General features: G+C 71.9%; 93 protein-coding genes, 1 tRNA gene, 5 pseudogenes and 1 riboswitch. Of the genes and pseudogenes, 58 read left to right on the forward strand and 41 right to left on the reverse strand.

Annotated elements, in window-relative coordinates; genetic code table 11:
• Both KUM32_RS12200 and KUM32_RS12205 read right to left on the reverse strand, forming a co-directional pair.
• Nucleotides 1–725 (reverse strand): annotated as a pseudogene (locus tag KUM32_RS12200) (hypothetical protein); the annotation flags it as partial.
• Between the two features lie 100 nt (nucleotides 726–825).
• A pseudogene (locus KUM32_RS12205) lies at nucleotides 826–1,343 on the reverse strand (response regulator); the annotation flags it as partial.
• Between the two features lie 175 nt (nucleotides 1,344–1,518).
• Here KUM32_RS12205 and KUM32_RS12210 point away from each other — a divergent pair.
• The 3 genes from KUM32_RS12210 (at nucleotide 1,519) to KUM32_RS12220 (ending at nucleotide 2,524) form a co-directional block, all read left to right on the forward strand.
• A tRNA-Arg gene (locus KUM32_RS12210) sits at nucleotides 1,519–1,590 on the forward strand.
• A 260-nt stretch (nucleotides 1,591–1,850) separates the two neighbouring features.
• Nucleotides 1,851–2,114 (forward strand): CopG family transcriptional regulator, encoded by a 264-nt coding sequence (locus KUM32_RS12215; protein WP_217141867.1) that lies wholly within the window; start codon nucleotides 1,851–1,853, stop codon nucleotides 2,112–2,114.
• Complete coding sequence (locus KUM32_RS12220) at nucleotides 2,111–2,524, forward strand: PIN domain-containing protein (RefSeq protein ID WP_217141868.1); 414 nt, start codon at nucleotides 2,111–2,113, stop codon at nucleotides 2,522–2,524. The genes KUM32_RS12215 and KUM32_RS12220 overlap by 4 nt, the downstream gene beginning before the upstream one ends.
• Before the next feature lie 80 nt (nucleotides 2,525–2,604).
• Here KUM32_RS12220 and KUM32_RS12225 read toward each other — a convergent pair whose 3' ends face one another.
• Nucleotides 2,605–2,751, reverse strand: coding sequence for a hypothetical protein (locus KUM32_RS12225; RefSeq protein ID WP_217141869.1), 147 nt, complete (start codon nucleotides 2,749–2,751; stop codon nucleotides 2,605–2,607).
• A 206-nt stretch (nucleotides 2,752–2,957) separates the two neighbouring features.
• Nucleotides 2,958–3,242, reverse strand: coding sequence for a helix-turn-helix domain-containing protein (locus KUM32_RS12230; protein ID WP_217141870.1), 285 nt, complete (start codon nucleotides 3,240–3,242; stop codon nucleotides 2,958–2,960).
• Nucleotides 3,243–3,389: 147 nt separating this feature from the next.
• Here KUM32_RS12230 and KUM32_RS12235 point away from each other — a divergent pair, with 147 nt between their 5' ends.
• Nucleotides 3,390–3,809 carry a DUF4440 domain-containing protein gene (locus KUM32_RS12235; protein WP_217141871.1) on the forward strand — a complete coding sequence of 140 codons (420 nt, stop codon included), beginning with the start codon at nucleotides 3,390–3,392 and terminating at the stop codon, nucleotides 3,807–3,809.
• A gap of 339 nt (nucleotides 3,810–4,148) precedes the next feature.
• Here the strand turns inward: KUM32_RS12235 and KUM32_RS12240 are convergent, their stop codons facing one another.
• The 5 genes from KUM32_RS12240 to KUM32_RS12260 form a co-directional block, all read right to left on the reverse strand.
• Nucleotides 4,149–5,156: an endonuclease/exonuclease/phosphatase family protein gene (locus tag KUM32_RS12240; protein WP_217141872.1), complete on the reverse strand. Its 1,008-nt coding sequence runs from the start codon at nucleotides 5,154–5,156 to the stop codon at nucleotides 4,149–4,151.
• A complete protein-coding gene (locus KUM32_RS12245) occupies nucleotides 5,153–6,244 on the reverse strand; it encodes a D-alanyl-D-alanine carboxypeptidase family protein (RefSeq protein ID WP_217141873.1) in 1,092 nt (363 codons plus the stop codon). Before KUM32_RS12245 ends, KUM32_RS12240 begins: the two co-directional genes overlap by 4 nt.
• Nucleotides 6,245–6,430: 186 nt before the next feature.
• Complete coding sequence (locus KUM32_RS12250) at nucleotides 6,431–7,708, reverse strand: HAMP domain-containing sensor histidine kinase (protein WP_217141874.1); 1,278 nt, start codon at nucleotides 7,706–7,708, stop codon at nucleotides 6,431–6,433.
• Between the two features lies 1 nt (nucleotide 7,709).
• On the reverse strand, nucleotides 7,710–8,423 hold the full coding sequence (gene cseB / locus KUM32_RS12255; protein ID WP_217141875.1) for a two-component system response regulator CseB: 714 nt from the start codon (nucleotides 8,421–8,423) through the stop codon (nucleotides 7,710–7,712).
• Between the two features lie 169 nt (nucleotides 8,424–8,592).
• Entirely contained in the window at nucleotides 8,593–10,491 is a 1,899-nt protein-coding gene (locus tag KUM32_RS12260; protein ID WP_217141876.1) for an FAD-dependent monooxygenase, read from the reverse strand.
• Nucleotides 10,492–11,052: 561 nt separating this feature from the next.
• Here KUM32_RS12260 and KUM32_RS12265 point away from each other — a divergent pair.
• The 8 genes from KUM32_RS12265 (at nucleotide 11,053) to KUM32_RS12300 (ending at nucleotide 17,932) form a co-directional block, all read left to right on the forward strand.
• Complete coding sequence (locus KUM32_RS12265; RefSeq protein WP_217141877.1) at nucleotides 11,053–12,288, forward strand: SchA/CurD-like domain-containing protein; 1,236 nt, start codon at nucleotides 11,053–11,055, stop codon at nucleotides 12,286–12,288.
• Between the two features lie 108 nt (nucleotides 12,289–12,396).
• On the forward strand, nucleotides 12,397–12,858 hold the full coding sequence (locus tag KUM32_RS12270; protein ID WP_217141878.1) for a cupin domain-containing protein: 462 nt from the start codon (nucleotides 12,397–12,399) through the stop codon (nucleotides 12,856–12,858).
• Nucleotides 12,855–14,126, forward strand: a complete 1,272-nt coding sequence (locus KUM32_RS12275) for a beta-ketoacyl synthase (protein WP_217141879.1) — start codon at nucleotides 12,855–12,857, stop codon at nucleotides 14,124–14,126. The genes KUM32_RS12270 and KUM32_RS12275 overlap by 4 nt, the downstream gene beginning before the upstream one ends.
• Nucleotides 14,123–15,403 (forward strand): ketosynthase chain-length factor, encoded by a 1,281-nt coding sequence (locus KUM32_RS12280; protein ID WP_217141880.1) that lies wholly within the window; start codon nucleotides 14,123–14,125, stop codon nucleotides 15,401–15,403. The genes KUM32_RS12275 and KUM32_RS12280 overlap by 4 nt, the downstream gene beginning before the upstream one ends.
• Before the next feature lie 110 nt (nucleotides 15,404–15,513).
• A complete protein-coding gene (locus KUM32_RS12285) occupies nucleotides 15,514–15,783 on the forward strand; it encodes an acyl carrier protein (protein WP_217141881.1) in 270 nt (89 codons plus the stop codon).
• A 1-nt stretch (nucleotide 15,784) separates the two neighbouring features.
• Nucleotides 15,785–16,264, forward strand: coding sequence for an SRPBCC family protein (locus tag KUM32_RS12290; RefSeq protein WP_217141882.1), 480 nt, complete (start codon nucleotides 15,785–15,787; stop codon nucleotides 16,262–16,264).
• A 137-nt stretch (nucleotides 16,265–16,401) separates the two neighbouring features.
• A complete protein-coding gene (locus KUM32_RS12295) occupies nucleotides 16,402–16,737 on the forward strand; it encodes a TcmI family type II polyketide cyclase (protein WP_217141883.1) in 336 nt (111 codons plus the stop codon).
• A 271-nt stretch (nucleotides 16,738–17,008) separates the two neighbouring features.
• Entirely contained in the window at nucleotides 17,009–17,932 is a 924-nt protein-coding gene (locus KUM32_RS12300) for a DUF3152 domain-containing protein (protein WP_217141884.1), read from the forward strand.
• 141 nt (nucleotides 17,933–18,073) lie between these two features.
• Here the strand turns inward: KUM32_RS12300 and KUM32_RS12305 are convergent, their stop codons facing one another.
• Nucleotides 18,074–19,156, reverse strand: a complete 1,083-nt coding sequence (locus KUM32_RS12305) for a Ku protein (protein WP_217141885.1) — start codon at nucleotides 19,154–19,156, stop codon at nucleotides 18,074–18,076.
• Between the two features lie 67 nt (nucleotides 19,157–19,223).
• Here KUM32_RS12305 and ligD point away from each other — a divergent pair, with 67 nt between their 5' ends.
• Nucleotides 19,224–20,105, forward strand: coding sequence for a non-homologous end-joining DNA ligase (gene ligD, locus KUM32_RS12310; RefSeq protein ID WP_217141886.1), 882 nt, complete (start codon nucleotides 19,224–19,226; stop codon nucleotides 20,103–20,105).
• Between the two features lie 13 nt (nucleotides 20,106–20,118).
• Here the strand turns inward: ligD and KUM32_RS12315 are convergent, their stop codons facing one another.
• Nucleotides 20,119–20,922 (reverse strand): nuclease-related domain-containing protein, encoded by an 804-nt coding sequence (locus tag KUM32_RS12315; RefSeq protein WP_217141887.1) that lies wholly within the window; start codon nucleotides 20,920–20,922, stop codon nucleotides 20,119–20,121.
• Nucleotides 20,923–21,053: 131 nt separating this feature from the next.
• Here KUM32_RS12315 and KUM32_RS12320 point away from each other — a divergent pair, with 131 nt between their 5' ends.
• The 10 genes and pseudogenes from KUM32_RS12320 to KUM32_RS12365 all read left to right on the forward strand — a co-directional run bounded on the left by KUM32_RS12320 (nucleotide 21,054) and on the right by KUM32_RS12365 (nucleotide 30,895).
• Nucleotides 21,054–21,560, forward strand: coding sequence for a dual specificity protein phosphatase family protein (locus KUM32_RS12320; RefSeq protein ID WP_217141888.1), 507 nt, complete (start codon nucleotides 21,054–21,056; stop codon nucleotides 21,558–21,560).
• A gap of 108 nt (nucleotides 21,561–21,668) precedes the next feature.
• Nucleotides 21,669–22,472 (forward strand): hypothetical protein, encoded by an 804-nt coding sequence (locus KUM32_RS12325; protein WP_217141889.1) that lies wholly within the window; start codon nucleotides 21,669–21,671, stop codon nucleotides 22,470–22,472.
• Complete coding sequence (locus KUM32_RS12330; protein ID WP_217141890.1) at nucleotides 22,469–23,713, forward strand: HAMP domain-containing sensor histidine kinase; 1,245 nt, start codon at nucleotides 22,469–22,471, stop codon at nucleotides 23,711–23,713. Before KUM32_RS12325 ends, KUM32_RS12330 begins: the two co-directional genes overlap by 4 nt.
• 544 nt (nucleotides 23,714–24,257) lie before the next feature.
• The gene (locus KUM32_RS12335) at nucleotides 24,258–25,631 is read left to right on the forward strand and encodes an FtsW/RodA/SpoVE family cell cycle protein (protein WP_217141891.1); all 1,374 of its coding nucleotides are present in this window, start codon (nucleotides 24,258–24,260) and stop codon (nucleotides 25,629–25,631) included.
• A 16-nt stretch (nucleotides 25,632–25,647) separates the two neighbouring features.
• A complete protein-coding gene (locus KUM32_RS12340; protein ID WP_217141892.1) occupies nucleotides 25,648–27,105 on the forward strand; it encodes a penicillin-binding transpeptidase domain-containing protein in 1,458 nt (485 codons plus the stop codon).
• A 45-nt stretch (nucleotides 27,106–27,150) separates the two neighbouring features.
• Nucleotides 27,151–27,575: pseudogene (locus KUM32_RS12345) on the forward strand (DUF3291 domain-containing protein).
• 20 nt (nucleotides 27,576–27,595) lie between these two features.
• Nucleotides 27,596–28,534: a diiron oxygenase gene (locus KUM32_RS12350; protein WP_217141893.1), complete on the forward strand. Its 939-nt coding sequence runs from the start codon at nucleotides 27,596–27,598 to the stop codon at nucleotides 28,532–28,534.
• A gap of 62 nt (nucleotides 28,535–28,596) precedes the next feature.
• Complete coding sequence (locus tag KUM32_RS12355; protein ID WP_217141894.1) at nucleotides 28,597–29,250, forward strand: TetR/AcrR family transcriptional regulator; 654 nt, start codon at nucleotides 28,597–28,599, stop codon at nucleotides 29,248–29,250.
• A gap of 89 nt (nucleotides 29,251–29,339) precedes the next feature.
• Nucleotides 29,340–29,633: a hypothetical protein gene (locus KUM32_RS12360; protein WP_217141895.1), complete on the forward strand. Its 294-nt coding sequence runs from the start codon at nucleotides 29,340–29,342 to the stop codon at nucleotides 29,631–29,633.
• A 104-nt stretch (nucleotides 29,634–29,737) separates the two neighbouring features.
• Nucleotides 29,738–30,895 (forward strand): C40 family peptidase, encoded by a 1,158-nt coding sequence (locus tag KUM32_RS12365; protein WP_217141896.1) that lies wholly within the window; start codon nucleotides 29,738–29,740, stop codon nucleotides 30,893–30,895.
• Here KUM32_RS12365 and KUM32_RS12370 read toward each other — a convergent pair.
• The 5 genes from KUM32_RS12370 to KUM32_RS12390 form a co-directional block, all read right to left on the reverse strand.
• On the reverse strand, nucleotides 30,859–32,121 hold the full coding sequence (locus KUM32_RS12370; RefSeq protein ID WP_217141897.1) for a styrene monooxygenase/indole monooxygenase family protein: 1,263 nt from the start codon (nucleotides 32,119–32,121) through the stop codon (nucleotides 30,859–30,861). The two genes, KUM32_RS12365 and KUM32_RS12370, sit on opposite strands and share 37 nt — an antisense overlap.
• Before the next feature lie 73 nt (nucleotides 32,122–32,194).
• A complete protein-coding gene (locus KUM32_RS12375) occupies nucleotides 32,195–32,833 on the reverse strand; it encodes an ATP/GTP-binding protein (RefSeq protein ID WP_217141898.1) in 639 nt (212 codons plus the stop codon).
• Nucleotides 32,814–33,263, reverse strand: coding sequence for a DUF742 domain-containing protein (locus KUM32_RS12380; RefSeq protein ID WP_217141899.1), 450 nt, complete (start codon nucleotides 33,261–33,263; stop codon nucleotides 32,814–32,816). The genes KUM32_RS12375 and KUM32_RS12380 overlap by 20 nt, the downstream gene beginning before the upstream one ends.
• Nucleotides 33,260–33,763 carry a roadblock/LC7 domain-containing protein gene (locus tag KUM32_RS12385; RefSeq protein ID WP_217141900.1) on the reverse strand — a complete coding sequence of 168 codons (504 nt, stop codon included), beginning with the start codon at nucleotides 33,761–33,763 and terminating at the stop codon, nucleotides 33,260–33,262. Before KUM32_RS12385 ends, KUM32_RS12380 begins: the two co-directional genes overlap by 4 nt.
• The gene (locus KUM32_RS12390) at nucleotides 33,760–36,858 is read right to left on the reverse strand and encodes a nitrate- and nitrite sensing domain-containing protein (RefSeq protein ID WP_217141901.1); all 3,099 of its coding nucleotides are present in this window, start codon (nucleotides 36,856–36,858) and stop codon (nucleotides 33,760–33,762) included. The genes KUM32_RS12385 and KUM32_RS12390 overlap by 4 nt, the downstream gene beginning before the upstream one ends.
• A 440-nt stretch (nucleotides 36,859–37,298) precedes the next feature.
• On the opposite strand from KUM32_RS12390, the gene KUM32_RS12395 reads away from it, so the two are divergent.
• Nucleotides 37,299–38,090 (forward strand): protein phosphatase 2C domain-containing protein, encoded by a 792-nt coding sequence (locus KUM32_RS12395; RefSeq protein WP_217141902.1) that lies wholly within the window; start codon nucleotides 37,299–37,301, stop codon nucleotides 38,088–38,090.
• Between the two features lie 16 nt (nucleotides 38,091–38,106).
• Here KUM32_RS12395 and KUM32_RS12400 read toward each other — a convergent pair whose 3' ends face one another.
• Entirely contained in the window at nucleotides 38,107–38,601 is a 495-nt protein-coding gene (locus KUM32_RS12400) for a MarR family transcriptional regulator (RefSeq protein WP_217141950.1), read from the reverse strand.
• A 238-nt stretch (nucleotides 38,602–38,839) separates the two neighbouring features.
• On the opposite strand from KUM32_RS12400, the gene KUM32_RS12405 reads away from it, so the two are divergent.
• Nucleotides 38,840–39,667, forward strand: a complete 828-nt coding sequence (locus tag KUM32_RS12405) for a lysozyme (protein WP_217141903.1) — start codon at nucleotides 38,840–38,842, stop codon at nucleotides 39,665–39,667.
• A gap of 66 nt (nucleotides 39,668–39,733) precedes the next feature.
• On the opposite strand, the gene lon is transcribed toward KUM32_RS12405, so the two are convergent.
• Nucleotides 39,734–42,166 (reverse strand): endopeptidase La, encoded by a 2,433-nt coding sequence (lon, locus tag KUM32_RS12410; RefSeq protein WP_217141904.1) that lies wholly within the window; start codon nucleotides 42,164–42,166, stop codon nucleotides 39,734–39,736.
• A 198-nt stretch (nucleotides 42,167–42,364) separates the two neighbouring features.
• On the opposite strand from lon, the gene KUM32_RS12415 reads away from it, so the two are divergent.
• From KUM32_RS12415 to KUM32_RS12445, 7 genes are all read left to right on the forward strand, one after another.
• Nucleotides 42,365–43,063, forward strand: coding sequence for a spermidine synthase (locus KUM32_RS12415; RefSeq protein WP_217141905.1), 699 nt, complete (start codon nucleotides 42,365–42,367; stop codon nucleotides 43,061–43,063).
• Nucleotides 43,064–43,186: 123 nt separating this feature from the next.
• Nucleotides 43,187–43,927 (forward strand): response regulator transcription factor, encoded by a 741-nt coding sequence (locus tag KUM32_RS12420; protein ID WP_043380000.1) that lies wholly within the window; start codon nucleotides 43,187–43,189, stop codon nucleotides 43,925–43,927.
• Entirely contained in the window at nucleotides 43,924–45,033 is a 1,110-nt protein-coding gene (locus KUM32_RS12425; protein ID WP_217141906.1) for a cell wall metabolism sensor histidine kinase WalK, read from the forward strand. Before KUM32_RS12420 ends, KUM32_RS12425 begins: the two co-directional genes overlap by 4 nt.
• A 292-nt stretch (nucleotides 45,034–45,325) precedes the next feature.
• On the forward strand, nucleotides 45,326–49,153 hold the full coding sequence (locus tag KUM32_RS12430) for a multifunctional oxoglutarate decarboxylase/oxoglutarate dehydrogenase thiamine pyrophosphate-binding subunit/dihydrolipoyllysine-residue succinyltransferase subunit (RefSeq protein ID WP_217141907.1): 3,828 nt from the start codon (nucleotides 45,326–45,328) through the stop codon (nucleotides 49,151–49,153).
• A 214-nt stretch (nucleotides 49,154–49,367) separates the two neighbouring features.
• A complete protein-coding gene (locus tag KUM32_RS12435) occupies nucleotides 49,368–49,547 on the forward strand; it encodes a DUF6104 family protein (RefSeq protein WP_003992906.1) in 180 nt (59 codons plus the stop codon).
• Nucleotides 49,548–49,874: 327 nt separating this feature from the next.
• Nucleotides 49,875–50,825 carry a DUF4097 family beta strand repeat-containing protein gene (locus KUM32_RS12440; RefSeq protein WP_217141908.1) on the forward strand — a complete coding sequence of 317 codons (951 nt, stop codon included), beginning with the start codon at nucleotides 49,875–49,877 and terminating at the stop codon, nucleotides 50,823–50,825.
• Between the two features lies 1 nt (nucleotide 50,826).
• Complete coding sequence (locus tag KUM32_RS12445; protein ID WP_217141909.1) at nucleotides 50,827–51,915, forward strand: PadR family transcriptional regulator; 1,089 nt, start codon at nucleotides 50,827–50,829, stop codon at nucleotides 51,913–51,915.
• 60 nt (nucleotides 51,916–51,975) lie between these two features.
• Here the strand turns inward: KUM32_RS12445 and KUM32_RS12450 are convergent, their stop codons facing one another.
• The 4 genes from KUM32_RS12450 to KUM32_RS12465 all read right to left on the reverse strand — a co-directional run bounded on the left by KUM32_RS12450 (nucleotide 51,976) and on the right by KUM32_RS12465 (nucleotide 55,280).
• Nucleotides 51,976–52,542, reverse strand: coding sequence for a Clp protease N-terminal domain-containing protein (locus KUM32_RS12450; protein ID WP_217141910.1), 567 nt, complete (start codon nucleotides 52,540–52,542; stop codon nucleotides 51,976–51,978).
• A complete protein-coding gene (locus KUM32_RS12455) occupies nucleotides 52,542–52,751 on the reverse strand; it encodes an HTH domain-containing protein (protein WP_043383227.1) in 210 nt (69 codons plus the stop codon). The genes KUM32_RS12450 and KUM32_RS12455 overlap by 1 nt, the downstream gene beginning before the upstream one ends.
• A 119-nt stretch (nucleotides 52,752–52,870) precedes the next feature.
• A complete protein-coding gene (locus KUM32_RS12460; RefSeq protein ID WP_217141911.1) occupies nucleotides 52,871–53,836 on the reverse strand; it encodes a zinc-binding dehydrogenase in 966 nt (321 codons plus the stop codon).
• A 214-nt stretch (nucleotides 53,837–54,050) separates the two neighbouring features.
• On the reverse strand, nucleotides 54,051–55,280 hold the full coding sequence (locus tag KUM32_RS12465) for an NADP-dependent malic enzyme (protein ID WP_217141912.1): 1,230 nt from the start codon (nucleotides 55,278–55,280) through the stop codon (nucleotides 54,051–54,053).
• 621 nt (nucleotides 55,281–55,901) lie between these two features.
• Between KUM32_RS12465 and KUM32_RS12470 the strand changes: the two genes are divergently transcribed.
• The 3 genes from KUM32_RS12470 to KUM32_RS12480 are packed head-to-tail and all read left to right on the forward strand — an operon-like array spanning nucleotide 55,902 to nucleotide 58,600.
• A complete protein-coding gene (locus tag KUM32_RS12470) occupies nucleotides 55,902–56,864 on the forward strand; it encodes an ABC transporter substrate-binding protein (protein ID WP_217141913.1) in 963 nt (320 codons plus the stop codon).
• A gap of 30 nt (nucleotides 56,865–56,894) precedes the next feature.
• The gene (locus tag KUM32_RS12475; protein WP_217141914.1) at nucleotides 56,895–57,842 is read left to right on the forward strand and encodes an amino acid ABC transporter permease; all 948 of its coding nucleotides are present in this window, start codon (nucleotides 56,895–56,897) and stop codon (nucleotides 57,840–57,842) included.
• Nucleotides 57,839–58,600 carry an amino acid ABC transporter ATP-binding protein gene (locus KUM32_RS12480; protein ID WP_302185139.1) on the forward strand — a complete coding sequence of 254 codons (762 nt, stop codon included), beginning with the start codon at nucleotides 57,839–57,841 and terminating at the stop codon, nucleotides 58,598–58,600. The genes KUM32_RS12475 and KUM32_RS12480 overlap by 4 nt, the downstream gene beginning before the upstream one ends.
• A 232-nt stretch (nucleotides 58,601–58,832) precedes the next feature.
• Here KUM32_RS12480 and KUM32_RS12485 read toward each other — a convergent pair whose 3' ends face one another.
• The gene (locus tag KUM32_RS12485; RefSeq protein ID WP_217141915.1) at nucleotides 58,833–59,603 is read right to left on the reverse strand and encodes a trans-aconitate 2-methyltransferase; all 771 of its coding nucleotides are present in this window, start codon (nucleotides 59,601–59,603) and stop codon (nucleotides 58,833–58,835) included.
• 99 nt (nucleotides 59,604–59,702) lie between these two features.
• On the opposite strand from KUM32_RS12485, the gene KUM32_RS12490 reads away from it, so the two are divergent.
• Complete coding sequence (locus KUM32_RS12490) at nucleotides 59,703–60,332, forward strand: ABATE domain-containing protein (RefSeq protein ID WP_217141916.1); 630 nt, start codon at nucleotides 59,703–59,705, stop codon at nucleotides 60,330–60,332.
• Here the strand turns inward: KUM32_RS12490 and sodX are convergent.
• Nucleotides 60,236–60,670 carry a nickel-type superoxide dismutase maturation protease gene (gene sodX / locus KUM32_RS12495; RefSeq protein ID WP_217141917.1) on the reverse strand — a complete coding sequence of 145 codons (435 nt, stop codon included), beginning with the start codon at nucleotides 60,668–60,670 and terminating at the stop codon, nucleotides 60,236–60,238. The two genes, KUM32_RS12490 and sodX, sit on opposite strands and share 97 nt — an antisense overlap.
• A gap of 145 nt (nucleotides 60,671–60,815) precedes the next feature.
• Here sodX and sodN point away from each other — a divergent pair, with 145 nt between their 5' ends.
• Nucleotides 60,816–61,211, forward strand: a complete 396-nt coding sequence (gene sodN, locus KUM32_RS12500) for a superoxide dismutase, Ni (RefSeq protein WP_077796552.1) — start codon at nucleotides 60,816–60,818, stop codon at nucleotides 61,209–61,211.
• A 172-nt stretch (nucleotides 61,212–61,383) separates the two neighbouring features.
• Here the strand turns inward: sodN and KUM32_RS12505 are convergent, their stop codons facing one another.
• Entirely contained in the window at nucleotides 61,384–61,968 is a 585-nt protein-coding gene (locus tag KUM32_RS12505) for a helix-turn-helix domain-containing protein (RefSeq protein WP_217141918.1), read from the reverse strand.
• A 116-nt stretch (nucleotides 61,969–62,084) separates the two neighbouring features.
• Here KUM32_RS12505 and KUM32_RS45240 point away from each other — a divergent pair.
• The 5 genes and pseudogenes from KUM32_RS45240 to KUM32_RS12525 form a co-directional block, all read left to right on the forward strand.
• Nucleotides 62,085–62,264: pseudogene (locus tag KUM32_RS45240) on the forward strand (EamA family transporter); the annotation flags it as partial.
• 5 nt (nucleotides 62,265–62,269) lie between these two features.
• The gene (locus KUM32_RS45245) at nucleotides 62,270–62,401 is read left to right on the forward strand and encodes a hypothetical protein (protein WP_302185140.1); all 132 of its coding nucleotides are present in this window, start codon (nucleotides 62,270–62,272) and stop codon (nucleotides 62,399–62,401) included.
• A gap of 50 nt (nucleotides 62,402–62,451) precedes the next feature.
• Nucleotides 62,452–63,099, forward strand: coding sequence for an FMN-binding negative transcriptional regulator (locus KUM32_RS12515; RefSeq protein ID WP_217141919.1), 648 nt, complete (start codon nucleotides 62,452–62,454; stop codon nucleotides 63,097–63,099).
• Between the two features lie 39 nt (nucleotides 63,100–63,138).
• Nucleotides 63,139–63,846, forward strand: a complete 708-nt coding sequence (locus tag KUM32_RS12520; protein WP_217141920.1) for a B3/4 domain-containing protein — start codon at nucleotides 63,139–63,141, stop codon at nucleotides 63,844–63,846.
• A 63-nt stretch (nucleotides 63,847–63,909) separates the two neighbouring features.
• A complete protein-coding gene (locus KUM32_RS12525) occupies nucleotides 63,910–64,092 on the forward strand; it encodes a hypothetical protein (RefSeq protein ID WP_217141921.1) in 183 nt (60 codons plus the stop codon).
• Between the two features lie 348 nt (nucleotides 64,093–64,440).
• Here the strand turns inward: KUM32_RS12525 and KUM32_RS12530 are convergent, their stop codons facing one another.
• Both KUM32_RS12530 and KUM32_RS12535 read right to left on the reverse strand, forming a co-directional pair.
• Nucleotides 64,441–65,649, reverse strand: coding sequence for a family 2 encapsulin nanocompartment cargo protein polyprenyl transferase (locus KUM32_RS12530; RefSeq protein WP_217141922.1), 1,209 nt, complete (start codon nucleotides 65,647–65,649; stop codon nucleotides 64,441–64,443).
• Nucleotides 65,650–65,736: 87 nt separating this feature from the next.
• Complete coding sequence (locus KUM32_RS12535) at nucleotides 65,737–67,143, reverse strand: family 2B encapsulin nanocompartment shell protein (RefSeq protein ID WP_217141923.1); 1,407 nt, start codon at nucleotides 67,141–67,143, stop codon at nucleotides 65,737–65,739.
• Nucleotides 67,144–67,460: 317 nt separating this feature from the next.
• On the opposite strand from KUM32_RS12535, the gene KUM32_RS12540 reads away from it, so the two are divergent.
• On the forward strand, nucleotides 67,461–68,051 hold the full coding sequence (locus KUM32_RS12540; RefSeq protein WP_217141924.1) for an N-acetylmuramoyl-L-alanine amidase: 591 nt from the start codon (nucleotides 67,461–67,463) through the stop codon (nucleotides 68,049–68,051).
• A 36-nt stretch (nucleotides 68,052–68,087) separates the two neighbouring features.
• Nucleotides 68,088–68,996, forward strand: coding sequence for a 1-aminocyclopropane-1-carboxylate deaminase/D-cysteine desulfhydrase (locus KUM32_RS12545; protein WP_217141925.1), 909 nt, complete (start codon nucleotides 68,088–68,090; stop codon nucleotides 68,994–68,996).
• A gap of 475 nt (nucleotides 68,997–69,471) precedes the next feature.
• Here KUM32_RS12545 and KUM32_RS12550 read toward each other — a convergent pair whose 3' ends face one another.
• Entirely contained in the window at nucleotides 69,472–71,064 is a 1,593-nt protein-coding gene (locus KUM32_RS12550; RefSeq protein WP_217141926.1) for a Na+/H+ antiporter, read from the reverse strand.
• 61 nt (nucleotides 71,065–71,125) lie between these two features.
• Between KUM32_RS12550 and KUM32_RS12555 the strand changes: the two genes are divergently transcribed.
• From KUM32_RS12555 to KUM32_RS12565, 3 genes are all read left to right on the forward strand, one after another.
• Nucleotides 71,126–71,386 (forward strand): UBP-type zinc finger domain-containing protein, encoded by a 261-nt coding sequence (locus tag KUM32_RS12555; RefSeq protein ID WP_217141927.1) that lies wholly within the window; start codon nucleotides 71,126–71,128, stop codon nucleotides 71,384–71,386.
• 250 nt (nucleotides 71,387–71,636) lie between these two features.
• Complete coding sequence (locus KUM32_RS12560; protein WP_217141928.1) at nucleotides 71,637–72,050, forward strand: anti-sigma regulatory factor; 414 nt, start codon at nucleotides 71,637–71,639, stop codon at nucleotides 72,048–72,050.
• Nucleotides 72,047–73,132, forward strand: a complete 1,086-nt coding sequence (locus tag KUM32_RS12565; RefSeq protein WP_374227503.1) for an RNA polymerase sigma factor SigF — start codon at nucleotides 72,047–72,049, stop codon at nucleotides 73,130–73,132. Before KUM32_RS12560 ends, KUM32_RS12565 begins: the two co-directional genes overlap by 4 nt.
• Nucleotides 73,133–73,190: 58 nt before the next feature.
• Here KUM32_RS12565 and KUM32_RS12570 read toward each other — a convergent pair whose 3' ends face one another.
• Nucleotides 73,191–73,637: a hypothetical protein gene (locus KUM32_RS12570; RefSeq protein WP_217141930.1), complete on the reverse strand. Its 447-nt coding sequence runs from the start codon at nucleotides 73,635–73,637 to the stop codon at nucleotides 73,191–73,193.
• Between the two features lie 157 nt (nucleotides 73,638–73,794).
• Here KUM32_RS12570 and KUM32_RS12575 point away from each other — a divergent pair, with 157 nt between their 5' ends.
• A complete protein-coding gene (locus KUM32_RS12575) occupies nucleotides 73,795–74,763 on the forward strand; it encodes a diacylglycerol kinase family protein (protein ID WP_217141931.1) in 969 nt (322 codons plus the stop codon).
• Between the two features lie 318 nt (nucleotides 74,764–75,081).
• Nucleotides 75,082–75,339 (forward strand): WhiB family transcriptional regulator, encoded by a 258-nt coding sequence (locus KUM32_RS12580; RefSeq protein WP_003973730.1) that lies wholly within the window; start codon nucleotides 75,082–75,084, stop codon nucleotides 75,337–75,339.
• A gap of 183 nt (nucleotides 75,340–75,522) precedes the next feature.
• On the opposite strand, the gene KUM32_RS12585 is transcribed toward KUM32_RS12580, so the two are convergent.
• Both KUM32_RS12585 and KUM32_RS12590 read right to left on the reverse strand, forming a co-directional pair.
• A complete protein-coding gene (locus KUM32_RS12585; RefSeq protein ID WP_217141932.1) occupies nucleotides 75,523–76,998 on the reverse strand; it encodes a sensor histidine kinase in 1,476 nt (491 codons plus the stop codon).
• A 419-nt stretch (nucleotides 76,999–77,417) separates the two neighbouring features.
• Nucleotides 77,418–78,065: a TetR/AcrR family transcriptional regulator gene (locus KUM32_RS12590; RefSeq protein ID WP_217141933.1), complete on the reverse strand. Its 648-nt coding sequence runs from the start codon at nucleotides 78,063–78,065 to the stop codon at nucleotides 77,418–77,420.
• Nucleotides 78,066–78,162: 97 nt separating this feature from the next.
• Between KUM32_RS12590 and KUM32_RS12595 the strand changes: the two genes are divergently transcribed.
• Nucleotides 78,163–78,927, forward strand: a complete 765-nt coding sequence (locus KUM32_RS12595) for an SDR family oxidoreductase (protein ID WP_217141934.1) — start codon at nucleotides 78,163–78,165, stop codon at nucleotides 78,925–78,927.
• A 120-nt stretch (nucleotides 78,928–79,047) separates the two neighbouring features.
• Nucleotides 79,048–79,833 (forward strand): glucosamine-6-phosphate deaminase, encoded by a 786-nt coding sequence (gene nagB, locus KUM32_RS12600; protein ID WP_217141935.1) that lies wholly within the window; start codon nucleotides 79,048–79,050, stop codon nucleotides 79,831–79,833.
• Between the two features lie 277 nt (nucleotides 79,834–80,110).
• On the opposite strand, the gene KUM32_RS12605 is transcribed toward nagB, so the two are convergent.
• The 4 genes from KUM32_RS12605 to KUM32_RS12620 all read right to left on the reverse strand — a co-directional run bounded on the left by KUM32_RS12605 (nucleotide 80,111) and on the right by KUM32_RS12620 (nucleotide 84,792).
• Nucleotides 80,111–81,604 (reverse strand): glycoside hydrolase family 3 protein, encoded by a 1,494-nt coding sequence (locus KUM32_RS12605; protein WP_217141936.1) that lies wholly within the window; start codon nucleotides 81,602–81,604, stop codon nucleotides 80,111–80,113.
• A gap of 8 nt (nucleotides 81,605–81,612) precedes the next feature.
• Nucleotides 81,613–82,443: a carbohydrate ABC transporter permease gene (locus tag KUM32_RS12610; protein ID WP_217141937.1), complete on the reverse strand. Its 831-nt coding sequence runs from the start codon at nucleotides 82,441–82,443 to the stop codon at nucleotides 81,613–81,615.
• The gene (locus KUM32_RS12615; protein WP_217141938.1) at nucleotides 82,440–83,426 is read right to left on the reverse strand and encodes a carbohydrate ABC transporter permease; all 987 of its coding nucleotides are present in this window, start codon (nucleotides 83,424–83,426) and stop codon (nucleotides 82,440–82,442) included. The genes KUM32_RS12610 and KUM32_RS12615 overlap by 4 nt, the downstream gene beginning before the upstream one ends.
• A gap of 88 nt (nucleotides 83,427–83,514) precedes the next feature.
• Nucleotides 83,515–84,792 carry an extracellular solute-binding protein gene (locus tag KUM32_RS12620; RefSeq protein WP_217141939.1) on the reverse strand — a complete coding sequence of 426 codons (1,278 nt, stop codon included), beginning with the start codon at nucleotides 84,790–84,792 and terminating at the stop codon, nucleotides 83,515–83,517.
• Between the two features lie 453 nt (nucleotides 84,793–85,245).
• Here KUM32_RS12620 and KUM32_RS12625 point away from each other — a divergent pair, with 453 nt between their 5' ends.
• From KUM32_RS12625 to KUM32_RS12650, 6 genes and pseudogenes are all read left to right on the forward strand, one after another.
• The gene (locus KUM32_RS12625; protein WP_217141940.1) at nucleotides 85,246–86,010 is read left to right on the forward strand and encodes a GntR family transcriptional regulator; all 765 of its coding nucleotides are present in this window, start codon (nucleotides 85,246–85,248) and stop codon (nucleotides 86,008–86,010) included.
• Nucleotides 86,011–86,195: 185 nt separating this feature from the next.
• On the forward strand, nucleotides 86,196–86,453 hold the full coding sequence (locus KUM32_RS12630; protein WP_217141941.1) for a DUF3311 domain-containing protein: 258 nt from the start codon (nucleotides 86,196–86,198) through the stop codon (nucleotides 86,451–86,453).
• Nucleotides 86,450–88,060 (forward strand): monocarboxylate uptake permease MctP, encoded by a 1,611-nt coding sequence (gene mctP, locus KUM32_RS12635; protein ID WP_217141942.1) that lies wholly within the window; start codon nucleotides 86,450–86,452, stop codon nucleotides 88,058–88,060. Before KUM32_RS12630 ends, mctP begins: the two co-directional genes overlap by 4 nt.
• Before the next feature lie 83 nt (nucleotides 88,061–88,143).
• Nucleotides 88,144–88,647: pseudogene (locus KUM32_RS12640) on the forward strand (GNAT family N-acetyltransferase); the annotation flags it as partial.
• A gap of 80 nt (nucleotides 88,648–88,727) precedes the next feature.
• Nucleotides 88,728–88,806: riboswitch (cobalamin riboswitch) on the forward strand.
• A 145-nt stretch (nucleotides 88,807–88,951) separates the two neighbouring features.
• On the forward strand, nucleotides 88,952–91,342 hold the full coding sequence (locus tag KUM32_RS12645) for a ribonucleoside-diphosphate reductase subunit alpha (protein ID WP_217141943.1): 2,391 nt from the start codon (nucleotides 88,952–88,954) through the stop codon (nucleotides 91,340–91,342).
• Complete coding sequence (locus tag KUM32_RS12650; RefSeq protein WP_217141944.1) at nucleotides 91,342–92,364, forward strand: ribonucleotide-diphosphate reductase subunit beta; 1,023 nt, start codon at nucleotides 91,342–91,344, stop codon at nucleotides 92,362–92,364. The genes KUM32_RS12645 and KUM32_RS12650 overlap by 1 nt, the downstream gene beginning before the upstream one ends.
• Here KUM32_RS12650 and KUM32_RS12655 read toward each other — a convergent pair.
• Nucleotides 92,277–92,549, reverse strand: a complete 273-nt coding sequence (locus tag KUM32_RS12655) for a hypothetical protein (RefSeq protein ID WP_254405442.1) — start codon at nucleotides 92,547–92,549, stop codon at nucleotides 92,277–92,279. The genes KUM32_RS12650 and KUM32_RS12655 overlap by 88 nt on opposite strands.
• 92 nt (nucleotides 92,550–92,641) lie before the next feature.
• Between KUM32_RS12655 and KUM32_RS12660 the strand changes: the two genes are divergently transcribed.
• Nucleotides 92,642–93,610 (forward strand): GlxA family transcriptional regulator, encoded by a 969-nt coding sequence (locus tag KUM32_RS12660; protein ID WP_217141945.1) that lies wholly within the window; start codon nucleotides 92,642–92,644, stop codon nucleotides 93,608–93,610.
• A gap of 3 nt (nucleotides 93,611–93,613) precedes the next feature.
• On the opposite strand, the gene KUM32_RS12665 is transcribed toward KUM32_RS12660, so the two are convergent.
• The 5 genes from KUM32_RS12665 to KUM32_RS12685 all read right to left on the reverse strand — a co-directional run bounded on the left by KUM32_RS12665 (nucleotide 93,614) and on the right by KUM32_RS12685 (nucleotide 99,468).
• Nucleotides 93,614–94,981: a cytochrome P450 gene (locus KUM32_RS12665; protein ID WP_217141953.1), complete on the reverse strand. Its 1,368-nt coding sequence runs from the start codon at nucleotides 94,979–94,981 to the stop codon at nucleotides 93,614–93,616.
• Between the two features lie 44 nt (nucleotides 94,982–95,025).
• Nucleotides 95,026–96,117: an epi-isozizaene synthase gene (gene cyc1, locus KUM32_RS12670; protein ID WP_217141946.1), complete on the reverse strand. Its 1,092-nt coding sequence runs from the start codon at nucleotides 96,115–96,117 to the stop codon at nucleotides 95,026–95,028.
• 249 nt (nucleotides 96,118–96,366) lie between these two features.
• The gene (gene def / locus KUM32_RS12675) at nucleotides 96,367–97,017 is read right to left on the reverse strand and encodes a peptide deformylase (protein ID WP_217141947.1); all 651 of its coding nucleotides are present in this window, start codon (nucleotides 97,015–97,017) and stop codon (nucleotides 96,367–96,369) included.
• 102 nt (nucleotides 97,018–97,119) lie between these two features.
• Nucleotides 97,120–98,100, reverse strand: a complete 981-nt coding sequence (locus tag KUM32_RS12680; protein ID WP_217141948.1) for a hypothetical protein — start codon at nucleotides 98,098–98,100, stop codon at nucleotides 97,120–97,122.
• A 114-nt stretch (nucleotides 98,101–98,214) separates the two neighbouring features.
• Complete coding sequence (locus KUM32_RS12685; RefSeq protein ID WP_217141949.1) at nucleotides 98,215–99,468, reverse strand: HD-GYP domain-containing protein; 1,254 nt, start codon at nucleotides 99,466–99,468, stop codon at nucleotides 98,215–98,217.
• Nucleotides 99,469–99,764 lie beyond the last annotated feature (296 nt).

Below are 99,764 nucleotides of genomic sequence, written 5' to 3' on the forward strand. Positions count from 1 at the left end.
GGGTGGAGCAGGGCCCAGCGTGCGGCGTCCCGGCCGAGGCGGAGGGGGTCGGGATCGCCGGGGGCGGGGACGGGGCGGATGGCGACGGGGCGGGTGGTGCTGGGGTGGCGGGTGCTGGGGTGGCGGGTGCTGGGGTGGCGGGTGACGGGCAGATCCGCGGGCGCCTCCACAAGCGCCTCCACGGGCGCCGGCGGCCCGATCGCGTCGACGCGTACGCCGAGGGCGGCGGTCCACTCCGGGTCGAAGGCCTCGGCGGTGGTGCGCACGTGGGCGCCCTGGGAGCGCAGGATGCGCGCGGCGGCTTCCGCGACGACGACCGCACGCAGGTCGTGGGGGCAGTGCAGCTGCACGATCCCGCCGTCGGGCTCGCCGTCGGGCTCCTCCACGTACCCGTACCGGGGGCCGCGGCGCAGGATCTCCTGAACGAGGGCGGCGGGCGCGGTGCCGTGAAGGCTGATGTTGAGGAATCCGGGCCCGGTGAGGACGACGTCACGGATGCCGTCGGCCTCGACGAGGTAGGGCCGCAGCACCTCGGCCACGCGGCGGGGCGGCTGCCCGGCCGGCCGGGCGAGCTGGAGGGCGATGCCGGTGGCGTAGTCGCCGCACCCTCCGGGCCCCGGCGGAGTGACCACGGCCCGCGCCGGGACGGTCACACCGAGCTCCCCCGCGTCGACGGCGCGACGCACCGCGTGCAGCACGGTACGGGAGAGCTCTACGGGGGTCACGGGTCAAGCGTAGGGGAGGAGGGGGGTGGGTACGCGAACAGGTTTGGGGCTGATCCCGGGATGTGGACGGAAAGCGCGGTGGAGCACCGCGCCCGCTCAGGCCGGACGGGTCGGCGGCGCGGCGGGAGCGGGCGACTCCCGCTCCTCCCCCGCCACCCCGAACACCTCCCGGAACGCCCCCGCGTCCCCGAGGACCTTCCGCTCCACCAACCGCCGCACGAGCGCGACCAGTTCGGCGGGTTCGAAGGGCTTGGACAGAAAGGCGTCGACCCCTGCCTCGAATCCGGCGTCGACCTCGTACTGCGTACTGGCACTGACCATGGCGATGGGAAGGTCCCGCGTACGCGGATCGGCACGCAGCCGGGCGGCGGTCTTCACCCCGTCCAGCCGGGGCATGACCACGTCCAGCGTGACGGCGTCGGGCTGCACCTGATGGACGACTTCCAGACACTCGGCACCGTCGGCCGCGGTCACGACCTCGAAGCCCTCCAGCTCGAGATTGACCCTGATCAGCTGCCGGATGACCTTGTTGTCGTCCACAACAAGAACCCGGCCAGACGCCCTAGGCACAACTCGAGAGTAGGTCGGGACCGGCCACCGCGTCCGGGTTTTCCCCACTTCCGCCCCGTGCGGGGGAGGAACGGGGCGGAAGGTGACGGCGGGCGGGAACCCCGGGTGGTGCGGGGGCGGCCCGCGCGAGTGACGCGGTCCGCGAAAACCCGTTCATGACCACCCCGGACGAGCTGGTAGTGTTCTACCCGTCGCCGCGAGCAACACCAACCGCGACCGACACGCCCCCGTAGCTCAGGGGATAGAGCAACGGCCTCCGGAGCCGTGTGCGCAGGTTCGAATCCTGCCGGGGGCACCCTGTATGAGGTGCCCAAAGACCCCGTCACCAGCGGAAACGCTGAGAACGGGGTCTTCGCGTATGTGCAGGCGTATGCGGCCCGGAGCGGCCATATGTCAGGTGCTGGGGACTAGCTGTGGACTGTTCGAGCACCTCGTCCCCGGCCTGCCGCATTCCGCAGGGCGACCACCGCATCTCTCCAGTCGACACGTCGCCTGCGGCAGCCATGCCAGCCGGAAAGCTGCTGGGTCGGGAGGATGATGGGTAGGATGAGTAGCATGAGTGAGCCCACCGGCAAGTACTCGATCACCATGCCGCGCGACATCGCCGAAGCCGCCAAGGCCCGCAGCGGCCCCTCCGGCCTGTCCGCCTACGTGGCCGCCGCTGTCGCCCGCCAGATCGAACGCGACAACCTCAACGAACTCATCACCGTCGCCGAAGCCGAGCACGGACCCGTCACGGACGACGAGATCCAGTCCCTGCGCGACCAGCTCAACCAGGCCCGTCGCGAGCAGACCCGGCACGGGGCGAGCGCAGCGTGACCCGCTCTCCCGCAGTCCCCGGCGGCACCCTCGTCCTCGACAGCGAAGGCCTGGCCAAGGCTGTCCTGCGCGACCGTACGGTCACTGCCTGGCTAGCCCTGGCCCGCGCCGACGACCTGCGTGTGATCACCTCGGCGGTCACCCTCGTCGAAGTGGTCCATCCCCGCATCAACCGCCCGGCCCTGGAATGGACGCTCTCCCGACTCGTCATCGAACCGGTCACCGAGCCCATCGCCCGCCACGCCGCCGCTCTCCTCGCTGACGCCGGCCTGCACGGCCACAAGTACGCCATCGACGCCATGCTCGCCGCGACCGCCCTGGCCGCACCAGGCCCGGCCACCATCCTCACCTCTGACCCAGAGGACCTCACTGCCCTCTGCGGCGGACGCGCGACCGTGATCAAGATCTGACCGCTCCGCCCCGTCGAGGCCGCGGTCGGAGTCTCCGCGCTCTGCCCATTCTCGCGAGGGCAGCCGGCCGGAACGGCCGGTTACGTGGTCGAGCCCATATCGGTCGCCCCGTAGTCAGGGTCGTACAGGCGCAGCATGGAGACGAAGCTGTCGAGCAGGTCGAGTTGTTCGGCCCTGAGTGACGGCGCGTTGAAGTGCGTGACCGTGTTGCGGACATCCTCCTGCATGAGGTGCCCAAAGACCCCGCCAGCAGCGCTTTCGCCGGGTCGGGGTCTTCGCGTGTGTGCAGGCGGGTGTGGCCCGGAGCGGCTGTATGTCGGGATCTGTGGACGAGGCGTGGACGGGATCTTGGAGCATCGCCGCGCATGAGACGACTCAGTCCGACCGGTCAGCGAACAGGGCTTGTCGCACAGCCGCTCTCAGCCCCGCTGCCTCATGGTGAGACATCCGTCCCCCAATCCCACAGAGCCTGCAGGACAGGGCCGAGTCGGTGTCCACTCGGGGTGAGCGCATAGCGCACTCGCGGTGGCCAGCCCGGTCGACGGTCGCGCTCGACGACTCCGGCCTCGCCGAGTTGTGCCAATCGGTCGGACAGCACCTTGTCCGACAACATGGGCAGGGCCGCACGCAGCTCGCTGTAGGAGCGGTCACCACGTAGCAGTTCGCGAACCACCAACGTCGTCCAGCGGCCGTGCAGGGCCGCCAGCGTGATCTCCACCGGGCACTCGGGGGTTGGTGCGGTGACATGCGCGCGCGGGTCGTCGGGGAGCCCTGCCGGGTGACCAACCGTTCGGTGAGTCACGAGACCGCCTCCTAACGTGTGGGGCACTTCGATTCTCCCGCCCCGGAAGGACGTCTGTCGATCATGCGAGCCTTGGCCGATCGGCCCGAAGAGGTGCCCGCGGTGTTCGCCGAGCGATTCAACAGCGGCGACGCCACCGCGTTGGCGCAGGTCTACGAGGACGCGGCAGTGCTGGTCCCGCAGCCGGGAACGCCGGTGACCGGCCCCGACCTGCACGCCGCCAACGGCCGCCTGCAAAAGCTCGGAGTCCCCATCTCGGTCCGTCCGCGGCACGTGTACCGCAACGGAGACCTGGCGCTGCTGATAGTCGACTGGGCCATCGACGGGACCGACCGGGAGGGACGGGCTGTGCACGTCGAGGGCACTGCCACCGAGGTTGCCCGGCGGGGTCCGGACGGCCGTTGGCGGTATGTCATCGACAACCCCTTCGGCACCCGCGCGCAGCAGCTCCCCACCGAGGACCCCGTGGAACCAGCGTTCTGAGCGAGCACACCTGGAAGACATCGAAGCCCCTGGCGGATGCCAGGGGCCTCGGACACGGTCAGGCGGGGTCACTCGTACGCGCGAAGCAGGTCCTCGATGCGGCCGGTTGGCGACGTCCTGCCGTCCGTCGAGGCACTTCGTCAAGACCTCACCAGCAGCAGCGATGCTGAGGGTGGGGTCTTGTGTCGTGTGCCCTCCGGAAGAGTCGCAGTGGGCGCGATGATCTCCTGGCCCCTCCCCCCGTCGGCCGGGTCGCGACCGGCTGACCGGAGGGGGCGGCCGGCGTGGCTCGCTGGATGTCGGTGGCGCGGTCGCCGCGGCGTGTCCGTGCGGCTGGGGTCACAGGTCGAAGGACGCGGCGACGGGCAGGTGGTCGCTGGTGGTGGCGGGGAGGGTCCATGAGCGGGTCGCGGGGAGGTGTCTGGACAGGATGTGGTCGATGCGGACGACGGGGAACGCGGCCGGCCAGCTGAAGCCGAAACCGTTGCCCGCCGTGTCCTGTGCGGAGCGGAGTCCGGAGGTGACGGACGTCAACGCCCTGTCGTCGGCACTGCCGTTGAGGTCACCGACGAGCACGGTCCGGGCCAGGGGTTCGGTGCTCAGGGCGTGGGCGAGGCGGTCGGCGGCCTCGTTGCGGCGGTCGGTGGTGAAGCCCCGGCTCGGGAGCACCCTCACCGAGGCGAGGTGTGCCACGTACACCGCGACCGGGCCCTTCGGGGTGTGCAGCGTGGTGCGCAGTGCGCGGGGCCACGGCATGATCGGTACGGCCCGGGTGTCGCTGATCGGGACCTTGCTCCACACGCCGACCGTGCCCATGACCGCGTGGTGCGGGTAGGCGGCGGCGAGGGCGCGCTCGTAGTGCGGTGTCGCGGGCGGGGACAGTTCTTCCAGCGCGATCACGTCGGCTCCGGACTCGGCGAGGCGGCGGGCGGTGCCGGCCGGGTCGGGGTTCGCGCTGTCGACGTTGTGCGAGACCAGGGTCAGGTCGCCCCGTCCGCGTTCCTTGTCGAGCAGTGCGTGGCCATGCAGGGACAGCCAGACCAGAGCGGGCAGGGTCAGGGCCGTCACGGCGGCGGCGGAGCGGCGGGCCAGCGCGAACAGCAGCAGGACGGGCACGGCCACCCCGGTCCAGGGCAGCAGGGTCTGGGCCAGGCTGCCGAGGTTGCCGAAGCGGTTGGGCAGGTGGGGAAGGATGAGCATCCCCAGGGCCACGGTGACGGCGAGGGCGGCGACGACGCGGCCCCGCCGCCAGGACAGCGGCAGCCACCGGCGCAGCGGGGCCCGCGGGGGGCCGGGGCGGGGAGGCGGGTCCGTCGGCGCTGACGTCCGCGGGAGGGACCGGATCATCGCCCGGCCGCCTCGGCCGTCCGGGCTTCCAGGGCGCGCGGCAGCTTCTCGCGCAGCGCCGAGATCAGCGCGGCACTGGCGTCGCGCGCCGCCGGGCCCGCCTCCGGCGGACTGGTGCCGGCACGCTGATGGAGTACGGCCCCGAGGACCAGCCGCTCCGCGCCGCGCACCGTCACGGTCGTCGCCCAGACCAGGTTGCCGCCCGCCGCTGTGGTGGTGCCCGTCTTCACGCCGATGACGCCGTCGCGGCCGAGCAGGGTGTTGGTGTTGGCGATGGTCCCGCTGCCGGGGACGGTCGCGCGCGGCTCGGCGACGATCGAGCGGAACGCCCGGTCCTTCATCGCCTCCCTGGCGAGCGTCAGCTGGTCCCGGGCGGTGCTCGTGGTGGTGGCCTCGACGCCGCTCGCGCCGGTGTAGGTGGTGTCGTCCATGCCGAGTTCCCGCGCGGCGCGGTTCATCTTGGCCACGAACGCCTCCTGGCTGCCCGCGTCCCAGCGGGCCAGGAAGCGGGCGATGTTGTTGGCGGAGGGCAGCAGCATCAGTTCCAGCAGCTGTCGCTGGGAGAGCTCCTGTCCCTGCCACACGTACGCGGTCGTCTCGGAGCCGGACCCCGACTCGTCGGCGGCGGTGGCGTCGATCTCGACGGTGGGCCCGGGTTCCGTGGCGCTCAGGGGATGCTCCTGGAGCAGGACGTACGCGGTCATCATCTTGGTGAGGCTGGCGATCGGCACGGGCTCGTGGCCGCCGTGGGCGCCGAGGCTGCCCAGGCCCTCGGCCCACACCGCCGACTGGCCCTCCTTCGGCCAGGGCAGGGACAGGGCGGTCGGCGCCTCACCGGCGGGGCGGGTGCCGGCCGCCTCGTGGCGGTCCGCGCCGTCGCCGAACGCCCCGCAGGAGGCGATCACCAGCAGCAGCGCGGCCCCCACGATCACCCCCTGCAGCACACGGTTGCGCGCCACCGCCCCGCCGCGGCCGGCCGGCTCCCGGGGGGTCGCGCCGGGTTCGGTCCGGTCGGGCCGGTCGGTCCGGTCGGTCCGGTCGGTGCGGCGAAGGCCGTCGAGGCCGGGTACGTGGTCGCGCCACGCCATGCGGGCACCTCCGGGAGAGAGCGGACGATCATGTCCGTGCCATCGTCCGGTCGGGAGGTGTCGGCATCGCCGCCGTCACGCATCCACTGACGCGTGGTCCTGTATGCGTCGCGGCGCGGCCGCGTATCAGCCGTGTATCGGCTCGGCCGTGTATGGGCTCGGCCGTGTCGGCTCACCCCTGCCGGCTCACTCCTGTGCCGGCGGTTCGTCCTGCTCGGGCAGGCGCAGGGTGGCGACGGCTCCGCCGCCCGGGTGGTTCGCCAGGGTCAGCTCCGCGCCGGTCACCTGGGCCTGGCCGGCCGCGATGGTGAGCCCGAGCCCGTGTCCGCGCCCGCGCTCCGTCGCCGCCGTGCGGAACCGCTGGGGGCCGTCGGACAGCAGTTCCTCGGGAAAGCCGGGCCCGTGGTCCCGTACGACGACGGTCAGGCCGTCGACGGTGACCTCGACCGGGGGGTTCCCGTGCCGGTGCGCGTTGACCACCAGGTTGGCCAGGATCCGGTCCAGCCGCCGCGGGTCCGTCACGGCGACCACCGGCGCGCCGGTCACCGACACCCGGGCCTCGAGCCCCGTGCGCCGCACGGCGTCCTCGACGAACGGCCCCAGCGGCACCGGGACGCGTTGGGCCTCTTCGGTGCCGGCGTCGAGACGGGAGATCTCCAGCAGTTCCTCCACCAGCGTCCGCAGCGTCCGCACCCGGTCCATCACGAGGTCGGCGGCCTCGCCGGGCGGCAGCAGCTCGGCCGAGGTCACCAGGCCCATCAGGGGCGTGCGCAGCTCATGGGCCACGTCCGCGGTGAACCGCTGCTCGGTCTGGAGCCGCCGTTGCAGCGCGGCGGCCATGGTGTCCACCGTGGTGGCGATCTCGGCGATCTCGTCCGAGCCCCGGCCACCGGCGCCGACGCGGGCGTCGAGGTCGCCGTCGGCCACCCGCCGCGCGGTGCGCGTCACCCTGCGCAGACGCCGGCTGGAGCGCTCCGTGGCCAGCACGGACAGCGGCACGACGACGACGAGGGCGGTCAAGCCGGCCTGCAGCATGTCACGGTCCAGTGCGCGCAGCCGGCGCACCTCGCTGCCCATCTCCACCTGCACCGCCAGCACCTGGCCGTCCACGGCCGTCGCGGCGTGCATCCATTCCTGGCCGGGTCGGTGGTCGTCGTACCAGACGACCCGGTCCCCGGCGCGCAGCTGCTGCCGCACCTCCTCGGGTACCTCGGCGGGCGGGATGATGTCGTAGGTGTCCAGCACCGGCACGTCCCCGCGGGCCATGCCGGTGAGAGCCTCGTCGAGTGCCTGCCCGGCGCGCCCCTTGCCCAGGCCCAGCGAATGCTCCCAGGTGGCGCGGTGGACCAGGACCCCGACGGCCACCGCGACCGTGCAGCAGGCCACCGTCACCAGAGCGGCGACCTTCCACCGCAGGGACCGCAGCAGTGCGCGGACGGGCGCGCGGGCCACGTCAGATGCCATGTCAGCGGCGCAGCTTATAGCCAAAGCCGCGGACCGTCTCGATCCGTCCGGCGCCGATCTTCTTGCGCAGCCGCTGCACACACAGGTCGACGACGCGGGAGTCGCCGTCCCACCCGTAGTCCCAGACGTCCCGAAGCAGGCGCTGCCGGTCGAGCACGGTGCCCGGGCGTTCGGCGAAGGCGAGCAGCAGCCGCAGTTCGGTCGGGGTGAGGGCGACGGGTTCGCCGCCCCGGCGCACCTCCAGGGCCTGCGTGTCGAGTGTGACGTCGCCGAAGGACAGCACGGCCGTGCCGTCCGCCGGCCCGGTGCGCCCGTACGGGGCCGGAGGGGCGCCGGGGTCGGCTGCGGGGGAGTACGCGGCCCGGCGCAGCAGGGTCCGGATCCTCGCCACCAGGACGGCGGTGTCCACGGGCTTGACGATGTAGTCGTCCGCGCCTGCTTCCAGGCCCGACACCACGTCGGGGGAGTCACCGCGGGCGGACATCATCAGGATGGGCACCTGGCTCTCCTCGCGGATGCGGCGGCACAGGCCGATGCCGTCCAGATGCGGCAGCATCACGTCGAGGATCAGCAGGTCGAGCCGCTCCCGCTGGAACACCTCCAGGCCGGTGAGCCCGTCCCCGGCGACGGACACGGTGTAGCCGTAGCGCTCCAGTGCCAGCTGGAGCGACCTCCGGATCGCCGGGTCGTCCTCGACCAGCAAAAGCGCAACCACAACTGAGCCTCTCACCACACCACAGCGACACTTCCGGGCAGCATCGGCACGGAACAGAGCGAAATCGTAGCTCGCCGATCAATGCCAGGCAGTGGTGCCCGTGGGGGCCCTGTGCTCGCGGGGCCGGCCGGGCATCCCCCTCCGGCCGGCCCCGGGTCCTTCGGCCGCGTCACCCGGCCAGGGACAGGACCTTCCTCACCACCTGGCGCAGCACCGACTCCGGGTCCGGGGCGGGGCCGGGCGAGCGCCAGGCGACGAAGCCGTCGGGGCGGACCAGGACCGCGCCCTCCCGGGTCACTCCGTGGGCCTTCGCCCAGTCGGTGGCGTCGTCCTCGGGGGTCAGGTCGGCCTCCGGGGTTCCGCCCACGCGGTACGACTTCAGCGGGACCCCCAGGTCGGAGGCCAGGTGCGTGGCCGCCTCGTGCCAGCCGGCGTGCTGTGCCGCGTCACTGAGCAGGACCAGGGAGTCCTCGTAGAGGTCCAGCGTCGAGAGGCGGTCGGCCGTGTCCCCCCGGCGGAGCCAGAGGTGGGGGGCCCTGCTGCCGGGGGCGCCGGTGAGGTCGAGGCTCTCCGGGACCACCGGCGCGCCCGGGTCGGCGCCGACGACCGCACCCTGGGGGTAGCGGTAGCCGAGGGCGACGTTGAGGATGCCACGCTGCGGGCCGCCGCCGGGGGCACCGCCGGGGCCGCCAGGACCACCGGCGGGGGGACCGCCGGGACCACCAGCACGACCCATGGGGGCACCCCCGGGACCACCCGCGGAGCCACCGCCGGGACCACCAGGACCACCCGCGGAGCCACCGCCGGGACCACCAGCACGACCCATGGGGGCACCCCCGGAGCCACCACCGGGACCACCGGCGGAGCCGCCCGCGGGACCGCCCCCCGGCGCTCCACCGCCCATCATCGGCGGCGGGGCGAAGCCCGGGTGGCTGTGTTCCACCGAGCGGGCCGCGGCGCGGGCGCTGGTGGCCTCCGCGACCGGGCGGCGTTCGGCGTCGTACGTGTCCAGGAGGCCCTCGCCCGCCCAGCCCTCCAGCACCGCGGCCAGCTTCCAGGCGAGGTTGTGGGCGTCCTGGATGCCGGTGTTGGAGCCGAAGGCACCGGTGGGGGACATCTCGTGGGCCGAGTCGCCGGCGAGGAGGACGCGGCCGGAGCGGTAGCTGCGGGCGACGCGCTGGGCGGCGTGCCAGGGGGCCTTGCCGGTGATCTCCATGTCGAGGTCCGGGTCGCCGATCGCCCGGCGGATGTGGTCGGCGCAGCGCTCGTCGGTGAAGTCCTCCACGGTTTCGCCCCGCTCGGGGTGCCAGGGGGCGTGGAAGACCCAGTTCTCCCGGTTGTCCACCGGGAGCAGGGCGCCGTCGGCGTCCTCACTGGTCAGGTAGCAGACGATGAAGCGGCGGTCGCCCACGACGTCGGCGAGGCGGCGGGAGCGGAAGGTGATGCTGATGTTGTGGAAGAGGTCGCCGGGACCGCTCTGCCCGATGCCGAGCTGCTCGCGGACCGGGCTGCGGGGGCCGTCGGCGGCCACCAGGTAGTCCGCGCGGATCGTGGTGTGCTCGCCGGTCTCCCGGCTCTTCACGATCGCCGTGACGCCCTCCGCGTCGGTCTCGAACGAGAGCAGCTCCGTGCCGAAGCGCAGGTCGCCGCCGAGGTTCGTGGCGTGCGCCAGGAGTTCGGGCTCCAGGTCGTTCTGGCTGCACAGGCACCATGAGCTGGGGCTGAAGCGCGCCAGTCCGTTGCCCGGGTCGATCTGCCTGAACAGCCACTCCCCCGCGTCGCCGACCAGCGTGGGCGTCTGCAGGATGCCGTGGTTGTCGGCCAGTGTGGCGGCGGCCCGGCGGATGTCGGGCTCGGTGCCGGCCACCCGGAAGATCTCCATGGTGCGGACGTTGTTGCCGCGACCGCGTGGGTGGATGGAGGTGCCGGCGTGGCGCTCCACCAGGGTGTGGCGGACGCCCAGCCGGCCCAGGAACACCGAGGTCGACAGGCCTACCAGGGAACCTCCGACGATCAGTACCGGAACCCGGTGGACCGCCGGTTCCGATCGATCGGCTCTTGCGTTCATCGCTCGTCCTCCATTGTTTCGTTCCTGCGGCTGTTCAGTTCCTGTGGTTGTCATGTCGTGCGGTTGCCTCGTCCCCGCAGCTGTCTCGTCCCTGCGGTTCTCTCGTCCCGCGGTCGTCACGTCCCTCGGTCGTCACGTCCCGCCGGTCGTCACGTCCCGCCGGTCGTCACGTCCCGCCGGTCGTCACGTCCCGCCGGTCCTGTGGCTGTTCTGCCGTCGCCGTTGTCCGTCCCACCGGCTGTTCCACCGTCAGGCCGTCCCGCTCCACCGGCTGATCCGCCGTCACGGCCGTCTCGCCCCACCGGCTGATCCGCCGTCACGGCGGTCTCGCCCCACGGCCCGCGTGACAGATGTGTGCCGGGGCCTTCATGCATGCCCCGCGCGGCCCGCCCAGGCCCGCGGCGGCGCAGGCTTCACCCGCTTAACCCGCCTGGTTCGCGGTCCCCGCGGGCACGGCCCACGATCGTGCTTACGCGACCGCCGCGTCCCGCCGACCACGGCGCGCGCCGCGGCGATCACTGCCCAGTCCACGAGGAAGTTCCCCGAGAAGAGGTGGGCCGGATGACGGTCTCTCCCGTCGAAGCGACGGATACCGTGTCGGCGGATGCCCTGTCCATGGACGCCCCGGCGGCGTCGGCCGCGGAGGCGGCGGGCGCGGGTGGCGTCTCGATATCCGCGTTCGACGGTTCTCGCGTGCGGGTCGTCCTGATGCTCGACATCCACGACGGAATGCAGCAGGAGTTCCTGGACGCCTACGAGCGCATCCGCGACCGGGTCGCCGCCGTGCCGGGACACGTCAGCGACCAACTGTGCCAGTCCCTGGAGAACCCCACCCAGTGGCTCCTCACCAGCGAGTGGGAGAGCGCGGCACCCTTCCTGGCCTGGGTCAACAGCGACGAGCACCTGGACACCGTCGAGCCGCTGCAGGACTGCGTCCGCGACACCCGCTCCCTGCGCTACAGCGTCCTGCGGGAGACGACGACCGGCGAACGGGCCCCGGCCGACCGGCCGCTGCGGTCCGCCCCCCGGATCGGGAGCAACGTCGTCCGGCACGCCCTGACCTTCACCGTGCGGCCCGGCAGCGAGGACAAGGTCGCCCGGCTGCTGTCCGAGTACGTGTCGCCCGAGGCGCACGTCGACGACTCCACCCGGCTGCTGCGCACCTCGCTCTTCCTGCACGGCAACCGGGTCGTACGGGCCGTGGAGGTGCGGGGCGACCTGCAGGCCGCCCTGCGTCACGTCGCCCGGCAGCCCGGGGTGCGGGCCGTCGAGGAGGCACTCAACCCCTATCTGGAGCAGGACCGGGACCTTCGCGATCCGCAGTCCGCCCGGCGGTTCTTCACCCGGGCCGCCATGCCGGCCGTCCATCACGTGGGGTCCGTCGACGCCGACGACCCGCACCCACGGCGAGTCGCGCTGCTCTACCCCGTCCGGACCGGCGCCGGTCCGGAACTGGCCCGGCTGCTGGCCCGTCAGGACGCGGCCGCCGCGCACGCCCCGGACAGTCCGGTCCTCTCCGCCACCGTCTTCCACCGGGACGACCTCGTCGTACGGCTCGTGGACGTGGCGGGTGCCCCGGAGGACGCGCCCGCGTTCGTCCTGGGCCTGCACGGGCCGGCCGACGCCTGTGACGACTCCGGAGCCACCGGGACCGGTGGCATCACCCGGGCCGAGCGGCTGCTGGACACCGCCGCCGTCGGTGTCGACGGGCCCCTGACGGACGTCCGGGCGCTGTCCGCGCTGCTCGCGCGGGCGCGTATGACGCCCCTGACCGACCGGCGCTCGAGCGGCTACTGAACCGCGCGTCCGGACCGCGCGTCCGGGGCGGGCCCAACGGCGCGCCCGCCGGGCCGCGTGGCCCCTCCTCCCTCCCCATCGCCTTCCGTCACCCCCGGAGTGAACGACATGACAGACCAGCAGGTACGCATCGTCTCCCTCGGCGACATCGCGCCGAACCGCCGCCGCGGCGGAGACCTCCGCGCCCTCCTCACACCCACCACCGCCGGGTCGACCAGCGGCTTCATGGGCGTGGCCATCGTGCAGCCCGGCGACCGCATCGCCGAGCACTACCACCCGTACTCCGAGGAGTTCGTGTACGTCACCGACGGCATGCTCGAGGTGGACCTGAACGGTGCGCCGCACTCCCTTTCCGTCGGGCAGGGTCTGCTGATCCCGCAGGACATGCGCCACCGTTTCCGCAACGTGGGTGACGTCGAGGCGCGTCTCGTCTTCCACCTGGGGCCGCTGGCCCCGCGTCCGGAGCTCGGCCACGTCGACACGGAGGACGCGGCGGGCAACGCCCTGCCCGCCGATCGCGACCGCACGCAGGACGGACGTCCCGCCGCCGCGGCCGAGGCGGTGTCATGACCCGGCGTCGGGTCGCCGTGACGGGCATAGGCGTCGTCGCCCCGGGCGGGATCGGCGTGCCCCAGTTCTGGAGCCTGCTGTCCGACGGCCGTACGGCGACGCGCCGCATCTCCCTCTTCGACCCGGCCGGGCTGCGTTCGCAGATCGCCGCCGAGTGCGACTTCGAACCGTCCGCGCACGGGCTGGGTCTCGCCACGGTCCAGCGGTGCGACCGGTACGTGCAGTTCGCGCTGGTCGCCGCCGCCGAGGCGGTGCGGGACGCGCACCTCGACCTGGCGCGGGAGGACCCCTGGCGGGCCGGCGCCACGCTGGGCACGGCGGTCGGCGGCACCACCCGGCTGGAGCACGACTACGTCCTGGTCAGCGAGCGCGGCTCCCGCTGGGACGTCGACGACCGGCGGGCCGAACCGCACCTGGAGCGGGCCTTCACCCCGGCGACGCTGTCGTCGGCCGTGGCCGAGGAGTTCGGCGTCCACGGTCCCGTGCAGACGGTGTCCACCGGGTGCACGTCCGGTCTGGACGCGGTGGGGTACGCCTATCACGCCGTCGCCGAGGGACGCGTCGACGTGTGCCTGGCGGGCGCGGCGGACTCACCGATCTCACCGATCACCATGGCCTGCTTCGACGCCATCAAGGCGACCTCACCGAACAACGACGACCCCGCGCACGCCTCCCGCCCCTTCGACGCCGAACGCAACGGCTTCGTCATGGGCGAGGGCGCCGCGGTGCTCGTCCTGGAGGACCTGGAGCACGCCCGGGCCCGTGGCGCGGACGTGTACTGCGAGATCTCCGGCTACGCGACCTTCGGCAACGCGTACCACATGACCGGGCTCACCAAGGAGGGCCTGGAGATGGCGCGGGCCATCGACACGGCGCTCGGCATGGCCCGGCTGGACGGATCCGCCATCGACTACGTCAACGCGCACGGCTCCGGCACCCTGCAGAACGACCGGCACGAGACCGCGGCCGTCAAGCGCTCGCTGGGCAGCCACGCCTACGCGACGCCGATGAGCTCGATCAAGTCCATGGTGGGCCACTCGCTCGGCGCGATCGGCTCGATCGAGCTGGCCGCGTGCGTGCTGGCGATCGCCCACCAGGTGGTGCCGCCCACGGCCAACTACACGACCCCCGACCCCGAGTGCGACCTGGACTACGTGCCGCGCGAGGCACGGGAGCGGACGCTGCGGCACGTGCTGTCGGTGGGCAGCGGCTTCGGTGGCTTCCAGTCCGCGGTCGTACTCAGCGGCTGCGAAGGAGGGCTGCGATGAGCGGACCACAACGGACCGGGCGCCGAGGCAAGGACGAGAACAGGCGCGCGGTCGTCACCGGACTCGGCGTGGTGTCCCCGCACGGCGTCGGGGCCGAGGTGTTCTGGAAGGCGGTCGCGGACGGCACCAGCAGCCTCGGGCCCGTCACCCGGGACGGCTGCGAGCACATGCCGCTGCGGGTCGCGGGCGAGGTGCGCGGCTTCGACGCCACGGAGACGGTCGAGGACCGCTACCTCGTCCAGACCGACCGTTTCACCCACTTCGCGCTGGCCGCCACCGACCTGGCCCTGACCGACGCCCGGTTCGGGCGTGCCGACGTCGAGTCGCCGTACTCGGTCGGGGTCGTCACCGCCGCGGGCTCGGGCGGCGGCGAGTTCGGGCAGCGGGAGCTGCAGAACCTGTGGGGACAGGGGTCGCGGTACGTCGGCCCCTACCAGTCCATCGCCTGGTTCTACGCGGCCAGCACCGGCCAGATCTCCATCCGCAACGACTTCAAGGGTCCGTGCGGTGTGGTGGCCGCCGACGAGGCGGGCGGTCTGGACGCCCTGGCGCACGCGGCCCTGACCGTGCGGGGCGGCACCGACACGGTGGTCTGCGGCGCGACGGAGGCGCCGTTGGCCCCGTACTCGATCGTCTGCCAGCTGGGCTATCCGGAGCTGAGCCGCGCCACCCAGCCCGACCTCGCCTACCGTCCGTTCACCGCCGCGGCCTGCGGGTACGCGCCGGCCGAGGGCGGTGCCGTGCTCGTGGTGGAGGAGGAGCGGGCGGCCCGGGAGCGCGGGGCCGAGGTGCGGGCGACGGTGGCCGGGCACGCGGCGACCTTCACCGGTCCCGCCCGCTGGGCCCAGTCCCGGGCCGGCCTGGCCCGCGCCATCGAGGGCGCGCTGGCCGAGGCGGGCTGCCGGCCCGAGGAGGTGGACGTGGTGTTCGCGGACGCCCTCGGCGTCCCGGAGGCCGACCGGGCGGAGGCGCTGGCGCTGGCGGACGCGCTCGGCCCGCACGCGCGGCGGGTACCGGTCACCGCGCCCAAGACCGGGACCGGACGGGCGTACTGCGCGGCTCCGGTGCTGGACGTGGCGACCGCGGTGCTCGCCATGGAGCACGGCCTGATCCCGCCCACCCCGCACGTGCTCGACGTGTGCCACGACCTGGACGTCGTGGTCGGCCGCGCACGCCCCGCCGAGCCGCGTACGGCACTGGTCCTCGGCCGCGGGCTCATGGGCTCCAACTCGGCGCTCGTCCTCCGGCAGGGCGCCGCGCCGTCCGCGGACCGATGAGTGACGGCCCACGGGCCACCGCCCGTGGCCCATGACCGGCCGACCCGACCAACGCCATCCCCGAGTGAGCGCCGCATCCCGGCGCGCAGACCGAGTGAAGGAGCAACCCCATGACCGACCAACTGGACTACCAGGTGACCGTCGAGGAGCTGGCGGCGCTGATGAAGCGCACCGCCGGCGTGCACGTCGACCCGGTCACCCTCCAGCAGCAGGCCGACGACGTCTTCGACACGTTCGGCCTGGACTCCCTCGGCCTGCTGGGCATCGTGGCCGAGCTGGAGAAGCGGTACGCGCTGGGCCTGCCGGAGCAGGCCGAGCGCTGCAAGACGCCCGCCGATTTCCTCGCGCTGGTCAACGGCGCCCTGAAGACGGGAGTGTGACGTGGCAGGCCACACCGACAACGAGATCACCATCGCAGCTCCGATGGAGCTGGTCTGGGACATGACCAACGACATCGAGAACTGGCCCCGGCTGTTCAGCGAGTACGCCTCCGTGGACGTGCTCGAACGGGACGGCGACCGGGTCACGTTCCGGCTCACCATGCACCCGGACGAGCAGGACCGGGTGTGGAGCTGGGTGTCCGAGCGCGTCGCCGACCCGACGACCCGGACCGTGCGCGCGCACCGGGTCGAGACCGGGCCCTTCGAATACATGAACATCGTCTGGGAGTACAGCGAGACCCCCGAGGGCACGCGGATGCGCTGGGTCCAGGACTTCGCGATGAAGCCGGAGGCACCCGTCGACGACGCGGGGATGACCGACAACATCAACCGCAACTCGCGCACCCAGATGGCACTGATCCGGGACCGGATCGAGCAGGCCGCGGGCGAGCGGCGGACCGCCGCGGTGCTCGCCGACTGACCCCGCCGATCCGACGACCGAACCGAACGGGCCGACCGAACGGGCCGACCGAACGGGCCGACCGAACGGGCCGACCGAACGGGCCGTACGAACGGGCCGTACGGCCCGGCCGACACCGATACGAAGGGCACTTCCCCATGCACCACACCCTGATCGTCGCCCGGATGGCACCCGGTGCGGCACCGGACATCGCGAAGGTGTTCGCCGAGTCCGACCGCGGCGAACTGCCCCATCTGGTGGGCGTCAACCGGCGCAGTCTCTTCGAGTTCGGTGACGGCGTGTACCTGCACCTCATCGAGAGTGACGAGGACCCGGCCCCCACCATCGGGAAACTGACCGGGCACCCGGAGTTCCGCCGGGTCAGCGAGCGGCTCGAACCGTACGTCTCGGCGTACGACCCGGCGACGTGGCGCGGTCCCAAGGACGCGATGGCGCGCTGCTTCTACCGCTGGGAGCGGACCGCCGCCGGCTGACGGGCCGTTGCCGCCCGCACCGCTTCGGGGTCGCCCGGCTCCCGCCGGGCGACCCCGAAGCACGTGCGCGCGGACGACCGGGCCGCGCACCTCTCGCGGACCCCTCTTGTCACCGAAGGGTTGCCCCGGGAGGTCGAACTTGTGTGTGAGAAGGCCCACTTGAGGTCCTGCGATGGTTTCGCACGTCCTTCCGCTTTGATCTTAGGGGCGCAAAAGCACGCAGAAGCGCACTGTGCGCGCCCCCGAAGACCGGCAGAGAGGACGCAACGTCGTGGGCCGATCCACCGCCCGCCAGCCCCGCCGAGGAACGACGTCGGACGGTGACGGACGGCTGTCCCGCTCCCGCAGACGGCGGCGCCGCAGAACCACCCGCGTGGTCCTGGCCGGCCTGTCCCTCGGTGCCGTACTGGTCACCGCGGGCGTCGCGGTCGCGTACTGGCGGGAGACCCGGCCGCCGGTGACGGACGACCAGGCGGCGGACGTCGCCGACGCCCTCGACGCCGTCGAGCGCACGGCCGGCCCCGCCCCCTCGGCCGCGCCGTCCGGGACGTCGGGCCCCTCCGCCTCGTCGTCCGCCAAGGCCTCCCCCTCCCCCTCCCCTTCGCCCTCCTCCTCCCTCATCGACATCCCCGCGACCGGCCCCGGCACCTTCGTCACCGCCGAGGCCGACGGCTCGACCGTGGGCACCGGCAGCCGCGTCCGGCGGTACAAGGTCCTGGTCGAGGAGGGCATCGACGTCCGGGCGAGTGCCGCGGCGGCCGAGATATCCGACGTGCTCGCCGACCGCCGCGGCTGGACCAGGGACGGGACCAACTCCTTCCGGCTGGTCAGCTCGGGCTCGTACGACTTCGTGGTGAAGATCGCCACACCGGGCACCGTCGACGAGATCTGCGGCGCCGCGGGACTGCGCACCCGGGGCGAGGTGAACTGCGCGGTCGGCACGGACGTCGTGGTGAACCTCAAGCGCTGGGTGCTGGGCTCCCCGCAGTTCGACGGCCCGATCGGCGAGTACCGGGCGCTGATCATCAACCACGAGGTCGGCCACCGCCTCGGCCACGGCCACGAGACCTGCCCCGGCCCCGGACGGCCGGCCCCGGCGATGATGCAGCAGATCAAGGGCCTCAAGGGCTGCGTCGCCAACGCCTGGCCCTACGACAGCGACGGCACCTACCTGAGTGGGCCCTCGGTCCCCTGAGCCACCCGGCGGGGGCGTTGTGGGGACGCTGCGCGGGACAGCCGGCGTGAACACCGCATCCCCTGCGTCCATGCCGGCCGTCCTCGGGCGCGGCCCCGGGGCCGCACCCGCCGGTGCGCGCCCCGCCCGGGTCCGGAGGTGTCAGGCACTGCGCCTGCGGGAGGCCGTCTTCTTCGCGGTGCTCCTGGTGGCCGTGCCCTTGCCCGTCGTCTTCTCGGCGGTGCTGCCGGCGGCGGCCTTCCTGCCGGACCGGCCGGCCCGGCCCGACCCGGCCGTCGACTTCTTCGCCGAGGCGGTCGAGGCCGTCGCCTTCTTCGCGGCCGTCTTCTTCGCCGCCGTCGACGTCGACTTCTTGCCGCCGGTCTCCTTGGGCGTGGCACGGGACGACGTCTTGCGCCGCGGGAGGTTCCTGACCTCGGCCTCCTCGGCCTCCGCGGCCCCTTCCTCGCCGCGGGACTCCCGTGCCGCCCGCACGCTGTTCTCCAGCGCGGCCATCAGGTCCAGCACCTTGCCGGACGTCGCCGGTTCGGGGGTCTGGGGAGGGGCCTCACCGGACGCCTTCGCGGCGACGACCTCCTCCAGGGCCTCGCGGTACTCGTCGTGCAGGTCCTCCAGCTCGATCTCGCCGAGCGTGTCCATCAGGGCGTCCGCGAGGTCCAGCTCCTGGTCGCGGATGGTGACGCCGGCGTCCGGGGCGACCCCTTCGGGGGCGCGCACCTCGTCCGGCCAGAGCAGGCCGTGCATCGCGATGGCGTCGCCGACGACCCGGAGCATGCCGAGGCGCTCACGGCCGCGCAGCGCGAACTTCGCGATGGCGACCCGGTTGCTGCGCTTCAGCGCCTCGCGCAGCAGGGTGTACGGCTTGGCGGCGGGGGCGCCGCTCGCCGCGAGGTAGTACGCGGAGCCCATCTGGAGCGGGTCGATGCGCTCCTCGGGCACGAAGGCCACGATCTCGATCGTCCGGGCCGTCGGGATCGGCAGGTGCGACAGGTCCTCGTCGGTGATCGGGATCATCGAGCCGTCGGCGTCCTCGTACGCCTTGCCGATCTCGCCCTGGGTGACCTCGCGGTCCTCCAGTTCGCAGACCTTGCGGTAGCGGATCCGGCCGCCGTCCTCCGTGTGGATCTGGCGGAAGGAGATCGCGTGGCTCTCGGTCGCGTTCACCAGCTTGATCGGGATGCTGACCAGGCCGAACGAGATGGCGCCGTTCCAGATGGATCTCACGTGCCGCACCTTTCCGCTCGCTTGCCCCGCCGGGCATTTTGTCCGAGTTACATGAGATTCTCATGGTATGGCGCCTATCACTGAGGTGGAGGGGCGGCGAGTGGCCCTCAGTAACCTGGACAAGGTGCTGTATCCCGCGACCGGCCTCACCAAGGGCGAGCTGCTGCACTACTACGCGACGACCGCCGGGGTGCTGCTGCCGCACCTGCGGGACCGTCCGGTCTCCTTCCTGCGGTATCCGGACGGGCCGGACGGCCAGGTGTTCTTCACCAAGAACGTGCCGCCCGGTACGCCCGACTGGGTCACCACGGCCGAGGTGCCCCGCTCGGAGGGTCCGGCCCGGACGGTGCTGGTGCAGGACCTGCCCAGCCTGATGTGGGCGGCGAACCTGGTGACCGAGTTCCACACGCACCAGTGGGTCGCGGACGACCCCGGCGAGGCCGACCGGCTGGTGTTCGACCTCGACCCCGGGCCGCCCGCGACGGTCGCGCACTGCTGCGAGGTCGCGCTGTGGCTGCGGGAGCGGCTGGCGGCGGACGGGATCGAGGCGTACGCGAAGACGTCCGGGGCCAAGGGGCTGCACCTGCTGGCGGGGGTGCGGGGATCGTCGTCGGAGCGGGTGTCGGAGTACGCGAAGGCGCTGGCCGTGGAGGCCGAGCGGGCCCTGCCGCGGCTCGTGGTGCACCGGATGACGCGCAGCCTGCGCCCGGGAAAGGTGTTCGTGGACTGGAGCCAGAACGCCGCCCGCAAGACCACGGCCGCGCCGTACACGGTGCGGGCCCGCCCCGAGCCGGCGGTCTCCACTCCGGTGACGTGGGACGAGGTGGCGGCGTGCCGGCGTGCGGAGCAGCTCGTCTTCCGGGCGGAGGACGTCGGCCCGCGGGTGCGGGACCACGGCGATCTGCTGGCGCCGCTGTTCGAGCGGCGCCGGGCGGGGACCCTGCCCTGACCCGCGGTGGTCCTCAGACGCGCGTCCAGGTGGCCCGGTCCCGGGCCATGGCGTACAGGGCCGCCACGTCCGCCGGTTTGAGCATGCCTCCCTGGCGGGCGAGGCCCGGCAGATCGTCGTCGGTGAGGACGCGGACCGAGCGGGGCGGGGCGGTCACCACCACGTGCGCCGGGTCGACGAGGACCAGGACGGGGCGGACCTCGGCCGTCAGGGCGCAGGTGGCCCGGTCGGCGTCGGCGCGGACCCGGCGCAGCAGGGGCCGCGGTTCGCGCCGGCCCGGCGTCACCAGGGGGTCGGCGATGTGGACGCGCTGCCTGCGGGCGGGCAGCACGCGGATGGCGAAGAGGCCGCCGGGGCCGATCACCAGGTGGTGGACGCGGTCGCCGCCGGGCAGGGGGACGGAGTGCAGGGTGTGCCGGCCGGCGCCGTCGAGGCGGTCGAGTGCCGTGCCCGCCGTCTGCTCGGCCGCCAGCGCCCGGCGGCGCGGGTCGGGACGCAGCCGGTGCGCCGGGCCGGGGTCGCGCTCCAGGGCGACCAGGAGTGCTTCGCCGGGCCGGTCGGGGGCGAGGTCGTCGTCCGGGTGGGGGGAGAGCCGGGCCAGTTCGGCGCGGGTGGGGACCGGGGGCGGGCCGACGGTGACCCGGCCGGTGAGGAAGGGGCCCAGGGCCGCGAGGACCTCGTCCCTCCGGTCGTCGCTCAGCAGACTGACCCGGGCGGCCTCACGGTCGTACCAGGCGACGTTCCCGCCGTCCGGGAGGCAGACGTGGAGCCGTTCCCGTCCGTGCCGCCGGGCCGGTACGACGCGCAGCCGGTTCATGCCCCATCACCCCGCGACCACATGCCCCATCGCCCCACGACCATGGGAGCAGGAGGGGTGCTGCGGGGGCAAGAACCCGGTTACGGTGGGGAGGAGTTGGCAGGCCCTCGGGTGGGACTGGGGAGGCGCCGTTGCGTACCCGTGGGAAGGGATCCGACGTACCCGCTCCCGGCCGGCCGTGGGACGAGGTCGTGCCGGGGCTGTGGATGGGCGGGCACGAGTTCCGGCGGCAGGCCGGACAGCTCGAGCCGGCCGTGGTGCGGGACGAGTTCGACGTGGTGCAGACCCTGCTGCGGCTGCCCGGACACGGGCCGGACGCCGGTGTCGAGCACCATGTGTGGCCCATCCCGGACGGTCCGCTCGACGGGACGCAGCTCGCGGGGGTGATCCGGCTGGCGCGGGCCGCCGGTGAGGCGCTGGACGAGGGGCGCAGGGTCCTCGTCCGCTGCTTCCACGGGTACAACCGCTCCGGCCTCGTCGTGGCCCACACGCTGATGCGCCGGGGCGCCACCGCCGAGGAGGCGATCCGGCTGATCCGGGGCCGGCGCTCGCCGTGGGCGCTGCACAACGACCTGTTCGTGGAGTACCTGCGGGCCGGCCTGGCCACCGCGCAGCTGCTGGAGGAGCTGGCCGAGTAGCCCGGCACGCCTCAGCGCACGCAGAATGGCTTTCCGTACCAAGGAGCGTAGGTGTCGCCGTCAGCGGTGCCGGACCACCGACGCCGATCGCCGAACCCCAGGAGTGCAGTGCTCCCGAGCCGCCGTGGGCGCCCCGCCCGTGTCCCCGTCACCCTCGCGCTGCTCCTGGCGGCCGGGGCGACCGGGGTGCTGGCCGGGTGCGGTGACACGGGCGGGCTGCGGGGAGCGGGGGCGACCCCGGCCGCGCAGAGTCCGGCCCGGCTCTGGCCCGGCCTGACGCCGGCGTCGAGACCGGCCTACGACATCGGCGAGGTGGAGCACACACCCGTCGGGGGCGTCGCCGTGCCCGGCGGCGACATCCGCCGGGCGGACCCGGTGGCCGCGGTCCGGGCCGAGATCACCGCGCACCCGGACGACTACGCGGGCGCCGACGCGCCGTACCACGGGACGGCGGAGCGGATGGCCGACTGCGGAGCGCGGGACGGGCGCGGCCGGTGCCCGGTGCTCCGGCCGTACTACCGCGACCTGACGGGCGACGGACGCCCCGAGATGACCCTGGGCTTCCGGCTGCTGCCCCAGGAACTGACCGCCGTGCGCGTCTACACCGTCGAGAAGAACCGGCTCGTGCGGGTCATGTCCTACGACGACGCCGTCAGCGCGGTCGAGCTGGCCGGGCGGACGGTGATCGTCCGGTCGCCGTCGGAGGTCGCCGGGTACGAGTACCGCCTCCAGTGGACGTGGGACCCCGACCAGCGGGCCATGCTCCTCACGAGCGACGAGTTGCTGCGCACGGGCGGCGACGGGAAGCGCCCGAAACGCCCGTCGGCGTCCCCGCGCCCCTCGGCATCCCCGCGCCCCTCGGCGACCACGTCCTCCTCGGCGACCGCCTCCTCCTCGGCGACCGGTCGATGAGGCTCGCCCTCCGCCGGTGGGCCGGTCCGCTCGCGGTGCGGGCGGCCGTATTCATCACCGTGATGTGCTGCGCGCTCGCCGCGCTGCTCGGCGTCCTGGTGCACGTCTCGGTGACCGACCAGACCGTGGGCCAGGCCCGTGAGGCCGCCCTGGTCCGGTTGCGGGAGACGACGGCGGCGTACGAGGCCGGGGACCCGCTGGGGCAGGGCGCCGGCGTCGATCCCCCGGGGCTGCCCCGGCGGCTGCGGGAGCTGGCCGTGTCGGGACGGCGCGGCACGATGCTCGCCGAGCACGACGGGCGCCCCACCATGTGGGCGGCGGGCCCGGCCGCCGGCGGCCGGGCCCTCGCGGTGCGGGTCGACCACTCCCAGGGCGAGCGCACCATCGAAGGGCTCGACGGCGCGATCGTGTGGTCCTCGGCCCTGGCGATCGGCGCGACGCTGCTGGTGGGCGCGTTCGCCGTGACGCGGGTGACGCGCCGGCTGCACACCACGGCGCGCGTGGCGCGGCGGATCACCGCGGGCGACCTGGACGCGCGGGTCGACGACCCCCGGGCGCGGAACCCGACGCGCCCGCAGGACGAGGTGGCCTCGGTGGCCGCCGCGCTGGACTCCATGGCGGCGTCGCTGCAGGGCAAGCTGCTCGCCGAGCAGCGGTTCACCGCCGACGTGGCGCACGAGCTGCGCACCCCGCTGACCGGTCTGCACGCGGCGGCCGAGCTGCTGCCGCCGGGCCGCCCGACCGAGCTGGTGCGCGACCGGGTGGCCGCCCTGCGCACGCTCACCGAGGACCTGCTGGAGATCTCCCGGCTGGACACCGGGCGGGAGCGGCTCGAGGTGGACGTGGAGGCGCTGGGCGAGGTGGCCGGACGGGTGGTGCGGGGTTCCGGCACCGACACGCGCGTGGACGTCGTACGGGACGTGCGGGTGGAGACCGACCGGCGGCGGCTTGAGCGGGTGCTCGGCAACCTGGTCGCGAACGCGCACCGGCACGGGCGGGCGCCGGTGGTGCTGACCGTGGACGGACCGGTGATCACCGTACGGGACCACGGGGACGGTTATCCGGAGTACGTCCTCGCGCACGGGCCGCAGCGGTTCCGCACCGAGGGCGGGTCGAAGGGGCACGGCCTCGGGCTGACCATCGCGCTGGGGCAGGCGGAGGTGCTCGGGGCACGGCTGGAGTTCGCGAACCCGCCGGACGGCGGGGCGCTGGCCACGCTGACGCTGCCCGAGCGGCCCTGACGGGCCGGGGCGCGGCTCCTTCCCCGATGGCGCAGTGCGACGGGCGAGCCCTCTCCGCCGCTCCTAAGGTGGCGGTTAGTCATGTTCGGCCGCCCCGGCACCTGGATCTCCCGGGAGGTACCCCCTTGCCGCCGCTGGACCCGCCCGCCCCCTTCGCCCGCCGCACCGCCCTCGCCACCACGTCCGCCGCCGGGGCGAGCGGGCGACGGGAACCCCGGTCGCGACGGCGTCACGGGCAGCCATTCCCGGGGACTGAGCGGGCGTGACCCCGTTCAGCCGCACGCTCCCCACGGTCCCGGGCGCACCGGATCCCGGCGCGCTCGCCCCCGGGGCGGCGAGACGGGTCCCGTCCGTGGTCCGGCTGCGCGGGGCCGGTTCCCTCACGCCCCGGCCGGTCGGGGCGAGCGCGTCCGCGCCCACCGCACGGCCCGCGACGACGGCACCCGGAGCCCGGCCGCCCGACGCGGTGCCACCCCCGGCCCCGTGTCGCGCCGGCGCCGATGCCCATGGTTCACATACCCCGCCATTTAGGTAAGTTCCGGACATGACCAAGGCCGGAACCGGAACCGGAATCACCGTGACCCAGGTGGACAGACCCGCTCCCGTCGCGCGTGGGGCCCGGCGCCGTGGCATCGAACTCGCGCTCATCGTCATGGCCGTGCTGCTGTCGGTGTTCGGCTACTGCGACGTCGGTCTGGCCCAGCACGGCACCCTCCCGCCCGGCGCCGCCGGTTACGGCGCCGGGCTCGGCGTGCTCGCCGTCCTCGCCCATCTGGCGGTACGGCTGCGCGCCCCCTGGGCGGACCCGCTCCTGCTGCCCATCGGCGTGCTGCTCAACGGCCTCGGCCTGGTCCTGATCTACCGGCTCGACCTGGAGACGCCGGGCGACCGGGCGGCCCCCACCCAACTGGTGTGGTCGACGCTGGGCGTCGCGCTGTTCATCGTCGTCGTCCTGCTCCTGCGCGACCACCGGGTGCTCCAGCGCTACGCCTACGTCTGCGTCGCCGCCGCGCTCGTCCTGCTCACCGTGCCGATCCTGTTCCCGGCCGTGAACGGCGCCCGCATCTGGATCCGCGTCGAGGGCTTCTCCATCCAGCCCGGCGAGTTCGCCAAGGTGCTCCTCGCCGTGTTCTTCGCCGCGTACCTGGCCGCCAACCGCGGCGCCCTGGCGTACGCGGGCCGCCGCGTGTGGCGGCTGCAACTGCCCACCGGCCGGGTCCTCGGCCCGATCGTCGCCGTGTGGCTGGTCAGCGTCGGCGTCCTGGTCCTGGAGCGCGACCTCGGCACCTCGCTGCTGTTCTTCGGCCTCTTCGTCGTCCTGCTCTACGTCGCCACCGGACGCACCGGCTGGATCGCGGTGGGCCTGCTGCTGGCCTCGCTGGGCGCGGTCGCCGTCGGCTGGCTGGAGCCGCACGTGCACGGAAGGGTGGAGGACTGGCTGCACCCCTTCGCGTCGGTCGAGGCCGGGCAGGGACCCAGCCAGCTGGCCCAGTCGCTGTTCGCCTTCGCGGCGGGCGGGGTGACCGGCACGGGGCTCGGCCTCGGACACTCCGTCCTGATCGGATTCGCCGTCAAGTCCGACTTCATCCTCGCGACGGCCGGGGAGGAACTGGGCTTCCTCGGCCTGACCGCGATCTTCCTGCTGTACGCGCTGCTGGTGGAGCGCGGCTACCGGGCGGGCCTCGCCGTGCGCGACCCCTTCGGCCGGCTGCTCGCGGTCGGCCTCTCCTCGATCGTGGCGCTCCAGGTGTTCGTCATCGCGGGCGGGGTGACCGGGCTGATCCCGCTGACCGGCATGGCGATGCCGTTCCTGGCCCAGGGCGGCTCGTCGGTCGTCACCAACTGGGCGATCGTCGCCCTGCTGATCCGGGTCAGCCACGCCGCCCGCAGCCAGGGGGCCGGGCGGGACACGCCGTGAGAGCGGAGATGCCCCGGTGACCCGGCACATCCGGCACGCCGCCGCCTTCTGCGCGCTGCTGCTGGTCGCGCTGGTGGTGAACGCCGCCCGGGTGCAGATCGTCCAGGCCCCCGAGTACGACGACAACCCAGCCAACCGCCGCCCGGACATCGCCCGGTACCAGCAGCCGCGGGGCGACATCCTGGTCGGCGACGAGCCCGTCACCGGCTCCCGGGACACCGGCGAGCACCTGCGCTACGAACGCACGTACACGGACGGGCCCCTGTACGCGCCGATCACCGGCTTCGCCTCGCAGGCGTACGGGACGACCCTGCTGGAGCACGCCGAGGACGGTCTCCTGTCCGGCGCCGACCCGATGCTCGCGCCGCTGCCGCTGTGGAACGACGTGACGGGCACCCACAACGCGGGCGGCGACGTGGTGACGACGATCGACGGGGCCGCGCAGCGGGCGGCGTTCGAAGGGCTCGGCGGGCGCACGGGGGCGGTGGCCGCGATCGAGCCCTCCACCGGCCGGATCCTGGCGCTGGTGTCCACCCCGTCGTACGACCCCCAGTCGCTGTCGGGGAACGACGCGGCGGCCACCCGGACCTGGAACCGGCTGAACGGCGACCCGGACAAGCCGATGCTGAACCGGGCCGTGCGCCGCACCTACCCACCGGGTTCGACCTTCAAGGTGGTCACCGCGGCGGCGGCGCTGGACGCCGGTGTGGTCCGGGATCCCGACGCGCCGATCCGCTCCCCCGACCCGTACCCCCTGCCCGGCACGCGGACCAGGCTCACGAACGAGTCCGACGGCTGCCGGGACGCCTCGCTGCGGGAGGCGTTCGAACGGTCCTGCAACACGGTGTTCGCCAAGCTCGGCGTGGACGTGGGCGTGACGGACATGGCGGCCACGGCGGAGGCCTTCGGCTTCAACGACGCCGGACTGCGGATCCCCTTCTCCGTCGCGCGGAGCACCTTCGACACCTCGGTGGACCGGGCGCAGCTCGGACTGTCGTCGATCGGGCAGTACAACACGCGGGCGACGCCGCTCCAGATGGCGATGGTGGCGGCGGCCGTGGCCAACGGCGGCCAGGTGCGCTCGCCGTACCTGGTGGAGCGGACCCTGCGGGCGGGCGGCAGCCTCGTGGCGACGGCGGGTTCACAGCCCTCCCGGGAGGTGATGCGGCCCTCGACGGCGGCGCTGCTGAAGGAGCTGATGACCGGTGTCGTGGAGAACGGGACCGGCTCGAACGCCGCGATCCGCGGCGCCACCGTCGGCGGCAAGACCGGCACCGCCCAGCACGGCGTCGGCAACTCGGGCACGCCGTACGCCTGGTTCGTCTCCTGGGCGCAGTCCGACCGGGACCTGGGGCCGAAGGTCGCGGTCGCGGTGGTCGTGGAGGGCTCGGCGGAGGACCGTGAGGGCGTGAGCGGGAGCGGGCTGGCGGCGCCGATCGCGCGGGCGGTGATGGAGGCGGTGCTCCGTGGGTGAGACGAGGGCTGCCGCGCACCGGATCACCGGCCCACCGTCCGGGCCATGACCGACGCCGCGTACGAACTCGCCCAGGCCGGCATCGCCCGGCTCAAGGCGCCGCCGGACTCGCCGCAGTCGAAGGGCTTCGTGGACGCGCTCGATCCGGTGAACGCCGCGGCCGGCACGGCGGACGGGTTCGTCCGGCGGTCGCGGAGCGAGTCGGGCAACGCGACGGACGTGCCGTTCTTCGGCGACGACTGGCGGAGGCGGTCACGACCCCGTGGTTTGTCCCGGCGCGCCACCGGTCCACGGTCGCGGAGGCGGAGTCACGCCTGCTGCACCTGCGGACCCACGGCCCGACGCCGTACGCGTTCACGCTGCGCACGTCGTTCCCGGCGGGGGCGACGGAGCCGCAACAAGTCCCGCGCGGGGGATTGACGAGCTTGCTGACGCGCAGTCTCATAAGACGAGCGAGTGACCGCGGGTAACCCAACGAGGTGGGACAGCGATGACGACCCTGACGGAAGCAGACGCGCTCGACGGTCTGCGCGACGCGCTCGGGCTGCTCAAGGACCGGGAGCAGGTGGCCGAACGGTTGCTCGCCTCTTCCCGCAAGCACTCCTTCGACCCGGACGAGGAACTCGACTGGGACGCGCCCTTCGAGGAGGGCAAGTGGTTCTGGCCGCCGGAGCTGGTGTCGCTGTACGACACCCCCGTCTGGCGGCGGATGAGCGAGGAGCAGCGGATCCTGCTCTCCCGGCACGAGGCCGCGGCGCTCGCCTCGCTCGGCATCTGGTTCGAGCTGATCCTCATGCAACTGCTGGTGAGGCACGTCTACGACAAGTCGGCGACCAGCGCCCACGTGCGCTACGCGCTCACCGAGATCGAGGACGAGTGCCGGCACTCGAAGATGTTCGCCCGGCTGATATCCCGCGGGGAGACACCGTGGTACCCGGTGAGCCGGGTCCACCAGAACCTGGGGCGCCTGTTCAAGACGATCTCCACCACGCCGGGCTCCTTCACCGCCACCCTGCTCGGCGAGGAGGTCCTGGACTGGATGCAGCGGCTGACCTTCCCCGACGAGCGGATCCAGCCGTTGGTCCGGGGCGTCACGCGCATCCACGTGGTGGAGGAGGCCCGCCACGTCCGCTACGCCCGTGAGGAGCTGCGCCGCCAGATGGTGACGGCGCCGAGGTGGTCGCGGGAGTTCACCCGGCTCACCTCCGGCGAGTTCGCCCGCGTCTTCTCCGTCGCCTTCGTCAACCCCGAGGTCTACACGAACGTCGGCCTGGACAAGCGGGAGGCGATGGCCCAGGTCAGGGCCAGCGGCCACCGCCGGGACATCATGCAGACCGGTGCGAAGCGCCTCACGGACTTCCTGGACGACATCGGTGTGCTGCGGGGGCCCGGGCGCCGGCTGTGGAGGTCGTCGGGGCTGCTGGCGTAGTCGGGCCGGTCCGGCCGGCTCACCCGGGTGGTGGCGGGAGCATGCGGGTTACGCTGCGCTCCATGACCCCGCAGGCCCCCACCCCCGCCTACCGCCGCCTCAGCGTCGAGGAGCGCCGCGTCCAGTTGCTCCACGCGGCGCTCACCCTCTTCGCGCACCGGCCGCCGGAGGACGTCTCCCTGGACGACGTGGCGGAGCAGGCCGGGGTCTCGCGCCCCCTGGTGTACCGGTACTTCCCCGGCGGTAAGCAGCAGCTCTACGAGGCCGCGCTCAGGTCGGCCGCCGACGAACTGCGGCTGTGCTTCGACGAGCCCCGCGAGGGCCCGCTGCCGGCCCGGCTGTCCCGGGCCCTGGACCGCTACCTCGCCTTCGTCGACCAGCACGACACCGGCTTCAGCGCCCTGCTCCAGGGCGGCAGCGTGGCCGAGACCTCGCGGACGTCGTCCATCGTGGACGGCGTGCGCCGGGCCGCCGCCGAGCACATCCTGAGCCACCTGGAGGTCACCGACCCCGGCCTGCGGCTGCGGATGACCGTCCGGATGTGGATCACGGCGGTGGAGGCGTCCTCGCTGATCTGGCTGGACGAGGGCAAGCAGCCGCCCGTGGACGAGCTGCGGGACTGGCTCGTCGAGCAGTTCCTGGCCATGCTGTCGGTCACCGCCCGCCGCGACCCCCAGACCGGGGCGCTGGTCGAGGCGCTGGCGGCGGACGCCTGACAGCCGGCGCGGATGCGCGACGGCCGGTGCGGATGCGCGACGGACGGCGCGGATGTCCGACACGGGTGCGGATGTCCGACACTGGTGCCGTGAAGAGCGAAGACACCCCCTTCGAGGGCGGCCCCATGGACGGGCGGGTGCTGCCCGTGCTGGTCGGGATGACCGGGCACCCGCCGAAGACCTATCGCATCCCCGTGCCGGACCCGGCCGGCGGGCCCTCGACCGTGCTCGTGTACCGCCGCGTCCCCCGTGAGCGGGGGCGGGTCGGGGTGGCCCGCTGGAAGTACGCGTACGACCCGGGCGGGGAGGGCTCCGGCCGGAAGTGGCCGTGGTCCAAGCCGGACGCCACGCCGGGTGGCAAGCCGGACGACGCCGACGGGTGACCCGATTGCGCCGAACCGCGCACACTCGGCGCGCGGAGCAGGAAAACACGTCACATGCTCGCCGTGCGGAGCGGACGAGCCGCCCCGCGACCGGAGGTGATGACGTGTCAGGAAGGCTTCTGCGTCTGGTGTGTACGGCTGCGGTGGCGGCCGGGATCGTGCTCGCGCCCGTGCCCGCCACGGCCGAGCCCGGTCCCGGAGAGACCGGCGACCGTTCGGTGGCAGCGCTGCTGACGGACCTTCAGCGGCTCTACCGGGAGGCGGAGAAGGCCACCGAGACCTACAACGCCACCGAGGAGCGGCTGGCGAGGCAGCGCACCGAGGTGAGGCGGCTGGACGCCGAACTGGCCCGGACCCGGCTGTCCCTGAACGACAGCCGCGGCGCGGTCGGACGGCTCGCCCGGCAGCAGTACCAGAACAGCAGCGACCTCTCCCCCTACCTCCGGCTGCTGCTCGCCCGCGACCCGCAGCACGCGCTCGACCAGGAACACGTGATCGGGCAGCTCGCCCGGGAGCGGGCCGAGACGGTGGGCCGTCTGGCCGACGAGGAGAAGAAGGCCGACGAGTTGGCCCGGCGTGCGCGCGGAGCGATGGACCGGCAGCGCACCCTGGCCCGGCGTCAGGAGAAGGAACGGGACGCCGTACGCGACCGGTTGCACGCCGTCGAGGAGCTGCTCGCCTCGCTCACCCCCGAGGAGCTGGCCGCGCTGGCGAAGTTCGAGAAGGACGGGATCACCGAGGCGCAGGAGCGGTTCATGGCGTCCGGCGCGCTCGGTGACGACGCCAGACCGTCCGCGAAGGGCGACCGGGCGGTGCGCTTCGCCGTGGAGCAGCTCGGCAAGCCGTACGAGTGGGGCGCGGAGGGCCCCGCGTCCTACGACTGCTCGGGCCTGACCTCCGTGGCCTGGCAGCGCGCCGGGACGCCGATCCCGCGGACCAGCCAGGAGCAGTGGGCACGGCTGGAGCATGTCCCGCTCGGTGAGCTGCGCCCCGGTGACCTGGTCGTCTACTTCCCCGAGGCCACCCATGTGGCGATGTACCTCGGCGACGGCATGGTCGTCCAGGCGCCGCGCCCCGGCGCCGAGGTCAAGGTGTCGCCGATCGCGGCCAACCCGGTGCTGGGCGCCGTACGGCCCGACCCCGGCGCGGAGCCCCTGCGGCGGTACACGCCGCCGAAGCTCCCCGCGGGCGCGACGGACGGGTCCCACGACGGGTACGCCGCCGCCTACGCTCCGGCTGCTCCGGAGACCGCCGTCAGGTAGCCCTCGGTCTTGGCGGGGTCGTAGAAGAAGTTCTCGAAGTCGGCCGGGTCGTTGAAGCCGTTGGCGAAGCGGTCGGCGACCGGCTGGAGCCGGCCGGCGGCGCCGATCAGGCCGAGGACGTGCTCCGGCGGCGGGGCGAGCATGGCGTTGGTCCACTTGGTGACGTGCCGGGCCGTCTCCCAGTAGCGGTCGAAGGTCTGCTGCATCCAGGCCTCGTCGAACTCCTTGTCCCCGTGTTCCAGGATGGAGGCGAGGTAGGAGGCGGCGCACTTGGAGGCCGAGTTGGAGCCCTGGCCGGTGACCGGGTCGTTGGCGACGACCACGTCGGCCACGCCGAGGACGACACCGCCGCCGGGCAGCCGGCCGACCGGGTTGCGGACGGTGGGGGCGTAACGGCCGGCCAGGGTACCGCCGGCGTCGGTCAGCTCCACCTTGGTGGCCCGCGCGTACTCCCAGGGGAGGAATCTCTCCATGAGTTCCAGGGTCAGCGAGAGGTGCTCCGCCGGGTCCTTGACGTCCTTGAAGGCGTCCAGCGGGCCGCCGGGTATGCCCTCCCAGAACAGGATGTCGGCGCGGCCCGAGGTCGTGAACGTCGGCATGACGAACATCTCGCCGACGCCGGGGACCAGGTTGCAGCGGACCGCCTCCATGTCCGGATGTTCCGGACGCGGGCCCAGTCCGTGGACGTAGGCCACCGCGAGGGCGCGCTGCGGCTCGCTGTACGGGGAGCGCGAGGCGTCCCGGCCGAACATCCGGACCAGCTCGCCCTTGCCCGCCGAGACGAGGACGAGGTCGTACGCGCGGGAGAAGTAGTCCAGGTCGCCGACCGCCGCGCCGTGGATGACCAGCTGGCCGCCGCGCTGCGCGAAGGTCTCCATCCAGCCGGCCATCTTCACCCGCTGGTCGACCGACTGCGCGAACCCGTCGAGCCGGCCCACCCAGTCGACGGCGCGCTGCGACGGGCCCGGGTCGAAGGAGCCGGGAGCCGCCACGGAGACACCGAGCCCTTCGATCTTCGGGGCCTGCGACTCCCAGAAGTTCAGCTGAAGGTCGCGCTCGTGCTGGAGTGCCGTGTGGAACATGCACTGCGTCGACATGACCCGGCCGGTGCGGACCTCGTCCGCGGTCCTGTTCGACATCAGGGTGACCTCGTAGCCGTGCGACTGGAGGCCGAGGGCGAGCTGGAGGCCGGACTGCCCGGCTCCGACGACGAGTATCTTCCGCATGCGGGGGGACGCTCCTAGGGGACTGCTCGGGGACTACTCGGGGGGTGGCTGCTCGGGGGGCTACTCGGAGGGGCTATTCGGGGGTTTCGTCGAGCGCGTGGCCCACGAGGGACAAGAGGGTCTCGATGACCGAGATCCGGCGGCGCGCATCCATGATCATGACAGGTATGTGCGCGGGGATCGTCAACGCCTCCCGCACGTCCTCCGCCTCGAACAGCTCGCTGCCGTCGAAGTGGTTCACCGCGACGACGTACGGCAGTTGGCAGCTCTCGAAGTAGTCCAGTGCCGGGAAGCAGTCCTTCAGGCGGCGGGTGTCGGCCATCACGACGGCGCCGATGGCGCCGCGCACCAGGTCGTCCCACATGAACCAGAACCGCTGCTGGCCCGGCGTGCCGAACAGGTAGAGCACCAGGTCGTCGTCGAGCGTGATGCGGCCGAAGTCCATGGCCACGGTGGTGGTGAGCTTGCCCGGGGTGGCGGTGAGGTCGTCGGTCTCCGCGCTCGCCTCGGTCATCAGCGCCTCGGTCTGCAGGGGCGTGATCTCCGAGACGGCGGTGACCAGGGTGGTCTTGCCGACGCCGAATCCGCCCGCCACCACGATCTTCGTGGCTATGGGCGCGCGGGTGCGGTCCGTCTGCCAGGGATGCAGGGGCTCGTCGGGGTCGACGAGCGGGGTGACGCCGTAGGCGGCGTCAGAGACGACGGAGTCCACTGAGCACCCTTTCGAGCAGAGCGCGGTCCGGGCGGCCCGTGCCGTGGCCGGTTCCGGTGCCGTACACACGGATCTTTCCCTGGTCCGCGAGGTCGCTGAGGAGCACGCGGACCACGCCGAGCGGCATCTTCAGCAGCGCGGCGATCTCGGCCACCGTACGCATACGGCGGCACAGTTCGACGATGGCCCGCATCTCCGGCATCACGCGGGAGGTGAGGCCACCGTTCGTCAGTTCCCTGCGCTCCTCGGCGGCTTCCAGCGCGGCCGTGCCGGCCGTGGCACCGACGAACGTCTCGACGAGCAGGACGTGCCCGAAGCGGGTGCGGCCGCCGGTGAGCGAGTAGGGGCGTACGCGGGCGGGCTTGCGGTCGGCGCCGCGCACGGGGAGGTTCTTCGCGGTCTTCGGCCGCTTCCTGGGGCTGCTGCTCATCGGGTGCTCCCCGTCGACTCGGACTCCAGGGACTTCCGCAGCTCGCTGCGGAGCTCGGGGGTCAGGACGTGGCCGGCGCGGCCGACGAACAGCGCCATGTGGTACGCGATGACGCTCATGTCGGCGTCCGCGGAGCCGTGCACGCCGAGCAGCGAGCCGTCGCTGATCGACATGACGAACAGGCTGCCCTCGTCCATGGCGACCATCGTGTGCTTCACACCGCCGAAGTCCATCAGCCGTGCGGCGCCGACGGTCAGGCTGCCCACGCCGGAGACGACGGTGGCGAGGTCGGCGGCGGAGCCGCGCGGTCCGGCGCGACGCACCGTCTGGGCCTCTCGGGCCGCCTCGTTGCTCGCCTGGTCGGAGGAGAGCAGCAGCAGCCCGTCGGAGGAGACCACCGCGACGGAGAGGATGCCGGGCACCTCCTCGACCAGGTTGGTCAGCAGCCAGTGGAGATTGCGGGCTTCACTGCTGAGTCCGAAGGTACTGGGAGCGGTCAACTGCTTGCCTCCTCGACAGTGCCCCCCGTGGCTTCTTCGGTCGTGCCTGCTGCGGTGGACGGCGCCTCGTGCTGTGCCGTCCGGTCGGCGATCTCCGCCTCGACGTCCCGGCGGCCGGCCTCCGCCCCCCGGCGGAACCCTCCCAGGCGGCGGCGGAGTGCCTCGGCGTCGACGGAACCCGACGTGCGCGGCCGCGGTACCGCGGTGGGAGTGGCGAGCTTCGGGGTCCGCTTGGGCAGACCCTTGTCGGTCACGGCCTCGGCCGGCTCGGTGTCCCCGCTCCGCGTCGCGTCCTCGTCCGGCGTGCGGTCGTGCGCGTCGGGGCCGATGGCGTAGGCGTCGGCGGGGCGGGGTCCGGGGAGCTCGGCCGCGGTGGGCTCCTGCGCGGCCTCCGCCGGTTCCGGCTCCGGCTCCGGCGCGGGCGTCGGCTCCGGTGTCCGGGCCGGCAGCAGGAGGGCCATCGTGGTGTCGTCGGGAAGATCGCGCCCGGAGGTGTTCCCGGCCTCGGGGGCCCGCTTCTGCCGGTCGGGCGTCGGGGCGGGTTCCTGTGCGTGCTCCCGGGCGAGCTCCGCGTCGGCGTCCACGTCCGGCTCCGGCTCCGGCTCCGGCTCCGGCTCCGGCGAGATCGTGGCCGCGGCCGTCTCCGTGCGCTCCGCTGCTCCCGCCGCGTCGGTCTCCGCGGGCTCTACGGCCCGCTCCGGCGCCCGGGACGGGACCGGATCCGTCGCCGCGCCGTCCCCGGCGGCCGCCGCGTGCGTCTCCGCGCCCTCCGCCGCGTCGGCCGCGTCGGCCTCCGCGCGCCGTACGGTCTGTTCCGCTGAGGCCACCAGCGGGTCCGCGTCCTGTCGGCGGCCCTTCTCCGCGCGGCCGGGCAGGACGTTGGAGTTGGCCTCCGCGTCGGCGCCCGGCAGGGAGAAGGTCCCCGTGCCCTCGGCCATCGGCGCGGTGGGGGCGAGGGCGGTCGGCGGGGCCGCCGCGAGCATCGTGCTCGGGAGGACCACGACGGCCGCGACACCGCCCTGCTTCTGCTCCCGCAGCCGTACGCGCGCGGAGTGCCGGTGGGCGAGCCGGGCCACCACGTACAGGCCGAGACCGAGACCGTCCTCGCTCTCCTGGTCGTAGGGCGCCTCCGGGTCGAAGTCGGTGAGGCGGGCGTTGAGCCGCTGGAGCCGCTCGGTGGCCATGCCGATGCCCTCGTCCTGGACGGAGAGCATCACCTCGCCGTTCTCCAGCAGCCAGCCGGAGACCTCGACGGGCAGGTCCGGCGGCGAGAAGGAGGTGGCGTTCTCCATCAGCTCGGCCAGCAGGTGCGAGAGGTCGTCGGCCGCGAACCCGGCGACGTGGGCGTGCGGCGGCAGGGCGGCGATGCGCACCCGCTCGTACCGCTCGATCTCGCTGACCGCGGCCCGGACCACGTCGACCAGCGGCACCGGTCCGGTGCTGTGCTGGACGTGCTCGGTGCCGGCGAGGACGAGGAGGTTCTCGCTGTGCCGGCGCATGACCGTGGCGAAGTGGTCGAGCTTGAACAGGGTGGCGAGCCGGTCCGGGTCCTGCTCGCGCTCCTCCAGGCCCTCGATGACCGCGAGTTGCCGTTCGACCAGGCCGAGGGTGCGCAGGGCGAGGTTGACGAAGGTGGAGCCGATGCTCTTGCGCACCACCTCCAGTTGCGCCGCGGACTCGGCGAGTTCGGCGCGCAGTTCCTCGCGGGCGTCGGCCATCTTCTGCCGCTGGCCGACGAGGTGCTTGCGGTCGGTCTCCAGTGTGGCGACCCGCTCGGCGAGTGCGGCGGCGTGCGCGTGCAGGGCGTTGACGGAGCGGACGACCTGGGCGAACTCGTCGTTGCGGCCGGTGAAGGCCACGGGCTCCTGGGCCGTCGGGTCGTCCGCGCCGGCGAGCCGGGCCGAGCCGCGCCGCAGCACCGAGAGCGGGCGGGTGAGGGTGCGGGCCATGGCGGTGGCCGTGCCGACGGCGAGCAGGACCAGGGCGCCGAGGGCGGCGATGCGGATCTCCAGCGCGGTGACGTCGTCGTCGCGCAGCCGCTCCAGGGACTTGATGCGCTTGTCGTACAGCGCGGACTCGGCGCCGCGCATCGCGTCGACGCGTGCGGAGAGCGCGGCGTCCAGCCGCTTGGCGCTGGTGCCGAGGTCGCTGTCGGACAGGGTCGGCTCGTCCGTCAGGCCGGCGAGGTACTTCTCGGCGGAGTTGACTTCGGGGCCGGTGACCGTCGAGGCGAAGCTGTCCCGCGCCTCCTTGGGCGCGCCGTCGCGGAAGTCGGCGAGGGCGGCGTCGGAGCGCACCCTGGCCTGCTGGGCGGCGGCGGCGAGCGCGTCGCGCTGCTCGGCGTCGGCCTCGGAGGAGGTGCGGGACTCGGTCGGCAGGCCCGTGACCGGGTCGAAGACGGTCTCCGTGCGGCTCGGTACGCCGAGGGCGGCGAGCAGCAGGCCGCGGGTGGCGGCCGCCTGCTGGACGGCGGTGTCCAGCTCGGCGAGGGCGTGGGCGCCGGCGCCCGCGCGGGGCGGCATCCGCTCGGCGAGCTCCTCGGCCAGGGCGTGGAGTTCGGTGATCGCCTCGGAGTAGGCCTCGTGGGCTTCCAGGGCGGTGCTCTTGCCGGTGAGGGCGGCCCGGCGCAGCGCCGCGACGGCGTCCAGGTCCTCGCGCAGGGAGGAGGGCGTGTCGGCGTCGGCGCGCAGCTCCTCCACCTGCCGGTCGACGCGGGCACTGCGCTGCTCGGAGGGCGCCTTGGACTTGGGGCGGCCGGCGGCGATGTACGGGGTGACCTCGTCCCGCTCGTCGGCGAGGGAGTGGGCGAGGGTCAGCGCGCCCTGGGTCTGCTCGGCGAGCGTCACCAGTTCCTGGGAGTCGTGGAGTTGCCCGGAGGCGGCGACGACCGAGGGCGCGCCCGCTCCGGCGATGGCGACGGCGACGACCGCCACGGCGACGATCAGGCGGTTCCGTACGTGGGTGGGGCGGCCCTTGCCGACGGGAGCCGCCGACGGCGCCGGGGTGGAGGTGCCGGGGGTCCGCTCCGCGTTCCCCTCGGGGGCCGTCTGCTTGCCTGTGCGACGAGGCCGCGTCTTCTGCACCGGTGCTCGCATTCCTGACTCGTGTACCCGGGGGCCCGGGTGGCGCTCCGTCAACTGGCCGGTCGGCGCACGCGCCCTCCGTCGAGCTCTGGGCCGCTCCCCCCGCCGTCGACCGCGCATCGGGCGGGGAGGCCGCGAGAGCAGGGCAGGCCCCGACCGGTTCCCGACCTTCCCAGTGCCCGTGGCCGGTGGGCGCGCATCATCTGACCCGCCACCCGAAGGAGTGAACCCCGGAGGGGAGTTGGGGAGCAAGTTCGCGCGGCTCGGGTGACGGGCCTGTGCGGCGCGTCGGTTGGACGTTGGCGACGGGCGGTGGCACTATGTGCCGCCACGCGTTGCCGGAGAGTGGAATTCCGACCCAAATCCGGCGCCTGACCTGCACCGCTGCACGGATTCCGGGAACGGAGCAGGCCTTTTGCGAAGGCCGTGAAGGGCTCGTGCAGACTGGCCGGATGCGCACGGAACTCGTCTGTGAACCTGGCCTGGCCGACCACCCCAACGAGGACTTCGCGAGCGTCGGACTACCGGCCTCGGGGCAGGGCGGTGCGCTCGTCGTGCTGGACGGCGTGACGCCGCCCCGGAGCGGGACGGGTTGCCTCCATTCCGTGCCGTGGTTCACGGCGCGCCTCGGCGGAGCCCTGACCGAACTGACCGTTTCACTCCCGGATGTTCCCCTCGCCGACGTCCTGTCCCGCGCCATCGCTCGTACCTCGGCCGCACACGTGGAAACCTGTGACCTTTCTCACCCGCGGACACCGCAGGCAACCGTGGTCCTGGCGCGGTGGTCCCCCTCCACCGTCGAGTACCTGGTCCTGTCCGACTCGGCCCTGCTGGTGGAGGCCCCGGACGGCTCGGTCACGGCCGTCCTGGACGACCGGCTGGCCCGGCTGCCCCGCTCGGCCCTCGCCACGGACGCGCTCGTCGACGCCCGTCTCCGCAACAGGGAGGGCGGCTTCTTCACGGCCGCGGCCGACCCGGCGGTGGCGGCGCGGGCGGTGACCGGGACGCTGCCGCGCGCGGGGGTGCGCGGGATGGTGGCGCTGACGGACGGGGCCGCGCGGTGGGTGGAGACGTTCCGGGAGGGCGGCTGGGCGGACTGCCTCACGCTGGTCCGCAAGGAGGGCGCGCGGTCCCTGGTGGACCGGGTGCGGGAGCTGGAACGCGCGGACGCGGCGGGATCCCGGTCGTTCCTGGGCCGGGGCAAGACGCACGACGACGCGACGGTGGTCTACGCGGAGCTCTGAGCCGGCCGGTCACGGCTCACTTCTCCATCCCCCGGTTCAGCTCGTGCAGCAGCCGGGCCAGCTCCGTCACCTCGCGCGGGTCCCAGCCGGCCAGCCGCCGGGCGTAGCGGGCACGGCGGGCCTCCCGTACGCGGCCGACGCGTTCCTGGCCCTCCGGGGTCAGGGTGATCAGCCAGGCTCGGCCGTCGGCGGGGTCGGGCTCGCGTGCGACGAGGCCGAGTTGCTCCAGGGCGCGCAACTGGCGGGACATGGTCGCCTTGCCGACACCGATGTAGGCGGCGAGCTCGGTGGCCCGCTGCCCGCCGTACTCGCCGAGCCGCACGAGGAGGCCGTACGCGGACGACTCCAGGTCGGGGTGGACCTCGCGGGCCATCTCGCCCTGGTTGGCCCGGGCCCGCCGGAGCAGGACCGTCAGCTCCCGCTCCAGGGCCAGGAACTCCGGTTGGTTCACACCACTACCGGACACGTCGGATCCGACTCCGCGACCGTCGCCGTTCCCGTCTTCGTGCACGTCAGTCCCTGCCATGGTTTTCCCGTTCCTGAAAGTTTCCGCCACGGTCCGCCATCACCGCAGCTCGGCAAGTATTTCGCAGGCTTAGACCAACGGCGGCTTCCGGCCCCTCTTCCCACCCGCCGTTCTACGTGCGTAGCGTCTTCACCGGAAACCCTGGCTGGCATGCGCACGCCATGCCAGGGGTTCCCGTTCACGCAGCCCCCACCGAGCACCACCGAGCCATCGGAGGCACGTCATGCTCGTGCACAGATCCGGATCGGCCCGCGGGCGGCGCCTCGCCGTCTCCGGGGTCCTGCTCGCCGCGTTCTCCCTCGTGTTCACCCTCCCCGCCCACTCCTCCTCGACCGCCGACACCCCGCCCCGCGGCTCCGCCCACATGGGCATGGGCGTCGTGGAGCACGACGGCCGGGGCGGCACCCCCGTCCCGGGTGACGCCACCCAGACGGAGGGCGTCGACGTCTCCAGCCACCAGGGCAACGTCGCCTGGACGACCCTGTGGAACAGCGGGGTCAAGTGGGCCTACGTGAAGGCCACCGAGGGGACGTACTACACGAACCCCTACTTCGCCCAGCAGTACAACGGCTCGTACAACGTCGGCATGATCCGCGGCGCCTACCACTTCGCCACCCCGGACACCACCAGCGGTGCCGCCCAGGCCCACCACTTCGTCGACCACGGCGGCGGCTGGTCGCGCGACGGCAAGACGCTGCCGGGCGCGCTGGACATCGAGTGGAACCCGTACGGGGCCGCCTGCTACGGCAAGACGCAGAGTCAGATGGTGGCCTGGATCCGCGACTTCCTGAACACCTACAAGGCGCGCACCGGCCGTGACGCCGTGATCTACACGGCCACCAGCTGGTGGACCCAGTGCACCGGCAACTACGGCGGCTTCGCCGCGTACAACCCGCTGTGGATCGCCCGCTACGCCTCGACGGTGGGCACCCTGCCGGCGGGCTGGGGGTACTACACGATGTGGCAGTACACCTCGTCCGGCCCGACGGTCGGCGACCACAACAAGTTCAACGGCGCCCTGGACCGCGTCCGGGCGCTCGCCAACGGCTGACCGGCACAGGGGCGGGGCCCGGCTTCCCGTACGGGTAGCCGGGCCCCGCCTTCCGGTCCGCGTCCGTCACGCCGCGACCGGAACCTCCGGCCGCGCACCGTTCGTCGCCGGTGCGAGCGCCAGTTCCAGGACCTGGCGGACGTCGGTGACGGCGTGGACGTCCAGCTTGTCCAGCACCTCCGCCGGGACGTCGTCCAGGTCGGGCTCGTTGCGCTTGGGGATGATCACCGTGGTGACGCCCGCCCGGTGCGCCGCGAGCAGCTTCTGCTTGACCCCGCCGATCGGCAGCACGCGGCCGGTCAGCGACACCTCGCCGGTCATCGCCACGTCCGTGCGGACCAGCCGGCCCGAGAGCAGCGACGCCAGCGCCGTCGTCATCGTGATGCCGGCGCTGGGACCGTCCTTGGGAACCGCGCCCGCCGGGAAGTGGATGTGCACGCCCCGGTCCTTCAGGTCGGCCACCGGAAGCTCCAGCTCGGCACCGTGGCTGCGCAGGAAGCTCAGCGCGATCTGCGCCGACTCCTTCATCACGTCGCCCAGCTGACCGGTCAGGGTCAGGCCCGCCGCGCCCGTCTCCGGGTCGGCGAGGGACGCCTCCACGTACAGGACGTCGCCGCCCGCGCCGGTGACCGCGAGGCCCGTGGCCACGCCCGGCACCGAGGTGCGCCGCTCGGCCGGGTCCTGGGCGGACTCGGGCACGTGGTGCGGCCGGCCGATCAGACCGCGCAGCTCGCCGTCGGTGACCGTGAAGGGCAGCTCCCGCTCGCCCAGTTCGTGCTGGGCCGCCACCTTGCGCAGCAGCCGGGCGATCGACCGCTCCAGGGTGCGCACGCCCGCCTCGCGCGTGTACTCACCGGCCAGCTTGCGCAGCGCGCTCTCGTCGATCGTGACCTCGTCCCCGTCCAGGCCGGCCCGCTCCAGCTGGCGCGGGACCAGGTGGTCGCGGGCGATGACGACCTTCTCGTCCTCGGTGTACCCGTCGAGGCGGACCAGCTCCATGCGGTCGCGCAGGGCCTCCGGGATGGCCTCCAGGACGTTGGCGGTGGCCAGGAAGACGACGTCGGACAGGTCGAGTTCGACCTCCAGGTAGTGGTCCCGGAAGGTGTGGTTCTGGGCCGGGTCGAGGACTTCGAGCAGGGCCGCGGCCGGGTCGCCCCGGAAGTCGGAGCCCACCTTGTCGATCTCGTCGAGGAGGACGACCGGGTTCATCGAGCCCGCCTCCTTGATCGCGCGGACGATCCGGCCGGGCAGCGCGCCGACGTAGGTGCGCCGGTGGCCGCGGATCTCGGCCTCGTCCCGGACACCGCCGAGGGCGACGCGGACGAACTTGCGGCCCATCGCGTGGGCGACGGACTCGCCCAGGCTGGTCTTGCCCACACCGGGCGGGCCCACCAGGGCCAGGACGGCACCGCCGCGCCGCCCGCCGACGACGCCGAGACCCCGGTCGCTGCGCCGCTTGCGCACCGCCAGGTACTCGGTGATCCGCTCCTTGACGTCCTCCAGGCCCGCGTGCTCGGCGTCCAGCACGGTCCGGGCCCCCTGGATGTCGTAGGCGTCCTCGGTGCGGACGTTCCACGGGAGTTCGAGGACGGTGTCGAGCCAGGTGCGGATCCAGGAGCCCTCGGGCGACTGGTCGGAGGACCGCTCCAGCTTGTCGACCTCCTTGAGCGCCGCCTCGCGGACCTTCTCGGGCAGGTCGGCGGCCTCGACGCGGGCGCGGTAGTCGTCCGACTCCTCGGCGGGGTCCTTGCCCGCCTCGCCGTTGAGTTCGCGCAGCTCCTTGCGTACGGCCTCGAGCTGGCGGCGCAGCAGGAACTCCCGCTGCTGCTTGTCGACGCCCTCCTGGACGTCCTTGGCGATGGTCTCGGCGACCTCCTGCTCGGCGAGGTGGTCGCGCAGCTGCTGGGTCGCGAGCTTCAGGCGGGCGACCGGGTCGGTGGTCTCCAGCAGCGCGACCTTCTGCTCGGTGGTGAGGAAGGGCGAGTAGCCGGAGTTGTCGGCGAGCGCGGAGACGTCGTCGATGGCCTGCACGCGGTCCACGACCTGCCAGGCGCCGCGCTTGCGCAGCCAGGCGGTGGCGAGCGCCTTGTACTCCTTGACGAGTTCGGTGACCTGGCCCGGCAGTGGCTCGGGCACGGTCTCGTCGATCCGCGTGCCCTCGACCCACAGTGCGGCGCCGGGGCCGGTGGTGCCGGCGCCGATCCGCACACGGTCGCGGCCGCGGATGAGGGCGCCCGGGTCGCCGTCGGCCAGCCTGCCGACCTGCTCGACCGTGCCGAGGACGCCGGTGGCGGCGTGGGTGCCGTCGATGCGCGGGACGAGGAGGACGCGGGGCTTGCCGGGCTCGGTCCTGGCGGCGGCCTGGGCGGCCTCCACGGCGGCCCGTACCTCGGTGTCGCTCAGGTCCAGGGGGACGACCATTCCGGGCAGGACCACTTCGTCGTCGAGCGGCAGCACGGGCAGGGTGAGCGGTGTGAAGGCGGCGGACTCAGCAGCCATGATCTCCCCTTCGGCAGTCAAGTTGAGTTACATCGACTCAATGAAAGAGAGTCCCCGATTGTTCCCCACAGCGTGTTCGCTCTGAGCGATCAAGGGCGGAGGCCGCGACGGCCCCAGGGGGCTCTACATACCGGTGCCACGCACCCCCTTGCCAGGAGCACCGCCCAACGGCCCGGCATTCCCTGCCAGGATGGGCCGATGCCCATCACTTCCCACGACTCGTACGACATCCCCGAGGTGCTGGACCGTCGCGAGGGCCCGCACGGCGAGGTCGTCCTGCGCCGGCACGGGGCGCTGCTCCAGATCATCGCGAACGGCTGCTTCCTGATGGACACCTCCGACGGGCGCTCGGAGCGGCGGCTGGTCGACGCGGCGGCCGAGGCGCTCGGCTCCTCCGGCGGGCGGACCGCGCCGCACCTGCTGATCGGCGGGCTCGGTGTCGGCTTCTCGCTCGCACACGCGGCGACCGACCCCCGCTGGGGACGGATCGCGGTCGTCGAACGCGAGCGCGCCGTCATCGACTGGCACCGCGACGGACCGCTGGCCGCGCTGTCCGCCGAGGCGCTGGCGGACCCGCGCACGCGGATCGTGGAAGCGGATCTGGTGACGTACGTCAATGAGACTTCCGACACGTACGACGCGCTCTGCCTCGACATCGACAACGGCCCCGGCTGGACCGTCACCGAGGGCAACGACGGACTGTACGCGCCGGCCGGACTGGCGGGCTGCGCACGGGTGTTGAGGCCGGGCGGGGTGCTCGCCGTATGGTCCGCACAGCCCTCTCCGGAATTCGAAGAAACCTTGCGTAATGCCGGGTTCCAGCAGGTGCGTACCGAAGAGATCCCCGTTGCCCGGGGCGTTCCGGACGTCGTCCACATCGGCGTCGGGCCTGGATAGCAAAGGCGCGGCGACTCCCCGTACGCTGCTGCCCTGACGCGGTCGTTCAAGCGTCGATCGCAGTTATGCGCAGACGAGGAATCACCCCACTGATTCCGGCTAAGCACACCTCAGGGGCGGGCGATGGAGCAGACACAGACCTCCCACAACGGCACGGCGACGGCCACCCAGGGCGCCCAGCGCCGGGTGCTGGTGGTCGAGGACGACCAGACGATCGTGGACGCCATCGCGACCCGCCTGCGCGCCGAGGGATTCCTGGTGCAAACGGCGGGCGACGGCCCGGCCGCCGTCGACACGGCCGAGGCCTGGCAGCCCGACCTGCTGATCCTCGACATCATGCTGCCCGGCTTCGACGGCCTGGAGGTCTGCCGCCGGGTGCAGGCCCAGCGCCCGGTGCCGGTGCTGATGCTCACCGCGCGTGACGACGAGACGGACATGCTGGTCGGGCTCGGCGTCGGCGCCGACGACTACATGACGAAGCCGTTCTCGATGCGTGAGCTGGCCGCGCGCGTGCACGTCCTGCTGCGCCGGGTGGAGCGGGCCGTCGTGGCCGCCTCGACGCCGCGCAGCGGCATCCTGCGCCTCGGCGAGCTGGAGATCGACCACGCGCAGCGCCGGGTGCGGGTGCGCAGCGAGGACGTCCACCTCACCCCCACCGAGTTCGACCTCCTGGTGTGCCTGGCGAACACCCCGCGCGCGGTGCTCTCCCGCGAGCAGCTGCTGGCCGAGGTGTGGGACTGGGCGGACGCCTCCGGCACCCGGACCGTCGACAGCCACATCAAGGCGCTGCGCCGGAAGATCGGCGCCGAGCGCATCCGCACGGTGCACGGCGTGGGCTACGCCCTGGAGACACCGACGCCATGAGCGAGGGGCGGGAGGCCGCACGGAGGAACCCCGGGGGGCCCTGGGGCGGCGTACGCCCGTTCTCGATCAAGACCAAGCTGGGCGCGCTGGTCGTCACGTCGGTGCTGATCACCACCGGGTTGTCGGTGATAGCGGTGCACACCAAGACGGAGCTGCGCTTCATCACGGTCTTCTCGATGATCGCCACGCTGCTGATCACGCAGTTCGTGGCCCACTCGCTGACCGCGCCGCTGGACGAGATGAACGCCGTGGCCCGGTCCATCTCGCACGGTGACTACACGCGCCGGGTGCGCGAGAACCGCCGCGACGAGCTGGGCGACCTCGCCGTCACCATCAACCGCATGGCGGACGACTTGGAGGCCCAGGACCTCCAGCGCAAGGAGCTGGTGGCGAACGTCTCGCACGAGCTGCGCACCCCCATCGCGGGCCTGCGCGCGGTGCTGGAGAACATCGTCGACGGGGTCACCGAGGCCGACCCGGAGACCATGCGCACGGCACTCGGGCAGACCGAGCGGCTGGGCCGGCTGGTGGAGACGCTGCTGGACCTCTCCCGCCTGGACAACGGCGTCATACCGCTGCGCAAGCGGCGCTTCGAGGTGTGGCCGTACCTCTCGGGCGTGCTGAAGGAGGCCAACATGGTCGCGTCGGCGCGCGCGGGCATCGCCTCCGGCTCCGGCAGTCACACCCGCACCGACGTCCACCTGGCCCTCGACGTCTTCCCGGCGGACCTGACCGCGCACGCGGATCCCGAACGCATCCACCAGGTGGTCGCCAACCTCATCGACAACGCGGTCAAGCACAGCCCGCCGCACGGCCGGGTGACGGTCAGGGCGCGCCGCGGGGAGCTGCCCGAGTCCCTCGAGCTGGAGGTCCTGGACGAGGGTCCGGGCATTCCGCGGTCGGAGTGGCGCCGGGTCTTCGAGCGGTTCAACCGGGGTTCGGTCTCCCGGCCGCACGGCCCGGGCAGCGACGGCGGCACCGGACTCGGCCTGGCGATCGCCCGCTGGGCGGTGGATCTGCACGGCGGCCGGATCGGTGTGGCCGAATCCGAGCGGGGCTGCCGCATTCTCATCACTCTTCCGGGCCTGTCATCGACGTCGAGTTGACGTAGGGTTCGAAACGGAGCGCCAAGATCCATTGATGTCCGCGCTGGCGGACACGTGTGATCAGGCACAGGCCCGCGTTTTCTCCGCGCCGGGCCCCGGCCTCCCGTACCCGGGCGTAACCCGCGCGCAACGGAACCTCGCTTGTTTCCCGCCATTTCCAGCGCCGAAACACGGCCCGCAGTGTGACTTACACGACGATGAACGGGCCCGGTCTGACCTTCCGGGTCCGGGAGGCGTAGCCTTGATTCCCGCTGTCCACCATCTTGTGAAGCGGAAGAGGGCGGTTCTCGCCGTGTCGCCACAGTCCCCCAGTAACTCGAGCATCTCGACCGACACCGACCAAGCGGGCAAGAACCCCGCTGCCGCGTTCGGTGCCAACGAGTGGCTCGTCGACGAGATCTATCAGCAGTACCTCCAGGACCCGAACTCCGTGGACCGAGCCTGGTGGGACTTCTTCGCCGACTACAAGCCGGGGGCGCCCGCCGCCCAGGCGGCCCCCGGTGCCACGGGCACGGACGCCGCCGGCGCCCCGCAGGCCGCCCCGGCCCCGCAGGCGCAGGCTCCCGCCCCGGCCACGCCGCCGGCCCAGGCGCCGGCGGCCCCCCAGCCGCCCGCCCCCGCGAAGCCGGCCGCACAGCCCGCGGCCGCCGCCCCGGCGGCTCCCGCGGCTCCGGCCCCGCAGCCGGCGGCCAAGCCCGCCGCCCAGCCGCAGGCGAAGGCCGCCGCGCCCGCCAAGGACGCCGCCGCCCCCGAGGGCCCCGAGCTGGTGACGCTGCGCGGCCCGGCCGCCGCGGTCGCGAAGAACATGAACGCCTCGCTGGAGCTGCCCACGGCCACGTCCGTGCGCGCGGTCCCGGTGAAGCTGCTGTTCGACAACCGCATCGTCATCAACAACCACCTCAAGCGCGCCCGGGGCGGGAAGATCTCCTTCACGCACCTGATCGGCTACGCGATGGTGCAGGCCATCAAGGCCATGCCGTCGATGAACTACTCGTTCGGCGAGAAGGACGGCAAGCCGACCCTCGTCAAGCCGGCGCACGTCAACCTCGGCCTCGCCATCGACCTGGTCAAGCCCAACGGCGACCGCCAGCTGGTCGTCGCGGCGATCAAGAAGGCCGAGACGCTGAACTTCTTCGAGTTCTGGCAGGCCTACGAGGACATCGTCCGCCGCGCCCGCGAGGGCAAGCTGACGATGGACGACTTCACCGGCGTCACGGTCTCCCTGACCAACCCGGGCGGCCTCGGCACCGTCCACTCGGTGCCGCGCCTGATGCCCGGCCAGTCGGTCATCATGGGCGTCGGCTCCATGGACTATCCGGCGGAGTTCCAGGGCACCAGCCAGGACACCCTGAACAAGCTCGGCATCTCGAAGGTCATGACGCTCACGTCGACCTACGACCACCGGGTCATCCAGGGCGCCGCCTCCGGCGAGTTCCTGCGCCAGGTCGCCAACCTGCTCCTGGGTGAGAACGGCTTCTACGACGACATCTTCAAGGCGCTGCGCATCCCCTACGAGCCGGTCCGCTGGCTCAAGGACATCGACGCCTCGCACGACGACGACGTCACCAAGGCCGCCCGCGTCTTCGAGCTGATCCACTCCTACCGGGTCCGCGGCCACGTCATGGCCGACACCGACCCGCTGGAGTACCAGCAGCGCAAGCACCCCGACCTGGACATCACCGAGCACGGGCTCACGCTGTGGGACCTGGAGCGCGAGTTCGCGGTCGGCGGCTTCGCCGGCAAGTCCCTGATGAAGCTGCGCGACATCCTCGGCGTGCTGCGCGACTCGTACTGCCGCACCACCGGCGTCGAGTTCATGCACATCCAGGATCCGAAGCAGCGCAAGTGGATCCAGGACCGCATCGAGCGCTCGCACACCAAGCCGGAGCGCGAGGAGCAGCTGCGCATCCTGCGCCGCCTGAACGCCGCCGAGGCGTTCGAGACGTTCCTGCAGACCAAGTACGTCGGCCAGAAGCGCTTCTCCCTGGAGGGCGGCGAGTCCGTCATCCCGCTGCTGGACGCGGTCATCGACTCGGCGGCCGAGTCCCGCCTGGACGAGGTCGTCATCGGCATGGCCCACCGCGGCCGGCTGAACGTGCTGGCCAACGTGGTCGGCAAGTCGTACGCGCAGATCTTCCGCGAGTTCGAGGGCAACCTCGACCCGAAGTCGATGCACGGCTCCGGTGACGTGAAGTACCACCTGGGCGCCGAGGGCACCTTCACCGGCCTCGACGGCGAGCAGATCAAGGTCTCGCTGGTCGCCAACCCCTCGCACCTGGAGGCGGTCGACCCGGTCCTGGAGGGCGTCGCCCGCGCCAAGCAGGACATCATCAACAAGGGCGGCACGGACTTCACCGTCCTGCCGGTGGCGATCCACGGCGACGCGGCCTTCGCGGGCCAGGGCGTGGTGGCCGAGACCCTGAACATGTCGCAGCTGCGCGGCTACCGCACCGGCGGCACGGTCCACGTCGTCATCAACAACCAGGTCGGCTTCACCGCCGCCCCGGAGTCCTCGCGCTCCTCCATGTACGCCACCGACGTGGCCCGCATGATCGAGGCCCCGATCTTCCACGTGAACGGCGACGACCCGGAGGCCGTGGTCCGCGTCGCGCGGCTCGCCTTCGAGTTCCGCCAGGCGTTCAACAAGGACGTGGTGATCGACCTCATCTGCTACCGCCGCCGCGGTCACAACGAGTCGGACAACCCGGCCTTCACGCAGCCGCTGATGTACGACCTGATCGACAAGAAGCGCTCGGTGCGCAAGCTCTACACCGAGTCCCTCATCGGTCGCGGCGACATCACCCTGGAAGAGGCCGAGCAGGCGCTGCAGGACTACCAGGGCCAGCTGGAGAAGGTCTTCACCGAGGTCCGCGAGGCCGTCTCCCAGCCGTCCGCCGCGGAGCCCTCGGACCCGCAGGCCGAGTTCCCGGTGGCCGTGAACACCGCGGTCAGCGCCGAGACCGTCAAGCGGATCGCCGAGTCCCAGGTCAACATCCCCGACCACGTCACCATCCACCCGCGTCTGCTGCCGCAGCTCCAGCGCCGCGCGGCGATGGTCGAGGACGGCACGATCGACTGGGGCATGGGCGAGACCCTCGCCGTCGGCTCCCTCCTCCTGGAGGGCGTGCCGGTCCGCCTGGCGGGCCAGGACTCGCAGCGCGGCACCTTCGGCCAGCGCCACGCGGTCGTCATCGACCGCGAGACGGGCGACGAGTTCACGCCGCTGCTGTACCTGTCCGAGGACCAGGCCCGGTACAACGTCTACAACTCCCTGCTCTCCGAGTACGCGGCGATGGGCTTCGAGTACGGCTACTCGCTGGCCCGCCCGGACGCGCTGGTGATGTGGGAGGCGCAGTTCGGCGACTTCGTCAACGGCGCCCAGACGGTCGTGGACGAGTTCATCTCGTCGGCCGAGCAGAAGTGGAACCAGACCTCCGGCGTGGTCCTGCTCCTCCCCCACGGCTACGAGGGCCAGGGCCCGGACCACTCCTCGGCCCGCCCGGAGCGGTTCCTGCAGCTCTGCGCGCAGAACAACATGACGGTCGCGATGCCGACCCTGCCGTCGAACTACTTCCACCTCCTGCGGTGGCAGGTGCACAACCCGCACCACAAGCCGCTGGTCGTCTTCACCCCGAAGTCGATGCTGCGCCTGAAGGCCGCGGCCTCGAAGGCGGAGGAGTTCACGACGGGCCAGTTCCGCCCGGTCATCGGCGACGACTCGGTCGAGGCGTCCGCGGTGAAGAAGGTCGTCTTCACCGCCGGCAAGGTCTACTACGACCTCGACGCCGAGCGGAAGAAGCGCGGTGTGACGGACACGGCCATCATCCGCATCGAGCGCCTGTACCCGCTGCCGGGTGCCGAGCTCCAGGCGGAGATCGCCAAGTACCCGAACGCCGAGAAGTACCTGTGGGCCCAGGAGGAGCCGGCGAACCAGGGTGCCTGGCCGTTCATCGCGCTCAACCTGATCGACCACCTGGACCTGGCGGTCGGCGCCGACGTCCCGCACGGCGAGCGGCTGCGTCGCATCTCGCGCCCGCACAGCTCGTCCCCGGCCGTCGGCTCCGCCAAGCGGCACCAGGCCGAACAGGAGCAGCTGGTGCGTGAGGTGTTCGAGGCGTAAGCCCTCGATCCGGCCTCACGTGCGGAGGGCCCGGTCACCGTCGGTACGGTGACCGGGCCCTCCGGCGTTCCGCCGCCCGTACCCGGGCCGTGCGGCCCGGGTACGGGCCGCACCTATCCTGGGAGCAGGGGTTCCCACGGAATCCGCCCCCTTGTCCGAACCGGCCGACCAGGCCGACCAGGCCGACCCGGCCGACCATCCGACGGAGAGCACGTTGTACTTCACCGACCGCGGCATCGAGGAACTGGAGAAGCGGCGCGGCGAGGAGGAGGTCACCTTCGAGTGGCTCGCCGAGCAGCTGCGGACCTTCGTCGACCTGAACCCGGACTTCGAGGTGCCGGTGGAGCGGCTGGCGACGTGGCTGGCGCGGCTGGACGACGAGGACGACGAGTAGGTCCCCCCGCGGCACGGAGCGGCGGTACGCCGGTACCGCCACCGACGACCCGAACGCGCGCGGAGCCGGACACGTAGGCCTCCGCGCGGAGCGGACACACCCAGCGCCCCAGGGGACGCTGTTGGTGCCCCCTGGGGGCGCCGGGGGCCGCTCGGGGTGGCGGGCCGATAGCAGCAGGGCGCCGGAACCGGGAGAGGCACGGACCCTAGGTCGACATATCTACACATCGATACATCGGGGCAAAGGTGTCTTGACTTTCGAAGCCCGCGATATATCGTGAATCGTGAGGGACGCGATATGGCGCGTTCGGTCGAGGAGGTCTCCACCATGTCCGAGTGGTCCGTCGCCGAGCCCGGGAAGCTCACCTTCGACGAATCCGTGAGCGAGCTCCACGTCCGCATCGTCAACGGAACGGTGAACGTGGTGGGCACGAACGAGGGTTCCGCCCGGCTGCAGGTCTCCGAGATCGAGGGACCACCCCTGGTCGTGACCCACCAGGACGGCATACTCACGGTGGCCTACGACGACCTGCCCTGGAAGGGCTTCCTCAAGTGGCTCGACCGCAAGGGCTGGCGCCGCAGCGCGGTGGTCTCCCTGGCCGTCCCCACGCACACGCGGGTGGAGGTCGGCGTGGTGAGCGCGGCGGCCGTGGTCTCCGGGATCGAGGGACGCGCCGAGCTGAAGGGCGTCACCGGGGACACCACACTGGTGGGCCTCGCGGGCCCCGTCCGCGCGGACACCGTCTCCGGGAGCGTGGAGGCGCAGGCCCTCTCCGGCGACCTGCGGTTCACCTCCCTCTCCGGGGACCTGACGGTGGTGGAGGCGGGCTCCTCGGTCCGGGCCGACTCGGTGAGCGGTTCGATGATCGTCGACCTGGCCGCGGCCGGTGGGCCCACCGACATCAGCGTGACCAGCGTCTCCGGCGAGATCGCCGTCCGGCTGCCCCAGCCGGCCGACACGCAGGTGGAGGCGAACACGGCCAGCGGCACCGTCTCCAACGCCTTCGAGAACCTGCGGGTGGCCGGCCAGTGGGGGGCCAAGCGGATCACCGGCCGGCTCGGCGAGGGCAACGGCAGGCTGAAGGCGACGACGGTCTCCGGCTCGATCGCCCTGCTGCGCCGTCCCGCGGCGGAGGACACGCCGTGGGAGCGGGAGCCGGCGGACACCGGTCCGGCGGACGACGCGCAGAGCGAACCGGGGGACAATTCCGCTTCCGGCCGGGACCACGGCGCCACCGGCGCCCCGGCCGGCGGCACGACCGACAAGAAGGTGCTCTGACATGCCCCCCGTCTTCGCCCACGGCCGCCTCCGCCTCTACCTCCTCAAGCTCCTGGACGAGGCCCCGCGCCACGGCTACGAGGTGATCCGGCTCCTCGAAGAGCGCTTCCAGGGCCTGTACGCCCCGTCGGCGGGCACGGTGTACCCGCGCCTGGCCAAGCTGGAGGCCGAGGGCCTGGTCACCCACACCACCGAGGGCGGCCGCAAGGTGTACGCCATCACCGACGCCGGCCGTGCCGAGCTGTCCGGACGCAGTGGCGAGCTGGCCGACCTGGAGCTGGAGATCCGGGAGTCGGTCGCCGAGCTCGCCGCCGAGATCCAGGCCGACGTGCGGGGCGCGGCGGGCGATCTGCGCCGTGAGATGCGGGCGGCGGCCGGCGCGGCCCGCCGGGGCCCCGGCGCCGCAGCGCACGGCCCGGGAAACGGGTCCGCCACCGACGCCGCGGACTCCGACGAGAAGGAGGCCTGGCGCGCCGCCAAGGAGGAGATGCGGCGGGTCAAGCAGGAGTGGAAGGAGCAGGCCCGGCGGGCCAAGGACGAGAGCCGCCGCGCCCGCGAGGAGGCCCAGCGGGCCCGGCACCAGGCCAAGGAGGCGCAGGAGCGGGCCCGGGCCCAGGCGCAGGAGGAGGTGCAGCGCATCGCCCAGCGGGTCCAGGAGCAGGTGCAGGACCACTTCTCGCGGGGCGACTGGCCGACGGGGCTGCGCGAGGGCCTGAGCGAACTGGCCAAGGAGGTCGGCGAGTTCGGGAAGGACTTCGGCAGGGAGTTCGGGAAGGACTGGGGCTTCGGCCGCACTGATCCGACCGCCCCCCGGACGGAGCGGCCCGCGCCCTCCGCCACCCCCGAGTACTCCGCCACCCCCGAGGACTTCCCGGCCGGTTACACCCCGGCCTGGGCCCACGAGGACGCCACGGACTCCACCGGCGACCCGGCCCGCGATCTGGACCGGCTGCTCGACCGCTTCCGGGACGACATCCGCGACGCGGCGCGGGACCACGGCGTCACGCCCGAGCAGCTCCGCGACGCCCGCCGTCAGTTGTCCACGGCGGCGGCGCACATCGGGGTGATACTGCGGAAGCCGAAGACCTGAGCCCCGGCGCGGCGTCCCCGGCGCACCGCCACTGGCGCCTCGCCGGGGACGCGGCGCGTATCAGGCGCAGGCCTCCTCCCCCGTGCCGCCGCCCAGCACTCTGGTCAGCGACTCGTGGGTCACGCCGTGGTCGGCGAGCACCTCGGCCGGCACACCGGGCCGAAGGGTCAGGGCGAGCAGGATGTGCTCGTCTCCGATGTGCCGGTCGCGCCGGGCGACGGCGACCCGCAGGGCCTTCTCCAGCACCTCCTTGGCGCCCCGGCTGAAGCTGCGGTGCCCGGACCACCAACGCCTGTCCTTCCGGTCCCTGGACATCGCGCCGACGCCGTGCGTCTCCTCCACCCGGGCGACGATCTCCGAGACGTCGATCCCCAGCCCGGCCAGCGCGTCGGTCTCGGCCCGTGACAGACCGGCACGGCGGCGCGCCTGGGCCAGGGACCTGCGTACCGAGTCCTTGCTCCCGCCGGCCCCGAGCGCCGACAGCGCGAAGGAGGCGCGACTGCCCTCCCGGTCCAGCAGGGCGAGCAGCAGGTGCTCGACGTCGACGGTCTGTGCCCGCGCGCCCTCGGCATGCTCCACCGCCCCCCGCACCACGGCTCGGGCGTCGTTCGTGAACCGCTCGAACATCAATGCCTCCCGTACTTCTTGTGCACGGCCTGCCTGCTGACCCCGAGTTCCGTGGCGATCTCCTGCCACGACCATCCCTGATTGCGCGCACCACGCACCTGCACCGCCTCCAGCTGCTCCAACAGCCTGCGCAGCGCGGCGACGGCCCGCAGTCCGACCCGGGGGTCGCGATCACCGGCACGCGCGGCGAGATCGGTTGCTTCGCTCATGACGTCAACTTAGGTTGACATGGAGTGCCTGTCAACCTTTATTGACACACGGGTGGCTCGGGGTACGCCAACGGCGGGCCCGGAGGACCGGACCCGCCGCGGACGGACGTGGGGAGGGATCAGGAACCGCTGAGCACGATCTTGCCGAACTGCTCTCCGGAAGCCATCCGCTCGAAGCCCTCCCGGGCCCGGTCCATCGGGAGCACCTCGTCGATGACAGGCCGGACGCCGGTGGCGGCGCAGAAGGAGAGCAGGTCCTCCAGCTCGTCCTTGGTGCCCATCGTGGAGCCGACGACCTTGAGCTCCAGGAAGAAGATCCGGGTCAGTTCGGCGTGGGACGGCCGGTCGCCGCTGGTGGCGCCGGAGATGACGAGCGTGCCACCGGGCCGCAGCGACTTGACCGAGTGGGACCAGGTGGCGGCGCCCACGGTCTCGATGACGGCGTCGACCCGCTGCGGCAACCGCGCGCCCGGCTCGACGGCCTCCACGGCGCCCAGTTCCACGGCCCGCTTCCGCTTGGCCTCGTCCCGGCTGGTGGCGAAGACCCGCAGCCCCGCAGCCCTGCCCAGCACGATCGCGGCGGTGGCGACCCCACCACCGGCGCCCTGCACCAGCACCGAGTCACCCGGACGCACCCCGGCGTTGGTGAACAGCATCCGGTACGCGGTCAGCCAGGCGGTGGGCAGACAGGCGGCCTCCTCGAAGGAGAGCTCCCTCGGCTTCGGCAGGATGTTCCAGGTCGGCACGGCGACCTGCTCGGCGAACGTCCCCGGATAGCGCTCCGTGAGGATGGAACGGGGCTCGTCAGGGCCTACCCCGTGGCCGGTCTGGCCGATCACGGAGTGCAGGACGACCTCGTTGCCGTCCTCGTCGACACCGGCGGCGTCGCAGCCGAGGATCATCGGCAGCCGGTCCTCGGGCAGGCCGACGCCGCGCAGGGACCACAGGTCGTGGTGGTTGAGGGAGGCGGCCCTGACATCGACGACACTCCAGCCGGGGCGGGCCCCGGGAGCGGGGCGCTCCCCCAACTCCAGGCCGGTCAGCGGCTGGTCGCGGTCGATTCGGGCGGCGTAGACAGCGAACATGACCTTGACGATAGGTTCCACGCCCGCCATCGGAAACCGTACGGCCGTGTGACACACACCCTCTTGCGCCACCCGGATGGCACGGGTGCGGGCAGCGGCGGCCAGCACGCCGGGGCCCGGCGCCCACCCGCGCCGCCTCGTCGCCGCCCGGCCCGAAAGGCGAACGGCCCCGCCCACCCGGGACGAGGCCGTTCACCGCACACGCGTCACACCGTCACCGGCGCGCGACCCCCTCGGCACGGGCGGCCGCCGCCACCGCCGCCGTGACGGCCGGCGCGACGCGCTCGTCGAACGGGGACGGGATGACGTAGTCCGCCGCGAGGTCGTCGCCCACCACGGAGGCCAGCGCCTCGGCCGCCGCCAGCTTCATGCCCTCGGTGATCCGGGAGGCCCGCACCTGGAGAGCGCCCGCGAAGATGCCCGGGAACGCCAGCACGTTGTTGATCTGGTTCGGGAAGTCCGACCGCCCCGTCGCGACGACCGCCGCGTACTTGTGCGCGACCTCCGGGTGCACCTCGGGGTTCGGGTTGGCCATCGCGAAGACGAAGGCGCCCTCGGCCATCGAGGCCACCGCCGGCTCCGGCACCGTACCGCCGGAGACGCCGATGAAGACGTCGGCGCCGGACAGCGCCGCCTCCAGCGATCCGGACAGTCCCGCCTTGTTGGTGAAGGAGGCCAGCTCCCGCTTGACCGGGGTCAGGTCGTCCCGGTCCGCCGAGACGATGCCCTTGCGGTCGGCGACCGCGACGTCCCCGACACCCGCCTCCACCAGCATCTTGGCGATGGCGACGCCGGCCGCGCCCGCGCCCGAGATCACCGCCCGCAGCTCGCCCAGCGTCCGCCCGCTCAGCCGCGCCGCGTTCCGCAGCGCCGCCAGCGTCACGACCGCCGTGCCGTGCTGGTCGTCGTGGAAGACCGGGATGTCGAGGCGCTCCTGGAGCTTGCGCTCGATCTCGAAGCACCGCGGCGCCGAGATGTCCTCGAGGTTCACGCCCCCGAAGGAGGGCGCGAGCCGGACCACGGTCTCGACGATCTCGTCGGCGTCCGTGCAGGCGAGCGCGATCGGGACCGCGTCCACGCCGCCGAACTGCTTGAACAGGATCGCCTTCCCTTCCATCACCGGAAGAGAGGCCTCGGGGCCGATGTCCCCGAGTCCCAGCACCGCCGTACCGTCCGTCACGACCGCCACGACCGACGACTTCCAGGTGTAGTCGTGAACGAGGTCGGGCTGCTCGGCGATCGCACTGCACACTTTCGCGACGCCGGGCGTGTACGCCAGGGACAGGTCGTCCTTGTCCCGGATCGGCACGGTGGCCTGCACGGCCATCTTGCCGCCGCGGTGCAGCGCGAACGCGGGGTCGAAGGAGTCGAGGGGCTCCGGCCCCGCCTCCTGCTCCGTACTGGCGTCGCTGTCGCTGCGAGGATTGACGATCTCCGCTGCCACTTTGTCTTACCCCTTAAGAGTTCATGGATTGAGGGTTTGTCCACTCCTGGTGAGGAATGGGCGGGCACCGCGCAGGGAGATGGCCGCCTAGGCCACATGGGCCCCTGCGCGACGGGCACGCCGCACACGCGCCCTGAGCCCCTGATGAGGGGTGTAAAGAACCTTCTTACCCGACGGACGGCCCTGGCGACGAGTCCGATAAGCGCGAGCTCACATGTCGGACCCCGCACGCCGCATGCCGGTGACATGGCTCATAGCCGGAGATCCGGACAACTTCCCAACACCCCTTGACACGGCCACAGAACAGACTTTCCACCCTCGCTCGCGACATCGAGGCGTGCCCGTTTATCGAGAAATGCCGAAGATCTTCCGGCCGGAAGCATTGATTCCCGCAAAGGTTCGGCCGTGATGTACCGACCTGATGTGATTCGGACACTCACCCGTTATCCGATTTTGACATGACGGCCATCCTGAACGGCCGAGTCCGAATGGCAAGATGCCGTAATCACACGAGGTCGCGACACTCGAAGGCGTGTGCTCTCGTCGACCCGCAGCGCCTGCCGGTCCCCCGGCCGGCGTCCCGTCCCATCGGCAACTCCCTCATCCGCCGGAGGAACCACCATGACCGCACGCTCCACCCGTCGTACGACCGCCGCGCACTCCCGGCCAGCAGCGGTCGGTGCGATCGCGGTCGCAGGCGCTCTGCTGCTCACCGGATGCGGCGACCAGACCGACAAGAACGACTCCGGCAGCAGCGGCACCCAGTCCGCCGTGGGTGCCCCGTTGGCCGAGAAGCTGCCCCAGTCGATCCGTGACAAGGGCGTCATAAAGGTCGGTTCCGACATCGCCTACGCTCCGGTCGAGTTCAAGGACGACTCCGGTAAGACCGTCGGAATCGACCCCGACCTCGCGGACGCCCTGGGCAAGCAGCTCGGCGTCAGGTTCGAGTTCGAGAACGGCACCTTCGACACCCTGATCACCGGCCTGCGCTCCAAGCGCTACGACATCGCCATGTCCGCGATGACCGACACCAAGGACCGCCAGGAGGGCATCGACGCCGACACCGGCAAGAAGGTCGGCGAGGGCGTGGACTTCGTCGACTACTTCACCGCCGGTGTCTCGATCTACACCAAGAAGGGTGACGACCGGGGCATCAAGACCTGGTCCGACCTGTGCGGCAAGAAGCTCGTGGTGCAGCGGGGCACCGTCTCGGAGGACCTCGCCAAGGCCGAGAGCGCGAAGTGCCCGGCCGGCAAGAAGATCTCCATGCAGGCCTTCGACAACGACCAGCAGGCCCAGACCCGCCTGCGCGCGGGTGGCGCCGACGCCGGCTCCTCCGACTTCCCGGTCGCGGCGTACGCGGTGAAGACCTCCGGCGGCGGCAACGACTTCCAGCTCGTCGGCGAGCAGGTCGAGGCCGCGCCGTACGGCATCGCGGTCGGCAAGGACAACGCCCAGCTGCGCGACGCGCTCAAGGCCGCGCTCGACGCGGTCATCGCGAACGGCGAGTACAAGAAGATCCTCGACAAGTGGGGCGTGGCGGAAGGCGCCGTCACGGAAGGCACCATCAACGGCGGCAAGTGACCGCGCGGCGGGCACTGAAAGGCAACATCCGTGACTGTTGACATCGACAAGAGGGCGGGCGGCCCGGCCGGCACCCCGCCGTCCGGACCCGAGGCCATCAAGGCCGTCCCGGTCCGCCACTACGGGCGCTACGTCTCCGCGGTCGTCGCGATCGCGCTGCTGGCCGCGGTCGTCTACGCGTTCTCCCAGGGCAAGATCAACTGGGGCACCATCCCGGACTACTTCTTCGACGACCGCATCCTGTCCGGCGTGGGCAAGACGCTCCTGATCACCGTCCTGGCCATGCTGATCGGCATCGTCGGCGGCATCCTGCTCGCCGTGATGCGGCTGTCGAAGAACCCGGTGACCTCGTCCATCGCGTGGTTCTACATCTGGTTCTTCCGCGGCACGCCGGTCCTGGTGCAGCTGATCGTCTGGTTCAACCTGGGCCTGGTCTTCGAGTACATCAACCTGGGCCCCGTCTACCGCGACGAGTGGTCGGACTTCATGACGCCGTTCCTGACGGCGCTGCTCGGCCTCGGCCTCAACGAGGCCGCGTACATGGCGGAGATCTGCCGCGCCGGTCTGCTCTCGGTCGACGAGGGCCAGACCGAGGCTGCGCACGCGCTCGGCATGAGCCACGCCAAGACGCTGCGCCGGATCGTCATCCCGCAGGCGATGCGCGTGATCGTGCCGCCGACGGGCAACGAGGTCGTCAACATGCTGAAGACGACCTCGCTGGTGTCGGTCGTCCAGTACCCCGAGCTCCTCCGCGCGGCTCAGGACATCGGCCAGACCTCCGGCGCCCCGGCCGAGATGCTGTTCCTGGCCGCGGCCTGGTACCTGCTGCTGACCTCGATCTTCAGCGTGGGGCAGTACTACCTGGAGCGCTACTACGCCCGCGGCTCCAGCCGTCAGCTGCCGCCGACACCGTGGCAGAAGGTCAGGGCGAACCTGCTGTCCCTGTCGAACCGACCCACGGCGGGAGGTGCCGCATGACCGCCATGGTCAAGGCCGAGGGCGTCCACAAGTCCTTCGGCCCCGTCGAAGTCCTCAAGGGCATCGACCTGGAGGTGAAGTCCGGCGAGGTGTTCTGCCTCATCGGTCCCTCCGGCTCCGGCAAGTCCACCTTCCTCAGGTGTATCAACCACCTCGAGAAGATCAACGCCGGGCGGCTTTACGTCGACGGGGAGCTGGTCGGCTACCGCCAGAAGGGTGACAAGCTCTACGAGCTCAAGGACAGCGAGGTCGCCCTCAAGCGCCGGGACATCGGCATGGTCTTCCAGCGCTTCAACCTGTTCCCGCACATGACGGCGGTGGAGAACGTCATGGAGGCGCCGGTGCAGGTCAAGGGCGTGAGCAGGGCCCAGGCCAGGGAACGCGCACGCCGGCTGCTGGACCGCGTCGGGCTGGGCGACAAGGCCGGCAACTACCCCTCGCAGCTCTCCGGCGGTCAGCAGCAGCGGGTCGCGATCGCGCGGGCCCTCGCGATGGACCCGAAGCTGATGCTGTTCGACGAGCCGACCTCGGCCCTGGACCCGGAGCTGGTCGGTGACGTCCTCGACGTCATGCGCGACCTGGCCGAGTCGGGCATGACGATGGTCGTCGTCACCCACGAGATGGGCTTCGCCCGCGAGGTGGGCGACAGCCTGGTCTTCATGGACAACGGCGTGGTGGTCGAGTCGGGCAACCCGCGCGACGTCCTGACGGACCCGCAGCACGAGCGGACGAAGACGTTCCTGTCCAAGGTGCTCTGAGCGTCCGCGCGACGACGGCCCGAGGGGCGGTACGGATCTCCCCGTACCGCCCCTCGGTCTCACTCGCGGACCTCCGCGCGGAACTCGCGGATCCGCCCCGCGGAACCCGCGGATCTCCGCGCGAGGCTTGCGGACCCGCCCCGCGGAACTCGCGGACCTCCGCGCGAAGCTCGCGGACCTCCCCCGCGGAACTCGCGGATCCGCCCCGCGGAACTCGCGGACCGGTCGCGGACTACTTGAGCGCCAGCAGCAGCGTGTCCGACGGCGAGCACCACACCGGCCGCACCTCACCGAAGCCCTTCTCGCGCAGCACGCGCGCGTGCCACGCCACCGGGGGCATCTCGCCCTCGGCGTGCTCACCGTAGATCTCGAACCGGCGGGCCGTGGGCTCGGCGAGGACCGGGTCCTTCGCGGCGAGCTGCCACCACTCGGCCCAGTCGAGCGCGCCCGCGCCCTTGGCGGCGTCCATCCGCGCGTGCCGCTGTGCGCGCTCGGCCGCGTTGATCCGGGGCGTCGTGTCGTCGATCATGTGGTCCGCGTTCATGAGGACACCGCCGTCGCGGACCAGCTCCGCGACCTGACCGTAGAGGACCGCGAGGGGTTCGGCGTGGAACCAGTGCAGGGCCGTGGCGGTCAGGACGGCGTCGTAGGCGTCGTACGGCAGCTTCGCCGGCCAGTCGGGGTCCTTGAGGTCGGCGGTGACCAGGGAGACGCGTTCGTCCCCCGCGAAGGTGCCCTCCGCGATGGCGAGCAGCGCGGGATCGAGGTCCACGCCGGTGCTGGTCGCCTCCGGGAACCGGGCGAGCAGCCGTGCGGTGATGGTGCCGGTGCCGCAGGCGAGGTCGAGCACGCGCGGCGCCCGCCCGACCAGGGCCTCGACCATGTCGAGCATGACCCGGAAGCGTTCCTCACGGTCCGGCATGTACCACTCCTGCTGCCGGTCCCAGCTCTCCTGCCAGGCCTGCCAGTCGGCACCGGTCGTGGTGGTGTCCGCGTCCGTCATCGTGCCCCTCCCTCACTCCTGCACGTAATACCCTGGAAGCACGATCAGCTCTTACCTGACCGCAGGCACGACCATAGAGCCCCTTCGTAAGGACTACAAGTGGAACTGGCCTATTACTCGGATTACGCCGTACGTCTCGTCAACACCGAGGAACCGCTGCGGGGGCAGGACTCACTGACCTCGGTCGAGGCTGTCCGCGGGCTCTTCGGCACCAACCAGTCGGCGGCCCGCCGCGCCACGGAGGCGGACGTGACCCGGTTCCGGTCGGTCCGGGGACGGCTGCGCGCGGTCTTCGAGGCGGCCGACGGCGGTGACGAGACCCTCGCCGTGGACCTCCTCAACTCGCTCCTCCTGGAGTTCCCGGTGAGCCCGCAGATCTCCGGGCACGACCACCGCGACGACGACGGCAGCCCGCTGTGGCACATGCACCTGGCGGACCACCCGTCCAACGCGACCGCCGGTTTCGCCGCCATCGCGGCGATGGGCCTGGCCTTCCACCTCACGGAGTACGGCGTGGACCGGCTGGGTCTGTGCGAGGCGTCCCCCTGCCGCAACGCCTACCTGGACACCTCCACCAACCGCTCCCGGCGCTACTGCTCCGACCGCTGCGCCACCCGCGCCAACGTGGCGGCCTACCGCGCCCGCAAACGCCTGGAGGCGGACCGGTCGGACAGCACCGGCCTGAGGGCCGACAGCAGCCAGCGAGCCACCGCGAACGGCGAGCGCTGACCCGGTCGCCGCGGCCGGTACCGGAAGCGCGCCTTGCCGAGCACGAGCTCCTCGGGGACGGCCCCGTAGTCGGTGCTGTCCCCGCCCGCGAACGCGTTGTCCCCGAGCACCCACCAGCCGGCCGCGCGCCGCTCGACGGCCCGCTTCACCACGAGCAGGTCCTGCTGGAAGGGGTGCCGCAGCACGACCACGTCCCCCGCCCCGATCCTGGCCCCCCAGTGCACCAGGAGCACGTCCCCGTGGTGCAGCGTGGGCACCATCGACGGTCCGGTCACTTCGGCCGGACCGAACGGCAGCAGCCCTCTCGCGCGCTGGGTCTCCCGCGACAGCTCCGGCATCACCCGGCACCTCCCCTGTCTTTCCTCCACCAGTCTCAGTCTCACCCCGGACTTTTGTCCTAAGCCCACGGGGGCACTCGCGAAAACGCGCCTCCCAGGGAGTAATGTCCCCCCTGAGAAGACGATCACGAGGAAGGAACGCTTCATGCTTTCCCGCCTGTTTGCCCCCAAGGTCACGGTCAGCGCCCACTGCGACCTGCCCTGCGGCGTGTACGACCCTGCCCAGGCCCGCATCGAGGCGGAGTCGGTGAAGGCCGTCCAGGAGAAGATGGCCGGCAACGACGACCCGCACTTCCAGGCCCGCGCCACGGTCATCAAGGAGCAGCGCGCCGAGCTCGCGAAGCACCACGTCTCCGTGCTGTGGAGCGACTACTTCAAGCCCCCGCACTTCGAGAAGTACCCGGAGCTGCACCAGCTGGTCAACGACACCCTGAAGGCCCTGTCGGCCGCCAAGGCGTCGACCGACCCGGCCACCGGCCAGAAGGCGCTGGACTACATCGCGCAGATCGACAAGATCTTCTGGGAGACCAAGAAGGCCTGACCCTCGGTCACGCCCCTTGACCTGCGGTTCCCCTACTTGCAGCGTCTCCCCCTCCGCACCCGGCCCGCGGGTCGCCGAACACGGCGTCCTCGACGGTCCGGGTGCGGTCTGCTGTGCAGGCCAGGGGAAGCCGGGCAACGGGTGTTCACCCCGTGGCCGCGGGACCGGGCGGTCAGCCCGCGGCAGCGGGGCCGGGCGGCAGATGGACCGTCATGATCAGGTGGCAGGTCCCGGTGCCCGCACCGCGGTAGGTGTGAGGGGTGTCGCCGTCGAAGGTGGCGGTCTGCCCGGCTCCGACGAGGTACTCGGCGCCGTCGACGACCAGGGTCATCCGGCCGGCGGTGACACTGACGGTTTCCACGACTCCGGCCTGGTGGGGGTGGCTGGGGTACTCCTCGCCGGGCTCCAGTCGCCAGCGCCAGACCTCGACCGGGGCCGGGCCCGACGTCGTCAGCATGAGGCGGGCCTCGCCGCCCTGCTCCCCGGTCCACAGCGGCGCCACGGCGTCCGCGGTCACGACGCGGACGCGCCCCTCGGCCGGCCCCTCCATCAGGGCGGAGACCGAGACGCCGAGGGTGTCGGCCAACCGGACCAGGGTGGCGAAGTTGGGGTTGCCCTGGGCCTTCTCCAGTCCCACCAGAGCGCCCTTGCTGACCTGGGCCCGCCGGCCGAGTTCGTCGAGTGACAGGCCGACGCGGGTGCGGGCCGCCCTGACGTTGTGCGCGAGCGCCCGCAAGGCCGCGGCCGTCTCGGCCATCCGATCACCATCCTCAAGCGTGGGCCACTGCACTGCACTGCCCGGTCGTTCGATTGACAGCCGCCGGTCAGTGCGTTGTACGGTTCGGTCGTTCCATTGATAGTAAGGGATGCACCGTGATCGTTCTGCTGCTGGCCCTGGGCAGCTCCATCGGATACGGGTGCGCCGACGTCCTAGGCGGCCTCGGCGCCCGCAGGGCCCACGTCCTGCGCACCGTGATGATCGCCGCTCCGGCCTCTCTCGCGGTCGAGCTGTTGCTCTGGCCGGTGCTCGGCGCTTCGTTCAGCCTGGGGGCGTCGCCGTGATCACCGCCCTCTACCCGGCCGGCACCGTCCTGCTCGCCCGCAGCGTCCTCGCCGAGCGGGTCCTCCGGGGCCGGCTCATCGGCCTGGGCACCGCCGCCGTCGCCGTCAGCCTCCTCGCCCTCACCTGACCCCGCTCGACGTCCGCCACAGCCGCCACAGCCGCCAGCAAGGAGACCGCATGTTCATCCAGCCCTGGGACGCCGGCCTGGACGAAGCCGAATGGCAGACCTGGATCGCCGACGGACACGACTTCGGCCTCCTCAGCGTCAACGGCCTGCCCGGCGAGGCCCCCGTCGCCGTCCCCACCCACTTCACCGGCGACGCCGGCCACCTGCTGATCCACCTCGCCCGGCCCAACCCGGTCTTGAAGGCGATCGAGCACGACCCGAACGTCCTGTTCACCGTCTTCGGTGACTACGCCTTCATCCCCGGCCCCTGGCGCGCCAAGACCGGCACCCCGCCCACCGACGGCGTCCCCACCAGCTACTACGCGGCCGTCCAGTTCACCTGCCGCGCCCACCTCGTCGACGACCCCGAGGCCAAGGCCGAGCTGCTGCGCCGCCAGCTCGCCCACTTCCAGCCCGACGGCGACCACGCCCCCGTCGCCGTCGACCAGCCCCCGTACGGGCGGATGCTGCCCGGGATCCGCGGCCTGCGGCTCGAAGTGACCGATGTGCGGGCCAAGTTCAAGTACGACGACCACAAACCCGTCGAGCAGCGCGCCGACATCGCCGACCGCCTCACCGAACGCGGCCGGGGCCTGGACGTGCCGACCGCCCGCCAACAACTCCGCCGACTGGACCGCATCGGTCCCTGGAAACCCTGACCGCCCCGCCCCGCCCCGCCGCACGAACGGACACCGCTCATGACCGCCTTCCGCCTCGCTCCCGCCGTCGCGGACGCCTTCCCCGACACCCTCATCGCGGTGGTCACCGCCACCGGTCTGCGCGGCCACGAACCCTGGCCCGACACGACCGTCGCCCTGGAGGAACTGGAGCGACAGCTCGCCGACGGCACCTGGCAGCCCGCCGACGAGAGCGACCCGCGCATCGAGGCGTGGCACACCGCCTACCGCGCCTTCGGCACCAACCCCCGCCGCGTCCGCCCCAGCGTCGACGCGCTCGGCCGCCGCCTCGCCAAGAAGGGGACCCTGCCCCGCATCAACCCGGCCGTCGACTCCTACAACGCCGTCTCGGTCCGCCACGGCCTGCCCGCCGGAGCCTTCGACCTGGACCAGGTCACCGGCGACGTCGACATCCGCCACGCGGACGGCACCGAGGCCTTCACCCCGCTCGGCGAACCCGACACCGTGGAGACCCCCAAGCCCGGCGAGATCATTTACACGGACACCACCGGCGTCCTGACCCGCCACTGGAACCACCGCGACGCCCACCGCACCCGTGTCACCGAGGACTCCACCCGCGTCGCCTTCGTCCTCGAAACCCTCCACGCCTCCCGCGACGGAGACCTCCTGAAGGGCGCGGCCGACGAACTGCAGGGCCTGCTCGCCCCGCACTCCGACCAAACCGCCCTGCACTACCTCAGCCCCGCACAGCCCCAGGCCGTCGTCTGAGGCCTCCACCTGAGCCCGGCGCCGCCGGCCCACTGGGACGGCGCCGGGCGTCAGGAGTTCTCCGTGACCGTTTCCCGCGGTGGCTCGGCGGTCCTGGGCGGCAGCCCCTCTGTCGTCGCCCGCACCCCGACGCCGTCGCCGGATCACCGCACCGACGCCGGCCACGGCGCGCAGACCGCCCCCGTCCTCGGTGAGGTCGGTGTCCCTCGGCGCGGACGGAGCCCGAAGGCGGCCAGGAACCGGTGAGGAACCCGGCGGCGGCCGGCCACGTCGGGAAGGTCCAGCCGCTCCCGGGATGTCCCGGAAGGTCTCGCCCGGCAGCCGGACGGCCAGCCATCGGCACCCTCCCCGCCGTCCGGACCACCGCCCCCCTACCCGCGTCCCCCTTCCCCCCAACAGCGCGCGTACGACCGTCGCCTCTCGACGGTGCCCTCGGTGGGAGGTGAGCGGTGTTCCCGGCCGTATGCCGGGGGGTGGGCCCCGCACACCGTGGGGAAGTGCGGGGCCCACCTGGCCGGAGCCCTTGGCGGTGCGGCCGTACGTCGGTCAGGTGCCGTACGGCCCTGTACGGGCTCCGGGGTCTTGCGCCGGCCGTCAGGTGCTGCGCCGGGTCACGAACTCGGCCAACGCGAGCAGGCCGCCCGCCGCCTCCGGGTCGGGCACGGCACGGGCCAGTTCCTGCACGGCCCTTGCCATCCGGTCGGCCGCCTGGGCCTGTGCCCAGTCCCGGCCCCCCGCCCGCTCCACTGCCAGCGCGGTGCGGTCCAGCTCCTCCCTGTCCTCGTCGTACGGTGCCTCGTACAGCTTGACGAGTTCGGCCGCGGCAGGGGCGCCGGAGGTGAGGGCGGCGACCACCGGCAGCGACTTCTTGCGGGCGGCCAGGTCCGCTCCGGCCGGCTTGCCGGTGCGGCGCGGGTCGCCCCATATACCGATGACGTCGTCGATGAGCTGGAAAGCCAGCCCGGCCTCGCGGCCGAAGGCGTCCAGGGCCTCGACGTCCTTGTCGGCGGCGCCGGCGTACAACGCGCCGAGGGCACAGGCGCATCCCAGCAGAGCACCGGTCTTGGCCTCGGCCATGGCGAGCGTCTCGGCGAGAGTGATCTCGGCCGGGGCGCGCCGCTCCATGGCCGTGTCCGCGTGCTGTCCCTCGCACAACTCCATGACACAGTCGGCGAGCCGGGCGGCCGCCGCCGCGGACGCCGGATGCGGGTCCACGGCGAGCAGCCGCAGGGCCAGCGCCTGGAGGGCGTCCCCCGCGAGGATCGCGTCGGCGTCGCCGAACACCGTCCACGCCGTCGGCCGGTGGCGTCGAGTGGCGTCCCGGTCCATCACGTCGTCGTGGAGCAACGTGAAGTTGTGGACCAGCTCCACCGCCGCTGCGGCCCGCACCGCCGCCGCCCGGGCCCCCGGCCCGCCGAGCGCGGCGGCCGCGGTGAGGACCAGCGCGGGGCGGATCGCCTTGCCCGCGTTGCCCGCCGCCGATGTGCCGTCAGCGTGCTGCCAGCCGAAGTGGTAGAGCGCGATCCGACGCATCGCGGACGGCAGCACCGCGAGGGCGGACCGCAGCTCGGGGTCGACCAGCGTCCTGGACTCCTCCAGGAGCACCAGCGCCTCGTGCCCGTCGGACACGGCCGCCTGCTGTCCGCCGGACACCGCCACCTGCTGACCGTCGCACACCACCGGCTCCCGCCCGCCGAACGACGGGTCCGGCTCCTCGTCCCGCTGCGTGCCGATGCGCTCGTGCCTCTCCAGGACCCCGGTGGGGTGCCACGGCTCGGTGGCGCCGTGCCGAGCCTCCGTCATGGACTCACCTCCCCCATGCGCCCGCCTCCGTACCCCCGGGGTGTACCCGCCCGGGAGGGCGGGAACACGGCGTGCGCGACACAGGGGTCACCGCCAGCGGCCGATCTCGACGTTCTCCAGGACGCCGAGCGCGTCCGGCACGAGGACCGCGGCCGAGTAGTAGGCCGTGACCAGGTACTTGATGATGGCCTGTTCGTTGATGCCCATGAAGCGCACCGACAGACTCGGCTCGATCTCGTCCGGGATCCCGGTGGCCCGCAGGCCGATGACGCCCTGGTCCTGTTCGCCGGTACGCATCGCGATGATCGAGGTCGTCCGGGCCTCGGTGACCGGGATCTTGTTGCACGGGTAGATGGGCACCCCGCGCCAGGTGGGGATGCGGTTGCCGGCGATGTCGATCGTCTCGGGGACGAGTCCGCGCTTGTTCAGTTCGCGTCCGATGGCGGCGATCGCCCGCGGGTGGGCGAGGAGCAGCTTGGTGCCGCGCCGGCGGCTGAGCAGCTCGTCCAGGTCGTCGGGGCCGGGCACACCGTCGTGCGGCTGGATCCGCTGGTCGTACTCGCAGTTGTGCAGCAGGCCGAACTCGCGGTTGTTGACGAGCTCGTGCTCCTGACGCTCCTTCAGCGCCTCCACCGTCAGCCGGATCTGCTGCTCGGTCTGGTTCATCGGCTGGTTGTAGAGGTCGGCCACGCGTGAGTGGATACGCAGGACGGTCTGGGCGACGCTCAACTCGTACTCACGGGGCCGGGCCTCGTAGTCGACGAAGGTGTGCGGGATGTCCGGCTCGCCGCTGTGGCCGGCGGAGAGGTCGATCGCCTTCTCACCGTGCTTGTTGGTGCGCTGCTCCGGGATCGAACGCCGCTGCTGGAGATGCTCGCGCAGGGACTCCGCGCGCTGCGCGACCTGCTCCACCTCCTGGCGGGGCAGCACGAGGACCGTGCAGGCGGTGACCGTGCGGGCGGTGTACTCCCAGATGGCGTCCCCGTCGAGCAGCGCCTGGTCACCGAAGTAGGCACCGTCGGCGAGAACTCCGAGCACCGCGTCGTCGCCGTAGGGGCCGGTGCCGATCTTCTCCACCTTGCCGTGCGCCAGCAGATAGATCTCGTCGGCCTGGCCGCCGAACGACGCGATCACCTCGCCGGGGCCGAACTCCCGCTGCTCACAGCGCTGCGCGAGTTCCGAGAGCACGTCCTCGTCGTCGTACGACCGCAGGGCCGGCAGCTCGCCGAGCTCCGCGGGAATGACCTCGACACGGTCGCCGGTCTTCACGAACGTCACCCGGCCGTCACCGACGGCGAAGGTCAGCCGCCGGTTCACCCGGTACGTACCGCCCTGAATGTCCACCCAAGGGAGCGAACGCAGCAGCCAGCGCGAGCTGATCTCCTGCATCTGAGGAACGGACTTGGTCGTGGTGGCCAGGTTCCGCGCGGCCGCCGTGCCGAGGCTCTGCTGCGGCCTGGTCTGCTCGGTGCGGACCTCTTCGCCTACCGACATAAGGATTTGCCCTCCCGGTCATGCCGGACGGCTGCGCCCGGCATCGATGTGCGTGGACCAGCCTTCCTCACGGAGCGTGCCAGTGCTATTACACGAAAGAGCGGGAATGGATCACCAGCGGCCGGGGCAGGGATGGATGCTCGTCCGGCGTCGCGGCGCCCTGCCCGAATCCGTGCCGCGCCACTGACGGAAACGATGTTGTCCGGATCGACTCGCACACCGCCCGAACAAGCACTAGCGAGCCCTCCGTTTCGGTACAAGAACCGGTACGAGGCGGTCGCGCCCGGCGGTCGTCGCGCAGCGGGAAGGAGCCGGCCATGGCCTCACCCATGTCCGCGAGCGGTTTCCTCAAGGCGTTGAAGGCGGAAGGCCTCACCGTCGTCGAGGTCGGCGACTGGCGGCACCACAACCGCAACCACAAGGGGCCCTGGGGGCCCGTGCACGGCGTGATGATCCACCACACGGTCACCAAGGGCAGCGCGCGGACCGTGGAGATCTGCCGCAAGGGCTACGAGGGTCTGCCGGGACCGCTGTGCCACGGCGTCATCACCAAGGACGGCAAGGTCCACCTGGTCGGGTACGGCCGGGCCAACCACGCCGGCCTCGGGGACGACGACGTCCTGCGCGCCGTGATCGCCGAGAAGGCGCTGCCGCGGGACAACGAGGCGAACACCGACGGCAACCGGCACTTCTACGGCTTCGAGTGCGAGAACCTGGGCAACGGCGACGATCCCTGGCCGGCGGCGCAACTGGAGGCGATCGAGCGCGCCGCCGCCGCGGTCTGCCGCCACCACGGGTGGAACGAGCGGTCCGTCATCGGGCACCTCGAATGGCAGCCGGGGAAGGTGGATCCGCGGGGCTTCACGATGGCGTCGATGCGCGGGCGGATCCGCGACCGGCTGAAGTGATGTGTCCGCCGCGTACGGCGGCGTGACAATGGCGGGGTGACCGGCACCGACACCTGTGACCTCGCCCCACTCCGCCCCCGCCTGCCCTCCCCCTTGCAGGAGATCACCGACGAGCGGTTCGAGCGCCTCGGTGTCCGGTTGCTCCTGAAACGCGATGATCTCATCCATCCCGAGCTGGTCGGCAACAAGTGGCGGAAACTCGCACCGAACCTCGCCACGGCCGTCGGCCGCACCGTTCTCACCTTCGGCGGCGCCTACTCCAACCACCTGCGCGCCACGGCTGCCGCCGGCCGGCTGCTCGGTCTGCCCACGGTGGGTGTGGTGCGCGGGCAGGAACTGGCCGGCCGGCCCCTCAATCCGTCCCTGGCGCGGTGCGCGGCCGACGGCATGCGGCTGCACTTCGTCGACCGTTCGACGTACCGCCGCAAGGCCGAACCGGAGACCCTGGCGGCTCTCCTGCGCGCGGCGCGGGCCGAGGACGCGCTCGTCGTCCCCGAGGGCGGCAGCAACACGGCGGCCGTCCGCGGCTGCCGGGCCCTCGGCGAGGAACTGGGCGAGCACGCCGACGTGGTCGCGCTCGCCTGCGGCACCGGCGGCACGCTCGCCGGGCTGGCCGCCGGCCTCCCCCCGGGGCGCCGGGCGCTCGGGATACCGGTCCTCAAGGGCGGCTTCCTGGCCGACGACATACGGCGGCTCCAGGATCGTGCGTTCGGCGGGCCCCGGGGCTCCTGGAGCCTCGACGGCCGCTTCCATCACGGCGGCTACGCCCGCACCACGCCCGAGCTCGACTCCTTCGCCGACGACTTCGAACGCCGCCACGGCCTGCCCGTGGAACGCGTCTACGTCGCCAAGATGCTGCACGCCCTGCTCGTCCTCACCCAGGAGGGCACCTTCGCCCGGGGGACGACCCTGACGGCCGTCGTCACCGGCCGCCCCTTCCCGTGAACCGACACGGGCCACCGGCCGGCCGGCCCGCCTCCGGCCCAGCCGCTGCGAGCGGACCCGGGCCGGGGCGGCCCGCCCATCCGGTCCGCCGCCGAGGACGCCCACACCCACGCACACGCGCCACCGTCGAGCCGATCGAGCCGCCGGAGCGGCCGCCACCCTGCCCCCTCTTGCCGCGCAGGCGCCCCGACGGCCGCACGTCGGCCCGTCACGCCTCCGGAGCAGGCGACGCCGGACCACCCGCCCCGGCCCCTCCGCACCACCCGCCCTGAAGCCCACACGCCCCGTCCCGGCCACCGTGCGTCCGGTGTACCCACGGACCCAGCCGGGCGGCGGTGTGCCACCAACGCCGCCGGTCGGCCCGGCATCGAAACGACTCCGTCACGCCTGGTACCGGCGTCGCACGCGCGCGTGGTGCCCGTGGGGCGCCCCTGCCCGCACGAGTGGCCGCGAGCCTGTGACCGGGCGGCCCGCCCTACGCCGTCTCCCGGTACGCCGCCGCCTCTTCCAGGTCCAGGCGGCGCAGCAGCGTCCGGAGCATCTCGTCGTCGATGTACCGGCCGTCCCGCAGTCGGACGAAGACCTCGCGCTCGGCGCTGATCATCTCGCGCGAAAGCCGCCGGTAGGTGTCGTCGACGGTCTCCCCCGTGACGGGGTTCACCTGTCCGAGCCGTTCCCAGACGGCGTTGCGCCGGCGTTCCAGAACCGTGCGGAGGCGGTCGGCCAGCGGGGTCGGCAAGGCGTTGCGCTCGTCGGCGAGGAGGTCGTCCAGGCGCTGCTCGGCCACCCGGGAGGCCTGCGCCTGGGCGTTGGCCTCCGCCAGTGTCTCGGCCTGTACGTCGTGTGCGGGGAACTTCAGCAGGCGGATCAGCGGCGGCAGGGTGACGCCCTGGACGACGAGCGTGCCGATGACCGTGGTGAAGGTGAGGAACAGGACGAGGTCGCGTTCGGGGAAGAGCCCGCCGCCGTGCACGGTGAGCGGGATGGAGAAGGCGATGGCCAGCGAGACCACGCCCCGCATACCGGCCCAGCCGATCACGAACGGCGCCTTCCACGTGAGGTCCCCCTCGCGCGCGCGGACGCGTGCCGACAGCCGCGGCAGGAAGGTCGCCGGATACACCCACACGAACCGGGTCACAGCGACCACCAGGAAGACGGCGACCGCGTACCAGGCGGCGTCGGCCCCTTCGTACGCCCCGACACCCTTGAGGACGACGGGCAACTGGAGCCCGATCAGGGCGAACACGGCGGACTCCAGGACGAACGCGACCATCCTCCACACCGCCTCCTCCTGGAGACGGGTGGCGAAATCGACCTCCCACGCGCGGTGGCCGAGATAGAGCGCGACGACCACCACGGCGAGCACCCCGGACGCGTGCACCTGCTCGGCGACCGCGTAGGCGACGAACGGGATCAGCAGGGAGAGCGTGTTCTGCAGCAGCGCTTCCCTCAGATGCGTGCGCAGCCAGTGGATCGGCACCATCAGCACCAGGCCGACACCGACGCCTCCCACGGCCGCGATCAGGAACTCGCCGATCCCGCCGGCCCAGGTGGCGCCCTCGCCGACCGCCGCGGCGAGGGCCACCTTGTAGGCGGTGATCGCGGTCGCGTCGTTCACCAGCGACTCGCCCTGGAGGATCGTGGTGATCCTGGACGGCAGCCCCACCCGGCGCGCGACCGCCGTGGCCGCGACGGCGTCCGGCGGCGCCACCACCGCACCGAGCACCAGGGCCGCGGTCAGCGGCAGACCGGGCACGATCAGGTACGCGGCGCAGCCGACGACGAAGGTGGCGAAGAGGACGTAGCCCACCGAGAGCAGCGCCACGGGCCGTACCTGGGCCCGCAGGTCGAGGTAGGAGCTGTCGGTGGCCGCCGTGTAGAGCAGTGGGGGCAGCAGCAGCGGCAGGACGATGTGCGGGTCGAGGGTGTAGTCGGGCACGCCCGGGACGTAGCTCACCACCAGGCCGGCCGCGACCAGCAGCAGCGGCACCGGTACCGGCACGCGCCGCCCGGCCGCCGCGATCGCGGCGCTGCCCGCCACCAGCAACAGCAGCGGCATCACGTCCATCGTTCTCGCCCGTCCTCTTTTTCCACGCGGCCCTCCGCGCACCCGACGTAACCTGGCAATCATGAAACAGTGCACGCACGCCGACGCGCTGCCGCACCCGGAGCCGGAACCGCGGAGCGAGACCTGCCCGGAGTGTCTCGCCGAGGGTACGGACCCGGTGCAGCTCCGTCTGTGCCTGGTATGTGGTCACGTCGGCTGCTGCGACTCCTCGCCGAGGCAGCACGCGACAGCGCACTACAAGGAGACCGGCCACCCGGTGATGCGCACCTTCGAGCCCGGGGAGAGCTGGCGCTGGTGCTTCGTCGATCACGTCCTGGTGTGACCTCGCCCCGGGACGGTTCGAGGGTCTGACGCCTGGGTACGTCAACCCGGCGCGCGCTCTTCCGATTTGAGCCCGTCGAACCCCTAGCCACTGTGCGTGTTCATGTGTTTACTATGAGTGACAGCAAGGGGTTGGGGTCTCGGGGACAGGAAAGTTCGGAGCGCGATAACGTCACCGCTGAACCACGTATCGCGTTACCCCGAGGGGCGACCCTCGGCCCTGTAACGCTTGTACCACCTTGGAGGTGAGGGTGTCCCAGATCGCAGGCGAGCCCGCGTCCCAGGACTTCGTCGAAGTCCGGCTGCCGGCCGCGGGTGCCTACCTGTCGGTGCTGCGTACGGCGACGGCCGGCCTCGCAGCCCGCTTGGACTTCACCCTCGACGAGATCGAGGACCTGCGCATCGCAGTCGACGAGGCCTGCGCGATCCTGCTTCAGCAGGCCGTGCCCGGCTCGGTGCTCAGTTGTGTCTTCCGCCTCGTCGACGACTCGCTCGAGGTCACCGTCTCGGCGCCGACCACGGACGGCCACGCGCCCTCGCGGGACACCTTCGCCTGGACCGTCCTGTCCGCTCTCGCGGGCAAGGTCTCGTCCGCCGTGGATGAGGACAGAACCGTTTCAATCAGCCTCTACAAACAGCGCGGCGCGGGACCCGGGCCGGCGTGAGGAACGGGGACGGGCCGGTGCGGGACGAAGAGCGCGGCACACGGGAGCTGCCGGCCGAGGGCACTCGTTCTCCGAACGAGGCCCGACGCGTGGCGGACGGCATCGACGGAATCCCCGAGCAGGCCCGGCCTCATCCGGAGGACGAGGCCTCCCCCGAGGCCGTCGTCCCGGGCGACGGGCAGCGGGCCGGGGAGACTCCCGACCGGCCCGTCCGAGCGGAGGCGAGGGCTCGGGAAAGAGCAACGGGCGGAACGATGAGCGAGCACGAGCGACACTCCGAGGACGACGCGCCGGGCGCACGGGTCACGCAGCGCACGCGGCACGACCCGCAGGACCGCAGCGGGGCCCGTGCCATGTTCGCCATGCTGCGGACGCTGGCCAAGGACAGCCCCGAGTACGCGGAGCTGCGCAACCAGCTGGTCCGCATGCACCTGCCGCTCGTCGAGCACCTCGCCCGCCGCTTCCGCAACCGCGGCGAACCCCTGGACGACCTCACACAGGTCGCCACCATCGGCCTGATCAAGTCGGTGGACCGCTTCGACCCGGACCGCGGGGTGGAGTTCTCCACGTACGCGACCCCCACGGTCGTCGGGGAGATCAAGAGACACTTCCGGGACAAGGGCTGGGCGGTGCGCGTCCCGCGCCGGCTCCAGGAGTTGCGGCTGGCCCTGACGACGGCCACGGCGGAGCTCTCGCAGCTGCACGGCCGCTCCCCCACGGTCCACGAACTCGCCGAGAAGCTGTCGATCTCGGAGGAGGAGGTCCTGGAAGGCCTGGAGTCGGCGAACGCCTACTCCACCCTGTCCCTGGACGTCCCGGACACCGACGACGAGTCCCCGGCGGTCGCGGACACGCTCGGCGCCGAGGACGAGGCCCTGGAGGGCGTCGAGTACCGGGAGTCGCTCAAGCCGCTGCTGGAGGACCTGCCGCCGCGGGAGAAACGGATCCTGCTGCTGCGCTTCTTCGGCAACATGACCCAGTCGCAGATCGCGCAGGAGGTCGGGATCTCACAGATGCACGTGTCGCGGCTGCTGGCACGCACGCTGGCACAGCTGCGAGAGAAGCTGTTGGTCGAGGAGTAGCCGCGGCGCCCGAAGACACCGGGCGGCGGTCGCGTCGACGGACACCACCGGGCGGCGGTTACTTCTCGGCGCCGCCGGGTCCCCGGATACCGAGGGCCTGGGTCGTCGTGGGGTTCACGAGCAGCACCAGCGCCGTGACGGCCACGACACCGAGCACGATCCCCGCGGGGATCGCCACACTGTCGGCGTGCAGCAGGTTGTACGCCACGGGCAGCGCGATGATCTGCGTGATGACGGCGGGCCCCCGGCTCCAGCCCCGCCGGGCGAGCAGCCCGCGGGCGGCGAGCAGCGGCAACAGGGCGAGGACGACCAGGGTGATACCGCCGGTGACGGCCGCGGTCCGGTCGTCGGGGTGGCCGGCGAGTCCTCCCACGAGCATCCAGCCGCCGCCGACGACGAGCGCCAGCCCCTCCAGTGCGGCCACTGCGGCCGCGGCGGTCAGCCGGCCGGGACGAGGGCCCGCCTCTTCGGCGGCTTCCGGGGTGCGGGTCTGCTCACTGCTCACCCCTGAAGGGTAGCTCTCGGCACGAGGACGCCCGTGCGTGCCTTCCGCATACCCGCCCGACCGCCCCCGATCCGCGCACCGACCCCTCACCCGGTCCCACCGGGCGGTCCGCACCTCGGTCTGGGCCGGGTACCACGCAGTAGGTACCCTGCAGACCATGCGTGCACTTCTCGTGGTCAATCCGGCGGCAACCACCACGAGCGCGCGTACGCGCGACGTGCTGATCCACGCGCTCGCGAGCGAGATGAAGCTGGAAGTGGTCACCACCGAGTACCGCGGCCACGCACGCGACCTCGGCCGGCACGCGGCGCAGAGCGACGACGTCGAACTCGTGGTGGCCCTCGGCGGCGACGGCACGGTGAACGAGGTCGTCAACGGCCTGCTGCACGCCGGTCCCGACCCGGAGCACCTGCCCGGTCTCGCCGTGGTCCCCGGCGGCTCCACCAACGTCTTCGCACGTGCCCTCGGCCTGCCCAACCACGCGGTGGAGGCCACCGGCGCCCTGCTGGACGCGCTGCGCGAGGGCAGTGAGCGCACCGTCGGGCTGGGCCTCGCCTCGGGCACGCCGGGCTCCGAGGACGAAGCCGTCCCGGAGCGCTGGTTCACCTTCAACGCAGGCCTGGGCTTCGACGCCGGCGTGGTCGGCCGCGTCGAGCAGCACCGCGAGCGGGGCAAGAAGTCCACGCACGCCCTCTACGTCCGTCAGGTGGTGCGCCAGCTCATCGGCGAGCCGCACCGCCGCAGCGGGACCATCACCCTGGAGCGGGACGGCGAGGACCCGGTCGAGGGCCTGGTGCTGTCCATAGTCTCGAACACGTGCCCGTGGACGTTCCTCGGCAACCGCCCGATCTACGCCTCGCCCAAGGCCTCGTTCGACACCGGGCTCGACGTGTTCGGTCTCAGCCGTCTCTCGACGGCCGCGGTTGCCCGGTATGGCACCCAGTTGCTCACTTCGTCCCCCGAGCGCGGCCCTCGAGGCCGGCATGCGCTCTCCCTGCACGATCAGACCCGGTTCACCTTGCATTCGAAGGTGCCGCTCCCCCTCCAGATGGACGGTGACCACCTGGGGCTGCGGACCAGCGTGACGTTCACAGGCGTACGCCGTGCACTGCGTGTGATTGTGTGAGCAGAAGGGGCGAAAGTCCTTTCACTCGAACGTTTAGACCAGGATCCACCCCATGGAAGTACGGCTGTGACCTAGTCGACACCGAAGAATCAAAAAAAACTTTCCGGAAGGGGTTGTATCCGCCGCCGAGGTTTGCGAGTCTCTACATGGCGATCGGGACGGCCCGCAACACCAGCCTCCACAGGTCACCAGAACCCCTCTTCAAATCACAGGACCACGCCGGGAACCTGGCGGTAGGCCCTTCCCTTGTTGAGGGATTCGTGAAAGCGTTCACATTCACAAGCACCCTGCACGTAATACCAAGGAGAGGTAGCAGCCATGGACTGGCGTCACCGCGCCGTTTGCCGCGAGGAAGACCCCGAGCTCTTCTTCCCCATCGGCAACACCGGTCCCGCGCTGCTGCAGATCGAGGAAGCCAAGGCCGTCTGCCGTCGCTGCCCTGTCATGGAGCAGTGCCTGCAGTGGGCGCTCGAGTCCGGTCAGGACTCCGGCGTCTGGGGTGGTCTCAGCGAGGACGAGCGCCGCGCGATGAAGCGCCGTGCCGCCCGCAACCGGGCTCGTCAGGCCTCTGCCTGACCATCCACCCCTGCTGACAGCCTGAGCTTGGCGGCGCGTACAGCGAGTACGCAACTCCCGCTCCCGAGCCGCAGCGCGCAGTACCCCCGATGCGCATCGGACGATGCATCGCACGAGCACTGGCCTCGGACCTTCACCGGTCCGGGGCTTTTTGCTGCCCCGGCCACGCCCCCGCTCGGCCCGCTACCTCTCCGTCGGCACCGGGATGTCCAGGATCACGCGGGTGCCGCGGTCCGGGGCCGGGACCATGTCGAAGGCGCCGCCCAATTCGCCTTCCACGAGGGTACGGACGATCTGCAGACCGAGATTGCCGGAGCGGTGCGGATCGAAGTCCTCGGGCAGACCGACGCCGTCGTCCTGGACGGTGACCAGGAGCCGGGCTTCCTTCGTCGTGCCGCCACGGACCGCGGAGACCTCGACCGTGCCGGTGTCGCCCTCGCGGAAACCGTGCTCCAGAGCGTTCTGGAGCACTTCGGTCAGCACCATCGACAGGGGCGTCGCCACCTCGGCGTCCAGGATGCCGAAGCGGCCGGTGCGCCGACCGGTGACCTTGCCCGGCGAGATCTCCGCCACCATGGCCAGCACGCGGTCGGCGATCTCGTCGAACTCCACCCGCTCGTCCAGGTTCTGGGAGAGCGTCTCGTGCACGATCGCGATCGAGCCGACCCGGCGTACGGCTTCCTCGAGCGCTTCGCGGCCCCGGTCGGACTCGATGCGCCGGGCCTGGAGGCGCAGCAGGGCCGCCACCGTCTGGAGGTTGTTCTTCACCCGGTGGTGGATCTCCCGGATGGTGGCGTCCTTGGTGATCAACTCACGCTCACGTCGACGCAGTTCCGTGACGTCGCGCAGAAGCACCAGCGAACCGATGCGCGTGCCCTTGGGTTTGAGCGGGATGGCCCTGAACTGGATGACCCCGTCATGCGCCTCGATCTCGAACTCGCGCGGCGCCCAGCCGCTGGCCACCTTGGCGAGCGCCTCGTCCACCGGGCCGCGGGACGGGGCGAGTTCGGCGGTGGTCCGGCCGAGGTGGTGGCCGACCAGGTCGGCGGCGAGGCCCATGCGGTGGTAGGCCGAGAGGGCGTTCGGGGAGGCGTACTGCACGGTGCCGTCCGCGTCGAGCCGGATCAGCCCGTCACCGACCCGGGGCGAGGCGTCCATGTCGACCTGCTGGTTCTCGAACGGGAAGGCGCCGGCCGCGATCATCTGCGCCAGGTCCGAGGCACTCTGCAGATAGGTGAGTTCCAGACGGCTGGGCGTGCGCACGGTGAGCAGGTTGGTGTTGCGGGCGATCACGCCGAGGACGCGGCCCTGACGTCGTACGGGGATGGACTCGACGCGGACCGGGACCTCCTCGCGCCACTCCGGGTCGCCCTCGCGCACGATCCGGCCTTCGTCCAGGGCGGCGTCCAGCATGGGGCGACGGCCGCGCGGGACGAGGTGGCCGACCATGTCGTCCTGGTACGAGGTGGGTCCGGTGTTGGGCCTCATCTGGGCGACGGAGACATAGCGCGTGCCGTCGCGGGTGGGGACCCACAGGACGAGGTCGGCGAAGGAGAGGTCGGAGAGGAGCTGCCACTCCGAGACCAGCAGATGGAGCCACTCGAGGTCGGAGTCGTCGAGCGCGGTGTGCTGGCGTACGAGTTCGTTCATGGAGGGCACGTGGCCGAGCGTACCTGGCGGTACGGACAGCGATCGAAACCAGCCAGATTCCACCGCTCCCCCACGCGGACGAACCCCCCGGAAACACCCGCGGGCCGCGGCGCCTGAGAGGGACCCTCAACCCTCCCGGCACCGCAGCCCGGAGCAACAACGGCCGTGGGGTGTGCGGTCCCGGTCGGCCGAAGGATGAGGACCCGGGGCAGTCAGGGCAGAGAGCTCCGGTTCCTCGGTCCGTCCTCCTGTGCGGGGAGGGCGGAAGCCTGACGTTCACCTTGCGTGACTATCACGGTAAGCGCCTTGGTCGCCATTGTGGACTAGACCACTCGCCATGTCCATGCGGTGGACGGTGTTTGCTGTTGTCGCGTTCTGCCGACCGCTCGGACACCCGAGCACCCGGCCCAAAGCCTAACCCTGTTGGCTCACAGGCGGGGCCAGATGGCCAGGGCAATTTCCGCGAGCGCCTCCAGCTCCGCCCGGCTCGCACCGTCGCGCGCCTGCTGGGACATGCCCTGGATCATGGCACCGGTGTACCGGGCGAGGGCGGCGGCATCGGTGTGCGGGGGCAGCAGGCCCTCGGCCACGTCGGCCGCGATCCGGTCCTCGATCGCGGCGATGTTGGCGTTCCGCCGCTCCCGCAGGGACTCCTCGACCTCGGACGTCGAGCAGTTGGCGGCCGCGTGGATGACGAGGCAGCCGTGCGGCCGGCCGGGTGCCGTGTACTCGACGGCGGCCTCGCGCAACATGCGCTCTATCCCCGCACGTGCGGTCGGCTCCTCGGCGAGCGCACGGGCGCCGAAGGATCCGTACCGCGCTCCGTACTCCTGGACCACCTCCTCGAAGAGCGAGCGCTTGTCGCCGAAGGCGGCGTACAGACTCGGGGTGCCGATGTCCATGACCCGTGTGAGGTCGGAGACGGAGGTCGCCTCGTAACCGTGCTCCCAGAAGGCCATCAGCGCCTTCTCCAGAGCCGTCGCGCGGTCGAAGGAGCGGGGGCGGCCACGCGACCTGCCGCCGGCACCCCGGCCCGCCACCCCGGCCCGCTCATTCTTCCCGCTGCTGCTCACCATGGAGTGGATTTTATAGCGAGCACTAGAGAAATGTCGCGGGAGTGCTGTACGGTCATTTCTGTAGCAACCGCTATACAAATGCGAAGGGGATGCCGCCATGGGCGCGCAGGGTGCACTTACGGGCAGGACGGCTCTCGTCACGGGGGCGAGCAGGGGCATCGGGCGGGGGATCGCCGAGCGACTGGGGCGCGACGGCGCGCGCGTCGCGGTGCACTACGGCAGGAACGAGGCGGCGGCAAAGGAGACGGTCGCCGCGATCGAGGCGGCGGGCGGCTCGGCGTTCGCCATCGGGGTCGACCTGGGCGCGCCGGGGGCCGCCGAGGCACTGTGGGAGGAGTTCGACCGGCACGCCGACGGGCTGGACATCCTGGTGAACAACGCCGGGATCGGCAGCACCCGCCCCATCGGGGAGATAGGGGAGGAGGAGTACGACGCCGTCTTCGCGGTCAATGTGAAGGCGCCGTTCTTCCTCCTCAAGCACGGCATGAAACGGCTGCGCGACGGCGGCCGGGTCATCAACATATCGTCAGGACTGGCCCGCTCCGCGGTGATGCCGGACAACATGGCGTACGCGATGACGAAGGGCGCGCTGGACGTGTTCTCCCGCGACCTCTCCAAGGTCCTCGGCGCCCGCGGCATCACGGTGAACTCGGTGGCGCCCGGCATCATCGAAACGGACAACACGGCCGACCTGCTGCACGGGAGCGCGGACGGCTGGGACCGGGCGGCGGCACTCTCGGCGCTGGGCGGGGTGGGCGCGCCGGCCGAGGTGGCCGACGTGGTCGCGTTCCTCGCCTCACACGGGGGCCGATGGATCACGGGAAGCTGGGTGGACGCGACGGGGGGCTCCATGGCGTCATGACGCCGCCACCCGCCTGACCGGTTCAGCGCGCTCAGGGGGCCCGGCTCTGTTAGATTGGTCTAAACCACATGGTCAGTACCGGGCCCCGGGTGAGTCCTCTCTTCGAAACGGCAGGCAAGCGTGGAAGTTGTCATCGTTCCCGATGCCCAGGCGGGCGGCGAGCTCATAGCCGAGGCCATGGCGCAGCTGCTGCGACGCAAGCCCGACGCTCTGCTCGGGGTGGCCACCGGCTCGACGCCGCTGCCGGTGTACGAGGCGCTGGCGGCCAAGGTGCGATCGGGCGCCGTGGACACCGCGCGGGCGCGGATCGCCCAGCTCGACGAGTACGTCGGACTCCCCGCGGAGCATCCGGAGTCGTACCGTTCGGTGCTGCGACGTGAGGTGCTCGAGCCGCTGGGGATCGGCATGGACGCGTTCATGGGCCCCGACGGCACGGCCGCGGACGTGCAGGGGGCGTGCGAGGCGTACGACAAGGCGCTGGGTGAGGCCGGCGGAGTCGACCTCCAGCTGCTGGGGATCGGGACCGACGGGCACATCGGGTTCAACGAGCCGTGTTCCTCGCTCGCGTCGCGGACCCGGATCAAGACGCTCACCGAGCAGACCCGCGTCGACAACGCGCGCTTCTTCGACGGTGACATCGAGCAGGTGCCGCACCACGTGATCACGCAGGGTATCGGCACCATCCTGGAGGCCCGGCATCTGGTGCTGCTCGCCACCGGCGAGGGCAAGGCGGACGCGGTCGCCGCGAGCGTCGAGGGACCGGTCGCGGCCGTGTGCCCGGCCTCCGCGCTCCAACTGCACCCGCACGCCACGGTCGTCGTCGACGAGGCCGCCGCATCCAAGCTGAAGCTCGCCGACTACTTCCGGCACGCCTACGCCCACAAGCCCGACTGGCAGGGCATCTGAGCCCGTCCGGGCCCTGAGCACCGGACAGCCCCGCGCAAGGCGCCTGTCCCCGTGACGGGGGTCGGCGCCTTCGCCGTACCGGCGGGAAGGAACCGGCTGGGCCCCGACCCGGCTGCCACCACCCGGAAGGCCGGCGACGGCGCGCACCAGCCGGTGGGGGCGGCGGGCGCCCCGGGGCGACCGTGGGCAAAGGCGCCGGGCGCCCGGGGCAACCGTGGGCAAAGGCGCCGGGCCCGCCCCGGGGTCCAGCGCCTTGCCGTACCGGCGGCTGTGCCTGTCACGCACCCACGAGGGCCTCTGCCGCCGCCCGGCCGCAGACGCGTGACGCGCCGTGGGTGGCCAGGTGGAGGGAGCCGCGTGGCTCGGCGCGGGGGACGCCCATCTCGACCACGATCGTGTCGGGGCGGGCCGCCAGCACGGTGTCCAGGGCGGCCGCCATCCAGGGGTGGCGGTGCTCGTCACGGACGACAGCCACGATCCGGCGCGGACCGGCCGCGGCCAGCGCCTCCTTCCCGGCGTCCGGTCCGGTGAAGCTGCCGGTCTCCGTGCCGGGGAGCAGCCGGAGGAGCTCGGCGGCGATGCCCCAGGGGGTCTCGTCACCGACCGCGATGTTGGCGACGGGAGTGAGCGCGGCGACGTACGGCGGCTCGGCGAGGGGCGTGAAGCCCTCGGCGCCGGTGGTCCGCAGCGCGCGGCGCGCGGCGCGCAGGCCCACGTCGCCGTCGGCCGCGTCCCCGGCTCCCGCCTCGTCCGCCGGGTGCGCCGTGGTCCAGCGGGCCAGGGCGCGGACGCGTTCCGCCGCGTCGGCCAGGCGTTCCTCGGGCAGCTCGCCCGAGCGGACCGCCTCGACCAGGGCGTCGCGCAGCCGTCGTACGGTGTCCTCGTCGGACAGGCCGCCGCCCACGCAGATCGCGTCGGCGCCGGCGGCCACGGCCAGCACGCTGCCGCGTTCGATGCCGTACGTGCCCGCGATGGCCCGCATCTCCATGCCGTCGGTGACGATCAGGCCGTCGTAGCCCAGTTCACCGCGGAGCAGCTCGGTCAGGATGCGGCGGGACAACGTCGCCGGACGGTCCGGGTCCAGGGCCGGGACCAGGATGTGGGCGCTCATCACCGCGCGGCTGCCGGCGGCGACGGCCGCGCGGAACGGCACCAGGTCGCGTGCGGCCAGCAGGGCGGCGTCCACGTCGATGCGCGGCACGGCGTAGTGGGAGTCGACGGCCGTGTCGCCGTGCCCGGGGAAGTGCTTGGCGCAGGCGGCCACGCCGGACGACTGCAGGCCGGTGACGTAGGCGGCGGTGTGCCGGGCGACCAGGTCGGTGTCGGCACCGAAGGCGCGTACCCCGATGACCGGGTTGTCCGGGTTGGAGTTGACGTCGGCGGACGGGGCCCAGTTGAAGTTCACTCCGCAGGCCGCGAGCCGGCGGCCCAGTTCCGCGGCCACCTCACGGGTGAGCCCGACGTCGTCCACCGCGCCGAGCGCGAGGTTGCCGGGGAAGGAGGAGCCGGTGCGTACCTCCAGGCGGGTGACGTCGCCGCCCTCCTCGTCGATGGCGACCAGCACGTCCTCGCGCTCGGCGCGCAACTGCGCGGTCAGCGCCGCCACCTGCTGCGGCGAGGCGATGTTGCGCCCGAACAGGCCGACCGACGCCAGCCCCTCGCCGAGGCGACGCAGCAGCCAGTCGGGGGCGGTGGTGCCGGTGAAACCGGGCTGGAGAACCGTGAGCGCGTCACGGGTGAGGGTGTCGGTCCCCCTGGCGATGGTCGTCATGGGTGGCGTTATCCCTTCACGGCGCCGGCGGTCAGGCCGCTGACGGCCTTGCGCTGCAGGAAGACGAAGAGGATCAGGATCGGGATGGCGAAGAGGGACGAGGCTGCCATGGTCGCACCCCAGTTGTCGCCGAAGACGGTCTGGAAGCTGGTCAGCCACAGCGGCAGGGTCTGGGACTCGGCCTCCTTGTTGACGACCAGGACGAGGGGCAGCTCGTTCCAGGCGGTGATGAAGCCGAACATCGAGGTGGACATCAGGCCCGGGGCGAGCAGCGGCAGGATGATCCGGCGGAACGCCTGGGCCCGGGTGCAGCCGTCGACCAGCGCGGACTCCTCCAGCTCCCTGGGGACGGCGGCGACGAAGCCGCGCAGCGTCAGGATGGTGAAGGGCAGGATCATCATCATGTAGAAGAGGGTGAGCGGCACGAGGCTGTTCAGCATCGACGCGTCGCGCACGATCATGTAGATCGCGATGACCATGACTTCCCACGGCGCCATCTGGGCGAGCATGAAGCCGACGATGAAGCCGCGCCGCCCCCTGAACCGCATCCGGGCCAGGGCGAACGCCCCGGCCAGCGCGATGACCAGCGAGAAGGCGACCGCGCAGAGGGTGACGATGAACGAGTTGCCGACGTACGTCCAGAAGTGGTCGGCGTCGACCGCGGTCTTGAAGTGCTCGAAGGTGACGTCGGTCGGGAACCAGACCGGGTCCTCCGAGATGATGTCGCCGGTCGGTTTGAAGGCCGTGGCGAACATCCAGTAGACGGGGAAGACGAGGCCGATGAACAGGACGACGGCCGTGACGTTGGGCCACAGGCGGCCGAAGAGCGAGCGCTTCACAGCTCGTCCTCCTCTTGCTTGAGCACGATCCTGAGGTAGTAGGCGGTCAGGCCGAGCAGGATCAGGATGGTCAGGACGGCGATCGCCGCGCCCATGCCGTAGTGCTGGTTGCCGACGCCTTCGATGTAGGCGTAGACGGGCAGGATCTCGGTGAGACGGTCCGGGCCGCCGCCGTTGAAGGTGTAGACCTGGACGAACGCCTTGAAGATCCAGATGACCTCCAGGAAGGTCGTCGCGTAGAGGAACGGCCGCAGGACCGGCAGGGTGACCGTGGTGAAGCTGCGCCAGGCGCCGGCTCCGTCGAGGGCGGCGGCCTCGTACAGCTCGCCGGCGATGGTGGTGGTCGCCGCGTACAGGTTGATCGCGACGAACGGGACGGACATCCAGACGATGAGCAGGGTGACGACGAAGAAGGTCGACATCTGGCTGCCGGTCCAGCTGTAGTCGGCCATGGAGTGCCAGCCGAGTTTGTCCAGGACCCAGTTGACGACGCCGAAGCGCTGGGCGAAGAGCCACTGGTAGACGGTGGTCGCGGCGACCACCGGCATGGCCCACGCCAGCACCAGGCCGATCAGCAGCACGAGCCGCATCACCCGGCCGAGGCGGGCGAGCAGCAGGCCGATCAGGCCGCCCACCACCATGGTGAGGGCGACGTTGACCGCGGTGAAGAGGATCGAGCGGACGGTGACCCGCCAGAAGTCCTCGCCGGTGAGGACCTCCTTGTAGTTGTCGATGCCGTTCCACTCGGTGACGTGCTGGATCAGCTGCGCCATGTTGAGGTTCTGGAAGGACAGCAGGGCGTCCTTCAGCAGCGGCCAGCCGAGCAGCAGCACGGTGGCCGCGCAGGCGGGCAGCAGCAACAGGTACGGAGTGAGCGCGCCGGCACGGGACGCGGCTCTCGGTTTCGGCCGGCCGGTGCCCCCGCCGTCCGCCTTGCGGACGTCCGACGGGCCTGATGGAGGCCGTTCGGTCTGCACGGTCATGCTCGCGGTCTCTCTCTTCTCGACCTGTTCAACTCGACGCCGGGGCGGGGGCCGTCGCGTTCCGGCCCCCACCCCGGCTCACCCGGTCCTACTGCTGCTGCGCCAGGCGCTTGTTGAACTCGCCCTCCACCTGCTCCGCGGCCTCGGCCGGGGACTTGCCCTTCAGCACGGCCGTCAGATAGGTCTTGATCGGGTTGGGGTCGTTCTCGACCGCGGCCCACTCCGGGATCAGCGGCGTGGTGTCACCGCCCGCGGCTGCGGGCGCGGCGGCCTCGGCGGCGGCGTTGCCCTTGAGGTTGCTCTGCAGCGCCTCCTTGTTCGGGATGACGCCGTTGGCCTTGGCCAGCGCGCCCTCGAACTTGTCGGACAGTGCGATCTTCAGGAACTCCTTGGCGAGCTCCTGCTTCTTGCTGCCCGCGGCGACGGCCAGGTTGGAGCCGCCGAGGAAGACGCCCTCGGGCTTGCCGGCCGTGGCACCCGGGATGGTGAAGTAGCCGAGGTCCTTCTCGATCGCCGGGTTGGCGGTGATCGCCGTGCCGGCCTCCCAGCCCATGCCGATGATGGCGCCGGTCTTGCCCTTGGCGAAGATCTCGCCCTGCTGCGGGGTGGCCTCGTCCTTGTCCTTGGGCGCCTTGGAGAGAGCCTGGAACTTCTTGTAGGTCTCGGTGGCGGCGGCGACCTTCGGGTCGGCCAGGTTGGAGACGTACTTGTCGCCGTCCTTCTTGACCAGCTCGGCTCCCTCGCCGATGGCCAGGCCCACGAAGTGGTACCAGTTCTGGCCCGGCAGGTAGATCGGCTCGGCGTCGGTCTTCTCGCCGATCGTCTTGAGGGCGTTGTAGAACTCGTCGCGGGTCTTGGGCGTCTCCTTGACACCCGCGTCCGCCCAGACCTTCTTGTTGTAGATGACCACGCGGTTGACCACGAACCACGGGGCCGCGAACTGCTTGCCCTCGAAGACGGCGGACTTGTTGAGGGACTCGGACCAGTCGGCGCCGATCCCGCTCTTGAGGTCGCTCAGGTCCGCCAGGCCGCCGGTCTTGGCGTAGGCCGGGGTCTGGGTGTTGCCGATCTCGAAGACGTCGGGCGGGTTCTCCTCGGAGAGAGCGGTGGTCAGCTTCTGCTGGATGCCGTTCCACTTCTGGATCTCGAACTTGACCTTGGCCTTGGTCTTGGCCTCGAACTCCTTGGCGAGGTCGGCCTGCCACTGGTCGGGCGAGGAACCGTCCATCACCCAGACGGTGAGCGTCTCCCCGGCGTAACCGTCCGCCCCGGTCTTCTTGCCGTCGTCGTCGCTGTCGCCCCCGCACGCCGCGATCGAGACCATCATGCCCGCGATACCGATCGCGGCTATCAGCTTGCGCTTCACGCCACCCTCCTCAGGGATGCCACAAAACCCCCCTGCCTCCCCGCGGTTGCTCGTCGACGCGGACCGCCCATGGGGCCGGGACCTGGACCAATGGTGTAGACCAGTACGGGGAGCTTGGCCCAGACCAATAGGGCTGTCAAGGGTGTTCAAGCGCGCTCCGGACGTCCGTGATGCGACCGAGATATGCAGGGACCTTTCATTCCGCAAGCGACAGATCGGACGGACCGGCGCCGGGTGTACCACCCCCGCCGAAGGGGATGCCGGGACGGTTCCGCACCCGCGTACCGGCGAGGCCGGACGGCGCTGTGGACTAGACCAACGGGGGCCCCGGAGGTATACAGAAGGGATCACGGAGCGTGCGGGATCGTCCCGGCACGAAGCCGTGCCACGATGTGAGCCGTGGCCGACAGGGGATGTCGGTCGCTTCGGCACCCGGAGCCGGGAAGGCAGAGCATGAGCACCGACGTCAGCAGTGCGGAGAACGAGGGTGGGGCGACCGTCCGTACCGCGCGCGTGCCCAAGTACTACCGTCTGAAGAAGCATCTGCTCGACATGACCCGGACGCAGACGCCGGGCACGCCGGTCCCGCCCGAACGCACACTGGCCGCGGAGTTCGACACCTCGCGCACGACCGTGCGCCAGGCCCTGCAGGAGCTGGTCGTCGAGGGCCGCCTCGAGCGCATCCAGGGCAAGGGCACCTTCGTCGCCAAGCCCAAGGTGTCACAGGCCCTGCAACTCACCTCGTACACCGAGGACATGCGGGCGCAGGGCCTGGAGCCCACCTCCCAGCTGCTGGACGTCGGCTACATCACCGCCGACGACCGGCTCGCGTCACTGCTGGACATCGCGCCCGGCGGGCGGGTGCTGCGCATCGAGCGGCTGCGCATGGCCAACGGGGAGCCGATGGCCATCGAGACGACCCACCTCAGCGCCAAGCGCTTCCCGGCGCTGCGCCGCTCCCTGGTGAAGTACACGTCCCTCTACACGGCCCTCGCCGAGGTGTACGACGTCCATCTCGCCGAGGCCGAGGAGACCATCGAGACCTCCCTGGCCACCCCGCGCGAGGCCGGCCTGCTCGGCACCGACGTCGGCCTGCCCATGCTGATGCTCTCCCGCCACTCGCAGGACCGGACGGGCCAGCCGGTGGAGTGGGTGCGGTCGGTGTACCGGGGCGACCGCTACAAGTTCGTGGCCCGGCTCAAGCGGCCCCAGGAGTAGGGCCCACGCCCACCCGGCGCAGGTCTGGCCGGACCAGGGCACAGGTCTGGCGGAAACCGCCACGCCCGGTCCGCGACGTTGCGGTTGAGGACCGATATGCGGACGAGGGCTTCCGCTGTCTGACGCCGTCACCTACATTTCGTGCGCACTGCACCAGGTGACCAGCGAGGGGACGGAGCCGCCGCATGCCAGAAGACTCAGAAGCGAGCAGGGGGCCGGTGGTGACGCCGGTGCGCGTCGTCATCGGCCTCTGTCTCGTCGCACCGTTCGTCGCCATGCTGTGGGTCGGGTCGTACGCCGAGACCGACCCGGTCTTCATCGGGATCCCGTTCTTCTACTGGTACCAGATGGCCTGGGTGCTGATCTCCACCCTGCTCACGATGATCGCGTACAAGCTGTGGCAGCGTGACCAGCGCGCCCGCCGGGAAGGCGGGGCCAAGTGAACGACGGAGTGAACGGCGTCGCACTCGCCGTCTTCATCTTCTTCTTCGTCCTCGTCACCGCGATGGGCTTCCTGGCCGCGCGCTGGCGCCGGGCGGAGAACGAGCAGAGCCTCGACGAGTGGGGCCTCGGCGGGCGCTCGTTCGGCACCTGGATCACCTGGTTCCTGCTGGGTGGCGACCTGTACACGGCGTACACCTTCGTGGCCGTCCCCGCGGCGGTCTACGCGGCGGGCGCGTCCGGCTTCTTCGCGGTGCCGTACACGATCCTGGTCTACCCGCTGATCTTCACCTTCCTGCCGCGGCTGTGGTCGGTCTCCCACAAGCACGGGTACGTGACGACGTCGGACTTCGTGCGCGGCCGGTTCGGCTCGAAGGGGCTGTCGCTCGCGGTGGCCGTGACCGGCATCCTGGCGACGATGCCGTACATCGCGCTCCAACTGGTCGGCATCCAGGCCGTGCTGGACGTCATGGGCGTGGGCGGCGGCGAGGACACCAACTGGTTCGTCAAGGACCTGCCCCTGCTGATCGCCTTCGGCGTGCTGGCGGCGTACACCTACTCGTCGGGTCTGCGCGCGCCCGCGCTGATCGCGTTCGTGAAGGACACGCTGATCTACATCGTGATCGCGGTGGCGATCATCTACATCCCGATCGAGCTGGGCGGGTTCGACGACATCTTCGCCTCGGCCAACGACAAGTTCACCGAGGCGGGCAAGGGCGGTCTGGTACCCGACGCGACGGGGCAGTGGACGTACGCCACCCTGGCGCTCGGCTCGGCGCTCGCGCTCTTCATGTACCCGCACTCGATCACCGCGACGCTGTCCTCGCGCAGCCGTGAGGTGATCCGCCGCAACACCACGATCCTGCCGCTGTACTCGCTCATGCTGGGCCTGCTCGCACTGCTGGGCTTCATGGCGATCGCGGCCGGGGTCAAGGTGGACAACGGGCAGCTGGCGATCCCGCAGCTCTTCGAGAACATGTTCCCGGACTGGTTCGCGGGCGTGGCCTTCGCGGCGATCGGCATCGGTGCCCTGGTCCCGGCGGCGATCATGTCGATCGCCGCCGCGAACCTCTTCACCCGCAACATCTACAAGGACTTCATCAAGCCGGACGCCACACCGGCCCAGGAGACCAAGGTCTCCAAGCTGGTGTCCCTGCTGGTGAAGGTGGGCGCGCTGGTCTTCGTCCTCGGCATGGACAAGACGGTCGCGATCAACTTCCAGCTGCTCGGCGGCATCTGGATCCTGCAGACCTTCCCGGCCCTGGTCGGCGGCCTGTTCACCCGCTGGTTCCACCGCTGGGCGCTGCTCGCCGGCTGGGCGGTCGGCATGGTCTACGGCACGGTCGCCGCCTACGGTGTGGCCTCGCCGACGCAGAAGCACTTCGGCGGCTCCTCGAAGGAGATCCCGGGCATCGGCGAGATCGGCTACATCGGCCTCACCGCGTTCGTGCTGAACGTCCTGGTCACCGTGGTCCTGACCGTCGTCCTCAGGGCCGTCAAGGCGCCCGAAGGGGTCGACGAGACCAAGCCGGGCGACTACACGGCGGACTCGGGCGACCCCGGTGTCCAGGTGGAGCTCCCGCCGGCCACGGCGGGCACGTCGCACTGACCCTGGGCACACGCCGCACAGCGGGCCGCCGGAGAAATCCGGCGGCCCGCTGTCGTACCCGTCGGTCACACTCGGCCGGCCCCATGGACTTCGCGATCCGGCGGGCGGCATCCGACGAGTACGGCATCCTCGGCGAGATCACCGCACAGGCCTGTCTGGGGGACGGGCTCCTCGCCTTCGGGGAGAGCGACGCGTACCCCGGCGAGCTGCGGAACGTGGTCGAGCGGGCGGTGGCCGCCGAGGTGCTGGCCGCCACGGCGGACGGCCGGGTCCTCGGCGGCGTGACCTTCGTCCCCTCCGGCGGCCCCATGGCCGGCGTCGCCGGGCCCGCGGAGGCCGAGATGCGCATGCTCGCCGTAGCGCGCGGGGCACGCGGCCGCGGGGCCGGCGAGGCGCTCGTGCGGGCCTGCGTCGACCGCGCCCGGGCCGTCGAGGGCTGCGGGCGCGTCGTGCTGTCGGCCCAGCGCACGATGCGCACCGCCCACCGCCTCTACGAACGGCTGGGCCGCACCCGCACCCCGGACCGCGACCGGAACCCGCTGCCGGAGCTCGACGACATCACTCTCCTCACCTATGAACTGACACTCCGAGACCGACGCGACACAACATCTGGGGGTGCTCACGGAACCCGGCACAAGATGTATGCTCATGCTCGCTGTCGCCGCAGGGGAATCCGGTGCGAATCCGGAACTGTCCCGCAACGGTGTACTTGCGTGTTTTCCGCACGCACGTCCAGTCCGAGGACCTGCCGACAGTGCGCCCGGCCGTCCCGGTCCGGGTGCCATGACGTCCGGGCCTCGTGGAGTGGGCCGGTGGACGCGACGCCGTGCGCGCTCGTGAGCTGCCCCCTGCCCTCCGCCAGGCCCTGTGCCGAGCGAGGGAGTGCCCCACGTGACCATCGCGCCAGCCGATCCGGCTTCAGCGACCCCGGCGACGGTGACCGAGGAACCCGACGGTCCCGGTGCCGCGTTGCTGCGCACCCTGACCGGGCTGACCGCGGACCTCCAGGACGCCGACCCCGGCCGGGTCGCCGCCGCCGCACTGCGCGGCCGGTCCGCCCGCGCGGACGAGGCCGAGCTGCGCGAGCTCGCCACGGAGGCGGCGGCCGGACTCATCTCGGAGGACCCGGTCTACTCGAAGCTGGCCGCCCGCCTGCTCACGATCGGCATCCGCGCCGAGGCGGCGTCCCAGGGCGTCACCACCTTCACCGACTCGGTCGCCACCGGCCACCGCGAGGGTCTGATCGCCGACCGCACCGCCGAGTTCGTACGGCGGCACGCGGACCGCCTCGACGCGCTGATCGACCCGGCGGCCGACGACCGCTTCGGCTACTTCGGCCTGCGCACCCTGTACAGCCGCTATCTGCTCCGGCACCCGATCACCCGCAAGGTCGTCGAGACGCCCCAGCACTTCCTGCTGCGGGTGGCCGCCGGACTCGCCGAGGACACGGCGTCCGACGCGGCGACGGACACCCGCCCGGTGGACGAGGTCGCCGACCTCTACGGGCTGATGAGCCGCCTCGACTACCTGCCCTCCTCCCCCACCCTGTTCAACTCCGGCACCCGGCACGCCCAGATGTCGTCCTGCTACCTCCTGGACTCCCCCAAGGACGAGCTGGACTCCCTCTACGACCGCTACCACCAGGTCGCCAACCTCTCGAAACACGCCGGCGGCATCGGCATCGCCTACTCCCGCGTCCGCGCCCGCGGTTCCCTGATCCGCGGCACCAACGGGCACTCCAACGGGATCGTCCCGTTCCTGAAGACGCTGGACGCCTCGGTCGCGGCCGTGAACCAGGGCGGACGGCGCAAGGGCGCGGCGGCGGTCTACCTGGAGACCTGGCACGCCGACATCGAGGAGTTCCTGGAGCTGCGCGACAACACCGGCGAGGACGCCCGCCGCACGCACAACCTGAACCTCGCGCACTGGGTGCCGGACGAGTTCATGCGCCGGGTGGACGCCGACGAATCCTGGTCGCTGTTCTCGCCGTCCGACGTCCCCGAGCTGGTCGACCTGTGGGGCGAGGAGTTCGACGCCGCGTACCGCAGGGCCGAGGCGGCGGGGCTGGCCCGCAGGACGCTTCCCGCCCGCGAGCTGTACGGCCGCATGATGCGCACCCTCGCGCAGACCGGCAACGGCTGGATGACCTTCAAGGACACCGCCAACCGCACCGCCAACCAGACCGCCGAACCCGGGAACGTCGTCCACTCCTCCAACCTCTGCACGGAGATCCTGGAGGTCACGGACGACGGGGAGACGGCGGTCTGCAACCTGGGCTCGGTCAACCTCGGCGCGTTCGTCGACCGGGCGACCGGCGACATCGACTGGGACCGGCTGGACGCCACCGTCCGCACCGCCGTCACCTTCCTGGACCGGGTCGTCGACATCAACTTCTACCCGACCGAGCAGGCGGGTCGGTCCAACGCGCGCTGGCGTCCGGTCGGCCTCGGCGCGATGGGTCTCCAGGACGTCTTCTTCCAGCTCCGGCTGGACTTCGACTCGCCCGAGGCCAAGGCCCTCTCCACCCGCATCGCCGAGCGGATCATGCTCGCCGCCTACGAGACGTCCGCCGACCTCGCCGAGCGCCACGGCACGCTGCCGGCCTGGGAGGAGACCCGTACGGCCCGGGGCGTGCTGCACCCCGACCACTACGGCGTCGAGCCGGCCTGGCCGGAGCGCTGGTCGGCGCTGCGCGCGCGCATGGCCACGACCGGCCTGCGCAACTCCCTGCTCCTCGCGATCGCGCCGACCGCCACCATCGCCTCCATCGCGGGGGTGTACGAGTGCATCGAGCCGCAGGTGTCCAACCTCTTCAAGCGCGAGACGCTCTCCGGCGAGTTCCTCCAGGTCAACTCCTACCTGGTGGAGGACCTCAAGCGGCTCGGCGTGTGGGACGCCCGCACCCGTGAGGCGCTGCGCGAGGCCAACGGTTCGGTGCAGGGCTTCGCCTGGATCCCCGAGGAGGTGCGCCGGCTGTACCGCACGGCCTGGGAGATCCCGCAGCGCGGCCTGATCGACATGGCCGCCGCCCGCACCCCGTACCTCGACCAGGCCCAGTCGCTGAACCTGTTCCTGGAGACGCCGACCATCGGGAAGCTCTCCTCGATGTACGCGTACGCCTGGAAGCAGGGCCTGAAGACCACGTACTACCTGCGCTCCCGCCCGGCGACCCGCATCGCCCGCGCCGCCGCCCGCGCCACCGTCCCCGTGCAGGCCGTCCCCGACCCCGAAGCGGTCGCCTGCTCCCTGGAAAACCCCGAGTCCTGCGAGGCCTGCCAGTAATGACCACCGAGACCCCCGCGACGAAGAACCTGCTCGACCCCGGCTTCGAGCTGACCCTGCGCCCCATGCGCTACCCGGACTTCTACGAGCGCTACCGGGACGCCATCAAGAACACCTGGCACGTCGAGGAGGTCGACCTCCACTCGGACGTCGCCGACCTCGCGAAGCTCAGCCCCGAGGAACAGCACCTCATCGGCCGGCTGGTGGCCTTCTTCGCGACGGGCGACTCGATCGTCGCCAACAACCTGGTGCTCACCCTCTACAAGCACATCAACTCCCCGGAGGCGCGGCTGTACCTGTCCCGCCAGCTCTTCGAGGAGGCCGTGCACGTCCAGTTCTACCTGACGCTGCTGGACACCTACCTGCCCGACCCGGACGACCGGGCCGCCGCCTTCGCCGCCGTGGAGAACATCCCCTCGATCCGCGAGAAGGCCGAGTTCTGCTTCCGGTGGATGGACTCGGTCGAGTCGATCGACCGCCTGGAGTCCAAGGCCGACCGCCGCCGCTTCCTGCTCAACCTGATCTGCTTCGCCGCGTGCATCGAGGGCCTGTTCTTCTACGGCGCCTTCGCCTACGTCTACTGGTTCCGCAGCCGGGGCCTGCTGCACGGACTGGCCACCGGCACCAACTGGGTGTTCCGGGACGAGACGATGCACATGTCCTTCGCCTTCGACGTGGTCGACACCGTCCGCAAGGAGGAACCGGACCTCTTCGACGACGCCCTGCGGCAGCAGGTCACCGACATGCTGCGGGAGGCCGTCGAGGCCGAGCTGCAGTTCGCGCGCGACCTGTGCGGTGACGGCCTCCCGGGCATGAACACCGACTCGATGCGGCAGTACCTGGAGTGCGTGGCCGACCAGCGCCTGACGCGCCTCGGCTTCGCCCCGGTGTACGGCTCCGAGAACCCCTTCTCCTTCATGGAGCTGCAGGGCGTTCAGGAGTTGACCAACTTCTTCGAGCGGCGCCCCTCGGCGTACCAGGTGGCGGTGGAGGGCACCGTCGACCTGGACGAGGACTTCTGAGGGCTTCGGATCTCCTTCCCCTCCGCCCGGTCCTCCCCGGCCTCCCGGTCCTCCCGGGCCTGCCTGAGCTGACGGTCGACGCGCTTGTCGTGCACGATGCCGATCACCGAGGGCAGGACCATGAGGACCAGGAGTCCGAAGGTCACGAGCATTCCGATCAGGGCTTCCATCTGGTTTCCGGTCATGACACCACTGTCGCGCCGGGCACTCCTTACCGGGAGTGGCAGGACTGCCGTAGGGCCTCGATTTCCTGCCACTTCCGGGGCACACTGGCGGCATGCTGCAGAACGTGGCCACCGTCCTGCTGGACGGCGTGCATCCCTTCGAACTCGGCGTGGTCTGCGAGGTCTTCGGCATCGACCGGAGCGACGACGGCCTGCCGGAGTACGACTTCGCCGTGGTGTCGGCGGAGGGGCCGGCGCTGAGCACCCATGTCGGCGGGCTCTCCGTCTCCACTCCGTACGAGCTGGACCGGCTGGAGGAGGCCGACCTGATCGCCGTGCCGGCGGGGAGCGACTACGCCAGCCGGGACTACCCGCCCGAGCTGCTGGACGCCCTGCGGCGGGCGGTGGACCGGGGCGCGCGGGTGCTGAGCGTGTGCTCCGGGGTGTTCGTGCTGGGTGCCGCCGGGCTGCTGGACGGGCGGCGGTGCGCGGTGCACTGGCACCACGCGGCCGAGCTGGCCCGGCAGTACCCGAGGGTGGCCGTCTCACCCGACGTGCTCTACGTGGACGAGGACCCGGTGATCACCAGCGCCGGCACCGCCGCCGGCATCGACGCCTGCCTGCACATCGTCCGCAAGGAACAGGGGCCGGAGGTCGCCAACAAGATCGCCCGGCGCATGGTCGTGCCGCCGCACCGGGACGGCGGGCAGGCGCAGTACATCGAGCGGCCGCTCCCGCGCTCCTCCTGCGACACCGTCGGCGAGGTGCTGGCCTGGATGGAACAGCACCTCGACCAGGAGGTCACCGTCGAGCAGCTCGCGGCCCGGGCGCACATGGCCCCGCGCACCTTCGCCCGCCGCTTCCAGCAGGAGACGGGTACGACTCCCTACCGCTGGATCCTGAGCCAGCGCGTGCTGCTGGCCCAGCGGCTGCTGGAGGCGACGGACGAGACGATGGACACGATCGCCAGGCGGACCGGCTTCGGTACGGCCGCGGCCCTCAGGCACCAGTTCGTCAGGGCCCTGGGCACCACCCCGCAGGCCTTCCGGCGCGCCTTCCGGGGCCCTCGGGCAGCGGCCTGAGCGTCACCGCGCCACCGGCCTGACCAGCAGGTCGTGCGGACGCAGGGTGATGCCCACGCGGACCGCGTCGTTCGAACCGGCCACCTGCTCGAAGCGGTACTTCGTGGCGAGCGCCGCCGTGATCAGGGTCAGCTGGGCCATCGAGAAGTGGTCGCTGGGGCACTTGCGATTGCCCACACTGAACGGCTTCATGGCGTACTTCGGCACGCCCTTGGCACGTTCCGGAATCCAACGGTCCGGGTCGAACTCCAGGTTGTCGGCGTACGACTTCGGATCGCGTTGGATTGCGTACGGACTGTAGATGATGTCCGAACCGGCCGGAATGCGATAGCCACCGAGTTCGGTCTCGACCACGGCGCGCCGCGTCAATATCCATACGGCAGGACGCAAACGCATGGCCTCCATGATGACATTGCCGGTGTGCGTGAGCCTGCGGACGTCGTCGAATGCCACGGGGCGCCCGCCGGTGACCGCTTCGACTTCGTCGCGTATGCGGTCGGCATGTTCCGGGTGTTCGGCAAGTGCCTGGAGCAACCACATGATCGTGGAAGCGATGGTTTCGCTGCCCGGGGTGAGTATCGCGACGACCTGGTCGTGGATCTCCTGTTCCCCGATCGGGTCGCCATTGTCGTCCTTCGCCTCGAGCAATGCCGTGAGCAAATCGTCCGGCTTTTGACCGGACGCGCGGCGCTCGGCGATGATCTCGTCGACCAGCAGGTGCAAATCGGCCAGCGCGTTGTTGAATTGCCGGTTGGCCGGCAGCGGCAGCCGGTAGAGCGGTCCGAGCGGGACCACCATCCGCCGGTACATGCCCCGGAAGACGGTGGCGAGCGCGACGCACAGCCGCTCGGCCCGCTCGTCCATGTACCGGCCGCGCAGCAGGCAGCGGGCCGCGACCCGCACGGCGACGCGGAAGGACTCGGAGGTGGCGTCGATGGTGCGTCCCGCCTGCCACCGCTCGGTGAGCGCGTGCGCCTCCTCCTCCATGATCGGCCCGTAGGCGGGGATGGCGTCGAGCTTGAAGGCGGGCTGGATGGTGCGCCGCTGGCGCCGGTGGAGCGGGCCGTTGGCGGTCGCCACGCCCTCCTTGCCGAGCAGGCCCTCCAGCGACTCCCAGAGCGGGCCGGCTATGTGGTACTCGGGGCTCAGGGCCAAGGCTCCGGTGAGCTCCGGCGTGGTGACCGCGTACACGGTCTTCGGGCCGAGCTTGATGCGCACGATGTCACCGTGGTCGCGCAGCTGGGACATGTAGGCCAGCGGGTCGCGGGCCAGCTTCCAGCCGTGGCCGAGGAGGGGGACACCGCCACCCGCCACGGGGGGCACGCGCAGTTCCCGTGCCTGGCCGGTCCGGGTCTCGGGGGACGGTGGCATCTGCTGTCCGGGCAGAGCCGAGGACTCGGGAGAGGACTCGACGGTCATTTCTCACCTGCCGCTTCGTTGTTGACGTACGGGGGCGTGGACCGGTCGTCCCAGCTGTCGACCATGTACCGGCCGGATTCGTGGTGGAACCAGTAAACGGAACTGAACCAGTTCCGCATATTGCCGATGACGGCCCGCACCGCGCCGCTCAGTTCCTTTCCACGCACGGTCCCGTCGGCGATGTCGTCGGCGAACCGTAACGCCTCCTGTTCCACCAGGAGGAATTCGGTGATGCATTCCTCTACTCGTCTCCGGACTTCCCCGACAGCTTCTTCCAGGGTCAGTCCGTGATGAGTGATGAGACTGATGCCGAGATTGTGGACCTCGTTACCCGCTAACTCCTTCGGCAACGAGCAGAGGTCGTTGTACCAGGCCGCGAATTCCTGGCTCAGTAGCGCCGCCCGGCGATATGCCGGGTGTCTCCGGACGGCGTCCGGGAGTTCACAGCCCGCGCTCGGCTCCAGCAGATCGGTCCATATCCAGTGCGCGAAGGTGAGCCGGCGCAGTTCGAGGTACTCCTCGACTCCGGGCACGATCCCGCGGGTCCGGTTGTGGAATTCGCGGTCGTACGCCTCGATCACCGCGTGGAAGTGCCGGGCGAACCGGGCGTTCCATGTCGCCGGCGCCGGCAGGAAGGCGTAGAGCCGCCGCACACTGTCGGCGAACCCGGCGACCAGCGTGTCCTCGTGGTGCAGATGGTCCCACGGGGAGTCGAGTGCCGTGTGCAGCCGGTCCCGCAGCAGTCGCCAGGCGACGTGCCGGCCGTGGACGATGTCACGGTCGTGCCGGTCGTCCCAGACGAAGAACCACGCGCTGTAGTCCGCTATCGCCTGCATGACCTCGTCGGGGGCGCCCAGGTAGTAGCCCGCCATGAGGTCCGTGTAGCGGAGACCGTCGGCGTGTTCCTCGACCTTGTCGGCCGGCATGAGTCGTTTTTCCAGCATCCAGGTGCGGGTGTTCCTCTGGAGCTTCGGCCAATACGGGTGGAGTTGCCGTGGAAAGGCCGCCTCGATCACCGGAAGACGGAGCGATGGAGGTACTGCGATCGCGGTCGGTGTCGCTGTGGTGCCGTGTGAGAAAGCATGCACGAACAAACCCCTCTCAGCCGCCGGTGGCGCACCCCTCTCGCTGGGCGCGGAGTGCGCCGTTGCGTATCCCCGCGCTTCCTATTCAGCACCACAACTGACCGCTCTGGGAACGGATTTGCTTCTTTCGCTCCCCCTCGTGCCGGAATTCTCCTGTTGTGTGGCAGGTTCCGACAGACGAACGGCGCCCGCCCGGGATGAGTCCCGAACGGGCGCCGTTCGCGCTACGGAGGTGTGGCCGGTGACGTGGTGTCAGTCGTTCGCGACCACGGGGTAGCGTGGCTCGTTCTCGGCCATCTGCCGCAGCGCGTCCTTGCGTTCACGCTTGGAGAGCCGGTCGATGTACAGGTACCCGTACAGGTGGTCGGTCTCGTGCTGCAGACACCGGGCGAAGTAGCCGGTGCCGCGCACCTTGATCGGGTTGCCCTTCTCGTCCTGCCCGGTCACCTCGGCGTAGTCGGGGCGGGCGAGCGGCGCGTAGGCGGTCGGCACGGACAGGCAGCCCTCGTTGCTGTCGTCCAGGCGGCGCCGGTCGGCGGGCAGCTCGACGAGCCTGGGGTTGCAGACCACACCGACGTGGCGGACGCCCTCGTCGTCGGGGCAGTCGTAGACGAAGACCTTCTTGCCGACACCGATCTGGTTGGCGGCCAGGCCCACGCCCTCGGCGGTGCGCTGACTGGCGAACATGTCCGCGACCAGCTGCTGGAACTCCTCGCCGAAGTCGGTGACGTCGTCGCACTCCTTGTGCAGCACCGGGTTGCCGACCACCGTGATCGGACGCGAGGTGCCGCGCTCACGCCAGGCCGACTCGCGCTCCTCGCAGTCCTCGGTGTCGACGACGAACCCCTCGTCGTCCACGGGGAGCACGCCCACGTGCTGCTGATCGGTGTCCTGCTGGGCCATGACCGACGTACGCCTTCCTCGAACAACTAAGGGGTGATGCTGATGGGACTGCTGCCGCGATGTCCTGGTGCCGCAGAGTCCTGGTAAAGACTACGGGGCCGCTCAGCAGACCTCTTCCAGATCCCGCCAGTCCCGTGAGTCAGGACTGTCCGCGACCCACCCGTCGAGCAGCCCCCGCACCAGGGCGGCCGGCGCGGCCACCCCGCACTCCCGCTCCGGCACCCAGAGCTGCCCGTCGGTACGGTGACCGAGGGGCCCCGGATGGCCCGGTTCGCTGTGGTCGTGCGGGTCGAGGTGCTCGCCGTCGCCCTCGTCGGACGGCATCCGTGACTCCGAGCACATCCGGCACAGCAGCCGGACCGAGGAGGACCAGTCCTCGGCGGCGAAACCCGCGTCGGCGGCGAGCTGCTCCAGGGCGTCCCGGTCGGCCTCGGTCGCGGCCTCCAGGAGGACCACCCAGGTGGGCACGGGTGACGGCGCCCACAGCTCGATCTCGTCGAAGACGGGGTAGGCGTGCCCGGCGGCGGTCGTCCGCTCCCCGTGCGGCACCCCGTCGTGCAGGACCACCTCGCCCCAGCGCCGGCCGGAGGACGGCAGGGGGATGGACAGCACCTCGATGCGGGCGGGGTCAAGACGCCGCCCCCACACGACCTCGGCCTCGCCCTCCGGCGACAGGCGCACGGCCGCGCTGCCGAGGTCCATGCCGAGCGGCTCGTCGGCGTCCGTCGCGCCTCCGGGGGTGCGCAGCCCGTAGGCCTGCCACGCCCGGCGGGCCAGCGGCCAGTCCTGCAGGGCGGTCGCGGCGATGCCGACGTTCCACCAGTCGGGCGCGCCGCTGTCACGGTCGAGCAGTGCCACGGCCCTGAGGCCCGCCGCTCTGGCCTGCTCCCAGTCGTGCCGGAACTTGTGCAGCAGGGCGAGGTTGAACCACGACTCCGACAGCCAGGGTTCCAGGTCGGCGGCGCGCGTCAGCAACGCGCCCGCGTCCTCGTAGCGACCGTCGCCGATCAGGGTGAACGCGCGGTCGGTGGCCTGCCGCCAGGAGGCGGAGGGCCGGTGCCGTCCCTTGCCGAAGATCCTCACGATTCCCGCCTGCCAGTTCCGTTCAGTGGGCTGGCTGTGCCTTCCCGCGCCCCCGGACACCTTCTCCTTCGCATCCAACCACGTACGGCCGCGAGGGCGCTCATTACCCATGGGTTACCCCGTCGCGGACGCGGTAAGGGTGCCTCGGGACAGCACCCGGGCCAGTGCTTCCACGACGTCGGGAGCGTAGTCGTCCGCGGTGGCCAGGCGCAGCTCCTCCAGTGCCGTGAGGCCGCCGCCGGGCCCGGCGTCCCGTGCCTTCTCCTCGTAGGCGTTCACGACCCGTATGATCCGCGCGGCGACCGGCTGCTCACGGCAGGGGTCGGCCTGCCGCTCCACCACCACCGCGACCGCCGCGTCGACGCCCGTCTGACGCACGACGGCGCCGCCGAGCAGCGCGATCCGCCGCTGTTCGGTGACGGGCAGATCGGCGGTGGCTCCCGCCGGGACGGGATCGACCAGGCTCAGCTGCCCGATGTCGTGCATGAGGGCCGCGTACTCCAGGACGGTCAGCTCGGCTCCGGACAGCCCCAGGTCCCGCCCGACGGCGCCGCTCAGCTCGGCGACGCGGCGGGCGTGCCCGGCCGGGGTGTACCCGGCGATCTCGGTGGCCCGGGCGAGCGAGGCGATGGTCTGGCGGTAGGTGGCGCGGACGGCCGCGTACCGGCGGTAGGACAGCTGGGTGAGCAACAGCGGCACGCAGAAGACGGGGAGCGCCCACAGTCCCGCGACGGCCACCGCGAGCGCCATCACCGCCCCGGTCGCGCAGACCGCGGACGTGATCCCGACCATGCCGCGCAACTCCTCGCGCAGCAGCGGGCCGAAGGGCCACCCGGTGCGCGCGTGCACGGGTGCCGCGGCGAGCACGGCGTCGCACAGCGTGGTCAGGGCGAGCAGTGCGATCAGCAGCAACGCGTGGGCGGAGCCGCTCCAGGCCTGGAAGACGCCGTGGTCGGACGGCGGCCGGAAGCACACGGCGACGAAGGCGACGGTGAGCACGCGCCGCGCCAGGTGGTCCAGCACGGGTCCCCGGCCGCGCGCGACGTACGGCACGCTGCCGAGCAGCGAGGCGGCGAGCACGACGGTGACGGTCTGGGCGACGCCATGGTGCACGGGCCGCCCGGCGACGTTGTCGAGCAGCGCGTAGGCCAGTGCCCCGGCGGCCCCGACGGGCGCGGTCTCCCGGATCTCGGTCCCGGACCGCCGGGTGAGCTCGCCGAGGGCGACCAGGGCGCCGAAGGCCAGGGCGACGGGCCGCTCCGCCGGCCCCGACCACAGCACGGAGGCGACGCAGGCGAGGGCCACGAGCCCCGCGCAGGCGGGGACGACGCCCAGGACGGCGGGGGACCGGGACCGCGACGACGTCATGGCGTGCTCCCGCCGACGCGGCCCCGCGCTTCCGCCTTCAGGCCGTCCGGCGGCGGCCCTCCGCGGCCGGCGCACCCGCGCCTCACGGCCACGCGGGCAGGGGCACCGACGACCACGGCCGCCACCGTCGGCGCGGACAGCCGCTCCGGAAAGCCACCCGCACCCCCCTCACGGGCAATCCCCACGCCCACCCCGGCACCGACCCGCCGCCCACACCGGCCCACGCCCACACCGGCACCGACGCGCCGCCCACACCGGCCCACGCCCACACCGGACACACCCCCGCCCCTCCCCAC

It is taken from the genome of Streptomyces sp. AC627_RSS907, from assembly GCF_019049165.1.

Bases quoted from the DNA above. Each gene is read 5' to 3' on its own strand.
- KUM32_RS12650 (WP_217141944.1), top strand. From the start codon at position 91,342: ATGACCACCGAGACCCCCGCGACGAAGAACCTGCTCGACCCCGGCTTC.
- KUM32_RS12425 (WP_217141906.1), top strand. From the start codon at position 43,924: ATGAGCGAGGGGCGGGAGGCCGCACGGAGGAACCCCGGGGGGCCCTGG.
- KUM32_RS12665 (WP_217141953.1), bottom strand. From the start codon at position 94,981: ATGCCACCGTCCCCCGAGACCCGGACCGGCCAGGCACGGGAACTGCGC.
- KUM32_RS12260 (WP_217141876.1), bottom strand. From the start codon at position 10,491: ATGAACGCAAGAGCCGATCGATCGGAACCGGCGGTCCACCGGGTTCCG.
- KUM32_RS12390 (WP_217141901.1), bottom strand. From the start codon at position 36,858: ATGCGAGCACCGGTGCAGAAGACGCGGCCTCGTCGCACAGGCAAGCAG.
- KUM32_RS12215 (WP_217141867.1), top strand. From the start codon at position 1,851: ATGAGTGAGCCCACCGGCAAGTACTCGATCACCATGCCGCGCGACATC.
- KUM32_RS12250 (WP_217141874.1), bottom strand. From the start codon at position 7,708: ATGGCATCTGACGTGGCCCGCGCGCCCGTCCGCGCACTGCTGCGGTCC.
- KUM32_RS12380 (WP_217141899.1), bottom strand. From the start codon at position 33,263: ATGAGCAGCAGCCCCAGGAAGCGGCCGAAGACCGCGAAGAACCTCCCC.
- KUM32_RS12595 (WP_217141934.1), top strand. From the start codon at position 78,163: ATGGGCGCGCAGGGTGCACTTACGGGCAGGACGGCTCTCGTCACGGGG.
- KUM32_RS12580 (WP_003973730.1), top strand. From the start codon at position 75,082: ATGGACTGGCGTCACCGCGCCGTTTGCCGCGAGGAAGACCCCGAGCTC.
- KUM32_RS12685 (WP_217141949.1), bottom strand. From the start codon at position 99,468: ATGACGTCGTCGCGGTCCCGGTCCCCCGCCGTCCTGGGCGTCGTCCCC.
- KUM32_RS12420 (WP_043380000.1), top strand. From the start codon at position 43,187: ATGGAGCAGACACAGACCTCCCACAACGGCACGGCGACGGCCACCCAG.
- sodN (WP_077796552.1), top strand. From the start codon at position 60,816: ATGCTTTCCCGCCTGTTTGCCCCCAAGGTCACGGTCAGCGCCCACTGC.
- KUM32_RS12485 (WP_217141915.1), bottom strand. From the start codon at position 59,603: ATGACGGACGCGGACACCACCACGACCGGTGCCGACTGGCAGGCCTGG.
- KUM32_RS12605 (WP_217141936.1), bottom strand. From the start codon at position 81,604: ATGACGACCATCGCCAGGGGGACCGACACCCTCACCCGTGACGCGCTC.
- KUM32_RS12245 (WP_217141873.1), bottom strand. From the start codon at position 6,244: ATGGCGTGGCGCGACCACGTACCCGGCCTCGACGGCCTTCGCCGCACC.
- KUM32_RS12625 (WP_217141940.1), top strand. From the start codon at position 85,246: ATGAGCACCGACGTCAGCAGTGCGGAGAACGAGGGTGGGGCGACCGTC.
- KUM32_RS12265 (WP_217141877.1), top strand. From the start codon at position 11,053: ATGACGGTCTCTCCCGTCGAAGCGACGGATACCGTGTCGGCGGATGCC.
- KUM32_RS12470 (WP_217141913.1), top strand. From the start codon at position 55,902: ATGACCGCACGCTCCACCCGTCGTACGACCGCCGCGCACTCCCGGCCA.
- KUM32_RS12555 (WP_217141927.1), top strand. From the start codon at position 71,126: ATGAAACAGTGCACGCACGCCGACGCGCTGCCGCACCCGGAGCCGGAA.
- KUM32_RS12295 (WP_217141883.1), top strand. From the start codon at position 16,402: ATGCACCACACCCTGATCGTCGCCCGGATGGCACCCGGTGCGGCACCG.
- KUM32_RS12395 (WP_217141902.1), top strand. From the start codon at position 37,299: ATGCGCACGGAACTCGTCTGTGAACCTGGCCTGGCCGACCACCCCAAC.
- KUM32_RS12460 (WP_217141911.1), bottom strand. From the start codon at position 53,836: ATGTTCGCTGTCTACGCCGCCCGAATCGACCGCGACCAGCCGCTGACC.
- KUM32_RS12280 (WP_217141880.1), top strand. From the start codon at position 14,123: ATGAGCGGACCACAACGGACCGGGCGCCGAGGCAAGGACGAGAACAGG.
- KUM32_RS12445 (WP_217141909.1), top strand. From the start codon at position 50,827: ATGCCCCCCGTCTTCGCCCACGGCCGCCTCCGCCTCTACCTCCTCAAG.
- KUM32_RS12240 (WP_217141872.1), bottom strand. From the start codon at position 5,156: ATGATCCGGTCCCTCCCGCGGACGTCAGCGCCGACGGACCCGCCTCCC.
- KUM32_RS12455 (WP_043383227.1), bottom strand. From the start codon at position 52,751: ATGAGCGAAGCAACCGATCTCGCCGCGCGTGCCGGTGATCGCGACCCC.
- KUM32_RS12480 (WP_302185139.1), top strand. From the start codon at position 57,839: ATGACCGCCATGGTCAAGGCCGAGGGCGTCCACAAGTCCTTCGGCCCC.
- KUM32_RS12520 (WP_217141920.1), top strand. From the start codon at position 63,139: ATGACCGCCTTCCGCCTCGCTCCCGCCGTCGCGGACGCCTTCCCCGAC.
- KUM32_RS12660 (WP_217141945.1), top strand. From the start codon at position 92,642: ATGCTGCAGAACGTGGCCACCGTCCTGCTGGACGGCGTGCATCCCTTC.
- KUM32_RS12415 (WP_217141905.1), top strand. From the start codon at position 42,365: ATGCCCATCACTTCCCACGACTCGTACGACATCCCCGAGGTGCTGGAC.
- KUM32_RS12315 (WP_217141887.1), bottom strand. From the start codon at position 20,922: ATGAACCGGCTGCGCGTCGTACCGGCCCGGCGGCACGGACGGGAACGG.
- KUM32_RS12235 (WP_217141871.1), top strand. From the start codon at position 3,390: ATGCGAGCCTTGGCCGATCGGCCCGAAGAGGTGCCCGCGGTGTTCGCC.
- KUM32_RS12450 (WP_217141910.1), bottom strand. From the start codon at position 52,542: ATGTTCGAGCGGTTCACGAACGACGCCCGAGCCGTGGTGCGGGGGGCG.
- KUM32_RS12615 (WP_217141938.1), bottom strand. From the start codon at position 83,426: ATGACCGTGCAGACCGAACGGCCTCCATCAGGCCCGTCGGACGTCCGC.
- KUM32_RS12540 (WP_217141924.1), top strand. From the start codon at position 67,461: ATGGCCTCACCCATGTCCGCGAGCGGTTTCCTCAAGGCGTTGAAGGCG.
- KUM32_RS12535 (WP_217141923.1), bottom strand. From the start codon at position 67,143: ATGTCGGTAGGCGAAGAGGTCCGCACCGAGCAGACCAGGCCGCAGCAG.
- KUM32_RS12590 (WP_217141933.1), bottom strand. From the start codon at position 78,065: ATGGTGAGCAGCAGCGGGAAGAATGAGCGGGCCGGGGTGGCGGGCCGG.
- KUM32_RS12575 (WP_217141931.1), top strand. From the start codon at position 73,795: ATGCGTGCACTTCTCGTGGTCAATCCGGCGGCAACCACCACGAGCGCG.
- ligD (WP_217141886.1), top strand. From the start codon at position 19,224: ATGGCGCCTATCACTGAGGTGGAGGGGCGGCGAGTGGCCCTCAGTAAC.
- KUM32_RS12370 (WP_217141897.1), bottom strand. From the start codon at position 32,121: ATGCGGAAGATACTCGTCGTCGGAGCCGGGCAGTCCGGCCTCCAGCTC.
- KUM32_RS12440 (WP_217141908.1), top strand. From the start codon at position 49,875: ATGTCCGAGTGGTCCGTCGCCGAGCCCGGGAAGCTCACCTTCGACGAA.
- KUM32_RS12225 (WP_217141869.1), bottom strand. From the start codon at position 2,751: ATGCAGGAGGATGTCCGCAACACGGTCACGCACTTCAACGCGCCGTCA.
- sodX (WP_217141917.1), bottom strand. From the start codon at position 60,670: ATGCCGGAGCTGTCGCGGGAGACCCAGCGCGCGAGAGGGCTGCTGCCG.
- KUM32_RS12350 (WP_217141893.1), top strand. From the start codon at position 27,596: ATGACGACCCTGACGGAAGCAGACGCGCTCGACGGTCTGCGCGACGCG.
- KUM32_RS12275 (WP_217141879.1), top strand. From the start codon at position 12,855: ATGACCCGGCGTCGGGTCGCCGTGACGGGCATAGGCGTCGTCGCCCCG.
- KUM32_RS12270 (WP_217141878.1), top strand. From the start codon at position 12,397: ATGACAGACCAGCAGGTACGCATCGTCTCCCTCGGCGACATCGCGCCG.
- KUM32_RS12285 (WP_217141881.1), top strand. From the start codon at position 15,514: ATGACCGACCAACTGGACTACCAGGTGACCGTCGAGGAGCTGGCGGCG.
- KUM32_RS12330 (WP_217141890.1), top strand. From the start codon at position 22,469: ATGAGGCTCGCCCTCCGCCGGTGGGCCGGTCCGCTCGCGGTGCGGGCG.
- KUM32_RS12405 (WP_217141903.1), top strand. From the start codon at position 38,840: ATGCTCGTGCACAGATCCGGATCGGCCCGCGGGCGGCGCCTCGCCGTC.
- def (WP_217141947.1), bottom strand. From the start codon at position 97,017: ATGGCCCAGCAGGACACCGATCAGCAGCACGTGGGCGTGCTCCCCGTG.
- KUM32_RS12630 (WP_217141941.1), top strand. From the start codon at position 86,196: ATGCCAGAAGACTCAGAAGCGAGCAGGGGGCCGGTGGTGACGCCGGTG.
- lon (WP_217141904.1), bottom strand. From the start codon at position 42,166: ATGGCTGCTGAGTCCGCCGCCTTCACACCGCTCACCCTGCCCGTGCTG.
- KUM32_RS12335 (WP_217141891.1), top strand. From the start codon at position 24,258: ATGACCAAGGCCGGAACCGGAACCGGAATCACCGTGACCCAGGTGGAC.
- KUM32_RS12515 (WP_217141919.1), top strand. From the start codon at position 62,452: ATGTTCATCCAGCCCTGGGACGCCGGCCTGGACGAAGCCGAATGGCAG.
- KUM32_RS12655 (WP_254405442.1), bottom strand. From the start codon at position 92,549: ATGACCGGAAACCAGATGGAAGCCCTGATCGGAATGCTCGTGACCTTC.
- KUM32_RS12355 (WP_217141894.1), top strand. From the start codon at position 28,597: ATGACCCCGCAGGCCCCCACCCCCGCCTACCGCCGCCTCAGCGTCGAG.
- KUM32_RS12505 (WP_217141918.1), bottom strand. From the start codon at position 61,968: ATGGCCGAGACGGCCGCGGCCTTGCGGGCGCTCGCGCACAACGTCAGG.
- KUM32_RS12530 (WP_217141922.1), bottom strand. From the start codon at position 65,649: ATGACGGAGGCTCGGCACGGCGCCACCGAGCCGTGGCACCCCACCGGG.
- KUM32_RS12550 (WP_217141926.1), bottom strand. From the start codon at position 71,064: ATGGACGTGATGCCGCTGCTGTTGCTGGTGGCGGGCAGCGCCGCGATC.